The organism is Mycobacterium sp. IS-1556, from assembly GCF_001499985.1.
In the GTDB taxonomy this organism is placed as follows: Bacteria; Actinomycetota; Actinomycetes; order Mycobacteriales; family Mycobacteriaceae; genus Mycobacterium.
The window spans coordinates 172,586-284,566 of the sequence record NZ_LQIM01000012.1; the positions used below are offsets into that span (position 1 = coordinate 172,586).

The window sequence follows — 111,981 nt, forward strand, 5'->3', positions numbered from 1 at the left end:
GGTGCCGTCGCACAGCGCGTCGACGTCGATCTCGATGGCGTCCTCGAGGAAGCGGTCGACCAGTACCGGGTGCTCGGGCGACAGCTCGGTCGCGCGGGTGATGTAGCCGTCCAGCGTCTCGTCGTCGTAGACGATCTCCATGCCGCGCCCCCCCAACACGTACGACGGCCGCACCAGTACGGGATAGCCGATGTCGGCGGCGATGCGCCGCGCCTGGTCGATGCTGGTGGCCATGCCGAACTTCGGCGCGGGGAGTCCCGCGTTGGTCAGCACCTCGCCGAATGCGCCGCGGTCCTCCGCCAGGTCGATCGCCTTGGGACTGGTGCCGACGATCGGCACTCCGGCCTTCTCCAGCCGTTCGGCCAGCCCGAGCGGCGTCTGGCCGCCGAGTTGGACGATCACCCCGACGACGCCGGGTCCGCCTGCGCCAGAGGCTTGTTCGGCGTAGTACACCTCGAGTACGTCCTCGAAGGTGAGCGGCTCGAAGTACAGTCGGTCGGCGGTGTCGTAGTCGGTGGACACCGTCTCGGGGTTGCAGTTGACCATCACGGTCTCGAACCCCGCCTGGCTCAGCGTCGTCGCGGCGTGCACGCAGCTGTAGTCGAATTCGATGCCCTGCCCGATCCGGTTCGGGCCCGAGCCGAGGATGAGCACCTTGGGCTTCTCGGTCTGCGGCGCCACCTCGGTTTCGGCGGCCGGATCCAACTCGTAGCTGCTGTAGTGATACGGCGTCTTGGCCTCGAACTCGGCCGCGCAGGTGTCGACGGTCTTGTACACCGGATGGATGCCGAGGCGCTGGCGCAGCGCCCGCACGCCCACCTCGCCGGCGAGTTCGGGTCGCAGCGCGGCGATCTGGCGGTCCGACAGCCCGTGGTACTTGGCGCGACGCAGCAGACCGGCGTCCATCACCGGCGCGTCGACGATCTCGGCGCGCAGCGTGACCAGTCCGGCGATCTGCTCGACGAACCAGGGATCGACCCCGGAGGCCCGCGCCACTTCTTCGACCGTGGCGCCCTTGCGCAGCGCCAGTTCCAGGTCGTACAGACGGCCGTCGGACGGTGTTGCGAGCCTGGCCAACAACTCGTCGACCGTGATGGTGTCTTCATCGGGATCGGGTTTGGTCCAGAACCCGGCGCGGCCTGCCTCCAGCGAGCGCATCACCTTGCCCAGCGCTTCGATGAAGTTGCGGCCCAACGACATCGCCTCGCCGACCGACTTCATCGTGGTGGTCAGCGTGCCGTCGGCCCCGGGGAACTTCTCGAACGCGAAGCGGGGCGCCTTGACGACGACGTAGTCCAGCGTCGGCTCGAAACAGGCCGGCGTCTCCTTGGTGATGTCGTTGACGATCTCGTCGAGCGTGTAGCCGATGGCCAGCTTGGCCGCGATCTTGGCGATCGGGAACCCGGTTGCCTTGGACGCCAACGCGCTCGAGCGTGACACCCGCGGATTCATCTCGATCACGATCAGGCGCCCGTCGACCGGGTTGACGGCGAACTGGATGTTGCAGCCGCCGGTGTCGACGCCGACCTCGCGCAGGATCGCGATGCCCAGGTCGCGCATCGTCTGGTACTCGCGGTCGGTGAGCGTCATCGCCGGTGCGACGGTGACGGAGTCACCGGTGTGCACGCCCATCGGGTCGAAGTTCTCGATCGAGCACACCACGACCACGTTGTCGCGGCCGTCGCGCATCAACTCGAGTTCGTACTCCTTCCAGCCGAAGATCGACTCCTCGATGAGCACGTTCGCGCTCGGCGACGCCGCGAGCCCGTCGCCGGCCATCCGATCGACGTCCTCGGCGGAGTACGCCATGCCCGAACCCAGTCCGCCCATGGTGAAGGAGGGGCGCACTACCACCGGCAGGCCGAGGTCCTCGACGGTTTCGCGGACCTCGTCCATCGTGAAACAGACACGGGAGCGGGCTGATTCGCCACCGACCTTGGCGACGATGTCCTTGAACCGCTGCCGATCCTCACCGCGCTGGATGGCCTCGAAGTCCGCGCCGATCAACTCGACGTCATACTTCTCCAGCACACCGTTCTCCGACAGCGCGACCGCGGTGTTCAGTGCGGTCTGGCCGCCCAGCGTCGCCAGCACGCCGTCGATCTTGTTGCCGCGCTCGGCCTGTTGGGCGATGACCCGTTCGACGAACGCGGGTGTGATCGGCTCGACGTAGGTATGGTCGGCGTATTCCGGGTCGGTCATGATGGTCGCCGGGTTGGAGTTGATCAGGCTGACCTGAAGCCCCTCGGCGCGCAGCACACGGCACGCTTGAGTGCCGGAGTAGTCGAACTCGGCGGCCTGGCCGATCACGATGGGCCCCGAGCCGATCACCAGGACATGGTTGAGATCAGTGCGCCGCGGCATCAGCCCTCCCCTCTCCCGCGAGCGACCGTGTCTGCACACGACACGCCGCGACTTTGCGTACAAAAGTGGTCGCTCACCGAGGAGAACCTCACTTCTCCCCTGCCATCAGGTCGACGAACTGGTCGAAGAGATAGTTCGCGTCGTGGGGGCCGGCCGCGGCCTCGGGGTGGTACTGCACCGAAAATGCGCGCCCATTCACGAGTTTGATGCCTTCGACCACGCCGTCGTTGGCGCAGGTATGGCTGACGACGGCCTCACCGAACGGCGTGTCGAAACGCTCCCCCGCCTCGCCTTCCAACGCAAACCCGTGGTTCTGTGCGGTGATCGCGACGCTGCCGGTCTGGTGATCGATCACCGGCACGTTGATCCCCCGGTGGCCGAACACCATCTTGTACGTCGAGCGCCCGAGCGCGCGCCCGAGTATCTGGTTGCCGAAACAGATGCCGAACAGCGGTATTCCCGCGCCGAGCACTTCCTGGGTAACCGCCACGATGTGATCGGCGGTCGCGGGATCGCCGGGCCCGTTGGACAGGAACACCCCGTCGGGTTTCAGGTCGGCGATCTGCTCGTACGTCGCCGACGCAGGCAGCACGTGGCTGCGGATGCCGCGCAGCGCGAAATTGCGGGGCGTGTTCGTCTTGATCCCGAGGTCGATCGCGGCCACGGTGAGCCGTTGCGGCCCTTCGGGTTCCACCACATATGTGGCGTCGGTGCTGACCTCGCCGGCCAGGTTCGCGCCGAGCATCGCCGGCTGTTGGCGCACCCGCTCCAGCAGTTCGTCCGGGTCGGCCAGCGCCGGACCGGAGAACACGCCCGCCTTCATCGAGCCCCGGCTGCGCAGGTGGCGCACCACTGCCCGGGTGTCGATACCGGCGATCCCGACGATGCCCTGGCGTTCGAGTTCCTCCTCCAGCGTGCCGCTGGCGCGCCAGTTCGACGCGCGGGGCGACGGATCGCGCACCGCATAGCCGGCCACCCAGATCTTGTCGCCGCGACTCTCGGCATCCTCGTGATTCCAGCCGGTGTTGCCGATCTGCGGTGCGGTCGCGATCACGATCTGCCCGTGATAGCTCGGGTCGGTGAGCGTCTCCTGGTAACCGGACATTCCGGTGGAGAACACCGCCTCGCCGAGCGTCTGCCCGACCGCGCCGAACGTCGTGCCGGTGAACACCCGGCCGTCCTCCAGCACCAGCAGCGCCCTGTCGGTTCCGGTCACGCTGCCTCCTTCTCCACCCAGTTCGAGTACTCCCGACGGTCATTGGCGCGGAACCCGGTGTCGATCTCGGTGCCCGACGGCAATCGCCACCGGATCGCGAGGATGCCCTCGTGCGTCATCGCCTTCCCGGCGTGTCCTCGCTCGGTGCGGATCGCGGTGATCGACGCGTCGGGGATCCAGATCGGCACTGCGCCGCTGCGCTGCAACATGATTCCTTCGGGATAGCGGGTCAGCACGGCCTTGGCGCGGAAGCCCAGATCGCCGACCGCAATACGGTCGTTCCAGTGCGGAGCCAGCGTGCTGCCGACATACAAGCCCTTTGTCGGGGGCACGATCGCCGGCCCGACGGTGTCCGGCAGGGCGGGCAACGTGCCGACGAGCTCGGCCTGGCGTTCGGCGCGACGGCGCCATCCGCGCATCATCGCCTGAATCAGCACGGCGATGAGAACCACCAGAATCGCCGCCAGGATCAGCGACCCGACCAGGGTGCCCGTGTTCATGCCGGGCACTTCCCGTCGCGCGCAGTCACCTTGCCGCGCAGCATCGTCAAGGTCACCGCCGCGGGCAGCTCGAGCGCCTCGAACGGCGTGTTGTCCGACCTACTGGCCAGCGCGGAACCCTCGACCGTCCAGGTCGCATCCGGATCGACGACGGTCAGGTTGGCCGGCTCGCCGATCTCCAGCGGCCTGCCCTGATCGGGTAGCCCGACGATCTCGGCGGGCTTCTCGCTCATCACCCGCGCGACGTCCCGCCAGCTCAGCAGCCCCGGCCGCACCATCGTCTCGACCACCACCGACAGGGCGGTCTGCAGTCCGAGCATGCCGGGGCGGGCGACGGAGAACTCGCAGCACTTCTCGTGTTCGGCGTGCGGGGCGTGATCGGTGGCCACACAGTCGATGATCCCCTCGGCCAACGCTTGTCGCAGCGCCTCGGCGTCGGATGCCTCGCGCAGCGGCGGGTTCACCCGGTAGCGCCCGTCGTAGGTGGCCAGGCGTTCGTCATCGAGCAGCAGGTGGTGCGGGGTCACCTCCGCGGAGATCGAGATGCCCTGCGCCTTGGCCCATCGCACGATCTCGACGGTGCCCGCGGTGGAGGCGTGGCAGATGTGCACCCGCGCGCCGGCGTCGCGTGCCAGCAGCGCGTCGCGCGCGACGATCGACTCCTCGGCGGCGCGCGGCCATCCGGCCAGGCCGAGCCGGGCCGCGTTGGGGCCTTCGTGGGCGACCGCGCCGACCGTGAGCCGCGGCTCCTCGGCATGCTGGGCGATCAGCACCCCGAGCCCGGTCGCGTATTCGAGCGCCCGGCGCATGATCAACGGGTCATGCACGCAGATGCCGTCGTCGGAGAACATCCGCACCTGTGCGGCTCCGGCGGACATCAGGCCCATCTCGGTGAGTTGGGTGCCTGCCAACCCGACGGTGACGGCGCCGACGGGGTGCACGTCGACCAGGCCGACCTGCTGTCCGCGCTGCCAGACGTGGTCGGTGACGACCGGGCTGTCGGCGACCGGGTTGGTGTTGGCCATCGCGAACACCGCCGTGTACCCGCCCAAAGCCGCTGCGGCCGAGCCTGTTTCGATGTCCTCGGCGTACTCCCTGCCGGGCTCGCGCAGGTGGGTGTGCAGGTCGACGAAGCCCGGGAGCATGATCTGACCGGTCGCGTCGACGACATCGGCATCGTCGGGGATCGGAAGCTCAGCGCCGACATCGGCGATCTGTCCGTCGGACACCAGCACGTCGACGCGGTCACCGTCGCCGTAGAGCCGCACTCCCCTTATCAGCACGCTGCTCATGCGCTGATCGCCTCCTCCTCGGCGCCGACGAGCAAGTGGAACAGCACCGCCATCCGGATGTGCACGCCGTTGGAAACCTGTTGCAGCACCGCTGATTGCGACGAGTCGGCGACGGAGAACGCGATCTCCATACCGCGGACCATCGGGCCCGGGTGCAGCACCACCGCAGTGGCGGGGAGCAACGCCTGCCGCTTTTCGGACAGCCCGTAGAGCACCGAGTACTCCCTGGCCGACGGGAAGAAGCCGCCGTTCATCCGCTCGGCCTGCACCCGCAGCATCAGTACCGCATCGGCGATCGGCAGTTCGGCGTCGAGGTTGTGCGACACCGTGACCGGCCAGCCGTCCACCCCGATCGGCAGCAGCGTCGGCGGCGCGACCAGGACCACTTCGGCGCCGAGGGTGTGCAGCAGCAGCACGTTGGAGCGTGCCACCCGGCTGTGCAGGACGTCGCCGACGATCACCACCCGCTTGCCGTCGATGTCGCCGAGCCGCTGGCGGATGGTGAGCGCGTCGAGCAGCGCCTGGGTGGGGTGCTCGTGCGTGCCGTCACCGGCGTTGATGACCGCCGGGCCGTGCCCGTCCTCAGTGGCCGTCCACTCGGCGAGTTGCTGCGGCGCTCCCGAGGCGGGGTGCCGCAGGATCAGTGCGTCGGCGCCGGCGGCGCGCAGGGTCAGCGCGGTGTCGCGCAACGACTCCCCTTTGGACACCGACGATCCCGACGCGCTGACGTTGATCACGTCCGCGCTCATCCACTTGCCCGCGACCTCGAACGAGACCCGGGTGCGGGTGGAGTTCTCGTAGAACATCGTGATGATGGTGCGCCCGCGAAGGGTCGGCAGTTTCTTGACTTCGCGGCCGAGCAGCGCCTGGCTGAAGCGGTCGGCGTTGTCGAGGATCGCCAACGCGTCGTCGCGCGACAGATCAGCGGCCGAGAGCAGATGTTTCACCGGATCGGACCTCCGTGAGGCGCGATGGACACGCCGTCATGGCCGTCATCTTCGGCCAGCCGGACCTTGACGTTCTCAGTGCGGGACGTGGGCACGTTCTTGCCCACGTAGTCGGCGCGCAGCGGCAGCTCCCGGTGGCCGCGGTCGACCAGCACGGCCAGCTGCACGGCCTTCGGCCTGCCGATGTCGCGCAGCGCATCCAGCGCCGAACGAACCGAGCGGCCGGTGTAGAGCACGTCGTCGACGAGGATTACCAGGGCCTGGTCGATGCCGCCTTCGGGAATCGAGGTCTCCTCCAGCGCGCGGGGTGGCTTGAAGTCGAGATCGTCGCGGTAGAGCGTGTTGTCCAGGGCGCCGTGCGGCACCGCCACCCCGGAGAACTCCTTGATCTTCTCGGCCAGCCGAGTGGCCAGGGTGACGCCCCGGGTGGGGATGCCGAGCAGGATCACATTCGGAGGACCGGCAGGGTCATCCAATGCGGTCTTCTCGATGATTTGATGGGCGATGCGGGAGATGGTCCGACCGACGTCCGCTGCGGACATCAACTCCCGGTCGGTGCCTGAGGACTCGGAATGCGCGCCCAAGCGACTCTGACCTCCTTCTCCGCCTCTCTGGACGGCTCCTTAAAGGACGTCGAAACTGCGGCGAGCTTAGCACCCGGTGCGCGGGAGTCTGAACGGCGCCACGACCGCGCTGAATCCGCCCGCCACGTCAGTAGGCTTGGCCGCGATGAAACTCGACGGCAACCAAGCGTCCATCCGCGAGGCGATCGACGCCGGACTCCTCGCCGGCGCCGTGACCCTGGTGTGGCACGCAGGTGAGATACGTCAGGTCAACGAGTTGGGCCATCGCGACGTCGACGCCCGGCTGCTGATGCAGCGCGACACCATCTTCCGCATCGCCTCGATGACCAAACCGGTCACCGTTGCGGCGGCGATGAGCCTCGTCGACGAGGGCAGGCTCGCCCTCACCGATCCCGTCGACCGGTGGCTGCCCGAACTCGGCGACATGCGGGTGCTGCTCGATCCGCGGGGTGAGCTCGACAAGACGACCCCGGCCCGCCGGCCCATCACGGTCGACGATCTCATGACCCACCGCAGCGGCCTGGCGTATCCGTTCTCGGTACTCGGCCCGTTGAGCCGGGCCTACGGCAGGATGTCGTTCCGCCAGGACCAGGACCGCTGGCTGGCCGAACTGGCACAGCTTCCGCTGGTGCATCAGCCCGGCGAGCGGCTCACCTACAGCCACGCCACCGACGTGTTGGGTATCGCGTTGTCGCGGATCGAGGGCAAACCGCTGGCAGACGTACTGCGCGAGCGGATCTTCGAGCCGCTGCGGATGACGGACACCGGATTCTCGGTGGGCACGGAGGGACGGCGCCGCGCCGCGACGATGTACAAGCTCGACCACAACAACGCGCTGCAGCATGACGTGATGGGCCCTGCGCCGATCACCGATCCGCCGTTCTGTACCGGCGGCGCGGGTCTGTGGTCGACGGTCGACGACTACTTGCGCTTCGCGCGCATGCTGTTGGCCGGCGGCGCGCTGGACGGCGTTCGCGTGCTCTCGGAGGAGTCGGTGCGGGTGATGCGCACCGACCGGCTCACCGACGAGCAGAAGCACCAGAACTTTCTCGGGGCGCCGTTCTGGGTGGGTCGCGGCTTCGGGCTGAACCTGTCGGTGGTCACCGATCCCGCGAAGTCACGTCAGCTGTTCGGGCCGGGCGGGCTGGGCACGTTCAGCTGGCCGGGCGCCTACGGCACGTGGTGGCAGGCCGATCCGTCGGCGGACCTGATCCTGATCTATCTGGTCCAGAACCTTCCCGAGGTCAGCGTCGACGCGGCCGCGATCGCCGGCAACACGTCGCTGGCCAAACTTCAGAGCGCTCAGCCGAAGTTCGTCCGCCGGACCTACCAGGCGCTCGACATCTAAAGCGTGCCCCCGTCGCCGGCCCCGCGCACCGCCTGCGCGGCGGCCCGGATCTGCGGCGTCACGAGCATCACCTGGCCCAGTACGCCGTTGACGAAACCCGGTGAGTCATCGGTCGACAACTGTTTGGCCAGTTCGACCGCTTCGTCGACGGCGACCGGCTCGGGCACATCGTCGGCGTGCAGCAGTTCCCACACCGCCACCCGCAGAATCGCGCGATCGACGGCAGGCAACCGCTCCAGAGTCCAGCCTTGAAGGTGCGCGGCGATCAGATCGTCGATGTGCGCGGAATGCTCGGTGACCCCCCGAGCCACCGTCACGGTGTACGGGTTCAGTGGCGCCACGTCGGACTCGTTCTCCGCCAAGGCATTGCGTGCCTCTGCCACCTCCGCCGAGGTGAGCCCGCGGGCCTCGGCCTCGAAGAGCAGGTCGACGGCGCGCTTGCGGGCCTGATGGCGGCCCCGGTCGGCGGGCCGACCAGTCCGGCCGGAGTCTCCTCGACGGTCAGGCATTCACCCGACCCAGATAGCTGCCGTCACGCGAGTCGACCTTGAGCCGGTCGCCGGTGTTGATGAACAGCGGTACCTGGATCTCGGCGCCGGTCTCCACCGTGGCGGGCTTGGTGCCGGCACTGGAACGATCGCCTTGCAGCCCCGGCTCGGTGTGCGTGACCTCGAGTTCGACGGTGACGGGCAACTCGAGGTACAGCGGCGAACCGTCGTGAAAGGCGATCTGCACCGGCATGCTCTCGAGGAGGAAATCGGCGGCGCGGCCGACCAGCGACTCGGGCAGCGGATGCTGCTCGTAGTCCTGGGAGTCCATGAACACGAAGTCGGAGCCGTCGCGGTAGAGATAGGTCGCGTCGCGCCGGTCGACCGTCGCGGTTTCGACCTTCACCCCCGCGTTGTAGGTCTTGTCGACGGTCTTACCGGAGACCACGTTCTTGAGCTTGGTGCGCACGAAGGCCGGCCCCTTGCCGGGTTTGACGTGCTGGAATTCGATGATCTGCCAGAGTTGCCCGTCGATCACCAGGACGAGGCCATTCTTGAAGTCGGCGGTCGTTGCCACGGTCGGTTGTTCTCCTGTTCAGAGGATGGCCAGTTCCTTCGGGAACCGGGTAAGCAAGTCGGAGGTGTCGTCTTGGGAGCCCGCCACGACGAGCGTGTCCTCGATGCGGACGCCGCCACGGTCGGGCAGATAGACACCGGGTTCCACGGTCACCGCAGAGCCAGCAAGCAGTGTACCGGCGGCCGCCGCGTTGATCCCCGGCGCTTCGTGGATCTGCAGACCCACCCCATGCCCGAGCCCATGTCCGAAGTTGTCGGCATAGCCGGCCTCGGCGATGACGCGACGCGACGCTGCGTCGACCTCCTTGAGCGACACCCCGGGCGCCAGCGCCTCCCGACCGGCGCGTTGCGCGGTGGCGACCAGTTCGTAGAGGTCGTGCTGCCACTGCGCGGCCGGTGCGAGCACAAAGGTCCGGGTCATATCCGAGTGGTAGCCGCTGACCAGCGCGCCGAAATCGATCTTGACGAAGTCGCCTGCGCCCAGCACCGCGTCGGTGGGCCGGTGATGCGGGATCGCCGAGTTGGGCCCGGCCGCCACGATCGTCTCGAACGACGCCCCGTCGGCGCCGTGCTCGAGCATCAGCGACTCGAGCTCGCGGCCGACCTCCTTCTCCGTGCGGCCCGCCCGCAGTCCGCCGCCGTCGACGAGGTCCCGCAACGCCGCGTCGGCGGCCTCGCAAGCCAGCCGCAGCAGCGCAACCTCGCCCGCGTCCTTGACTTCGCGAAGCGCCTCGACCGTTCCAGCCGCGCGCACCAGCTCGGTCTGCTCTCCGGCGGCAGCGGTCAACGCGGCGAACGCGTCGACGGTCACCACGTGACTCTCGAAGCCGAGCCGACGCACCCCATCCGCGGCGGCCCGGCGCGCCAGGTGCGGTCCGCAGGCCCGCTCGATGACGATCTCGGCGTCGGGCGCCTGCTGGGCCGCCTGCGTGCGGTAGCGGCCGTCGGTGGCCAGCACCGGCGTTTCCGTGTCTTTCCCGTCCACCCGGATGAGCAGGGCGGCGTTGGAGCCGGTGAACCCGCACAGATATCGCACGTTGACCAGGTCCGAAACCAGCATCGCGTCGAGCCCGGCGTTGGCGAGGCGCTCGCGCAACCGGTCCCGGCGCTGTGAAATAGTCACGGTCGATGACGCTACTCGCTAAGGTGAGGCCCCATGAGTAAGTGGTTGCTGCGCGGACTGGTGTTCGCGACCCTGATGGTGATCGTGCGATTGCTGCAGGGAACGCTGATCAACGCGTGGGAAACCAGGGCAGGGCTGATCAGCGTCGTGCTGGTGGCGCTGTTCGCGATCGCCGCGTTCGTTTGGGGTGTGATCGACGGCCGGGCCGACGCCCGCGCCAACCCGGACCCGGACCGCCGCGGCGACCTGGCGATGGTCTGGCTGCTGTCGGGCCTGTTCGCCGGGATCGTCAGCGGCGCGGTGGCGTGGTTCATCGGGATCTTCTACAAGAGCCTCTATGTCGAGGCGCTCCTCAACGAGGTCACCACGTTCGCGGCGTTCACCGCGCTGGTGGTGTTCTTGATGGCGATCGCAGGTGTGGCGCTCGGCCGCTACCTCGTCGACCGCAAGGCCGACCAGACACCGCATCTGCACCACGCCCACGATGACGACCGCGCCGATACCGACGTGTTCGCGGCCGTCGGCCGTCAGGACGCGGGCGGGTCCTCCGAGACAACACCACGCGACGACCGGGTGTAGCCGCCGAGGCTGGCCAAGTACCGCAGGGCGAGTACGTAGCCCTGCACGCCGAGGCCGACGATCACGCCGGTGGCCACCGCACTCAGGTACGAGTGGTGCCGGAATTCCTCGCGGGCGTGCACATTCGAGATGTGCACCTCGATCAGCGGCGCGCGCAGTTCGGTGCACGCGTCGCGCAGCGCCACCGACGTGTGCGTCAGTGCGCCGGCATTGAGGATCACCGGATCGCCCGCATCGGCGGCGGCGTGGATCCAGCCGAGCAGGTCGGCCTCGCTGTCGCTCTGCCGCACAACGGCTTTCAGTCCCATCTCCTCGGCCTCACGCTCGATGAGCGCGACCAGTTCATCGTGCGTGGCGCTGCCGTACACGTCGGGTTCGCGGCGGCCCAGCCGACCGAGGTTGGGGCCGTTGAGGATCAGCACCGTTCCGGTCATGACGCCACCGCTCCTATTTCTGCGTATGCCGCCGCAAGAAGTGACGGATCTGGGCCCTCCAGACGTCCCGGCTTGCCGAGGCCGTCGAGTACGACGAACCGCAGCACGCCCGCGCGGGTCTTCTTGTCCCCCGCCATGGTCTCCAGCAACTCGGGGAACGCGTCGGCGTCGTAACTGACCGGCAGGCCCAGCGAGGTGAGCACCGCCCGGTGCCGGTCGGCGGTTTCGTCGTCGAGGCGGCCCGCGAGCCGGCCGAGTTCGGCGGCGAACACCAGCCCCACCGACACGGCGGCGCCGTGGCGCCACTGGTAGCGCTCGCGGCGTTCGATCGCATGCGCCAGGGTGTGGCCGTAGTTGAGGATCTCGCGCAGTTGCGATTCCTTCTCGTCGGCGGCGACCACCTCGGCCTTGACCGCGATCGCGCGCCGGATCAGCTCGGGCAGCACGGTTCCGGTGGGATCCAGCGCGGCTTCGGGATCGGTTTCGATCAGGTCCAGGATGGCCGGGTCGGCGATGAAACCGGCCTTGACGATCTCGGCCATGCCCGCGACGAGTTCGTTGCGGGGCAGCGTCTCCAACGTGGCGAGGTCGACGAGCACGGCGGCGGGTTGGTGGAAAGCGCCGACCAGGTTCTTGCCCGCGTCGGTGTTGATGCCGGTCTTGCCACCGACGGCGGCGTCCACCATTGCGAGCAGCGTGGTCGGCACGTGGACGATGTCGATCCCGCGCAGCCAGGTGGCGGCCGCGAAACCTGCGACGTCGGTGGCCGCTCCGCCGCCGAGGCTGACGATCGCATCCCTGCGGCCGATCCCGATGCGGCCCAGCACTTCCCAGATGAATCCGACGACCGGCAGGTCCTTGCCTTTCTCGGCGTCCGGAATCTCGATGCGGTGTGCGTCGATGCCGGTGTCGGCCAACGTCTTGCGGATGAGCTCGGCCGTCTGCGCGAGCACGGGCTGGTGCAGGATCGCGACCTTGTGCCTGCCCTCGAGGGCACGTTGCAATTCGCCGAGCAGCCCGGCGCCGATGATGACGGGGTACGGCGGGTCGACGAGTACGTCTACGGTGACCGGGTCGGTGTGTTCAGTCACGGTTCGCCTTCATGTTTCGGGCGGCGACCGCCGCCGGTGACGGCGGCGCCTCGGTGCTGGGCTCGGCGGTGAGCGCCGACGGTCCGCGGCGCCAGGGTGGGCGACGCTTGCGCCGCTGCGGGTTGGGTGCGCCGGGGTTCTCCAGCCGGGTGACGATGTAGCGCACCACCGCACCGGGGTTGCGCCGGTTGGTGTTGACCCGGATCGTCGCCACCTTCCGGTATAGCGGAACCCGTTGCGACATCAGCGCTTTGAACTTCTCGTCGCGGTCGGCGCCCGCTAGCAGCGGACGCACCGTGCTGCCTCCGGTCCGGCGCACGCCCTCCGCGGCGCTGATCTCCAGGTAGATCACGGTATGACCGGCCAGCGCCTCGCGCACACCCGCCGTGGTGACCGCTCCCCCGCCCAACGACAGCACGCCGTCATGGGTCTGCAGCGCCGATCGGACGACCTCTTCCTCGATCCGGCGGAACTCCTGCTCGCCGTCGGTGGCGAAGATGTCGGCGATCGTGCGGCCCGTGGTCTCCTCGATCGCGGCATCGGTGTCGAGCAGCGAGAGTCCGAGCGCCTTGGCCAACCGCCGCCCGATCGTCGACTTGCCCGACCCGGGCAAGCCGACCAGTACCGCGCGCGGCGCCATCAGCCCGAGGCCTGCACCGGTCGCGTCGCCGGCTCACGGTCGCGCACCGCTCGCAAGTAGTTGTCGATGTTGGCCCGCGTCTCGGTCAGCGAATCGCCGCCGAACTTCTGCAGCGCCGCCCGTGCGAGCACCAGCGCCACCATGGTCTCGACGACCACGCCGGCGGCGGGCACCGCACAGACGTCGGAGCGCTGATGGATCGCGACGGCCTCGTCGCCGGTGTCCATGTCCACCGTCGCCAGGGCCCGCGGCACGGTGGAGATCGGCTTCATCGCCGCGCGCACCCGCAGCGGCTGGCCGTTGGTCATCCCGCCTTCCAGACCGCCCGCCCGGTTCGTCGAGCGCATCACCCCGTCGGGGCCCGGATACATCTCGTCGTGGGCGACGCTGCCGCGTCGGCGCGCGGTCTGGAACCCGTCGCCGATCTCGACACCCTTGATCGCCTGGATGCCCATCACCGCGGCGGCGAGTTGGCTGTCGAGCCGGTTGTCGCCGCTGGTGAACGACCCCAGCCCCACCGGAAGGCCGTTGGCGACGACCTCGACGACGCCGCCGAGCGTGTCGCCGTCCTTCTTGGCGGCCTCGATCTCGTCGATCATGGACTTTTCCGCGTCCTTGTCGTAGGCGCGGACGGGGCTCGCGTCGATCGCGGCCAGGTCGGCGGCCTGTGGCGGCGGGCCGTCGTACGGGTCTGACGCCCCGATCGAGATGACGTGGGACAGCACCTCGACGCCGAGCGCCTCTTTGAGGAACGCGCGGGCGATCGTGCCGGCGGCCACGCGGGCCGCGGTCTCGCGAGCGCTGGCGCGCTCGAGCACCGGACGGGCGTCGTCGAAGCCGTACTTGAGCATGCCCGCGTAGTCGGCGTGCCCGGGCCGCGGCCGGGTCAGGGGCGCATTGCGCGCGACGTCGAGCTCGGCGGGGTCCACGGGGTCCGGTGCCATCACGGTTTCCCACTTCGGCCACTCGGTGTTGCCGATCTCGATCGCGATCGGGCCACCGAGCGTGACGCCGTGCCGGACCCCGGCCAGCATCGTAACCAGGTCCTGCTCGAACTTCATCCGGGCGCCGCGGCCGTACCCGAGGCGACGGCGGGCCAGCTGCCCGGCGATGTCGTCCGAGGTGACGTGCACGCCCGCGACCATGCCTTCGACGACGGCCACCAGGGCGCGGCCGTGGGATTCACCAGCAGTGGTCCATCGCAACACGCGTCCCATCTTCCCACGTCGGCCGCCCGGCCCCGAATCAGCCGATCACCAGGCCATCGAGGATGCGGCCGAGTTCGGCTGCGGTGTGCCGATGCGCGGCCTTCTGGTCCTGCGCGCGGGCGACGATCATCGCCATCTCGCAGAGCGCGCCGAACAAGAAATGTGCCAGCGGTCCTGGTGGCCGCCTGGCGATCCGACCGGCTTCGACAGCGCGCACGATGGCCACTTCCATCATCTCGAGCAGCGGCGCCTCGAGGCGACGCACCTCCTCCCAGCCCAGCGCGGTGAACGCGTCGAGCAGCACGATCCGCTGCAGCCCCGGTTCGAGGCATTCGTCGAGGAATGCCCGGCACGCGGACCCGAACGCGTCCCACGGGTCCTTCCTGCGCCGATATGCGTCGACCAGCGGCCCCGCCATCCGCTCGATTTCGCCGGTGAACACCGCCTCGAACAGTCGGCGCTTGCCCTCGAAGTGGTGGTAGACGGCGCCCTTGGTCACATTCGCCCGTGCAGCGACCACATCCAGCGAGGTGGCCTCGTAACCGCGCTCGGCGAACAGCTGACGCGCCGCGACCACCAGCGCCGAGGTGGTCGCCTCGGTGCGCTCGGCCTGTGTCCGCCTTGCGCCCTTCGTCGCCACCGCCGAACGATATCCGGTCACAGGTCCGCGGGCTGCGTGCGTGGCCAGCGGTCGACAACCCGATTCGACTGCTGGGCAAGCCTTTCGTCGTTCACAACACTCCGTAGACGCGATAGTCGACGTGGTTCGGCGAAAGAACGTTGTAGCCCAGCGCGACGACCTCGCTGAGCCATGCATAGCGCTCGTCGGCGGTGGCGAACCTGGGCGTCGTTCGCACGTAGGTCTCGTCGAAAGGAAGGACCTCACCGCGTGCCAACCGCTCGAGTCCGTCCGCGGGGACCTTGATGATCCCTGCGCTCTCGAAGTGGATGAGCACACCGTCGTGCGTGCGCAGTGTGACGCGGACATCGACCCGACCGGACCCGTCGTCACCGACGAGAAGCCAGTCCCCGCCGCCGGGCAGCACTTCACCCCGCAGCCGTGGCCCATCGATGGTTCCACCGTCCGCGATGAACGTCATCCGGGCACCGGTAGGTGTCGAGATGGGTTGCGCCGGCTGGAGATCGACGTGCATGTCGAACAGGTGCTCGACGGGCAAGGCGTCGACGAGCGGTAGCTGGTCGACCGCGGCCGCCGTCACGCGCCGGCCCCTTTCATCGAGGCCATCATCTGCGCCGAGTCGATGAACGAGTCCTTGCGTGCGACGAGCCCCTCGCGCGAGACAACCACCACATCGAGGCAGTCGAAGCGCACACCGCCGGAGATCAACGCCCAATCGAGTATCCAGTGGGCATCGCCGTAGAGCACCCGATAGGTCTCGAAGGTGAAGTCCGGGAACTGCTCGAAGAACCCGGCGAACGCCTCGCGCGCATTGTCACGCCCGACGACCGGCTCCGCGCCCACATGTGTCCAGAACCGGGTGTCCTCGGTATGCAACCCAGCGATCGCGTCCGGGTCGCGTTTCGCCCACGCGGCGAAATACCGCTCCGAAAGGGCCTTCAAATCAGTTTGCATACTCGCAGTATGCAATAACCTACTCTGAGTATGCAAGAGTAGAGCTGCTCGCCTCGCCTGGCATTAGAGCGTCACCAACGCCGTCGCCGTTGCCGCCGCGAGGCACATCGAAACGCCGTGCGGGACAGTCGCTTCCCGATGCCGAGCCACGACGAGGGCCCACGCGGCCGTGATCAGTGGAGCTCCCATCGCGGCCAGCGTCCACACGTCGATGCCGAACGCACCCGTCAGCGCGCCGACACCGATCGCGAGTTTGACGTCGCCGGCGCCCATCGCCGCCGGTGCGAGCAGATGCGTCGTCACGTAGACGGCGAACAGCGCGACGGCCCCGGCCACCGCCGGAAGCCCGCGATCTGCCATCGCCGCAGCGCTCAGAATGACGAGCGCGCCCGGCAAGGTGAGCCAGTTCGGTAGTCGCCGCTCTCGGATGTCGCAGACGCTCAACGCCACGAACCACCACAGCACCGCAGCGCAAGCCACTCCCCCCATTCACGAAGGCTAACGGGCGCGCAGTACTCCCGGAGTCACCGAATCGGCCCACCGACTTGCACCGCGGTAAGCCGAACGCTCAGCTCGCGTCGAGCGCCGCTGCCATCGCTTCACGCGGTGCCGGGCGACCGGTGAACTGCTCGACCTGAGCGAACGCCTGGTGAAGCAGCATCTGCAGACCACTGATGACCCGCCCGCCGGCGTCCAGTACCGCCGCGGCCAACGGCGTCGGCCACGGGTCGTAGATCGCATCGAGCACAAGCGGGACGTCTGCGAACGCGGACGCGTAGCGCGCGGCCGCATCGGCGGGAATGGTGTTGACCATCAGATCCGCGTCGATGACCGTGCTGCGCAGTTCGGGGCCGTCGACGTCACACCACCGGGCGTCGGCACCCAACCGCGTCGCCAGATCCACCAGCGGCGCGGCCTTCTCGGGGTTCCTCGCCGCCACAGTCACCCGCTGGACTCCGAGCTCTGCCAGCCCGACGACCGCCGCCGGTGCCGTGCCTCCGGAACCCACCACGATCCCGTGCCCGGCCGTCACGTCGCCCAATGCTCCTGTCACACCGTCGATGTCGGTGTTGTCAGCTCGCCAGCCCGCCGGTGACCGGACCAACGTATTCGCCGAGCCGACGAGTTCGGCGCGGGTGGTGCGCTCGTCGGCGACCTCCAGCGCCGCGAACTTGCCGGGCTTGGTCACCGATACGCCGACCCAGTCGGGGCCGAAACCGGTGACGAGGCCGGGCAATTGCTCGGCTGTGCACTCGATTCGCTCGTAGGTCCAGTCGTGCAGGCCCAGCGCACGGTAAGCCGCGAGGTGCAGCTGCGGCGAGCGGGAGTGCGCGATCGGCGAACCGAGCACCGCCGCCCTACGGCGTGCGCTCATCGCGCGGAATCGAGCACACCGTTGCGCTGAGCCAGTTCGATGTTCGCGAGGTGCTCCTGGTAGTCCCTGGTGAACAACGTCGTGCCCTGCATGTCGATGGTGACGAAATACAGCCAGTCCCCGGGCGCAGGTTGCTCGGCGGCGGCCAGCGCCGCTTGGCTCGGCGAGCAGATCGGGGTCGCCGGAAGCCCGGGCCGGACATAGGTGTTCCACTGGTTGTGTTGCGCGCGATCGACGTCGGTGGTGGCCACCTCGATGCGGTCCAGCGGGTAGTTGACCGTGGAGTCGAACTCGAGCGTGCGGTTCTCGGCCAGCCGGTTGTAGATGACGCGCGCCACCTTGGCGAAGTCCTCGGGTGTCGACTCCCGCTGCACCAGCGAGCCCACGGTCAAGATCTGATACGGCGACATCTTCATGGCCGCGGCCGTCTCGAGTAGCCCCCCGTTCGCGTATTGCGTTGCGCTGGCGGAGATCAGGTTCGACAGGATCTCCTGCGGCTGCGCCGACGGGTCGATGTTCCACGTGCCCGCGGCGATCAACCCCTCGAGGCGCCGATGATCGTCTCCCATCGCGGTGACGGGCTCGATGGCCCAGTCCGGCACCGCCAGCGCCGCCGGCGCAACCGTCCCGGCCACCCGCTTCAGCGCGTCCGCCGACACACAGTGGCGCTCGCCGTCGAGGTCGACACACGTCGCGCGGGAGATCAGGCTGAGGATGCCGTCGGTGACCGCGTCGGTCTTCACGTCACGGACATCGTCGAGCTGACGTCCCTCGGGGATGGTGAGCTTACCGACCCGGTTCTGCGGATCTGCCAGCCGCTCAACGGCGTTGGCCGCCGGAATCTCGGTGCGCAGCTTGTAGAAGCCGGGCTGGATCGCCGAGATCGCGTCGTTGCCCTCGGCGGCGTCGACGAACGCGCTGGCCGTCGCGACGATGTTGTGCTCCTGCAGCGTCTTGCCGATCGCGGTGGTGGAGTCGCCGTCGTGTACCTGGATCACCACATCGGCGACGCCCTCGCCGGTGAAGTCGTTGCCGCCGAACAACGAGTGCCACAATTTCGAGCCGAGGAACACCGCGCCGACGACGACCACGATCAGCAGGCCGACCGCCAAGCTGCCCGCCAGGCGACGCCTGCGCCGGTTCCGCGCCTGCCGGATCCGGTCCGCGCGGGTCGTCCGGCGCCGCGGTGGGCCGACCGCAACCGGTTCGGCCCGTTCGCGGCCCCAATGGTCAGTCATCCACGACCTCTCCGTGCGCGGCACGGTGCTCTTGTGCCCCTTGTGTCCCCGGCGCCGCGCGCCGCTGGTCCAGCCAGTTCTGCAGAATGCCTACCGCTGCCGCTTGGTCGATGACCGAACGCTGGCCCCTGGCCCGAACGCCGGCCTCTCGCAACGAGCGTTGAGCCACCACGGTAGTGAGTCGTTCGTCCGCGAGTCGCACGGGTGTCGGCGCGATCCGCGCAGCGAGCGCATCGGCAACCGCGACGGCGTCCTGAGCGGAGGACCCGGAGCGGTCGGCGAGCGTGCGGGGCAATCCCACGACGACCTCCACGGCGCCCAAGTCTTGAACCAGGCCGGCGAGCCGTCGGATGTGCCGGTCCGAGTCCTTGCGCCGGTCCCGCGCCACGGTCTCGACCGGCGTGGCGAGGATGGCGTCCGGGTCACTGGCGGCCACCCCGATGCGCACGCTGCCGACATCGATGCCGATCCGTCGACCGCGTCCCGGGTCCGGAGGGTTCAGGGCACCCCCGGGCCGATCCGGCCGACGATCGTCCGATGCTCGTCGCGCAAGCGGCTCATCGCCGGCAGGTGTGGACTTCACGCGGCTAGCTCCGGTGAATCTCTGCGCGCAGCGCGGCCAATGCCGCGTCGATTCCTGCCGCCCCTTTACCGGAACCCTGTGCGAGATCGGCCTTGCCGCCACCCCGGCCGTTGACCGGCGCGCCCAAGTGCTTGACCAGGTCGTCGGCCCGCAGACCGAGGTCTTGTGCCGCCGGGTTGACCGCCACCACGAACGGGACGGTGTCGTTCTCGCCCTCGGCGATCAGCGCGACGACGGTGGGGTCGGCGCCGAGCTTGCCGCGGACGTCGCCGACCAGCGTGCGCAGATCACCGGCCGACATCCCACCGGCCATCCGCTGCGCCACGAGACGGACCTTACCGACAAGTTCCGCGCCCGCGGCGGCATTTGCTGCGGCGGCGCGCGCGTTCGCCAGGCGCAGCCGGTCCAACTCCTTCTCGGCCGCTCGCAGCCGCTCGACCAGATTCGCCACTCGGTCAGGCACCTCGTCGGACGGCACCTTCAGCGACGAGGCGAGGCCGGCCATCAAGGCTCGCTCCTTGGCCAGGTGGCGGAACGAGTCCAGACCGACGTAGGCCTCGACGCGGCGCACCCCGGAGCCGACCGACGACTCGCCGAGGATCGTCACCGGACCGATCTGCGCGGAGTTGTGCACGTGAGTGCCGCCGCACAACTCCAGCGAGAACGGGCCGCCGATCTCGACCACGCGAACCTGATCGGGGTACTGCTCGCCGAACAGCGCCATCGCGCCCATCGACTTGGCCTTCTCCAACTCCGTGGTGAACGAGTGCACCTCGTAGTCGGCTTCGACGGCTTCGTTGGTGACTTCCTCGATCTGGCCGCGCTGCTCCTCGGTGAGCGGACCCTGCCAGTTGAAGTCGAACCGCAGGTACCCGGGCCGGTTCAGTGAGCCGGCCTGAACCGCGTTCGGCCCCAACACCTGTCGCAGCGCGGCGTGCACCATATGAGTTCCGGAATGGCCCTGGGTCGCGCCGTGCCGCCACCGCGGATCCACGGCAGCGATCACCGTGTCACCCTCGACGAACTCACCGGACTCGACGTTGACCCGATGTGCCCACAGGGTTTTCGCGATCTTCTGCACATCGGTGACGGCGGCCTTCGCCGCGGTGGAGGCCCCCGAGCCGCTGATCGTGCCCTCGTCGGCGATCTGACCGCCGGACTCGGCATAGAAGGGGGTGCGGTCCAGGATCAGCTCGACCCGGTCCGGCTGCGGGCCACCGCCGGCGGCCGCGCCGCCGATACCGGCACCGTCGTGGGATACGACGGGCACCCGCTTGCCGTCGACGAAGATCCCGAGAATCCTTGCTTCCGAGGACAATTCGTCGAAACCGGTGAACTCGGTCGGTCCCGCGTCGACGAGCTCGCGGTACGCCGACAGATCGGAGTGCGCCTGCTTGCGGGCGGCCGCGTCGGCCTTGGCGCGCTGGCGCTGTTCGGCCATCAGGCCGCGGAAGCCCTGTTCGTCGACGGAGAGCCCCTGTTCGGCGGCCATCTCCAGCGTGAGCTCGATCGGGAACCCGTAGGTGTCGTGCAGGGTGAACGCGTCGGAGCCGGACAACACGGTGGCGCCCTTGGCTTTCGTCGCACCCGCGGCCTCGTCGAACAACCGCGAACCCGCGGCGAGCGTGCGGTTGAACGCGGTCTCCTCGGCCACGGCGATCCGCTCGATGCGGTCGAAGTCGGCCACCAGTTCCGGGTACGACGGGCCCATCTCGTCACGCACGGTGGCCATCAGATCGGCCATGATCGGCTGCTCGACCCCGAGAAGTTTGGCCGCGCGGATGATCCTGCGCAACAGGCGGCGCAACACATAGCCGCGACCCTCGTTGCCGGGGCTCACACCGTCGCCGATGACGATCGCCGCGGTCCGGCTGTGGTCGGCGATGATTCGGTAGCGCACGTCGTCGGAGTGGCTGCCCTGCCCGTATCCGCGGGGCGCACGCTCCGCCATGAGGTCGATGACCGGTCGCACCAGGTCCGTCTCGTAGACGTTGTCCACGCCCTGCAGCAGGCAGGCCACCCGCTCGATGCCCATGCCCGTGTCGATGTTCTTGCGCGGTAACGGGCCGAGGATCTCGAAGTCCTCCTTCGAGGTGCCCTCGCCGCGCTCGTTCTGCATGAAGACGAGGTTCCAGATCTCGATGTAGCGGTCCTCGTTGACGACCGGCCCGCCCTCGGCGCCGTAGTCGGGGCCACGGTCGTAATAGATCTCCGACGACGGCCCGCACGGCCCGGGGATGCCCATCGACCAGTAGTTGTCCGCCATCCCGCGGCGTTGGATGCGCTCCGGTGGCAGCCCGGCGACCTCCTGCCAGAGCGCTGCCGCTTCGTCGTCGTCCAGATAGACCGTCGCCCATAGGCGCTCCGGTTCGAGCCCGTAACCCCCTTGATCGACCGGGTTGGTCAACAGCGTCCAGGCGAATTCGATGGCGCCCTTCTTGAAGTAGTCGCCGAACGAGAAGTTGCCCGCCATCTGGAAGAAGGTGTTGTGCCGGGTGGTGATGCCCACCTCATCGATATCGGGGGTGCGGATGCACTTTTGAACGCTGGTGGCCCGACTCCACGGCGGCGCCTGCTGGCCGAGGAAGTAGGGCACGAACTGCACCATGCCGGCGTTGACGAACAGCAGATTGGGGTCGTCGAGGATCACCGAAGCGCTCGGCACCTCGGTGTGGCCCGCTTTCACGAAGTGATCGAGGAAACGCTTCCTGATCTCGTGTGTCTGCACGTCTGATACATCCTTGTAGTTTCGCTGGTACCTGCGACTATTCGACCGCACTACAGTACCGGTCGCCGTTGCCGCGCCGAAAAGTCAACGAACGGGCGTCGCTTCCGGTGCCCGTGCCGCCTTCAGGCTGCGGCGATGAAGCTCAGGCGCACGTTACGGCGCGGGTTGTCGCGGTTGAGGTCGACGAGCACGATGCTCTGCCAGGTGCCGAGCAGCGGTTGGCCGTCCTGCACGGGCAGAGTGACCGACGGCGACACCAGCGCCGGCAGGACGTGGTCGGCGCCGTGGCCCGGTGAGCCGTGCGAATGGCGGTAGCGGTCGTCCCGCGGAAGTAGGCGGTCGAGCGTGTCGACGAGATCGTCATCGGATCCGGCGCCCGTCTCGATGATCGCCACACCCGCGGTCGCGTGCGGTACGAAAACGCTGCACAACCCGTCGCGGTGGCGGCCGCAGAAGGAGCGCACCGCATCGGTCAGGTCGACGATGCGGCGCTGGCCGGTCTCGATGTCGAGCACGTCGGAGTCCACGCCTTCAAGGGTACGAGGCGCGTCCCCGATCGACCCGGGCCGTTTATTGACGTCTGTGTCGGGGTATCTCACTGGCACCCCGAGACCCTGGAGGAACAATGACCATCACCGGCGTAATCACCGCCATCTTGATCGGCGCAGTCGTCGGCGTGCTCGCCCGCCTGCTCCTGCCCGGCAGGCAGCCCATCGGCATGCTGGTGACCGTTCTCGTCGGCATCGTGTCGGCGTTGATCGGCACGGCGATCGCCCGTGCGCTCGGCCTGCCCACCGCCACCAGCGGAGTCGACTGGGTCGAACTTCTCGTCCAGCTTGTCGTCGCCGTGATCGGTGTGGCCCTGGTGTCCGCGCTCATGGGCCGTAGGCGCACCGGCGTGATGGGCACGCGTCGTCGCGGCGGCGTCATCCGGTAGCCGATCTGCCCCCGCGATCCCGGCTGCTTCCCCCGGCAGCCGGGATCGCTTCTGTCACAATGTCTTCAGCAGCGCGTCGAGCTTCTCGTAGCCTTCTTGCATGCCGCCCTCCATGCCGGAGGACAGCAGCGCGTCGCGGGCCTCGACGTTCGGGCAGATGGACCGGCCACGCAGCCTGCTGCGGCCACCGCCGAGGTCCTCGAACCACATGTACTCGATGTTGACCTGATCGGGCGCGCCGTCGAATTCGAAGGTCTGCAGGACGAACTCGTTCTCGCGCACGGTGTGGAAGGTGCCGTTGAAGCGGTACTCCCCACCCTCGTCCTTGTGCGAATAGCGGTAGCCGCCGTGGCTCTTGAAATCCCACTCCTCGATCGTCATCTCCAGCCCGTGCGGGCCCAGCCATTTCTTCATCAGGTCGGCCTCGGCGTGCGCGCGGAACAGCGCTTCGACGGGGGCGTCGAAATCCCGGGTGAACTCCATCGCGAGCGTGTCGACGGGCGCGGTCAGGTTCAGGGCATTGGTCATTTCTCGGTTCCTTTCTCTTCGGTCATGTCCGCCAGCAGGACATCCAGCCGGCGGTAGTTGCGTTCGGCGTCAAGCCGATACCGGTCGATCCATGCAGTCAGCCGCTCCAACGCAGCCGCGTCCAGGTGGACCGGCCGTCGCTGCGCGTCGCGGGTTCTGGTGACCAGGCCCGCCTGCTCGAGCACCTGAATGTGCTTGGACACCGCCTGTTTCGTGATGTCGAACGGCGCCGCCAGGTCGTTGACCGTGGCCGGCCCCCGCGACAGCTTCGCCACGATGGCGCGCCGAACGGGGTCGGCCAGTGCCAGGAAGGCACGGTCCAGCCGGGCGTCTGCATTCCCATCACCTCTCAATTGTCAACCTTTTGTTTGATCAACTGTTTTATTGATTACCAAGGTAGAGGCCCCTGCGGTACGTGTCAAGAGGTTCTCTTTCTCACGGTGAAGCCAGGGTTGTGACATGCGGGCGGATCGCAGCACGGGCACCCGTTGAATTGTTTGCGCTCCGGGAGGAAGCTAGGTAGATCCGGTGGCGCCACCGGGGCGCCGCCCCGACGCAGAGGGGTTGGATCCGTGTACGCACGCTCTACGACTATCGAGGCGCAACCGGGGTTCATCGATGCCGGAACCGCCTATGTCCGTGATGAAGTCATGCCGGCTCTAGAAGAAATGGATGGTTACGTCGGCCTGTCGATGTTGGTCGACCGGGAGTCCGGCCGCTGCATCGTCACCAGCGCCTGGGAAACCGAGGAGGCGATGCGCTCCAGCACGGAGAAAGCGGCTTCGCTTCGGGAACGGGCCGCGGAGATCTTCGGCGGCAGCGCCACGGTCGATCCATGGGAACTCGCGGTGCTGCATCGTGACCACCGCTCGACTGAGGGCGCCTGTGTGCGGGCGACGTGGCTGAAGTTGCCGCCAGATCACGCCGACCGGGCCGTTGAGTTCTATCGGACGTCGGTGTTGTCGGCACTGGAGAACCTCGAAGGTTTCTGCAGCGCCAGCTTGATGATCAACCGCTCGTCGGGGCGCGGGGTGTCATCGGCGACGTTCGACAGCCGCGACGCCATGGAGCGTAACCGCGAGCAAGCGAGCGAACTGAGGAACGCGCGGACCCGAGAATTGGGTGCCGACGTGATCGACGTCGGTGAATTCGAGCTCGCGATCGCACACCTGCGGGTGCCTGAGCTGGTCTGACGGCATCAGCGCTTGCGGCGGATGATCGCGCGCAACTTGTCCAGGCGACCGGCGATGTCGCGTTCGTTGCCGTGGGTGGTCGGCTGGTAGTAGTCGACGCCGACGAGCTCATCGGGCGGATACTGTTGCGGCACAACGCCATCCGGGTCGTCGTGGGCGTACTTGTAGCCGATCGCGTTGCCCAGTTTGGCTGCGCCCGAGTAGTGGCCGTCGCGCAGATGTGGCGGCACCAGGCCCGCCTTGCCCGCTTTGATGTCGCTCATGGCCGCGCCCAGTGCCGTCGTCACGGCATTCGACTTCGGGGCCGTCGCCAGGTGGACGGTGGCGTGCGCCAACGTCAGTTGCGCCTCGGGCATGCCGATGAGTTGGACGGTCTGCGCGGCGGCGACCGCGGTCTGCAGCGCGGCCGGGTCGGCCATCCCGATGTCCTCGCTGGCCAGGATCATCAGCCGCCGGGCCACGAAGCGCGGGTCCTCCCCCGCCACCAGCATCCGGGCCAGGTAGTGCAGGGCGGCGTCGACGTCGGAGCCGCGGACCGACTTGATGAACGCACTGATCACGTCGTAGTGCTGATCGCCGTCGCGGTCGTAACGGACCGCGGCCTTGTCCAGTGACTGCTCGATGGTTTCGACGGTCACCTCGTCCCCAGCTTCAGCGGCCACCTCGAGCGCGGTCAGCGCACGGCGGGCGTCACCGGCCGACAGTTGTACGAGGAGTTCGACGGCCTCGTCGGTGACCGTGACTGTGCCGCCGAGGCCGCGCGGGTCCTCGATGGCGCGACGGACCAGCGTGCGTACGGCGTCGGCGCCCAAGGGCTGCAACTGCAGGATCAGCGACCGGGAGAGCAGCGGTGCGACGACCGAGAACGACGGGTTTTCGGTCGTCGCGGCGACCAGTGCCACGACGCGGTTCTCGACGGCCGACAGCAGCGCGTCCTGCTGCGTCTTGGAGAACCGGTGCACCTCGTCGATGAACAGAACGGTCTGCTCGCCGTAGGCCGCCGCGCGCCGGGCCACATCGATGACCGCGCGGACCTCCTTCACCCCCGCAGACAGCGCCGACAGCGCTTCGAACCGGCGGCCGGTGGCCTGCGAGATCAGCGCCGCGAGCGTCGTCTTACCGGTGCCGGGCGGTCCGTAGAGGATGACCGACGCCGCGCCGGAACCCTCGACCATCCGGCGCAGCGGTGAGCCCGGTTGCAGCAGGTGATCCTGCCCGACGACCTCGTCGAGCGTCGCCGGACGCATCCGCACCGCCAGCGGTGCTGACGCCCCGACGGGGCCGACCGCGCTGGGGCCGGTATCGCCGGGCACATCGAACAGACCGTCGGACACGCTTTCTGCTTACCACCGTTTGCGCCGAACGGGGGTTACCCGCACGCGACGTGCGCTCCGGACGTGTATCGACCACACACTCGAACGCCTATGGGGTCGCGGTCACGAAGTCGATCAACTCCTCGACCCGGCCGATCAGTGCTGGCTCGAGGTCGGTCCAGTCGCGGACGCGGCCGCGGATGCGCTGCCAGGCCCTGGCGGTGTCGGCCTGCTGGGCGGCGGGCCAGCCCAGCGCACCGCACACGCCCTTCTTCCAGTCGACCCCCTTCGGCACGACGGGCCACGCCTCGATGCCCAGCCGTTCGGGCTTGACCGCCTGCCAGATGTCGATGAACGGGTGGCCGACGACGAGCGTGTGCTCACCGCCGGGTCCTTGTCGGACGGCTTGCGCGATGCGGGCCTCCTTCGAGCCCGCCACCAGATGGTCGACGAGCACCCCGAGCCGGCGGCCCGGCCCTGGTCGGAAATCTTCGACGACGGCCACGAGATCGTCGACGCCGCCGAGGTGCTCGACGACAACTCCCTCGATTCGCAGATCGTCGCCCCACACCTGCTCGACGAGTTCGGCATCGTGTCGGCCCTCGACGTAGATGCGGCTCGCCAGCGCGACCTTCGCCCGCGCGCCGGCCACGGCGACCGACCCCGACGCGGTGCGCGTCTGCTTCGGCGCCGTGCGTTTGGGCGCGGTGAGGATCACCGGCTTGCCGTCGATCAGGTAGCCCGGCCCGATGGGAAAGGGCTTGCGACGTCCGCGCCGGTCCTCCAACTCCATCCGGCCGTACTCGATGCGCACGACCGCGCCGACGTACCCGGTCTCGGCGTCTTCGACGACGAGACCCATCTCCACCGGCTGCTCGGTGGAGCGGATCTTGCGATGGGGGTTGTGGGACAGGACATCGGAGCCATAGCGATCAGCCACCGGGTGATCGTAGGGTCACCTCCCCACGCGAGCAGACGCAAAATGCACTCGACACGCCGTAATCCCGGACACTTCGCGACTGCTCACCCCGGGAAAACGGCATCGGAGAGGATGTTGTGGTGATCGACATCGCGCGGTACGGCCCGGCTGTCCATGCGGGGGATGCCGATACGGCGCATCGGGTGGCCGGCCGTTTCGTCACATCGTGACCGTGCACTTGGCCTTGACCCCTGATGCGCGGTGGAGCTGCGCGCTACCCGACCTGCTGGCGGCCGCGCGCACAACGGGTTTCGCGTCAGTCGGGATCAACGCCGACCAATCAGGTTCGGCCGCCTCCGCGTTCACCGCGGCCGGCGTGCCATGCCATGAGGTGCTGGCGCTGGTCATCGGGGACGAGGAAGCAGCGGCGCTCTCGGCGGCCGAACGCCTCGCCGAATGTGCCGCGCTCGTCGGTGCGCCGTGGGTGCTCACCGTGTTCGCCGCGCCGCCGCGCATGTCGCTGATCCGGCAGTGCGCGCGCATCATTGGCGCAGCCGGTGCCGCGATGGCGGTCGAGTTCAGCCCGCTCGGACCCGTATCGGTGATCTCGGACGGGATGGCCGTCGTCCGAGCGGCGCAACGGGATGCGCCGGCCGGCCTGCTGATCGACTCCTGGCACTTCTGCATGGGCCGCAGCACGTGGGCGGACCTGGCGACCGTGCCATTGGACGACATCGCCTACCTGCAATTCACCGATGCACTGGCGCCGGAGTCCGCCGACCGCCTCGTGCGCGAGACATTGCACCGGCGAACACTTCCCGGTGAAGGCGTGCTCGAGTTGGACCGCTTCGCAGGCATCCTGCTCGACCGCGGCTGGGGCGGCGTCGTCAGCATGGAGATCCTCAGCGCTGCGCTGCGGGCGCTCCCGCTCGAGTCCATGCTGCGCCGCGTGTACGACGCGGGCGCATCGTTTTGGCGGTGAGTGGACGCTCAAACCGCGCGACCGACCGCAGAATTTCCGCATTGCGCGGCGTGTCGTGTGCAGACGCGGTCGCGCGCGGGGTGGGGTTATGCCCGCGCGCCGCTACATCAGACGGTCGGCCAGTCGGCGCGTCCACAACACCAGGATGCCGGCCAGCACTATCGCGACGAGGTTCAACGCCAGTTGCGCAGTGGACTTGGCCGCGATGTCCCAATCGCCGACCGTCGCGGCGACGACGGCGAAACCGGCGGCGGGAACCGTCATCACCGAGATGAAAACACCAACGAGCGCGGCGGATTTCGACGAGATCAGCGACAGCATGCCCGCAGTGCCCGCGAGGAAGGCCACGACGAATGACAGCGGACCGACCTGAAAGATGAAGTCGACCTGGTCCAGTTCGCTGATGCTGCGTACCGTGATCCAGCCGATCGCCTCGCCCGCAAGCACCACGAGCGCGGTGACGAGCATCGCCGCGGGAAACCCGACCAGCAGTGCGACCGCCGCTCGTCGCGCGAGATACCCCCGACGGCGCACCAGTGAGACCGCAAGCGCGGCCAGCGGGCCGAACTCAGGGCCCAGCACCGTCGCACCCACGACAGTCACCGGCGAGTCGGTCACCACGCCGATCGATGCGATCAGACACGCCACGCACAAGAAGGCCAGGAATGTGACGTTCAGCGTCGACTCCTCGCGGGTGCGGACCGCCAGCTCGTCCCACACCACGGCGTCGGCGGGGTCGCCCTCGGCCTCGTCCTCGGCGCGGTAGGCGCGAGCGGAGAGGACGGTGTCGACGAAGTCGAGCGTGATGGCCCCACGGTCCTTGACCCGTAACGCCTTCAACGCGCCGACGACGTCGTTGGCCGACTCTCTGGCGATGTCGGCGGTGATCTCGTCACCGCGTGGTTCGACCGCGGCATCGCGGTGGATCACGATGTGGGTGACGCCCGGGTTGTCTCGGAGAACCGCCATGACCGCGTCGCGCTGATCGGTCGGCGAGATCACGCGCAGATGCAGCACACCGGCACACTAGCGACTGGAACAATGCCCTCGTGGCGACATGGACGGACGTGGGCCGCATCGTCGCGGGCCTCCCCGAGACGAGCGAGACCTCGCCGCGCACATGGCGGGTCCGCAAGAAGTTGATCGTGTGGGAACGCCCGCTGCGCAAAGCCGACTACGACGCGCTCAGGGCGGATGCACCCGAAGGCGACATTCTGGGCGCCCGCGTCGCCGACGAGGGCGTGAAATACGCGTTGATCGCCGACGACCCTGCCGTCTACTTCACCACGCCGCACTTCGACGGGTATCCGGCCGTGCTGGTCCGCCTGGCGGCGATCGCGGTCGAGGAACTGACCGAACTCGTCACCGAGGCGTGGTTGGCCCAGGCTCCCAAGACATTGGTGAAGGCGTTCCTGGCCGATTAGTCCGTGCGCGAGGATGACCGCATGGCAACGAAGATTCCACCGGCGGGGGTCGTCAAGGCGGTGGATCGCATACGCCACCACCTGGCGCAGCTGCATCGCAAGCTGACGCCCGCGCCGATCGCACTCATGGAAATGATCTTGGCGACCTGGTTCTCGCAGGCCATCACCGCGGCCGCGCAACTCGGTATCGCCGACGCGCTGGCTGAGCGCCCGCTGACCCGCGACGAGCTGGCGCGCGAAATCGGCGCGGACCCCGACGCCGTCGGCCGCCTGATGCGGGCGCTGATCAGCCGTGGCGTGTTCAAGCAGAACCGCGACGGGCGATTCGCGCTCAACCCTCTCGGCGAGGCACTACGCGCCGACGCGGAGGTGTCGATGAAAGGTGCGGCGCTGTTCTTCGGCTCACGTCAGCACCGTGAGCATTGGACGTATCTGTCCGAATCGGTCCGCAGCGGCAAGCCGTGGGCGCCCGTACTGCGCGGCAAGGAGTTCTTCCAATACCTCGAGGACGAACCTGAGTTCGCGGCGTTGTTCAACGGCGCCATGACCAGTACGTCGGACATGACCGAGGCGGCGCTGTCCGCCGCATACGACTTCAGCCGGTTCGGCGTCATCGCCGATGTCGGCGGCGGACAGGGCGGGCTACTCGCCGGCGTTCTCGCCAAGGCACCGCAGGCGCGGGGCGTGCTCTTCGACTTGCCGAAGGTGGTCGAGGGGGCACCCGCGCTGCTCACCCAACGTGGCGTCGCCGACCGGGTGGTGGTCGAACCCGGCTCGTTCTTCGAGAGTGCGCCCGCCGGGGTCGACGCGTATCTGATGAAAAACGTCATCCACGACTGGGCCGACGAGGACGCCGTCAAGATCCTGCGCAACATTCACGCCGCCGCCACCCCGAACGCCAAGCTCCTGCTGTTCGAACTGGTGATCCCCAACCACAATCGCGAATTCATCGGCAAGCTCATCGACATGGAGATGCTGTTGTTGGCCGGCGCCAAGGAACGTACCGCGGACCAATGGCGAGACCTGTTGTTGCAAGCGGGATTTCGGCTGACCCGCATCGTCCCCAGCGCGTCGCCGCTGAGCATCATCGAGGCCGAGATCGCGCCAGCCTGACGCCCAGTTCCTCGGCGGGTACGTCGTGTCCGTCGGCGCAGCGGATCGCCACCGTCGCCGGTGCGCCGCAGTTCTTGTGCGTCAGTTGCAGCGGCGTCGGCTTGCCGAGATGGCGCTGACCCCACTCGAACATCGCCCAGACAACGGGCATGAAGTCACGGCCGGCGTCGGTCAGCACGTATTCGTCGCGGCTGCGCTGACCGGGTTCGCGGTACGGCCGACGGCTCAACAGTCCGGCGTCCACCAGGTCGGACAGCCGGGCTGACGCCGCGGCCTTCGTGATGCCGACGCGGCGACAGAACTCCTCGAAACGAGTTGTGCCGTAATACGCCTCACGCATGATGAGGATCGCCGATTTGGTGCCGACCAACTCCATAGTCTTCTCGATCTTGCACACGCCGACGGCCGACCAGGCGTCGCGGTCGGCGAGTGTGCCCTGCAACACATTCACGGAATTCCCCCATTCCTGAGTTGTCACCACTATACCCAGGTGGTATAGCTGGGTATAGAAGGCTTTACTCAGAGTTGAGTCATAGGAGGCAGCAATGTCGGCATTCGGCGGTCGCGACGCGGTCATCGTGGGAGCGGTTCGCACCCCCATCGGAAAGGGCAAGCCCAGCGGCGCGCTGCACGACGTGCTGCCCGTCGATCTGCTCGCACACAGCCTCACAGAACTGATGGCCAGGACCGGTGTCGAACCAGCGCAGATCGACGACGTCATCGCCGGCGCGGTCACCCAGGTCGGCGACCAGGCGGTCAACATCGCGCGCAACGCGGTGCTCGCCGCGAACTTTCCCGAAACGGTGCCCGGCACCACGATCGACCGTCAGTGCGGCAGCAGCCAGCAGGCCATCCACTTCGCCGCCCAGGGCGTAATCTCCGGCGCCTACGACATTGTGGTCGCCGCCGGCGTCGAGTCGATGTCGCGGGCACCCATGGGTTCCAGCGTGCTTCCCGGCAGTGACCCGTTCGGGGCGATGGCGCAGCGTTATCCCGAAGGCCTTGTGCCGCAGGGCATCAGCGCCGAGCTCATCGCCGCCAGGTGGGGATTCTCTCGTCGGCAGCTCGACGAGTTCTCCGCCGGCAGCCATGAGAAGGCCGCGGCCGCGACCAAGGAGGGCCGGCTCGACAACGAGCTGAGCCCGATCGCCGGACTCACCACCGACGAGATCATCCGTCCCGGCACCACCGTTGACACGCTGGCCGCGCTGAAGCCGGCGTTCTACAACCCCGCCTACGAGCAGCGCTTCCCGCAGATCGGCTGGGAGATCACCCCGGGCAACTCGTCGCCGCTGTCGGACGGCAGCGCCGCGGTGCTGATCACCACCAGCGAGGTGGCCGGGCGTCTCGGCTTGCGTCCACTTGCCCGCATCCACTCGATGACCGTCGTCGGCTCCGATCCGCTCTACATGCTGACCGGTGTCATTCCCGCGACGGAGAAGGTGCTGCAGCGCGCCGGGCTGACACTCGCCGACATCGACCTGTTCGAGGTCAACGAGGCGTTCGCGCCCGTCGTCCTTGCCTGGGCCCAGGACACCGGCGCCGATCTGGCCAAGACCAACGTCAACGGCGGTGCCATCGCGATCGGCCATCCGCTGGGTGCCAGCGGTGCGCGCATCATGACGACGATGGTCAACGCACTCGAGCAGCGCGGCGGCCGCTACGCCCTGCAGACGATGTGCGAGGGCGGCGGTATGGCCAACGCCACCATCATCGAACGTCTTTGATCATGCGGTCTGGGCCTGCCTGAATAATCGAGAGCCATGCGGGCCATCGTCACCGGCGGTAACAGCGGCGTCGGCAAGGCCACCGCGGCGGCGTTGGCGGCCTCGGGCCACGATGTCCTGATCGCCTGCCGCGATGTCGACAAGGCGGTCCGGGCAGCCGACGCAATGACCGGTCATGTCGAGGTGGCCGCCCTCGATCTCGGCGACCTCGCCAGTGTTCGGACGTTCGCCGAATCGGTGGAAACCGTCGACGTGCTGGTGAACAACGCCGGCGTGATGGGCATGCCGCTGACGCGCACCACCGACGGTTTCGAGTCGCACATCGGCATCAACCACCTCGGCCACTTCGCGTTGACCTGTCTGCTTGCCGATCGCATCACCGACCGGGTGATCTCGGTGGCCAGCGCGACGTATCTGTTCAGCAGGCTGCACCTCGAGGACCTCAACTGGCAGCGTCGCAAGTACTCGAAGTGGAGCGCCTATGGCGAGTCCAAGCTCGCCAACCTTCTGTTCGTCGCGGAGTTGGCGCGGCGCGGCGTGCGCGCCTACGCGACGGATCCCGGCGCCACCGACACCGACATCACCCGTTCCCTCGGGATGGGCGAGCACCGGCGGATCCGGCGCCTGATGCACACCCCCGCCCAGGGTGCTCGCGCCATTCTGCAGGCGGTCACGGCCGACCTGCCCAGCGGCACCTATCTGGCGCCGCGCTTCAACCAGTTCGGACCACCGAGGGTGACGCGGTTGCGCCCGAAGGCGGTCGATCCGGTGACGGCCCGCCGGCTGTGGGAGCTGTCGGCCGAGCTCACGGGGTGCGACCGGGCTTAGCCGTTCTTGTCGTCGGCCTTCGGTTTGGCGTCGATGCCGGATTCCTTGCGCTGCTGCGCGGTGATCGGCGCGGGTGCACCGGTCAGCGGGTCGACACCACCGCCGGACTTCGGGAACGCGATCACTTCGCGGATCGAATCCGCCCCCGCCAGCAACGCCGTGGTGCGGTCCCATCCGAATGCCAGCCCGCCGTGCGGCGGCGCGCCAAAGCTGAACGCCTCCAACAGGAATCCGAACTTCTCTTCGGCCTCGGCCTTGTCCAATCCCATCACCGCGAACACTCGCTCCTGAATGTCGCGGCGGTGGATACGGATTGAGCCTCCGCCGATCTCGTTGCCGTTGCACACCACGTCGTAGGCGTCGGCCAGCACACTGCCCGGGTCGCTCTCGATGCGGTCCTCGAACTCCGGCTTGGGCGCGGTGAACGCGTGGTGCACCGCGGTCCACGCACCGGATCCGACCGCGACGTCGCCGTGCGCCGTCGCGTCATCGGCGGGCTCGAACAGCGGCGGGTCCACGATCCAGGTGAACGCCCACACGTTCGGGTCGATCATGTCCAACCGCTTGGCGATCTCGATGCGCACAGCGCCCAGCAGCGCCCGCGAACTCTTCGCCGGGCCGGCCGAGAAGAACACACAGTCGCCCGGCGATGCGCCGACATGGGCGGCCAGGCCGTCGCGTTCGGCGTCGGACAGGTTCTTGGCGACCGGGCCGCCGAGCGTGCCGTCCTCACCGATGAGCACGTAGGCCAGCCCCCGGTGACCGCGCTGCTTGGCGAAGTCCTGCCAGGCGTCCAGCGTGCGTCGGGGTTGAGTTGCGCCGCCGGGCATGACGACGGCCCCGACGTACGGCGCCTGAAACACCCGGAACGGAGTGTCCCTGAAGTACTCGGTGCACTCGACGAGTTCGAGTCCGAAGCGCAAATCGGGTTTGTCCGAACCGAATCGGCTCATCGCATCGGCGTACGTCATCCTCGGCAACGGCAGGGGCACGTCGTAGCCGATCAACCGCCACAGCGCGGCGACGATCTCCTCGGATACCGCGATCACGTCCTCGGCGTCGACGAAGCTCATCTCCAGATCCAGCTGGGTGAACTCCGGCTGACGGTCGGCGCGGAAGTCCTCGTCGCGGTAGCAGCGCGCAATCTGGTAGTAGCGCTCCATGCCCGCCACCATCAGCAGCTGCTTGAACAGCTGCGGGCTCTGCGGCAGGGCGTAGAACGACCCCGGCTGCAGCCGGGCTGGCACCAGGAAGTCGCGGGCGCCCTCCGGCGTCGAACGCGTCATCGTCGGCGTCTCGATCTCGACGAAGTCGTGACGCGCAAGCACTTCACGGGCGGCGGCATTCACCTTGGAGCGCAACCGAATCGCGTGGCCCGGACCGTCGCGGCGCAGGTCGAGATAGCGGTACTTGAGCCGCGCCTCCTCGCCGGCCTGTTCGTCGAGCTGGAACGGCAGTGGTGCGCTCTCCCCCAGCACGGTCAACGACGTCGCGTTGACCTCGATCTCCCCGGTGGGGATCTCCGGGTTGGCGTTGCCTTCGGGGCGGACCTCCACGACGCCGTCGACCGCGATGCAGAACTCGGCGCGCAACCGGTGCGCCGCCTCGAGCACCTGACCCTTTTCGAGGCCTTCGCGGAACACGACCTGCGAGACCCCCGACGCGTCGCGCAGGTCGATGAAGATGACGCCACCGTGGTCGCGGCGGCGCGCCACCCAGCCGGCCAGCGTCACCTTCTGACCGGCGTCGGTGGGCCGCAACGATCCGGCGGCATGACTGCGCAACACTGAAAACTCCTGAGGAAATCGCCTGACGAGACAACTGCCCAAGTGTAGAGGGGGCAATTCCGCCGGTACCTTGGCGCTGTGGATGAGCGCTCGCGCGGAGACCGTGTATCAGCCACCCGCATCGCGCTCGTCGGACCCGGTGCGATCGGGTCGACGGTCGCCGCCCTGCTGTACGCGGCCGGCCATCCGGTGACGCTGTGCGGTCGCACTCCGCGCGATTCGATCGAGGTCAGACCCGACGACCGGGAGCCGATCGTGGTGCCCGGCCCGGTGTTGACCGATCCCGCCGTCATCGACGAAGCGGTCGACGTGGTGTTGCTGGCGGTGAAGGACACGCAGAACGAGCAGGCCGCCGGGTGGCTGGCGAAGCTGTGCGACGAGCGCACGGTGGTGGCGGCGCTGCAGAACGGCGTCGAACAGGTCGAACGCGTCGGCCGGTACTGTCCCGGGTCGACCGTGGTGCCTACGGCCGTGTGGGTCTCGGCGGAGCCGACGCCGGACGGTCACATCCGGTTGCGGACCCAGGCGCGCCTCGTGCTTCCCGATACCGCCGCCGCCCGCGATCTGGCGGATCTATTCGCGGGTAGTGCCGTCACGATCGACACCGATCCGAACTTCGTCACCGCGGCCTGGCACAAGCTTCTGGTCAACGCGGTCGTCGGGTTCATGGTGCTCAGCGGTCGGCGCGCGGGCATGTTCCGCCGCGACGACGTGGCCGTGCTGGCGCGACGCTATCTCGGCGAGTGCCTGGCCGTCGCGCGCGCCGAGGGAGCCAAGCTGGGCGACGAGGTGATCGACGAGATCGTCGACCTGCTAGCGAGGTCCCCGGAGGACATCACCACGTCGATCCTCACCGACCGCGAGGCGAACCAGCGGTTGGAGTGGGACATCCGCAACGGCGTGATCGCCCGCAAGGCCGCTGAGCACGGGCTGCCCACCCCGATCAGCGACGTGCTGGTGCCGCTGCTGGCGGCGGCGAGCGACGGCCCCGGCTAGCCGGGCGACGAACAAGCGGCGAGGCACGAGCCGGGTTATGGGGGCACCTCCCACGCGAAGCGTAGGGGGAAAGGCCGGCCATCAGACTAGACGCCGTCCTCTACTGTGTATGGCCATGCAGTCATGTGAACGCGTCGACCTGGACTTCATCGAGAGCGCGCCGTTCCGATTCGTCAGCAGGGTCGACCTCACGATCACGCCCGAGCAGCTGTTCGAGGTGCTCGCCGATGCCGAGTCGTGGCCACACTGGGCGACGGTGATCACCAATGTCGAGTGGACCAGTCCCGAACCGCGTGGCATCGGCACGACGCGCACCGTGACGATGCGCGGGGGCATCGTCGGCGACGAGGAATTCCTGGCCTGGAACCCGTACAGCCACATGGCGTTTCGGTTCAACGAGGCGTCCACCGGAAGTATCGCTGCGTTTGCGGAGGACTACCGGGTGGTGAAGACGCCGGGCGGCTGCCACCTGACGTGGGTGATGGCGATGAAGCCGAAGGGCGTCGCCGCAAAGTTCGGGATGACGTTCGGGCGGCCCGTCATGGCCTGGATGTTCCAGAAGTTCCTCTACAACCTGCGCGACTACTGCGCGAAACGGTTCGCCACGGTCTGATCCGCGCCGGCGCGTGTTGCTGATCCGCGTCGTTGCGGCACACGAAGTCGCGCTGTGGACACCGAGCTGTCGCACCGGACCTCAGTAGTCACAGCTTTCGACGTTTGGAGACCCGCCCCTCGCACTCTTCCTGCGAGACGTCGATCGGTGTGACGTCTGAGTTGGAAGCGACGCAAAGCGGCGGGGCTCAATACAGCCCGGCCCACGCCCGGCGACGCTCGGCGTCGGGGTCTTCGACGATGTCGTCGCGGGCCGACATGATGATGCGGGTGTAGCGGCGCTCGGTGTCGTACACCGGCCAGTCGTGCCCGCTGGACCACCGGATCTCGCCGGTGTCCCACCCCTTGGCGGCGAAGTCCAGCCAGGTCCGCTGCATGCGCCGACCGACTGACGGCTGCAACCGCCGGCCGAGCGGGTGCATCTTGCGGCCGAGATACGACGCGTAGCTGTGTTGGATGTGCACGATCTCGCTGCCGTGCGTCGCACCGAGGCCGAGCATCCGCAGGCTGAAGCCGACGTGGTCGAAGCGGTACATGTGCGTCGGGGCGTGGCCACAGTAGGCGTCGGCGAACGCCCACGCCGGTCCGCCGAACATCACATCAGAGCCGAACGCGATCAACGCCCTTCGGCGCGGATAGTCGGGATATGCGGCCAGCACCCGGTCCTTGGCGTCCGGGGCGACGCGCTCGAAGTAGGCGTCTATCGAGGCGCGGGTGGTGGGCAGCATCGGCGGTTTGGTCCATGCGAACATCGACGCTTCGTGGCTATTGGTGCCGATGATCAGCGGCACCCTCCGCAGCCTGCCGTCGCGGGCGGCGTCGACCGGGTGGCTCGGCAGCAGGTCGACGCCGTAGGTCAGCCCGTAGGCCAACGTCGGCGTGGTGGCGGCGCTTTCGAGTTGCAGCCCGCCCGCGACGCGACGCAACTGGCGCTGCGGTAGCCGCTTGACCTCAGCGACGGGCACCCCCAGGCGGCGCAGGAACTCGTGGGCCTGCTCGGCCCGCACCTGCCGGTCGGCGATCAGCGGCAGTGCCGGGCTCTGCGCGATCGCCCGGGTGAACAACCCCTCGGCGGCCGGGCTGGCGAGCAGCGCGAGCACCGACGTGCCGCCGGCGGACTCACCGAACACCGTCACGCGGGCCGGGTCACCGCCGAACGCCGCGATGTGGTCACGGATCCACCCGAGCGCGGCGATCTGGTCCCGCAACGCGAGGTTGTCGTCAAACCCTTCGCCGAGGTCACCGAGCTCGAAACCACCGAAGACGCCGATGCGGTAGGTGATGTTGACGACGACCACGTTGCCGTTGGCGGCCAGCCGCGAGCCGTTGTAGAGCTGAAACTGCCCGGCGCCGTAGACGAAGGCACCGCCGGGGATCCACACCATCACCGGCAGCGACGCCTTGGTGTCCGGAGACCACACCGTCAACGTCAGGCAGGCTTCGTCGCGGACCTTGGGGTCGTCGCGGCCACCGCCGACAAACGATTTGCCCTGCGGCGGCAGCGGTCCGTGTTCGATCGCGTCCCGAAGACCCGGCCACGGCCGCTTCGGCTCGGGACCGAGGAATCGGCGATCGCCCACCGGTTGCTCGGCGTAAGGAATCCCGCGCCAGACCCCGACGCCGCCCTCGGTGGTGCCGCGGAGATCGCCGAGGTCGGTGTGCACGACGCTCGAATGTCTGACAACGAGTGCCACGAGCGAATCGTAGTGTGCAAAGCTGAACGTCATGACCTTCAACGAAGGTATGCAGATCGACACGAGCACCACCTCGTCGAGCGGCGGCGGGGGCGGCCCGGGCCGGGGCATCGCGGTCGGTGGTGGAGTCGGCGGCCTCGTGATTCTCGTCGTGGCGTTGTTTCTCGGCGTCGACCCGAGCTCGGTGATGCCATCGCAGGGCCAGTACGACAGCCAGGGCGTGGAGACACCGGGCTTCGATCTGAGCCAGTGCAAGACCGGCGAGGATGCGAACGAGATCGTGCAGTGCCGGGTGGTGGCGACCGGCAACTCGGTCGACGCGGTGTGGGAGCAGTTGCTGCCGGGTGAGTATGTGCGCCCGCGCATGGAGTTGTTCGACGGATCGGTACAGACGGGCTGCGGTCCCGCCGACACCAGCGTCGGGCCGTTCTACTGTCCGCCCGACCAGACCGCGTACTTCGACGTCGAGTTCTTCGACGTGCTCAAGAACCAATTCGGTTCCAGCGGTGGCCCGTTGGCGCAGGAGTATGTCGTCGCTCACGAGTACGGGCATCACGTGCAGAACCTGTTGGGTGTACTGGGCCGGTCACAAGGTCCGGGCGCCGCAGGCGCGACTGGCGCGGGGGTGCGCACCGAGTTGCAGGCCGACTGCTATGCCGGTGTCTGGGCACACTTCGCGTCGATCACCAAGCAGGAGGGCACCGACGTGACGTTCCTGGAGCCGTTGACCGACAAGGACATCGCCGACGCGCTGTCGGCAGCTGCGTCGGTGGGCGACGACCGCATTCAGCAGCAGGCGACCGGCCGGGTCAACCCCGAGGCGTGGACGCACGGTTCCGCAGCGCAGCGGCAGAAGTGGTTCACCGAGGGCTACCGCACCGGCGACCCGAAGGCGTGCGACACGTTCGCGACCAACGACCTTGGGTAGGGCACCCACGGCCGTCGACGCGGTCGCCGAACGCTACCTCGCGACGTTGGCCGAGCTCGACCCCTGTGCGGCAACGGAAATGGGCATCGCAGGCTACGACGACGAGATCACCGACTACTCCCCCGACGGCGTCGCCGCGCGTGCCGACGCAGCACGCAACACGCTGCGTGAACTCGATACCGTCGCCGGAGTCGACGCGGTCGACGAGGTGACGGTGGCCGCGATGCGCGAACGCCTCGGCATCCTCGTCGAAATCAACGACGCCGGCCTCGATGTCGGCGAAATCAACGTGATCGCCTCACCGCTGCAGTCGATGCGCGACGTGTTCGACCTGATGCCGACGGAAACCGACGACGACTGGGCGGTGGTCGCCCGCCGGCTGGCACGGGTTCCCGAGCGCGCGGCCGGCTACGCCGACGCGCTGCGTGCCGCGATCGCGAGCGATCATCCGCCGGCGGTGCGTCAGGTGGTGCGGGGCATCGATCAGGCCGCGAGCATCCAGCACCTGCTGGTGGTGATGGTGGCCGACGCCGCGCCGGATAATTCCGCGCTGCACGACGAACTTCAGCACAACGCCGCCGTCGCCGCGAACGCCTACCGCGAACTCGGCAGGATCCTCGGGGACGAGATCGCCCCGCACGCGCGCGCGGAGGACGCGGTCGGCCGCGACCTCTACCGGTTGTGGTCGCGGTCCTTCCTCGGTGCCGAGGTGGATCTCGACGAGACGTACGAGTGGGGTCGGGCTCAGCTGGAAAGCATTGTCGCAGAACAGGAAAGCCTCGCGCAGCAGCTCTATCCGGGCGCGTCGATCGCCGACGCACTGCGCCGCCTGGACGGTGAAGAGCGCTACCTCGTGCACGGCGTGGACGCGCTGCAGGCCTGGATGCAGGACCTGTCCGACCGTGCGGTGGAGTCGCTCGCCGACACGCACTTCGAGATCGCGGAACCGTTGCGGCGTCTGGAATGTCGCATCGCGCCGACGCACACCGGCGGCATCTACTACACCGGCCCGTCGGAAGACCTCAGCAGACCGGGTCGGATGTGGTGGTCGGTTCCGCATGGAGTGGAGACGTTCCACACCTGGCAGGAGACGACGACCGTGTTCCACGAGGGGGTGCCCGGCCACCACCTGCAGATCGGCCGCGCCGTCGTGCTGGCCGACCAACTCAACCGCTGGCGCAGGCTGGGCTGCTGGGTGTCGGGACACGGCGAGGGCTGGGCGCTGTACGCCGAACGGCTGATGGCCGAACTCGGCTGGCTCGACGATCCGGGGAATCGAATCGGAATGCTCGACGCACAACGGTTTCGCGCCGCCCGAGTGGTGATCGACATCGGCGTGCACTGCGGGCTGACGGCGCCCGACGGCGGCGTCTGGGACGCCGAGCGGGCGTGGGAGTTCCTGGTGTCGCACAGCGCGATGAACGAGGAGCACCTGCAGTTCGAACTCGACCGCTACCTCGGGTGGCCGGGCCAGGCACCGTCGTATGCGATCGGGCAGCGAATCTGGCAGCAGCTGCGCGACGACATACTGGGTCGAGGCGTGTCGCTCAAGGAATTCCACAGCCGCGCACTGGATCTCGGTGGTCTGCCGCTCGACGTGCTGCGGTCCGCGCTGTCGGGCGGTTTCGCCGCCAGCTGAGTCCCTTCTTTCGCTGGCCGAGAGTCTCTACCGTTAGCGCATGGAATCCGTGACCGTCACACCGAAGCTCACCATGCTCGTCGTCGACGGCTGGCAGGTCTACGTGTGGCGGGACGGTGATTCGGTCACGCTGATCGACACCGGCGCGCCCGGGTCGGGTCCGGCCATCAGCGACGCAGTACCGGGTATCGACCGAATCGTGTTGACGCACGGGCACGTCGACCACACCGGCTCGGCGGCGCAGCTACGGGAGTCGACCGGGGCCACGGTGATGGCCGGTGCCGGCGACGCCGCCGCGATCCGCGCCGGCGCCGCCCTTCCCCCACCGGTGTTCGAAGAGTGGGAGCTGCCGATCCATGAGCGGGTCGCCGCCGGACTGCCCGCTGCGGCGGATCCCGTACCGGTGGACCGGGAGCTGCACGACGGTGATGTCCTCGACTTCGGTGGCGGCGCCGAGATCCTGTCCGTGCCGGGGCACACCGAGGGCAGCGTCGCGATCCACCTGCCGCGCCACGGCGTACTGCTCACCGGCGACACCATCGCCAATGTGGGAACCGTCATGCTGGGCACCTTCAACCAAGACCGCGCACGTACGGTGGCATCGTTCGGACGGCTCGCCGCGCTCGACGTCGACACCGCCTGTTTCGGGCACGGCGAGCCGATCGTCTCGGGTGCCGGCGCCCGCCTCCGCGAAGTGGCTGCCACACTGAGCGGGTGACCGGTCCGTCACCGAAAGGGGTCCAGCCATGCGCATCGCTGTCGCGGGAGCGACGGGAAACATCGGCGCCCGCACCGCCGCGTTACTCGAACGCGACGGCCATGAGGTTGTGAGGATCAGCCGCTCACTCGGCGTCGATCTGATGACCGGTGCGGGTCTCGACGAGGCGCTCACCGGCGTGGACGCGGTCATCGACGCGATCAGCGCACCTCCCACCGACCGTGAGAAGACGACCGAATACTTCGGGGCCACCACGCGCAACCTGCTTGCCGCCGAGCATCGGGCAGGAGTGCGCCACCACGTCCTGCTGTCGATCGTGGGGATCCACGGCATCGAGGGCAACGCCCACTACGCGGGTAAACGCGAACAGGAGCGCCTCGTCGCCGAGGGACCGGTGCCCTGGACAGTGGTGCCGGCCACCCAATTTCACGATTTCGCGGCCATGGTCGCCGGTTGGACCGAGCATGACGGAGTGGCCACCATCGCGCCGCTGCTCGTGCAGCCGATCGCGCCCGACGACATCGCCGAGGTCCTCGCCGAGGTCGCCACCGGCCAACCCCAGGGCCGGTATGTCGACGTCGCCGGACCCGAGCCGCAAGACCTCGTCGACATGGCCCGCCGCACCCTCGAAGCTCGCGGCCGCCGGGTCAAGCTCATCCCGACCTGGGATGGCGTTTTCGGCCTGTCGATGGCCGGGAACGTGTTGCTACCGAGCGAGAATGCCCGCATCGCTGCGACGACATTCGACGACTGGCTCGCCGCGGGCGCCGAGTAGACAGGAGCATCCAGCGTGACGGAACTTCCCTTGGCGGGCAAGGTGGCCTACGTGACGGGCGCCGCCCGCGGCCAAGGCCGTTCGCACTGCGTCCGGTTGGCCCGCGCAGGCGCCGACATCGTCGCGATCGACGCGTGCGGACCGGTCGCCGAGCACAACGGCTATCCGCCCACGGCACCCGAGGACCTCGCCGAGACGGTGAGCCTCGTCGAGGGCGAAGGGCGCAAGATCGTCGCCGACCGCGTCGACGTTCGCGATGCGGCCGGACAGCAACGCGTGGTGTCCGACGCGCTCGAGCAGTTCGGCCGCCTCGACATCGTGGTCGCCAACGCCGGCGTGATGAATTGGGGCCGGCTGTGGGAGATCTCGGCACAGCAGTGGCAGGACGTCCTCGACATCAACTTGACCGGCGTCTGGAACACCATCAAGGCGGTGGTGCCACCGATGATCGAGGCGGGCAACGGTGGATCGATCATCAACATCAGCTCGGCGGCGGGCATCAAGGCAGTCCCGGGCGCGGGCCACTACTGCGCCAGCAAGTTCGGCGTTGTCGCACTGACCAATTCGCTCGCGGTCGAACTGGGAGAGTTCGGCATCCGGGTGAACTCCGTTCATCCGTACGGCACCGACACCCCCATGGGCAACGACACCTCGATGTGGCAGACCTTCGCCGACCATCCGACCTATATCCACAGCTTCTCGCCCGGCGCGCTGCCGACCGAGTCGCTGGCCGACCCCGACCTGATCTCCGACATCGTGGTCTGGTTGGCCAGCGACGCGTCGTCACTCGTGACCGCCGCCCAGATCCCCGCGGACAAGGGCTATCTCAAGATTTGATTCCTGCGCGTGGGCCCACGGGTAAGCAGGGGACAGACGCAAATTGACCCATTTTCGCCGCAGTTCGGGACAATTTCCGTCTGCTCGCGGATAGAGGTGACGCCCCGCCTAGAGCCGGGACTGCTCCTTGATCGCCGTGTCGGTCTTGCGCAGCGGCCGGATCAGCGCGTCCTGCGCGAACGACGCGATCAGCTCACCGGATTCGGTGTGCACCGTGCCGCGCACGTACGACATGCCCGCCCCGACCTGAGTGCTCTCGTGGCCGTACAGCAACCAACCGTTCCACCGGAACGGCTCGTGGAAGCTGACCGACACCGTCATCGGCGCGGTCGACACGGTCAGATGCGACTGCGCCGTGCCGATCCCCTCGTGTGCCCGCATTGTCGTCGAAATACCAAGGTGCCCAGTGAGATAGGCAACGAGCGCCTTCGCGAGCTCGTCGCGGGTCGGGATCGGCTCGTAGTGCACCCAGGCGTACAGCTCCGGCGGCCCCACCTCGTCGGGACTGTTCACGTCGACCACGTCGATGAGCCGGATCTCCCTGCCGGTCATGGGCATCCGGGCGTCGTTCGCCTCGGCGGGCGGCTTGACGTCGGGGCGCGGCAACGCGTGGCGGATGACGTCGGGCGTTGGCACGTCGGTCAACACCGTCACCGTCACGCACCGTTTACCGTTCTGCTTGGCCGACACGATCGCCGTTGCGGTCGACCGGCCTTCGTTGACGACGTCGATCTCCAGCTCCAGCGGACCGGCCCCGACCATGACCGCACGCGAGAAGACCGCGTACACCGAGCGCACCGATTTGCCCCCGAAGCGTTTCGCCACCGCCACGATGACCTGGGCGAGCACCTGCGTGCCCTCCACCACCTGCCGGTCCTGCTCGCCGACGGGACCGGTTTCGGCGATGAACCGGTTCTCCCCATCGGGCCGCACGTCGAACAGGTCGAGCAGCTCCTCGACCGTCCACAGCTCCTTGGCTGGCTCCTGCGCTGAGTCTGTCGTCATGACAGGGAACAGTAACCGAGCTTCCGCAAAAGCGGTAACGTCATTACCAGCGAACCACCGATGAGCGGGAAGGTGCCGACGATGGCCAAGCCGAGCGGACGTACGGCGGCCGGAACCGCCCGGGTCGCGTCACCGGACGACCCCGCCGAGTCCGAGTCCCGGCCCAAGCGCTTCATGAAGTCGGCGCTGGCGATCCTCGGTGAAACCGGCCGCACGGATTTCACGGTGCTCGAAGTCGTCGAGCGCTCCAAGACGTCGCTGCGGTCGTTCTATCAGCACTTCTCCACCAAGGACGAGTTGCTGCTCGCACTCGTCGACAAGATCATGTCCGAGTCGACGCGCCGGTGGCGCGAGGACACCGCCGGGCTGCCGGCCACCACCGCACTTCGGGTCCTCGTCGACCGCATCTGCACACCGCCGGAGACGACGACCCAGGACAAGGTCAACCGCGGCCTGACCAACTACAACGACCGGCTCGCCGAGACGTTGCCCCGCGAGTACGCCCGGGTGCTCTCGCCGGTGCACGAGCTGATCAAGGACATCATCAACCGCGGGATCGCCGAGGGCGTCTTCCGCGCCGACGTGAACGTCGAGGCCCGAGCGGCGCTGATCATGCAATCCGCGCTGGGTGCGATCCGGCTGCAGGTGCTCGGCGCCGAGCTCAACGGCGTTCCGATCGGCGCCGACGACATCTACGACTACTGCCTGAGCGGGCTCACTGGCCCGGCCGACCCGGCCTGACCTGCGTCGCGCCGGCAGAAAAACCACCTTCTCGACGCCGCTGTTTTCGCTGGTCCGAAAGTGGTAATGTCATTACCACAATCAGCCAAGCAGACTTCCAGGAGGCGCAAATGGCCCGCCAGCTTCCCTACCCGGTGTTCGACGCCGACAACCACTTCTACGAGCCGAAAGAGGCGCTGACCAAGTTCCTTCCGGACCATCGCAAGCACGTCATCGACTACATCGAGGTCCGCGGCCGCACCAAGATCATGGTGCGCAACCAGGTCAGCGACTACATCCCGAACCCGACCTTCGAGGTCGTCGCCCGACCCGGCGCGCAGGAGGAGTACTTCAAGCACGGCAGCGGCGGCAAGAGCTTCCGCGAGGTCATGGGCAAGCCGATGAAAGCCATTCCCGCCTTCCGCGAGCCCGCCGCGCGACTCGAGGTGATGGACGGGCTGGGGCTCGACTATTCCCTGATGTTCCCGACGCTGGCGAGCCTCGTCGAGGAACGGATGAAGGACGATCCGGAACTGATCCTCGACGTGATCCATGCGCTCAACGAATGGATGTACGAGACCTGGCAGTTCAACTACGAGGACCGCATCTTCTCCACGCCGGTCATCAACCTCGGCATCGTCGACCGCGCCCTCTCCGAACTCGAGTGGTGTTTGGAGCGCGGCGCCAAGACCGTCCTCGTCCGTCCCGCGCCGGTGCCCGGTTTGAAGGGCACCCGGTCGTTCGGCCTGCCGGAGTTCGACCCGTTCTGGCAGGCGTGCGTGAAGGCCGGTATCCCGGTGTCGATGCACGCCTCGGACTCCGGATACGCCGAGTACCTCAACGACTGGGAACCCGCCGACGAGTACTTGCCGTTCAAACCGACGGCGTTCCGCATGGTCTCGATGGGCAAGCGCCCGATCGAGGATTCGATGGCCGCGTTGGTGTGCCACGGTGCGTTGACGCGCAATCCCGAACTGCGCGTCCTGTCGATCGAGAACGGCGCGGACTGGGTGCCCTACCTGTTCAAGCAGTTCGAGGGCGTGTACAAGAAGATGCCCCAGGAGTTCCCGGAGAATCCGATCGAGGCCTTCAAGCGCGGGGTGTACGTCGCGCCCTTCTGGGAGGACGACTTCAAGCAGATGGCCGATCTCCTCGGCGTCGACCGGGTGATCTTCGGTTCGGACTGGCCGCATCCGGAGGGGTTGGCCGAGCCGACGCACCTGATCGACGACCTGCAGGCCCTCGACGCGGAGGGACAGCAGAAGGTCATGGGCGGCAACATGATCGACTTGTTCAAGGTTCCGAACGAGATCGTCCACAACCCCGACGTGCCTGCGCTCGTCATTCCCGCCTGACCTAGAGGCACACGTCGCGAACGTGCGTGTCGACCCGTCGGCACGCACGTTCGCACCACCACGAAAGCGAGCCAGTGACCGACAGCGCGAACAATCCCGAGGTGCTGCTCTTCGCCTCGACGACACAGTCATTCCTCGAAAAAGAGGTGCCGCTGAGTCGAATACGCGAACTGCACGACGCGGGAACCGCGTTCGATCCCGGCTGGTGGCGCCGGGCCGCCGAACTCGGCTGGACGAGCCTGCTCGTCCCCGAGGACCTCGGCGGTGGCAGCGTGTCCGGCGGCGTCTCCGGGGGCGTCAGAGACCTGGCGCTGGTGGCCGAGATCGCCGGAAAGACCGTCGCACCCGGCCCGCTGCATCCGGTCAGCACCGTACTGGCCGGGCTGGCCGAGGCGCCCGACAACCATCAAGACACCATCGAAGCGCTGATCGCCGGTGAGATGGTGGCCACCTGGGCGGTCTACGAACCCGGTCGGCCGTGGTCGCCGCTGACGCCGTCGGTCACCGCGACACCCACCGGCGCCGGCTTCCGCATCGACGGTGTCAAGGACCGGGTCGAGGCCGGCGCTGACAGCGAAACTTTCCTCGTCACAGCGCAATCCGACGGAGCCGTGCGCCAGTTCCTGGTACCCGCGGACGCTCCCGGCGTGCGGGTCGAACCGCAACGCTCGATCGACATGGTGAAGAGCTACGCGCGGGTGCAGTTCGACGGTGTCGAGGTCGGCGAGTCCGCAGCCGTCGGGTCGGCCGAACACACGCCCGCGCTGGTCGAGCGGCAGAGCCAGCTCGCCGTGCTCCTGCAATGCGCCGAGATCGTCGGCATCCTGGAGACGGTGCTGGCCTTCACGATCCAGTGGGGCTTCGACCGGCATTCGTTCGGCCGCCCACTGGGCTCGTATCAGGCGCTCAAGCACAAATTCGCCGACCTGAAGATCTGGTTCGAAGGCTGTCGTGCGACGACGAACGCCGCCGTTGCCGAGGTGGCATCGCGCTCCCCCAGCGCCGAGATGGCGGTCAGCGTCGCGAAATCCTACGTGGGCGAACACGCACCAGGAATGCTTCAGCTGTGCGTGCAGCTGCATGGCGGCATCGGGGTGACCTGGGAGCACGACCTGCACTTGTTCCTGCGACGGGCCACGCTGTACCGCTCGCTGTTCGGCACACCCGAGGACCACAACCTGCGCGTCTACGCGCTCACCAAGGCGGAGCAAGCGTCATGACCGACACGACATCCGCGCGCGCCACCACCCAGGAGTCGGTCGAGGAGTTCGCCGCCCGCGCCGAGCGGTGGCTGGCCGAGAACATGCCGCCGATCGATCCGAACGACCCACCCGAACACGACCGCGGCGAGGAAGAACCCTGGCAGCGGGCTCGGGAACTTCAAAAGAAGCTGTGGGACGGCGGATTTGCCGGAATCTGTTTCCCGAAGGAGTACGGCGGTCTCGGCCTGCCGATCGCATATCAGAAAGCGTTCGACAACGTATCCCGCTGTTACGAGCTGCCGGTCATTCTCAACACCCCGACGTTCACGATCTGCGCGGCCACCATTCTCGACACCGGCAGCGAGGAGCAGAAACGCCAGCACATCTCCGCCGCCCTGCGCGGCGAGGAGGTGCTCGTGCAGCTGCTGTCCGAACCCAGCGGCGGCTCCGACCTCGCCGGCGTGATCACCCGCGCCGACCGCAAGGGTGACAAATGGGTCATCAACGGCGCAAAGACCTGGAGCACAAGCGCCTTCGCGGCCGACTACGGGTTGATGCTGGCCCGCACCAACTGGGATGTGCCCAAGCACGAGGGCCTGACCATGTTCCTGGTGCCGATCAACAGCCCCGGCATCACCTTGCGCCGCATCAAGCAGGTCAACGGTTCGGTCGAGTTCTGCGAGGAGTTCTTCGACAACCTCGAACTCGGCGACGACGCCGTCGTCGGCGAGGTCGACGCAGGCTGGCATGTGGCGTCGCGTCAGCTGTACCACGAGCGGCGCGCGGTCGGCGGCGGCTCGGAGTTCGCCAGCGGCGTTGGCGCCGAGGGCAAGTCCGATGTGCCGATCGACTATGTCGCACTGCTGGAGAAGACCGGACAGCCCGACAACGAGCGCCTTCGCGAGATGGCGGGACGAGCACTGGTGCATCGCGCGGTCCGGGAGCAGTTGATCGACCACGTGTACCACGGCGTGCTCGACGGCTCGCTCCCTCCGGCGGCGGGTTCGATCATCCGCATCGCGCACGCCGACATCCACCATCTGGAGTTCGACACGGCGTTGGCCATCACCGGCAGCGCCGGCGTGGTCGACGTCGATGGTGACCTGATCCGCTACGGCGAGCGGTATCTGTCCCGGCAGGCCGCGGCGCTCGGCGGCGGGACCACGGAGATCGCGCGCAACATCATCGGTGAGCGAGTTCTGGGCTTCCCCCGCGAACCGGCCGCCGACCGCGGTGTGCCGTTCAAAGAGGTCCGGCGCAACAGGGGCTAGAACAGCGTGGGCTGCAGCACCTCGGCCGGCGCTGCGGGCGGCGTGTCCGCGACCCGGAACGAGCGGCGCTCCGGCGCCAGCCCGTGCTTGGTGATAAGCGGTGCGGCCCTGTCGCGCAACGTCTTTCGGTAGTCCGGCGGAAGGTACGCCCCGCGGCGGTAGAGCTCGCGATACCTCGGCACCAGTTCGGCGTGATCGCGGGTCAGCCAGTTCATGAACCAGCCGCGCGTGGAGCCGCGCAGATGAAGTCCGAACACCGTGACGCCGGTGGCCCCGGCCGCCGCGATCTGGGCGAGCAACGCATCGAGGTGCTCGACCGAGTCCGTCAGATAGGGCAACACCGGCGCCACCATCACATGGCAGTCCAGCCCGGCGTCACGGATCGCGGCGATCAAGCCGAGCCGAGCCTGCGGTCCCGGCGTCCCCGGCTCGACCTGCTTGTGCAGATCGTGGTCGCCTACCGCGAGCGAGACCGCGACGCTGACCTCCACCCGTCGCGCGGCCTCGCTGATCAGCGGCAGATCGCGTCGCAGCAGGGTGCCCTTGGTGAGGATGGAGAACGGCGTGCCGGAATCGGTCAGCGCCGAGATGATGCCCGGCATCAGCGCGTAACGGCCTTCGGCCCGCTGGTACGGATCGGTGTTGGTGCCGAGCGCCACGGTCTCGCGCCGCCATGACTTGCGCGACAGTTCGCGGCGCAGCACGTCGGCGACGTTGGTCTTGACCACGACCTGAGTGTCGAAGTCGCGGCCGCAGTCGAGGTCGAGGTACTCGTGGGTGGGGCGCGCGAAGCAGTAGCGGCAGGCGTGCGAGCACCCGCGATAGCCGTTGACGGTGTACTTGAAGGGCAGCGCCGACATGTCGGGCACCTTGTTCAGCGCTGACTTGCACAGCACTTCGTGGAAGGTGATGCCGTCGAACTGCGGCGTCCGCACGCTGCGCACGAAACCGATACGCTGCAGGCCGGGCAGCGCGCCATCGTCGACCCCGACGCCCTGACCATCCCACCGCATGTATTCGATTCGAACCCATGTTCGATACAGTGTCAAGGACCGCTTCCCTCTTTCAAGCTATAAACGCACCGGGGGGCTTGCGGCAAGGCCGGGGTGATGGCTCAAAATCGCTGGCCTGACCCGAAACTCGGTGGTGAGCTGAAAGAAAGTGGGGCGGCGTGCCGATCGATGGCTACGACGACGAATTGCGGTCGGAACAGCGATATATAACCGGTTTGTATGCGCGCCTCGACGCCGAGCGCGCCCGAGTGAAGGAGCGCTATAGCGCGGCGCTGCGTGGCGACGGCGGGTCGCTCGTCGACCGCGATGCGGAGGTGCGCGCGGTCGCCAAGCGGATGAACCGCCTCGACGTGGCCGATCACGGACTGTGCTTCGGCCGGTTGGACAGCGTCGCAGGCGAACGCCTCTACATCGGTCGCATCGGATTGTTCGACGAGGCCGACGAGTACGAACCGCTGCTGCTCGACTGGCGGGCGCCGGCGGCGCGCGCGTTTTACGTCGCGACCGGCGCCCGCCCCGAGGGCATGCGTCGGCGCCGCCAGTTTCACTCCCTCGGGCGTCGCGTCACCGACTTCACCGACGAAGTCCTCGGCAGACCCGCCGGCGGCGAGCGCGGCGACGCGGCGCTGCTGGCGGCGGTCAACGCGCCGCGCGGCGACGGGATGCGCGACATCGTCGCGACGATCCAAGCCGAACAGGACGAGATCATCCGACTCGACCACCCGGGCGTCCTGGTGATCGAAGGTGGACCCGGCACGGGTAAGACCGTCGTCGCCCTGCACCGCGTCGCGTACCTGCTCTACACCCAGCGGGAGCGGATGGAACGCCACGGGGTGCTGGTGATCGGCCCGAACCCGGCGTTCCTGCGCCACATCGGCCGGGTGCTGCCGTCGTTGGGCGAGACCAACGTCGTCTTCATGACGACCGGCGACCTCGTTCCCGGTGTGCGGGCCACCGCCGAGGACGAGCCGGACGCGGTGCGGGCGAAGGGCTCATTGAAGATGCTCGACGTGCTGGCGGCGGCGATCGCCGACCGGCAACGCGTCCCCGAGCAGCCGCTGCCCGTCAAGCTGGCCGACGTCACCGTGCAGATCGATGCCGAAACCGCCGAGTGGGCCATTCAGGAAGCACGGGAAAGCGGTCTGCCGCACAACGACGCCCGGGCGGTGTTCATCGACGTCATAACGTGGGTGCTGACCGAGCGCGCGATCGCCCGGATCGGCAGGGGCTGGCTGACTCGCGACGACAAGCAGGCATGGGAGCACCTGCGGGCCGAACTGCTCGACGAGCTCGGTGATCACGATGAGTTCGCTGCGGCGCTCGACCGGCTCTGGCCCGAGTTGACGCCGCACACACTGTTGGCGGAGCTTTACGAATCCCGCCAACGACTCACGGCCGCAGGCGCGGACGACTCGCTGTGGCGCGCGCAGGGCGACGCCTGGACGGTGTCGGATGTGCCGCTGCTCGACGAACTGGTCGACATGCTCGGCGGCATCAAGCCCGATGCCGCCGCGGAGAAGGAACGGCAGGAGGAGGCCGCGTACGCCGCCGGGGTGCTGGACCTGATGGTCGCCCGCGAGGATCTGATGGACGACGAGGACCATCTGATCGCCACCGACCTGCTCGAGGCCGAGGAGCTCGCCGACCGCTTCGTCGAACGCGATACCCGCGACCTCGCCGACCGCGCTGCCGCGGACCGCGATTGGACGTACCGGCACGTCGTCGTCGACGAAGCACAGGAATTGTCCGAAATGGAGTGGCGGGTGTTGATGCGTCGCTGCCCGAGCAAGTCGTTCACCGTGGTCGGCGATCTCGCCCAGCGCGGATCGGCGGCGGGCGCGGCGTCATGGGCCGCGATGCTCGATCCGTGTGTGGCTGGACGTTGGGTCTACCGGCCGCTGACGGTGAACTACCGCACGCCGGCGGAGATCATGGCCGTCGCCGCCGGCCTTCTCGGCGAGTTCGCCCCCGGGGTGCAGCCTCCCGAATCGGTTCGCGCCAGCGGTGTCCGGCCGTGGTCACGACACGTCAGCGAAGACGAATTGCCGCGCGCCATCGAGGATTTCGTCCGCGACGAGGCCGGCCGCGAGGGCACCTGCGTCGTGATCGGACCACCTGGGGCGCAGGGAACGGTGTCACCGGCCGAGACGAAAGGCCTGGAGTTCGACGCGGTTCTGGTCGTGGAGCCGGACCGGATCCTGGCCGACGGCACTCGCGGCGCCGCCGACCTCTACGTCGCTCTGACTCGCGCCACCCAACGACTCGGCGTGCTGCACTGCGAACCGTTGCCGCCGGCTCTGAGTGGACTGAGCCAGGTGGAAGCCGTGGCCGACTGACCGAACGTCAGACGGTCAGCGACGCGTTCACCACTGGCTCAGCTGGCACTGCACGGTGTAGGGACCGTCCTGCTGCACGGCGATCTGACCGTCGATCGTGATCTCGCAGTGCGGGTTCGGCGGGGCCGTCATCGCGTGCACGCCGGTGCTCGCGGTCAGGATCGCCCACTGCGGGTCCTCGAGCGTGGTCTCGAACACCCACGGCACGCCCGGCGCCAAATTCACCGTCTCCTTTTTCAGGTAGGCGTACGCGTCGGCGTTGTAGGCCTCCTTGCTCGGAGGTTGCGCTATCAGATAGTTGAGCTGGAAGTCGGCGGCGCCTGTCGACGTCAACGTGTACCGGACCTGATGACCGGCCGACTGAGCGTCCGCCGTCGCATGGCTGACCGCGACCGACGCCGCTGCCACCATGAAGGCCGCCCCGACCTTGGCTGTAGCTGTTCGCATGACCGTCACATCGCCGGACGGTACCAAATCGTTACGGCCATCTTTGGACGAGCGTGCGCGTCTGCGCGCGACACGCCGCCATCATTCGGCGGTTTGCGCACGTTCGCGACGGGCGAATGGCACAGTTCACCCGTGGACAGCCCAACCGAGAGCCGCGTGCTCGCCGACACCGGCGGGCTCGTCGTCACCGACGACGGCCGGCGGGTACTCCTCGTCGACCGAGGCACCGGATTCCTGACAGTGCTGGCATTCGTGCTCGGCATTGTGACGCTCGTGGTGGCAGGTTTCGGTGTCGTCGCCGTGCTGTCAGGCGTTCCATCCCGCACGTTGGGAGCGGCGTTCGTGGCGGTCGGTGTGGCGCTTGCGGCGGTGACGTTCGTCATCGTGCGCAAGTTCCGTCGCATGCGGAGCCGACCGCTGCACGAGTGCCGGCCGGCAGCGGTACTCGACCGCAAGCTCGGACTGTTCAGCTACCGCGGCGGCGCGCTGGTGCAGCTCGACCAGGTGCGGTTCGCCCGGAAATTCCAGATCGGTTCCAGCTCACCGAAACTCGTAGCGCTGACTCCGGGTGGGACGAAGCTGCTCAAGCGCGGCAATCCGTTCGACGGCGGGGTCGGCCACGTGGATGAGCTGCTCAACTCAGTCGCCCGCGGCGCCGGCTGAATCACCAGGAGAGCACCATGCCACGACTCGATCCGGTTCCGCGCGCGAAGGTCAGCGACGAATTCACGCTGAACATGTACGACTTCATGTTCGGCGACCGCGATCCGATCGCCGAACCCGGCACCATCGGCGGGACGACCGGGGACTGGTGGACGGTGTTCGCCCAATCCCCTGCGGCGTTGCGACACGCGGTCCGCGGCTTTCGGCTCTACCGCGAGGAGGTCACCATCCGGCCCGACCACCGGGAGCTGGGCCAGATTCGGGCCGGCTGGGTGGTGGGTAGCCAGTTCGTTTTCTCCCAGCACTGCAAGGCATGTCGGTCGGCGGGGCTGTCGGAGGAGAAGATCGCCGCGATCCCGTCCTGGCAGACCGCCGACTGCTTCGACCACACCGAACGCCTACTACTCGCCTACACCGACTGCCTGGCGGGTCAGCAGGGCCGAGTGCCCGAGCGGCTGTTCGAACAGTTGCGCGAGGTCTTCGGCGATCGCGAGATCCTCGAATTCACCTACACCACAACGATGTATGTGATGCATGCGATCATGTCGCGGGCCCTGCGGCTGGAGTTCGACGACCGCGACGACCCGGTTGTCGAAGTGAAGGCCGCCGACGGCAGCGACACACTCGACATCGGCGCCGCCACCTCGGGCGACGAGAATTAGGCGCGGTTGAGGCGTGAAAGCACCTCGGCCAACACGCCCTCGACCGCGACGTCCTTCTGCTCCCCCGTCGCCAGGCTCTTCACACCGATGGTGCCCGCCTCGATATCGCGGTCACCCGCCACCAGCGCAAGCAACGCACCCGAGCGGTCCGCGGCGCGCATCGCACCCTTGATGCCCCGGTCGCCGTAGGCCAGGTCGATCCGCACGCCCGCCGCACGCAAACGCGCAGCCAACACCGCCAGCCGCACCTTTGCCTGCTCCCCCAGCGGAACACCGAATACGTCGACCCGCGCCGTCCCGCCGACGCTCTTGCCCTCCTTCTTCAGCGCCAACACCGTGCGATCGACACCCAGACCAAATCCGATGCCGGACAGGTCTTTTCCGCCGAGCTGGGCCATCAGCCCGTCGTAGCGACCACCGCCGCCGATACCCGACTGGGCACCCAAGCCGTCATGCACGAACTCGAACGTCGTCTTGGTGTAGTAGTCCAGCCCGCGCACCATCCGCGGATTGATGACGTACGGCACCTCCAGCGCGTCGAGATGCGCCAGCACACTGTCGAAGTGCTGCTTGGCGACATCGGACAGGTGATCCAACATCACCGGCGCGTCGGCGGTCATCGCGCGCACCGCAGGGCGCTTGTCGTCGAGCACCCGCAGCGGGTTGATCTCCGCGCGCCGGCGTGTCTCCTCGTCGAGGTCGAGCTTGAACAGGAACTCCTGTAACAACTCTCGGTACTGCGGACGGCAGGTGTCGTCGCCCAGCGAGGTGATCTCGAGACGGAAGCCGTCGAGCCCCAGCGAGCGGAAACCGGCATCGGCGATCGCGATCACCTCGGCGTCGAGGGCCGGGTCGTCAACACCGATGGCCTCCACGCCCACCTGCTGCAGCTGGCGGTAACGGCCGGCCTGCGGGCGTTCGTACCGGAAGAACGGTCCGGCGTAGCACAGCTTGACCGGCAGCGGGCCACGGTCGAGCCCATGCTCGATGACGGCGCGAATCACGCCCGCGGTGCCTTCGGGTCGCAGGGTCACCGACCGGCCACCGCGATCGGCGAAGGTGTACATCTCCTTCGACACCACATCGGTGGACTCGCCCACCCCCCGGGCGAACAGCGCGGTGTCCTCGAAGATCGGCAGTTCGATGTCGCCGTAACCGGCACGCCGGGCCGTGTCGAGCAGACCGTCGCGCACGCCGACGAACTGTGCTGAATCGGGCGGCAGGTAGTCCGGGACGCCCTTGGGCGCCTGAAAATCACTCACTGGAGCTCACTAGGTCAAGCCTTCGAGGAACGGGTTGGTGCGGCGTTCGACGCCGATCGTGGTCTTCGGGCCGTGTCCCGGTAGTACCACGGTGTCGTCGTCGAGCACCAACAGTTTGTTGACGATCGAGCCGAGCAGGTCCCGGCCGCTGCCGCCCGGCAGGTCCGTGCGGCCCACCGACTGCCGGAACAGGGTATCGCCCGTGAACACCACCGAGCCGGGGCCCGACCCGATGGCCGAGTCGACGCTGAACACCACCGACCCGCGGGTGTGGCCCGGCGTGTGGTCGATGGTGACCGTGACGCCACCCAACTCGACCTTGTCGCCGTCCCTGTCGAGTTCGACGACCTGCTTCGGCTCCCGGAACAGCGCCCCGAAAGCATTGCGGGCAAGCCCGCCGAGGAAACCGGCCCCGAAGTCCTTGATCGGGTCGGTCAGCATGAAGCGGTCCTCGGGATGGATATATGCCGGGCAGCCGTAGGTGTCCGCCACCTTCTGTGCCGACCAGATGTGGTCGATGTGCCCGTGGGTCAGCAGCACCGCCGCGGGTGTCAGGTGGTTGTCGTCCAGGATCCGGCGCAGCGGCCCCATCGCCCGCTGACCGGGGTCGACGACGATGGCGTCGGCCCCGGTCCGTGGGGCCAGCACGTAGCAGTTACACGCCAGCATGCCGGCCGCAAACCCGGTGATGAACACGGCCTCCAGTTTCCCACCCCGCGATGACGTGGGGCGCAGCGCCACACTCAGCAACGCCTGGCACACTCGTTTCCGACCGATCGACACGAGGAGGACACCGGCGGTGCCGACCAACGAACAGCGGCGGGCGACAGCGAAGCGCAAACTCGAGCGGCAGATGGAACGCCGCGAGGAAAAAGCACGCAAGCGGCGTCTGTACACCATCGTCGCCTCGGTCGCGGGCGCGATCGTCGTGATCGCCGCGGTGGTCGCCACGGTCGTCATCACCAGGGATTCGGGCAGTCAGACGGCGGCCGCCACCGAAAGCTCCCCCGCCTCCGCCGCGCCGTCGGCGCCGGGCGGGCTGCCCGCGTTCGTCGCACCCGCCGGACTTGGCGAGAACTGCCAGTATCCGGCGTCGGCGGAAAAGGCCAGCAAGGACGTCAAGCCGCCGCGCTCCGGCAAGGTGCCCACCGACCCCGCCGAGGTCAGCGTCAGCATATCGACCGACCAGGGCAACATCGGCCTGATACTCGACAACGCCAAGGCACCGTGCACGGTCAACAACTTCGCCAGCCTCGCCCAGCAGGGCTACTTCGACGGCACCACCTGCCACCGGCTGACCACGGCCGAACAGCTCAAGGTGCTGCAGTGCGGTGACCCGGTCGGCGACGGCACCGGCGGCCCGGGTTACTCGTTCGCCAACGAGTATCCGACCAACCAGTACCAACCCGGCGACCCGAAGCTTCAAGAGCCGGTCACCTATCCGCGCGGCACCGTCGCCATGGCCAACGCCGGCGCGAACACCAACGGCAGCCAGTTCTTCCTCGTCTACCAGGACTCGAAGCTGCCACCGAACTACACGGTGTTCGGCAGGATCGACGAAACCGGCCTGGCCACGCTGGACAAGATCGCCAAGGCCGGCGTCGCCGGCGGCGGTCAGGACGGTGCACCGGCCACTCCGGTCAAGGTGAAGTCGATCCTGCTGGACTGATGACGACACCGCCGAGCGGCGGATTCCAGCCGCAGCCACCGCCGCACGCCTATCCGCCGCATTACTACGGTTATCCGCCGCCCAAGCAGACGAACACGCTGGCCGTCGTGGCGCTGGTGTGCGCGTTCGTCTTTGCGCCGCTGGGCATCCTGTTCGGCCACATTTCGCTGTCGCAGATCAAGAGAACCGGTGAGGAGGGCCGTGGCCTGGCGATCGCCGGCCTGGTCATCGGATACCTGGTGACCGTGGCGACGGTGCTGATCATCGTCGTCAGCGTCATCTTCGTCGCGACGGTGGCGCGCGAACTCGAGTCGCTCGACGGCACGGACCCGAGCTACCCGGACGTCACGGCGACGCCGGGCCTGCAGACCAACGAGCTTCCGGAATTCAAGCCGCCCGCCACGCTCGGCGCGAACTGCCAGTACCCGCCGGCCTCCGAACCGGCCAGCAAGCCGGCCAAGCCGCCGCGAACCGGCCGGGTGCCGACCGACCCCGAGCTCGTCAGCGCCAGCATGACCACCAACAGGGGCAACATCGGCCTTCAGCTCGACAACGCCAAGGCCCCGTGCACGGTCAACAACTTCGCCAGCCTGGCCCAGCAGGGCTTCTTCGACGACACGCCGTGTCACCGCCTGACCACGAGCGACACCCTCGGGGTGCTGCAGTGCGGCGACCCGAGCGGCACCGGCATCGGTGGGCCGGGCTACCAGTTTCCGAACGAATATCCGACCAACCAGTTCCGGTTGAGCGATCCGGCGATCGAGACGCCGATCCGCTATCCGCGCGGAACGCTGGCGATGGCCAACGCGGGCGTCGGAACCAACGGCAGCCAGTTCTTTCTCGTCTACGAGGATTCGCAGCTACCGCCGACGTACACGGTGTTCGGCACGATCGACGAGACCGGCCTGGCCACGCTGGACAAGATCGCGGCCACGGGCGTCGCCGACGGCAGCGAGGACGGCGAGCCCGCCGCCGAGGTCTTGATCGAATCGATCCGACTCGACTGACCCGCCGACTCGCGACTATTCGCTGGGTGCGGTCTCGATGTAGAACTCGACGTCGTCACCTTCGACTTTGGTCACCCGCAAGTTCGCGGTGTACTCCTTGCCCTCCGGCCCGGTGAACGTGCACTCGAACTTCGTGCCCTCTTCGGCCTCGACGCCCTCGGGGCACTTCACGTCTGTGGGCTTGAACCCGGTCTGCTCCGAGACGAGGTCGACGACCGATTGCGCGGCCCCTTCCGGCTTGATCGTGGAACTGCAGCCGGCGAGCACGACGCCGAGCGAAACGAGAACAACGAGCAAGGCGGGACGCATCGTCGCAGTATCGCAGACCCGGCAAAAATTGACGGGTGTCATCTCAATTTGCCGGCGGAGCACCGAACGCGGCTCACGCCGCTTCTGCCCCATTGCGGCTCACGCCGCTTCCGCCCCATTGCGGCTCACGCCGCGGAAGTGACCCGGTAGACGTCGTACACGCCTTCCACATTCCGCACCACGTTGAGCACATGGCCGAGATGTTTGGGGTCGCCCATCTCGAAGGTGAACCTGCTGATCGCCACCCGATCGTTGGATGTCGTCACCGACGCGCTCAGAATGTTGACCTTCTCGTCGGCCAGCACCCGCGTGACGTCGGACAGCAACCGGTGCCGGTCCAGCGCCTCGACCTGGATCGCGACCAGGAACACCGACGACGGCGACGGCGCCCACTTCACCTCGATGATGCGCTCCGATTGTTGCTGCAGCGACGAGGCATTCGTGCAGTCGGTGCGGTGCACGCTCACGCCGCCGCCGCGCGTCACGAAGCCCATGATGTTGTCGCCGGGTACCGGCGTACAGCACTTGGCCAGTTTGGTCAACACACCCGGGGCGCCTGGAACGGCCACCCCGACATCGTCGCTGGTGCGGTGGCGCACCGGCATCGTCGCAGGGGTGGAGCGCTCGGCCAGTTCGTCGGAGGCTTCCTCGTCACCGCCGACCTGGGCGACCAACCGCTGCACCACATGCCGCGCCGAGACGTGACCCTCGCCCACCGCGGTGTAGAGCGCGGAGACGTCCACATACCGCAGTTCGCGGGCCAGTGCGCCCATCGATTCGGCATTCATCAACCGCTGCAACGGAAGCCCGCCACGGCGAACCTCGCGGGCGATCGCGTCCTTACCCGCCTCGAGCGCTTCCTCGCGGCGCTCCTTGGCGAACCACTGCCGGATCTTGGCCTTCGCGCGTGGCGACACCACGAAGGTCTGCCAGTCGCGCGACGGGCCGGCATTGAGCGCCTTGGAGGTGAAAACCTCGACCACTTCCCCGTTTTCGAGCTTTCGCTCGAGCGCGACGAGGCGGCCGTTGACCCGTGCGCCGATACAGCGGTGACCGACTTCGGTGTGCACCGCGTAAGCGAAGTCGACGGGTGTCGACCCGGTCGGCAGCGTGATCACGTCGCCCTTCGGGGTGAACACGAAAATCTCCTGCACCGCAAGGTCGTAACGCAGCGACTCCAGGAACTCGCCGGGGTCGGCGGCCTCACGCTGCCAGTCGAGAAGCTGTCGCATCCAGGCCATGTCGTCGATCTCGGCCGACGAGTGCTGGCTCGGAACGCCGTTGCGCCCCTTGGTTTCCTTGTAGCGCCAGTGCGCGGCGATGCCCAGTTCGGCGGTCTTGTGCATATCGTGCGTGCGGATCTGCACTTCCAGCGGTTTGCCCTCGGGCCCGACGACGGTGGTGTGCAACGACTGATAGACGCCGTACCGCGGCTGCGCGATGTAGTCCTTGAACCGCCCGGCCATCGGCTGCCACAGCGAGTGCACGACGCCGAGAGCCGCGTAACAATCCCGGATCTCGTCGCAGAGGATGCGCACGCCGACGAGATCGTGGATGTCGTCGAAGTCTCGGCCCTTGACGATCATCTTCTGGTAGATCGACCAGTAGTGCTTGGGCCTTCCTTCCACGACCGCATCGATCTTCGACGCGCTCAGCGTCGCGTTGATCTCCGCGCGCACCTTGGCGAGGTAGGTGTCGCGCGACGGCGCCCGGTCGGCGACCAGCCGCACGATCTCCTCGTACTTCTTCGGGTGCAGGATCGCGAACGCCAGGTCTTCGAGCTCCCACTTGACCGTTGCCATCCCCAGCCGGTGCGCAAGCGGAGCAATCACTTCCAGGGTTTCGCGCGCCTTGCGCGCCTGCTTCTCGGGCGGCAGGAACCGCATGGTGCGCATGTTGTGCAGCCGGTCGGCGACCTTGATCACCAGCACGCGGGCGTCGCGCGCCATCGCGATGATCATCTTGCGGATGGTCTCGCCCTCGGCGGCGGTGCCCAGCGCAACCTTGTCCAGCTTGGTGACGCCGTCGACCAGATGACCGACCTCGGTGCCGAACTCCTCGGTCAGCGCTTCCAGCGTGTACCCGGTGTCCTCGACCGTGTCATGCAGCAGCGCTGCGATCAGCGTGGTGGTGTCCATGCCGAGCTCGGCCAGGATGTTCGCCACCGCCAACGGGTGGGTGATGTACGGATCGCCCGAGCGGCGCAACTGATCGGCGTGGCGCTGTTCGGCGACCTCGTAGGCGCGCTGCAACAACTGCAGATTCGCCTTGGGGTAGATCTCTTTGTGGACCGCGACCAGCGGCTCGAGGACCGGGTTGATAGCGCTGCGCTGCGACGTCATCCGCCGCGCCAGCCGGGCGCGCACGCGGCGCGACGCGCTGGCTGAGGCTTTCGGTGTCTCCGGCGTCGGCGACTCGGGCTGCGTTTGCGGCGGCGACTGCACGGCCTGGCCCGTGCCGGGTTCCTCAGCCATGGTCACCTCCTCCAGCGATGTGTGGCCCGCCTCCGAGGATATCCCTCAGACCCGGTGCAACGATGTGACCGGCAGCGGCTCGAGCACTGCGCGACCGTTGAGCGCGGTCAGTTCGAGCAGCACCGCGGCACCGGTCACCGACGCGCCGGCGTGCTGCAGCAACCTGGCCGCCGCGGCCGCTGTTCCGCCGGTGGCGAGCACATCGTCGATGATCACCACCTTGCGGCCGCCGATGTCGATGCCGTCGGCCGGAATCTCCAGGGTCGCGGTGCCGTATTCGAGCGAATAGGTCTCGCTATGCACCGGCGGCGGCAGCTTGCCGCCCTTGCGGATCGCCAACACGCCCGTCCCCAGTCGCAGTGCGACCGCCGCACCGAGCAGAAATCCGCGCGCGTCGATGCCCGCCACCAGATCCGCGTCGGCGGCAGCTTCGGCGAGCGCATCGGTGACCGCGGCCAACCCGTGGCCGTCGGCCAACAGCGGGGTGAGGTCCTTGAACGCGATGCCCGGTTCGGGGAAGTCGGGCACCTCCCGCATCCTCTTCGCGATCAGCGTCGAGATGTCTCCCGCCGTCGGCCGGCCGGGTCCGTCGCTCACTGCTCGAGCACCCAACGGTCCATGTTCCATCCCGCGCCCCACCGGGTCGGGTTGCTGCTGACCGCGAACATCTTCTTGGACTTCAGAACGGTCCGCTGCTGTCGGTACAGCGGCAGCGTCGGCATATCGGCCCACAGCACCGGACCGCCCTCGCCGAGCAGTCGGGCCAGCTCCTTGGGGTCGTTGGTGATGGCCATCGTCGCGATGATGCGGTCGATCTGCGGGTTGGAGTACCGCGGCAGGTTGTTGCCGTTGCCGGTGTGGAACTGGTACGCGTCCATCGCCGAGGAACCGGACGACCCGCTGCCCGCCGCCCCGCCGGTGCTGGCGATGAGCACGTCGATCTCGTTGTTGCGCAACGACAGTGGGCCGACGGTGTTGCTCGCGACATCCTGAACGGTGATGCCCGCCGGCGCGCACGCCTTGGCAATCGCCCCGACGGTGGCGGCCAGCCGCGCGTTGGGGCTGTGGTAGCCGATCCTGACCGTCAACGGCCGCGCGTTGAGCGCAGCCCGCGCCGCCTCGGGGTTGGCGGCGACGAACTGCCCCGGTGCGGGGCCGCCCTCAGCCGCGCTGTACGCGTCCTCGGCGGAGGGGTTGAGCCGCGAGTTGGCGATGGGCACTTCGGCGTTGCGGGCGATCTCGTCGCGCGGTGTGCACAGGGCCAGCGCACGGCGCGCGGGCGGCGCGGCCATCACGCCCCGCGGGGCGAAGATGAGCTGTTCGATGCCGGCCGAGGGGGCGTCGGTGCGCACGTAGTCGTCGGGCATGTTCAGCGTGCCCGACGAACCGGCTGCGATGTCGACGACGTCGTAGGCGCCCTGGTTGACCTTTTCCTGGATGTCGGCGCCGCGCGGCCACACCGTCACCGTTTCGGTCACCGGTTCGGCGCCCCACCACTTGTCGTTGGCGACCAGCACGACCGCGCCGTCCTCGGTCACCTCGTCCAGCTTGTAGGGCCCCGAGGAGGGGAACTTCTTCAGGTCGATGCCCGGTTTGAGGTTCCACCCGGTGTTCCAGACCTGGGCGATGCGCTCCACCGCCGCACCGTCGTTCTGCAGGATGGCCTTCGTGACGCCGCCGTCGCCGAGCCCGAGCTGGTCGGCGATGACGTGCGACGGCATCATCGACGTCGCGGAGAACAGCTGGCCGAAGTCGACGAACCCGCGATCCGGCGCGAACGACACCCGCGCCTTCTTCTGCCCCGGCGTGCAGTCCACTGATGCGATGTCGCTGTAACCGGCGCGGCTGGCGGCGTCGAAGGTTGCGAACCTACCGGACTGCGATGCCCACGCCAGCACCAGATCGTCGCAGGTGATCGGCTTGCCGTCGGAGTAGACCGCGTTGGCGTTGATCTCGTAGTCGAGCACCAAGGGTTGCCTGCCGACCACGGAAATCGTTCCGAAGTCGTGATCTCCGACGATCTGCCCGTCCGGTCCGTGGTAGTTGAATCCGGTCAGGACCCGCGCGAACGCCTGCGGGCCGCCCGAGGCGGCGCCGGCGACGGTGTTGGTGTTGTAGGTGATCAGCGAGCCGTCGACGGCATAGTCCACGCTGTCGGCGGGGCTGGACGTACACGCCGACGCCAGCGCCGCGGCCAGCACCATGACCAGCGCCAGCACGCCGCAACGTCGCACCGGCCCAGGCCTTTTGCCGACGATCATCTCCCCTACCGCCGCCGGGCGTCGCGCTTGCCCGACGGTCGCCCGGTCCGGCTGCCGGTCGGCCGCACCGGACGGGCACCCGGGGCCGGCTTGTCCGGCGGCGGCGTCGTGTCGGCGCGCGCGCCTGCGGTGGCGCCGACGGTCTCCGGTTCTTCGGCGGTGCCCGTTTCGGCGGCTCGCGCCGTCGCGCCCTTGCGGCGGTTCATCACCCGGCGGGTGTGGTTGCGCACCAGTTCAGTTCGCTCCCGCAACGACACCAGTAGCGGCGTGGCGAAGTAGATCGACGAGTACGTCCCGACGATCACGCCGACCAGCTGCACCAGCGCCAGGTCCATCAGTGTGCCCACGCCCAGCAACCACACCGCGACGACCATCAGCGCCAGAATCGGCAACACCGAGATGAGGCTGGTGTTGATCGATCGCATGAAGGTCTGGTTGACGGCGAGGTTGGCGTGCTCGGCGAACGTGCGCCGCGTCGTGTGTTCGAAGCCCTGGGTGTTCTCCTCGACCTTGTCGAACACGATGACGGTGTCATACAGCGAGAAGCCGAGGATGGTGAGCAGGCCGATCACGGTCGCGGGCGTCACCTCGAAGCCGACGAGTGAGTACACCCCTGCCGTCACCACGAGGTCGAACACCAGGGTGGCCAACGCCGCGATCGCCATGTAGCGCTCATAGCGCACGGTGATGTAGATGGCCGCCAGGACCAGGAACACCACCAAGGCGATCAACGCCTTCTGGGTGATCTGGCCGCCCCAGGTTTCCGACACCGCCGAATCACTGATCGCCTGCTTGCTCGGCTGGCCGTCGGCGCCTCTGGGCTTGAAGGCGTCGAAGAGCGCGGTGCGCAGCTCCTCGGTCTCGGCATTGGTCAGGTGCTCGGACCGGATCTGCACGGTGGCCGATCCGCCGCTGCCGACGACCACCACCGACTCCGGGCTCTGGCCCAGCGTCTTGCTGAACACGTCTTCGACCTGTTGGGTCGTCACGGTGCCCGACTCCGTCGCGGTCGGCATCGACACCTTGGTGCCGCCTTCGAAGTCGATACCGAAGGTGAAGCCGCGCAGCAGCATGCTGGCCAGGCAGACCGCGACGATCAGGCCGCTGACCGTGTACCACAGCTTGCGTTTGCCGATGACCTCGAACGCACCGGTGCCGGTGTAGAGCCGGACGAAGAACCCGTGCCGCGGCGTTGCGGCCGCAAGGTCGGGCGCCTCCACCGCGCTGGTCTGTTGTTCGTCCGATGACTGCTTGGCCGCCATGTGTTAATCCCGTCCCGTCGCGTGCGCGGCTGCCCGTCGCTCCCTGGCGATCTGTTGCACCGCACCGAGGCCGTTGAGCGAAGGCTTGGCCATGGTCGGCGACTTCGACGCCATGTACACCAGCGGCCACGTCACGAGGAAGACCACCACCACGTCGAGAACCGTTGTCAGGCCGAGGGTGAACGCGAAGCCCTTGACCTGACCCACGGCCAGGATGTACAGCACCACCGCGGCAAGCAGTGTCACCGCGTTGCCGGAGACGATGGTCTTGCGCGCGCGTGCCCAGCCGCGCGGTACCGCCGACCGGAACGAACGCCCTTCGCGGATCTCGTCTTTGATGCGTTCGAAGAACACCACGAAGGAGTCCGCTGTCATGCCGATACCGATGATCAGACCGGCGATGCCGGCCAGGTCGAGCGTGTACCCGATCCATCTGCCGAGCAGCACCAGTATCGCGTAAACCATTGCGCCGGAAGCGACGAGCGACAGCGCGGTCAGTACGCCCAGCATCCGGTAGTAGAGCAGAGAGTAGAGCAGAACCAACGCCAATCCGACCGCGCCGGCAATGAGACCGGCCCGCAGTGACGACAGACCCAATGTGGCGGAGACGGTTTCGGCCTCCGACGACTCGAACGACAACGGTAGCGAGCCATACTTCAGCACGTTGGCCAATTCACGCGCGGTCTGCTGGTTGAACTGACCCGTGATCTGGGTACGTCCGCCCGGGATCGCCTCCCGGATCTCGGGTGCACTCATCACTTTGGTGTCGAGCACGAACGCGGTCTGGGTGCCGACGTTGGCGGCGGTGAAGTCCGCCCAGGTCTTCGCGCCCTCACCCTTGAACTGGAGGTCGACGACGTACTCGCCGCGCTGCTGGTCCAGCCCGGAGGTGGCGTCCTCGATCTGCTCGCCGTTGATGATCGCCTTGTCCAGCAGGTACACCTGGCTGCCGTCGTCCGAGCAGGTGACGAGCGGAAGGTTCGGATCGTCATTGCCTGCGAGGACGTCTTCCTCGTCGCAGCGGGTGGCCTGGAACTGCAGGGCCAGAATCTGGATCTGCTGGTCGGTGCTCTGCCGCAACTGCTTCTCGTCGGCGATGCGCTGCTGTAGCGGAACGTCCTCCGGTGACTGCGGCTCAGCCTGCGGCGGCGCGGGCGGTGCCGGCGAGGGCGCCGGGGTGGGAGGCGGCTCGGGTGCCGGTTGCGTCGGCGGTTGCTGCGGGTAGGGCCGCGGCTGCGGGGCCGGCGGCACCGCGGGGGCGGCGGGTGGCTCGCCCGGTTGCGTCGGAACCCCGGGCTCCGCGGGTGCGCCCGGCGGCTGGCCGGGCAGCATCGGGGCACCCGGTGGTGCGCCCGGCGGGGCCTCCGCCGGCGGCTGCTGGCCGGGGCTTTCGGCGGGGATGACATGGATGACCGGCCGGATGTACAGCCGCGCGGTCTGGCCCAGGTTGCGGGCGTCGCTGCTCTCGCTGCCAGGCACCGTGATGACGAGGTTGTTGCCGTCGATGATCACTTCGGAACCGGACACGCCGAGCCCGTTGACTCGGTCGTTGATGATCTGCTGCGCCTGGTTCAGCGCATCACGGGTGGGCGGCGACCCGTCGGGCGTGCGTGCAGTCAGGGTGACGCGGGTGCCGCCCTGCAGGTCGATGCCCAGTTTCGGCTCGGGCTTCTTGTCCCCGGTCAGAAAGACCAGGCAGAAGGCGCCGACGAGCAACACCAGAAACAGCGACAGGTAGCGGGCAGGGTGCACCGGCGTCGAAGACGATGCCACGTTTCCTCAGGTCTCCTCGAGATCGGTTCGTCAGCACCGCAAGGGTACGGGCTCCAGCTGTGTCCTCGGGCCTCGGACTCAGCCGTCGGTCTTGGTGTTCGGGCTTTCGGTGAGCTCGGTGGCCGTCGCCTCGGGCTCGACGTCGTCGAACTCGTCGTCTTCGGTGATGCGGTCGCGCACGGCGAGCTTCATCCAGGTGGTGACGACGCCGGACGCGATCTCCAGCTCGACTTCGTCGTCGGTGATGCCGGTGATGGTTCCGACAAGACCCGACGTGGTGTGCACGCGGTCCCCGATTTGCAGCGAATTGTGCAGGTCGATGGTGGCCTGCATCGCCTTTTTCTGGCGGCGCGACGCGAAGAACATGAACGCGCCCAGCACGATGAGCAGGGGCAGGAAGACGACCAGATCCATGGCAACAAAGTCTTTCGTTAGGTCTTGTGGTCACGGCGCAGCGACAGTGGGGCCGCGCGCCCATAACTGACCAGTGTGCCATTGCGCGTGTCCGCGCCGATGGGCCCGCCCTCCCGAGCCATCGCGATTTGCGGAGTCCTAACGGCGCTGACCGCCGGTGCGACTCCACAAATCACTCAGTAACTGGACGATTCGGTCGCGGTCGACCAGCAACGGAGACACATGTCCGGTGCCTGCGACCTCCTCGACGCGGCAGTCCGGGATGGCGGTGCACGTTCGGCGGGCCTCCTCGGGGCGCCAACCCATCACGTCCTCGCGCACCGACATCACCAGCGTGGGGACCTTGACGTCGGCCAGTAGGCCTTCCACGCCGGCGCGCTTGAGCATCATCGACCGCATCGCGTGATACATACCGCTGCGGTCGGCATCTCGGAATGCCGCCATCGTCACCCGTGCGTGTTCCGGATGACCTGCCACGGATTCGGCGCCGAGCAGCGAGTCCGACAGCTGCTTCATGATGAAGCCGTTGGGTCCGGCAAACCGGTAGATCTCGACGAGCGGCCAACCCTTCGTGAGCTTCTCCGCCATGGTGAACCCCCGTACCGGCGTCCCGATCGTCGTGAGCGTGCGCAACCGCGGCTTGTCCGCGGCGGCGAGCCAGATACCGATGTGCCCACCCCACGCGTTGCCCACCCAGTCCACGGGCTCCGTGATGCCGAGACGATCCAATGCCTGCTCTGCTGCGGCGACGACTTCTTCAAAGGCGAAGTCGCGCCGGACGGCCTCACTCTTGCCGTGGGACGGACCGTCGATCGTGTAGACGGTTCGGTCGCGGGCGAGTGTGTCCACCAGGGCACCCCAAGACCGCGAGTCGACGAAGAGGCTGTGCCACAACACAACCGGCGGCCCCGCTCCCGTGCGACGAACGTGTAGCCGGCAGAGGTCGGTGCTGACGAAATTCGGGCTGGAGGCGGTCATTGGGCCCTCGATTACTTCGGAAACCGAAACTTCGGTTACCGTAGTATCCTCGGTGGCCATGGCTTCGTCAAGGCATCAGACGCCAGGCCGTCAAGCGGTCGGACAACTACTCCTCCGTCTGCTGCGGGAGTTTCGCGACGATCTGGCGGCCCCCCGCGCCGAGGCCGGCTACGGCGATGTACGCGAGCCACACTTGGCGATCTTCGGCAATATCCGGACGGGCGGCATCCGGCTCACCGAACTCGCCGATCGCGCCCAGCTGAGCCTTGCTGCGACCTCGGAGCTCGTCAACGACCTCGAGTCGCTGGGCTACCTCACCCGAGCGCCGGATCCCGCGGACGGCCGGGCCAAGCTGATCGATCTGACCAAACGCGGACAAGCTCTCATGGCCGACGCCGGCGCCCGCGTCGCCGACATCGAAGCGCGCTGGGCGGACGTCGTCGGTGAACGGAATTTCGCTCAGATGTGCCAGACGATGCAACGCCTGTTGGACGGACTCAACCCCGAAGATGCCCGGCGCTAGAAGGTGGCGGCGCCCACCAGCGTGGCGACGAAGCGGTGGATGTCGTCGGCGGTGAGTTCGACGCCGTCTACCTCGAGGTCGATCAGGTGCGAAAGGAGATCGTCGGTCGGCTTCCAGCAGCGGTCGGCGATCATCACATCGACGTACTGGTACAGCGCTTCTTCGTCGTGCGGCGTCATCGGACCCGCGGCCCACCGCGCGAACATCGGCCAGTCCTCTTCAGGGAAGCCGAGTGCCTCACACACCGCAGTTGCCGAATGTTGGCGTGCAGCAATGGAATCAGTGATGCCACGCCTCTCGGCCATCCGGGTCTCCTAAGCAATAAGTGAAAAGTCGGTTTATCGGCGCCACCGATACGGGTGCGGTTACATAGCCAGGCTAGCTTCTGTGCAGGACTCGTTCAGTCATGCAGATCACAGCGACCCGGTGAGACTCGTCGCACGGGCGACGACTTGGGACCTACGTCACCCGAACCCGGACACGACGAGACGCACAGTGCCCCGAACACGGCGCGCGTCGGGGCACTGTGCGTCTGATACAGGCAGTTACCGGTGTGCGAAGCGGCCGCGGCTCCCACCACCGCTGCGGAACCTGTCCAGCAGGCTGCGGCGGCGCGGCGGCGTGGTGTCAGCCGTGGGGCCGACGACCTCGGTCCGCTGCTCGGCCATCGCAGGCTGTGCAGCCGCCACGGGTTGGTCCGTAGACGTCGTGCGTTGCTCTGCCATCGCGGGCTCACCGACAACGGGAGCAGGTTCGGCGCCGGTGTGAGCCGGCTGCTCGGCGACCGCGCCCGCAGTCACCGGACGGTCCGCCCACTCGACGTCACGAACGCTGCGCACCGAGATCCGCCCCAGCGCGGCCGCGCCGAGGAAGACGATCAGCGCGCCGAGCCCGTAGAAGTACGTCAGCTCGAGCGCGACCTCTTTACCTTCGGTCGCGGCGACAGGCACACCCGCATCGCCGATCCCCAGCGGTCCGGCCAGGGCACGGCCGATGATGAACCACGCGCCGCCCGCGACGGCCAGCCAGCCGCCCAGCATCGCCGTCGCGCGGTTACGCGACATGAGCAGCAGCAATCCGCCCAGCACGGTCACCACGCCCGGCAGCACCTCCAGCCAGCCACGCCCGGTCGTCCACGTCCACGCCTGATCCGGGCTGAACGCGAAATTGAACAGCGGGCCGACGAATGGAGCCAGCGCACCCCACGCGCCCAACAGAATCAACAGGAAACCGCTCATGGCCCCGCGGCTGCGCGGCATCCGCATCCGCCCACCCCGCGGCCGTACACGCGTATCGGTCATCATGCCTCCTAGGTCGCTGGCTGATTACCCACGTTGACGGCCCCGTAACCGGTGTTTGGCTACGTTTGGCCCTATGCGACTCGACGGTGACACAGCCCGCTGCGTTTTGGCCGACGCGTGGGACCGCTGGGCACGCCGGTGCGCGCAACTGACGGCGCAGGAGTGGGCGACACCGACCCGCTGCGACGGCTGGGACGTTGCGGCGCTGCTCGCCCACGTCACTCCCGAGCCGGCCATGTTCGACCGGTTCGCCGACGCGGTCATCGGAGGGCCCGCCGCGGTCACCGATGCGGCAGTCCTGTTGCGCCGCTTCAACGAGCCCGGCGGGGTGGCCAACACGAACGCCGAGAGCCTCGCCGAGTCGGCCGTGTCGCGAGCCGCAGCCCTGACCCCGCAGGCCGCCGCCGACCGGTTCACCGAATGCGCGCGGCTCCTGCGCGCCACCCCGATGCCGGCCGACATCGCGATCGCGTATCCGTTCGTCGGCAGCACCACGTTGGCGGTCGTCGCCGAGACCGCCTTGATGGAGGCGACGGTGCACCTGCTCGACCTTGCCGACGCGGTCGGCGGGGTCGAACCGTCCACCGAAGCGGTGACGGCGACGCGGGACTTGCTGATCGCCGTGCCGGATCCCACGGCCGCTGTCGACGTGCTCGCTGGTCGCTCAGCCCCGGAGGCGGCCGTCCCGGCGATCCGCTGACCAGGCGCTACGCCGCACCCCAAGGCCGGTCGCATGGCGGACGGGCACCAGGAATACAATTAGTTTTACTAACGATGTAATTGGTGGACGCAACGGCGCGCCCCTCATATCCGTGCTCTTCGAAAGATTTCCGTGATGACTTCTGATATTCGTGAAACCAGGTTGGCCCGCCGCATCTCCCACCTGTTCGCCAGCGATCCCCAGTTCGCCGCCGCCCAACCGAACGAACACATCGCCCACGCGATCGAAGCGTCAGACCTGACCCTCCCCCGTGTTCTCCACACGATCTTCGACGCCTACGCCGACCGGCCCGCGCTCGGACAACGCGCGCTCGAGTTCGTCACCGACGCCGATACCGGTAGGACATCTGCGCAACTGCTTTCGCGGTTCGACACCATCACCTATCGCGAACTGTCCGACCGCGTCGACGCCGTCGCCGCCGCGCTGACGCACAACGGCGTCCAGCCTGGTGATCGGGTCGCCATCCTCGGCTTCACCAGCATCGACTACACCACCATCGACATGGCGCTGCTGCGTGTCGGCGCGGTTTCGGTGCCCCTGCAGACCAGTGCGCCGGTCGGACAACTCCGGCCCGTCGCCGCCGAAACCGAGCCCGTCGTGATCGCCTCGAGCGTCGACCTCCTCGACGACGCCGTCGAGGTGATGCTCACCGGCCACCTCCCGCAGCGACTGATGGTGTTCGACTATCACGCAGAGCTCGATGACCACCGCGACGCACTTGCGGCCGCGCGATCGCGGTTGGCCGAAACCGACGTCGTGGTCGAGACGTTGGTCGACACGCTCGCTCGCGGCCGGGCACTGCCGACTCCGACTCCGTTCGACTTCGGCGACGACGACCTCGCGCTGCTGATCTACACCTCGGGCAGCACAGGAACGCCGAAGGGCGCGATGTACCCGGCCAAGATGGTGGCGGACTCCTGGCGTCGGTCGAGCATGGCCACGTGGGGGGCCGGAGAAGCGCTTCCGTCGATCACGTTGAACTTCATGCCGATGAGTCACATGATGGGCCGCGGCATCCTGTACGCGACGTTGGGCGCCGGCGGCATCGGTTATTTCGTTGCCAGGAGCGATCTTTCGACGTTGTTGGATGACCTCGCGTTGGTGCGGCCCACCCAATTGAACTTCGTTCCGCGGGTCTGGGACATGATCTTTCAACAGTTTCAAAGCGAGGTCGACCGCCGAACCGCCGCCGGCGTCGACCGCGGCGCCGCCGAGACCGAAGTCCTGGCCGATCTACGCCAGAACCTGCTCGGCGGTCGGTTCGTTTCCGCGATGACGGGCTCCGCGCCGATCTCGGCGGAGATGACGGCGTTCGTCGAATCGCTGCTCGACTTGCACCTGACCGACGGCTACGGATCGACCGAAGCCGGCGCGGTTTTCGTCGACGGGCAGGTGGCCCGGCCGCCGGTCATCGACTACAAGCTCGCCGATGTCCCGGACCTCGGTTACTTCCGCACCGATCGGCCTTATCCGCGAGGCGAATTGCTGATCAAGTCCGAGACGATGTTCCCGGGCTACTACAAGCGCCCGGAGACCACTGCGGAGGTGTTCGACGCCGACGGGTACTACCGGACCGGTGATGTCGTCGCGGAATTGGGCCCGGACCGCCTGACCTACCTCGACCGGCGCAACAACGTGCTCAAACTGTCGCAGGGCGAGTTCGTCACGGTGTCCAAACTCGAAGCGGCGTTCGGCACCAGCCCGCTTGTTCGCCAGATCTTCGTCTACGGCAACAGCGCTCGCTCGTACCTGCTCGCGGTGATCGTGCCGACCGAGGATGCTCTCGCCCGCCATGGCGACGACTCGCTGAAGAGCGCGATCACCGAATCCCTGCAGGACGTGGCCCGGACCGCGGGACTGCAGTCCTATGAGATCCCGCGCGACTTCATCGTGGAGACAACGCCGTTCACGCTCGAGAACGGTCTGCTGACCGGTATTCGCAAGCTCGCGCGCCCGAAGCTGAAGGAGCGCTACGGCGAGCGGCTCGAACAGCTCTACAGCCAGCTGGCCGACACCCAGGCCAGCGAATTGCGCGACCTGCGCCTTCACGGCGCCGACCGACCCGTCATCGAGACGGTCAGCCGCGCCGCAGGTGCGCTCCTCGGCGCCGCGGCAGCCGACGTGCAACCCGATGCGCATTTCACCGACCTGGGCGGTGATTCGCTGTCGGCGTTGACCTTCGGCAATCTGCTGACCGAGATCTACGACATCGACGTGCCGGTCGGCGTCATCGTCAGCCCTGCGAACGACCTGACGGCGCTGGCGAACTACGTCGAGGCGGCCCGGCGCGGCTCCGTGCGCCCGACGTTCGCATCGGTGCACGGGCGCGACACCGTCGAAGCGCGCGCCGGCGACCTCACGCTGGACAAGTTCGTCGACGCGGAGACGCTCGCGGCGGCACCGTCGTTGCCGGGTCCGGCCTCCGAGGTGCGCACGGTGCTGCTGACCGGCGCGACGGGTTTCCTCGGCCGGTATCTGGCCCTCGAATGGCTCGAGCGGATGGAGCTGGTCGACGGCAAGGTCATCTGCCTGGTTCGGGCTAAGGACGACGCGTCGGCACGCGCACGGTTGGACGACACGTTCGACTCGGGTGATCCCGAATTACTCCGTCACTACCGTGAATTGGCCGTCGAGCACCTCGAGGTCGTCGCCGGCGACAAGGGCGAGGCCGACCTCGGCCTGGATCGGCACACCTGGCAACGGCTGGCCGACACCGTCGACCTGATCGTCGACCCGGCCGCGTTGGTCAACCACGTGCTGCCCTACAGCCAACTGTTCGGCCCCAACGTCGTCGGCACCGCCGAGCTCATCCGGCTGGCGCTCACCACGAAGATCAAGCCGTTCGTCTACGTCTCGACGATTGGAGTGGGCGCGGGCATCCCGCCCGGCCAGTTCACCGAGGACGGCGACATCCGGGTGATCAGCGCGACGCGCAAGGTCGACGACAACCCCACCACCGGATACGCCAACGGCTACTCCAACAGCAAGTGGGCAGGCGAGGTACTGCTGCGCGAGGCACACGATCTCAGCGGGCTGCCGGTGTCGGTGTTCCGCTGCGACATGATCCTCGCCGACACCACCTACGCGGGCCAGCTCAACCTGCCCGACATGTTCACCCGGTTGGTTCTCAGCCTGGTTGCGACCGGCATCGCGCCGTTCTCGTTCTACGAGGTCGACGGCGATGGGAACCGGCAGCAGGCGCACTACGACGGGCTGCCGGTCGAGTTCATCGCCGAGGCCATCTCGACGCTGGGCGAGCAGGTGGGCCATGCACCCGGTGCGGCGTTCGAGACCTATCACGTGATGAACCCCTACGACGACGGTCTCGGGCTCGACGAGTTCGTCGACTGGCTCATCGACGCGGGATATCGGATCGAACGCGTCGGTGATTACGCCACCTGGCTGCACCGGTTCGACACCGCGATTCGCGCGTTGCCGGAACGGCAACGTCAGGCGTCGCTGCTTCCGCTGCTGCACAACTATCAGCGGCCGGAAACGCCGATTCGCGGATCGATCGCGCCGACCGAGCGCTTCCGGACGGCGGTACAGGACGCGAAGATCGGCCCCGACAAGGACATTCCGCACGTGACCCGCGACGTCATCGTCAAGTACGTCACCGATCTGCAGTTGCTGGGCCTGGTGTAGACCGCTCGCCGAGCGTGCGGCGCCTTACGCGCCGACACTTTCCACGTGCACGACCGGCGGTATCGCCAGCATCAACAGCCCGGTCAACGCAATCCACGCGATCACGCTGTACGCGGCCGGCAGGCCGATCCAGGTGTGCAGCAACGCCGGCACGCCCAGCACCGCCAGCGCCGCCGACCACTTCGGCAGCACGCCAGTGCGCCAGACGATGTATGCGGTGGCGAATATCAGTGCCGCAGAACCGATATGGCTGTAGTGGTACAGCCACACCGCCAGGTCGAGGAACGGTTGGGAGTAGGCCGTCACGGTCATGTCGTCGAACCGCACGATGGCGGCTGGCACGGCGACCTCGGCGGCCAGTCCGGCAGCGGTCACGGACAGGAATACCGCCCCGCCGAGCGCGGCGGTGTACACCGCGCCCGTTGGCCCGGCGGCCGACCGCAGCATCGCCACGAGCACGCCGAGGAACAGCAGACCGAACAGGAGATGCAGCAACGGCAGTGTGCCGTTGACGGTGAGAAACGTTGGGGCGCCGTCGAAATAGGCCTGGACACCGTTGGCGTCTTTCGGCGTCTCCGGAGACCCCGCCACATACGCCGGTACCACGACGCCTGCGGAGGCAACGCCGAGTATTCCGCCGAGCCTGATCGTGCCGCTTCCCATCGCCGTCCTCCTCAGTCGAACAGGCCGACCTGCCCGAGACCACCGACACCGCTCGGCGGCGTCATGCCGAGATGCGTCCACGCCTGCGCGGTGGCGACCCGACCGCGGGGGGTGCGTGCGAGCATCCCGGCCCGCACCAGGAAGGGCTCGCACACCTCCTCGACGGTGGTCGCCTCTTCGCCGACCGCGACCGCCAGCGTCGAGACGCCGACGGGCCCGCCGCCGAAACTGCGTATCAGCGCGGACAATACGGCTCGGTCGAGGCGGTCCAGCCCGAGTTCGTCGACGTCGTAGACCTCCAGCGCCGCCTTGGCGATATCGCGGGTGATCACCCCGTCCGCGCGCACCTCTGCGTAGTCGCGGACCCGGCGCAGCAGTCGGTTGGCGATGCGCGGTGTGCCGCGCGAACGACGTGCGATCTCGGCCCCCGCATCAGCACCCAACTCGATGCCGAGGATCCCCGCCGAGCGCGCCAGCACCCGCTCGAGTTCGGCGGGTTCGTAGAAGTCCATATGAGCGGTGAAACCGAAACGGTCCCGCAGCGGACCTGTCAGCGCACCGGACCGGGTGGTCGCCCCGACGAGGGTGAACGGCGCGACCTCGAGCGGAATCGACGTGGCCCCGGGGCCTTTCCCGACGACGACGTCGACACGGAAGTCCTCCATCGCGAGGTAGAGCATCTCCTCGGCAGGCCGGGCGATGCGGTGGATCTCGTCGATGAACAGCACATCGTGCTCGACGAGGTTCGACAGCATCGCCGCCAGGTCGCCGGCGCGCTCCAACGCCGGACCGGAGGTGACCCGCAGCGACGACCCGAGTTCGGCGGCGATGATCATCGCCAGCGAGGTCTTCCCGAGGCCCGGCGGGCCCGACAACAGGATGTGATCCGGTGTGCCACCGCGGTTCTTGGCGCCCTCGATGACCAACTGCAGCTGCTCCCGGACCCGCGGCTGGCCGATGAACTCCCCCAGCGACCGCGGCCGCAGGCTGGCGTCGATGTCGCCCTCACCGACGGTCAGCGCCGGGGAAACCTCACGGTCCTCGGACTCGGCGTCGTCGTCGGTGAACCGGCTCATTTGTTCCCCAGCATGGACAACGCCGCCCGCAACGCAGTCGACTGAGAGGCTTCGGGCTCGTTGGCCAACACCTTGTCGGTGGCCTCCTCGGCCTGCTTGGCCGCAAATCCAAGTCCGACAAGCGCTTCGACCACCGGACCGCGCACCGAATGCCCGTTCACCGTCGTGGCGCCCGACGGTGTACTCATGCCGACTTTGTCACGCAGGCTCAGCGCCATGAATTCGGCGGTCTTCTTGCCCACCTTGGGGATCCGGGTCAGCGCAGTGATGTCGCCGTCACCGATGGCCTGGCGAAGGGTGGGGCCGTCGTACATCGCCAGCGCCCCCAGTGCGATGCTCGGCCCGATGCCGGAAACCCCGAGCAGCGTGAGGAACAGGTCGCGCGCGTCGGCATCGGCGAAGCCGTACAGCGTCTGGGAGTCTTCGCGCACGATCATCGCGGTGATCAGGCGGGCCTCGGTGCCGCGCCTCAGCGTGGCCAGTGTCGACGGGGTCGCCATCACCTTGTAGCCCACCCCGGCCGCTTCGATCACGACGTGGTCGAGTGCGATGTCGAGAACCTCACCGCGGATGGATGCGATCATCGTGCCGCCTTCGTTTTCGCCTTGAGCGTCGCCTTGTACTTGCGTTGTTGTTCGGCGGCGAGCGCCTCTGCCGCCGCCATCCGGGCGATCATCGGTGCCCGCCAGCAATGACAGATCGCCAGCGCCAACGCATCGGCGGCGTCTGCCGGTGTCGGTTTGGTCTGTAGCGCAAGGATTCTGGTCACCATAGCGGTGACCTGGGCCTTGTCGGCGTTGCCGTTGCCGGTGACCGCCGCCTTGACCTCGCTCGGTGTGTGGAAATGCACGTCGATGTCGCGCCTGGCTGCGGCGAGTGCGATGACGCCGCCGGCTTGCGCGGTGCCCATCACGGTCGAGACGTTCTGCTGGGAGAACACTCGCTCGATCGCGATCACGTCGGGTTTGTGCGTGTCCATCCAGTACTCGACGGTGTCGCTGATCACCAAAAGCCGCCGATGCAGCGGATCGCCCGACGGGGTCCGTACCACGTCGACGTCCAACGCGATGACCTGCCGGCCCTTGCCGCCCTCGATGACGGACAGCCCGCAGCGCGTCAACCCGGGGTCGACTCCCATCACCCGCACGCCATGCCCTTCTGTGAACACTTGTTCGAGAGCTTAGCCGCCCGGGAGGACGACGCCCGGTAGGGACACGCCCTCGCCGATCGTGATGTGACGGCGGGCGGTCCCGCCGCTACCGTCGCGGAGAGACCGTGTCCCCGATTCGTGGAGTTGACCGCATCCCCATGCCGGACGAGACCGAACTGCAGACCGCAAGCAACATCGCCGTCACCTTGGCCTGGGCGGCCGGAGCAATTGCCGCCGTATACGTCTTCGGGGTGGTGTTGACCTGGCTGATGGCGCGGATCAGTCGCCGCAGCGGTCTGATCAAGGACATCGAGGTGCTCACCCGCAAGCCCGTGCGCCTGCTGCTGATGGTGCTCGCGGCGACGATCGCGGTCCGACGGACCTCCGACACCGCCGACTCGTGGCGCGGATGGGTGGATCACTGGTTGCTGATCCTGCTGATCGCCTCCATCACTTGGCTGCTCACAGGTCTGGTCCGCGTCGCCGAGCAGCGCATGATCGCCCGCTACGGCGGCGGCGGTGAGGAGATCTCAGACGCCGACCGGCTCTGGCGTCGAGTCCGGACACAGGTCACGGTGCTGCGCAGGCTCGCGATCGCCATCGTCGTCATCCTCGGCGGCGCCGCGATCCTGATGACGTTCCCGTCGTTCTCCGACATCGGCACCACGGTGTTCGCCTCCGCGGGGGTGTTGTCGGTGGTCGCCGGCCTGGCTGCGCAGACGTCGCTGGGCGCGGTGTTCGCCGGTATGCAGATCGCGTTCTCCGGCGCAATCCGCGTCGGCGACATCGTGCAGCTCGAGAACGGCCAGTGGTGGGGCCGCATCGAGGAGATCACGCTGACCTACGTCGTCGTACGAATCTGGGACGAACGCCGGCTGGTCCTGCCGTCCACCTACTTCACCACCGAGCCGTTCGAGAACTGGACCCGCAGCGCGACCGAGATCATGGGCGCCGTGGAGTTCGACGTGGATTTCAACGTCCCGTTCAACGACATGCGCGCCGAGTTGGACCGCCTACTCGCCGAGAGTGACCTCTGGGACGGCCGGCGCGGCGTGTTGCAGGTGACCGACGCGGTCGGCGGTGTGGTGCGAGTGCGGATCGTCGTCAGCGCGCACAACGCGGGCGCGCTGTTCGACCTTCAGTGCGCGGTGCGCGAAGGGCTGGTCGACTGGGTGCAGCGCACCGGCGGCGTGGTGCCCATCCAGCGCATCGAACCCGCGGCGCCCGCCCCGGAAGCGCAGACCGACCGCGAAGTCGCCGGCGAGACCAAGCGCGTCGCGGCGGGGATGTTCTCGGGCAGTCCCGAAGCCGAGGAACGCGCCAAGGCGTTCGATCACACCATCGAGTGCGAGGACGACGAGCTCGTGCGGTCCAACGGCAGCCGCTGAGCCTGGACTGTCCGACCTCTAGTCGTCGTTGTCGAGTTCGGCCGCGACCTCGTCGGGGATGTCGATGTTGGTGTAGACGTCCTGGACGTCGTCGAGATCCTCGAGCGCGTCGACCAGCTTCATGATCTTGCGCGCGCCGTCGGCGTCCAGCGGCACGCTGACCGACGGCTCGAAACCGGCCTCGGCCGACTCGTAGTCGATGCCGGCGTCCTGCAGAGCGGTGCGCACCGCGACGAGATCACTTGGCTCGCAGAGGATCTCGAAAGAGTCGCCGAGATCGTTGACGTCTTCGGCCCCGGCTTCGAGCACTGCCATCAGCACATCGTCCTCGGTGAGGCCGTTCTTCTCCAGCGTGATGACGCCCTTGCGGGAGAACAGGTAGGACACCGATCCGGGGTCGGCCATGTTGCCGCCGTTGCGGGTCATCGCGACGCGGACCTCTCCGGCCGCTCGATTGCGGTTGTCGGTGAGGCATTCGATCAGCACCGCGACGCCGTTGGGGCCGTAGCCCTCATAGGTGATGTTCTGGTATTCGGCGCCGCCGGCTTCCTCGCCGCTGCCGCGCTTGCGGGCCCTTTCGATGTTGTCGTTGGGCACCGACGACTTCTTGGCCTTCTGGATCGCGTCGTACAGCGTGGGGTTGCCCGCCGGGTCGCCGCCGCCCACGCGGGCCGCGACCTCGACGTTTTTGATCAATTTGGCGAACATCTTGCCGCGGCGGGCATCGATGACGGCTTTCTTGTGCTTGGTGGTGGCCCACTTGGAATGGCCGCTCATGCAGGTAGTACCTCTCCGTGCGCTGTTGGTGCGCCAAGTTCGTGTGCAGAGTCCGCCCGACGAGTCTACGTGGACGTTTGCGCCCTACCGAACAGCGTCGGGCGACGTCAGCGCGACGACGCGGTAGTCCACCGCGGCCGGCCAACCCAGGTGACCCTGAACGTGCAATTGGAGCCACGTCGGGGCGCCCGACGGGTCGTCGGTGAACGTCGCCGCGGCGTCGACGATCGCCCCCGTCTCCCCCGCGGCCCGCAGGACAACCGAGATGGACAGGGTCGGACTGCCCAGCGTGGCCCGGTCGTACGCGAGGCTGTCCGGAATGAAGAACGACACCGAGAAGTTCGGCGTGCGGATGCCCTTCGGTGTGTTCGCCGGTCGGCGCAGCACGAGGCCCGACACGATGGGCTTGCCGTCGAACCAGGCGGTTCCGACGTATTCGGTGCGCCGCACGTCGCCGCCGCTCGCGAGCCGCACGATCGTGTCGATGCGCGGCTGCGGCTCCACTTCGACCATCGTCATGTGAGTTCCCGGGACTCAGCAGTGCTGTTACCTCGGACACAGTACTTCGCAGCTATCTTACTCCGGAGTAAGATATTGCTTCATGTCCTTCTCGCTGGAGCTCTCGCCCGATCTCGTTCACATCCGTGACTGGGTGCACGATTTCGCCGCCGACGTCATCAGGCCCGCCGCCGCCGAGTGGGACGAACGCGAAGAGACGCCGTGGCCGATCATTCAGGAGGCCGCGAAGGTCGGGTTGTACTCGATGGAGATGTTCGCCGAGCAGGCCGCAGAACCGTCCGGCCTCGGCATGCTGGTGGTGTTCGAGGAAATGTTCTGGGGCGACGCGGGCATCGCATTGTCCATCCTGGGCACCGGCCTCGCGGCGGCGTCGCTGGCCGCCAACGGAACTCCCGAGCAGATGGCCGAATGGCTGCCGCAGATGTTCGGCAGCGTCAACGAGCCGAAAGTGGCGTCGTTCTGTTCGTCTGAACCGGGCGCCGGTTCCGACGTCGGCGCCATCCTCACCCGCGCCCGCTACGACGAGGCCAAGGACGAGTGGGTGCTCAACGGTGTGAAGACCTGGGCCACCAACGGCGGAATCGCCGAGGTGCACATCGTGGTCGCCTCGGTGTATCCCGAACTCGGCACGCGCGGGCAGGCGACGTTCATCATCCCGCCGAACACGCCCGGTTTCCGGCAGGGGCAGAAGTTCCTCAAGCACGGCATCCGCGCTTCGCACACCGCCGAGGTGGTACTCGAGGATGTGCGCATCCCCGGCGGGTTGATCGTCGGCGGCAGAGACAAGTTCGAGGAACGCATTGCGCGGGTGCGCGACGGCAAGAAGGCCAAGGGGCAGGCGGCGCTGGCGACGTTCGAGCGCACGCGCCCCAGCGTCGGCGCGATGGCGGTCGGCGTGGCCCGCGCGGCCTACGAGTACGCCCTCGACTACGCCCGCCAACGTGAGCAGTTCGGCCGCAAGATCGGCGAATTCCAGGCGATCGCATTCAAGTTGGCCGATATGAAGGCCCGCGTCGACGCCGCCCGGATGTTGGTGTGGCGTGCCGGCTGGATGGCGCGCAACGGCAAGCCGTTCGACAACGCCGAGGGCTCGATGGCCAAGCTGGTCGCGAGCGAGACCGCGGTGTACGTCACCGACGAGGCGATCCAGATCCTCGGGGGCAACGGTTACACCCGCGAGTATCCGGTCGAACGGATGCACCGCGACGCCAAGATCTTCACGATCTTCGAGGGCACCAGCGAGATTCAGCGCCTGGTGATCGGTCGCGCGGTCACCGGCCTCGAGATCCGCTAGCCCTCCGGCGATTTGTGGAGTGTTAGCAGCGCTCACCGCCGGTGCGGCTCCACAAATCGCGTCTTAGAGCATGTCGACGAATAGCTTGTGGATGCGGCGGTCGCCGGTCATCTCCGGATGAAAGGCCGTCGCCAGCCGCTTGCCCTGGCGCACCGCGACGATGTGCCCCGCCGCCTCGCCGAGCACCTCGACCCCGGGACCGACACGTTCCACCCACGGCGCCCGAATGAACACCGCGTGCACTCGGCCGTCGACGCCGCCGAGCTCGATGTCGTCCTCGAACGAATCCACTTGACGGCCAAACGCGTTGCGCCGCACCGTCATATCGATGCCCTTCAACGGGATGGCTTCCCGGCCGGGCGCCCCGGCGTCCAGGATCTCCGATGCGAGCAGGATCATGCCCGCGCACGATCCGTAGGCCGGCATCCCGTCAGCCAATCGCGACCGCAGCGGCTCCAGCAGGTCGAGTTCGCGCAGCAGGTGGCTCATCGCGGTGGACTCCCCGCCGGGGATCACCAACGCGTCGACGGCCTCCAGTTCCCGCACCCGCCGCACGGTCGACGCCTCCGCGCCTGCTTCGCGCAGCGCGGCCACATGCTCGCGAGTGTCCCCCTGCAGCGCCAGCACGCCGACGTGTCGACCGCTCACGGCAGGTAGTCGCGCTTGTAGCGGGTGAGCCCCTCCTGCATGACCGCCGCCACCATCTCGCCGTACTGGTTGAAGATCTTGCCCTGGCACAGCGAGCGGCCGCCCGACGCCGACGGCGACGACTGGTCGTAGAGCAGCCATTCGTCCGCGCGGAACTGGCGCATGAACCACATCGCGTGATCCAGCGAGGCCACCTGCAGATGCCGGCGTTTGTCGGCGTGATGCACCTGCGCCGAACCCAGCAGGGTGAGGTCGCTCATGTAGGCCAACGCGCAGATGTGCAGCACGTAATCGTCGGGCAGCGGGTCCCGGTGCCTGAACCACACCTGCTGCTGAGAAGCCTTGCCGGGCAGCAGCGTCATCTTCTCCTGCGGAACAATGCGGACGTCCCACTCGGCGAACTGGTTGAAGCCCGCGTCGTCGAACGCCTTGATCTCGGTCAGCCCCGGGCAGTCGTCGGGCGGCGGCGCCACGGGCATCGCGTCCTGGTGCTCGATTCCGCTCTGGTCGGTCTGGAAGGACGCCGACATCGAGAAGATCGTCTCGCCGTGCTGAATGGCGTTGACGCGGCGCGTGATGAAGGAGCCGCCGTCGCGCAGCCGCTCGACGATGTACACCGTGGTCGCCTTGGCATCGCCCGGCCGAAGGAAGTATCCGTGCAACGAATGCACCTGGAACTTCGGATCGACCGTGCGGACCGCCGAAACCAGTGACTGACCGGCGACGTGTCCGCCGAAAGTCCGTTGCAGGAAACCGGATTCGGGGCTGAAGACGCTGCCGCGGTAGATGTTGACCTCGAGCTGCTCGAGGTCGAGGATCTGTTCGATCGCCATCTAGGAAGTCTTACCAGCCTCGCTCCGCGAGCCGGTGTGGGGCTGCGACGTCCTCGACGTTGATGCCCACCATGGGTTCGCCCAGGCCGCGCGACACCTTGGCCAGCACGTCGGGGTCGTCGTAGAACGTGGTCGCCTTGACGATTGCGGCGGCGCGCGCGGCGGGGTCACCGGATTTGAAGATGCCCGAGCCGACGAACACGCCTTCGGCGCCCAGTTGCATCATCATCGCCGCGTCGGCCGGAGTCGCGATGCCGCCCGCGGTGAACAGCGTCACCGGCAGCTTGCCGGCCCGCGCCACCTCGACGACGAGGTCGTACGGCGCCTGCAGTTCCTTTGCCGCGACGTACAACTCGTCTTCGGACAACGACGTCAGCCGACGGATCTCGCCGCCGATCTGACGCGTGTGCGTGGTCGCGTTCGACACGTCGCCGGTGCCGGCCTCGCCCTTGGAGCGGATCATCGCCGCGCCCTCGGTGATGCGCCGTAGCGCTTCGCCCAGGTTGGTCGCACCGCACACGAACGGCACGGTGAACTTCCACTTGTCGATGTGATGGGTGTAGTCGGCGGGGGTGAGCACCTCGGACTCGTCGATGTAGTCGACGCCGAGGCTCTGCAGGATCTGGGCTTCCACGAAGTGGCCGATACGAACCTTGGCCATCACCGGGATGGTGACCGCGGAGATGATGCCCTCGATGAGATCGGGATCGCTCATCCGCGCGACGCCGCCCTGGGCGCGAATGTCGGCGGGCACCCGTTCCAGTGCCATGACCGCCACCGCACCGGCGCCCTCGGCGATGCGCGCCTGCTCCGGGGTGACGACGTCCATGATGACGCCGCCCTTGAGCATCTCCGCCATGCCGCGCTTCACCCGGGCGGTTCCGGTCTGGGTCACCGGCCCATTGTTAGGTGCGGTATCCACTGCTATCTCCTCCGAATCGCTACTGATCCAGTCTAAACGCGGTCGCAAATGTATTGATTCCGCAAGTCAGCGGATCGATTGCAACTGCTGGCGCGGACCGCCCCCGCGCGCGTCGGCGAACGCATTGGCGTCTTTCAGCAGTTCGCCGAGTTGCAGCGGGTAGACGGTTTCGCCATTGGCGACCAGCTCTTGGATCATTGTCTCATCACACCAACGGTGGCCGTGAATCGTGCGCCGTTCCAGGGCGGTGTGGCCTCCCGTCGTCGGCTCGAACCGGATGGTGCGGTGCACGAAGAACAACTCTTCGCTGCGGATCACGGCGCCGTCGAACTCGAACACCGCCTGACGCCGCCACAGCGGCCCGACGAGGTCGGCGGCGGCCACCTGTAAGCCGGTCTCCTCCCCGATCTCTCGCGCCGCGGCATCGGCCAGGCTCTCCCCCGGCTCCACCGCGCCACCGACGGTGAACCACCAGCGCGGGGCGTCGACCATCGAGGGATCCGAGCCACTGAGCAGCAGCACCGCGCCGGCCTCATCGAGCAGCACCACCCGCGCCGACGTGCGCCAGCTCACCGGCGGCCGACCTCCGGTGCCGTTTCGGGCCGCTCGACGATCTCGAAATACGTTGGCAGCGCCGCGGTTCCGCCGAGCCGCAAGATCCGCACCGCACGTCGCTCGCGCAGCGCAAGGGTGTCGCGCACCGCATCGTTGTGAAAGCGGCGGGCCAGCACCACCCGCGCTTCCGCGTCGGCCAGTTCGGTGATCAGCGGCTGCGGCAGCGACGCCGGGTCCACGATCGCCAGGGCAGCCGACAGTTCGTTCTCGGCGGCCTCCCGCGCAGCCCGCGGGGCCCGCTCGGCCGCGTCGGCCAGTACCGCCAGCCGCTTCCCTTCCGAACCGTCCCCGTAGGCGTCGACGGCGACCGCCCGGGCGACGACGGCACGGCGGGCCAATGCGCCGTCGAGCGCCTGCCAGGACAGGTCGTAACGGACATGCAGCCGGTCCAGCCGGTTAGCGGTCTGCAACGCCCACCCGCCGATCGCCAGGATGACGACGAGCAGCACCGCAAGCGTGATCACCACGATCCAGGTGATCACCGGACGCCTCCGGTCGCCTTCCCTGTCCTCGCCGTCCGCGCTGCCCTCGCGGCCTTGGCGCTGCTGCCACTGTCACCGCCGGCCACCCTCACCTTGGCCCCGGATCCGGAGACGGTCTCGTACACCCGCATGATCTGCCGGGCCACCACCGACCAGTCGTAGCGTCGGACCGCTTTCGTCGCGGCCTCGATGTAGCGCTCGCGCAGCCCGTCGTCGGCCAGCATCTCGATCAGCCCGTCGGCCAATGCCGACGCATCGTCGACCGGGACCAGGCGCCCGGCCACCCCGTCGGCGAGTACCCGCCGAAACGCGTCAAGGTCGCTGGCCACCACCGCGGTGCCCGCAGCCATCGCCTCGACGAGGACGATGCCGAAACTCTCACCGCCGGTGTGCGGCGCGCAGTACACATCGGCGCTGCGCATCGCCGAGGCCTTGGCCGCATCATCGACCTGACCGAGAAAGCGTAGATGGGTGGCCAGGTCACCGGCATCGTCGCGCAGCTCGTCCTCGTCACCGCGGCCGACGACCAGGACCTCGACGTCGGGGAACCGCTTCACCAGCTTCGGCAGCGCGCGAAGCAGCACGGCCATGCCCTTGCGGGGTTCGTCGAAGCGGCCCAGAAACAGCACCGATTTGCCCGCACGCGGGTAGCCGTCGAGCAGCGGCGCGGACGCGAACGACGCCACGTCGACGCCGTTGGGGATCTCGACCGCGTCACTGCCCAACGCCTCCATCTGCCAGCGCCGAGCGAGGTCCGACACCGCGATGCGGCCGACGATCTTCTCGTGCATGGGCCGCAGGATCGGCTCGAACACGGTGAGCGTCAACGATTTCGTCGTCGAGGTGTGGAACGTCGCGACGATCGGGCCCTCGGCGATGTTGAGCGCAAGCATCGACAGGCTCGGCGCGTTGGGCTCGTGCAGATGCAGCACATCGAAGTCGCCGTCGGCTAACCACCGCTTGACCATGCGATGCGTGGCGGGCCCGAACCGCAGCCGCGCGACCGATCCGTTGTACGGGATCGGCACGGCCTTGCCGCCCGAAACCACATAGTCGGGCAACGCCATTCCCGGCGAGGAGGGCGCGAGCACGCTGACGTCGTGGCCGCGGTCGTGCATCACCGCGGCGAGCTGAAGCACATGCGACTGCACGCCGCCGGGCACGTCGAACGAATAGGGGCAGACCATGCCGATGCGCACTAGCCGGCCTCCAGTTTCGCGCGCCGGGCCGCGGGCAGGTCGGCCAGCCACTGCGGTTGCATCATGTGCCAGTCGGCCGGGTGCGTGGCGATGTTGCGGGCGAACCGGTCCGCCAGCGCCTGGGTGATGACGGTGACGTCGCCGGAGGACGTGTCGACTTCGGGATACACCCGCATGCCCCAGCCGTCGCGCTCGTACCAGCAGTGCACCGGAAACAGCGCCGCGCCGGTGGCGATCGCGAGCTTGGCCGGGCCCGCCGGCATACGGGTGGGCTCGCCGAAGAAGTTCACCTGCACCCCGCTGCGGCTCAGGTCGCGGTCGGCCATCAAGCAGACGGGCCGGTTGTCGCGCAGGCGGTCGGCGAGCACCTCGAACGGCGGCCGGTCGCCACCGGTCAGCGGAACGACCTCGAAGCCGAGGCCTTCCCGGTACGCGACGAACCGGTTGTACAACGACTCCGGCTTGAGCCGTTCGGCGACAGTGGTGAAGGTGCCGTAGTTCTGCGCCAGCCACACCCCGGCCATGTCCCAGTTACCGCTGTGCGGCAATGCCAGGACCGCACCGCGGCCTGCGTCCAGGGCGGCCCACAGGCGCTCGATATCGTCCACGACGAGTTCGCGGCCGAGCGCCTCATGGTCCATCGTCGGCAACCGAAACGCCTCCCGCCAGTATCGGGCGTACGAGGCCAGCGAATCACGAATCAGCGCGTCAGGCACCTGTTCGGGTGGTACGCCGATGACACGGGCCAGGTTCTTGCGCAATTGAGCCGGCCCGCCTCCGCGCGCCGCGTAGAGCGCCCCGGCGTCGAAAGCGTTGCGCGCCACGAATTCCGGCATCGCCCGGACCAGCCGCCAGCCCGCGGCGTACCCCCAGTCGGTGATCCAGCCACCCAACGGGTTAGCGAATACCGCCGTCGGCCCGGAGGGTGTGCTGGTCACGGTTCGTTCGCCTCGGTCTCGTCCTCGGTGCCCGACCCGCCGGGCTTGGTGATCTTGTCCATCGCGCCCGGCGACGTACGCACGCTGTGCACCCGCTGGCCCAGCGTGACCAGGCTGGTCACCGCGAGCGTCCACATCGCGACGTGCAGCAGCCACACCACGCCGAACAACCCGGACAGCCCGGCCCCGACCAGCACGATGATCAGCCGCTCCGGTCGCTCGATCAAACCGCCCTCCGCGGACAGTCCGCTGGCTTCGGCGCGCGCCTTGATGTAGGAGATGACTTGCGACGTCACCAGGCAGATCGCCGTCGCGACCACCAGCGACGTGCTCCGCAGTCCGAAGGCGGCCCACCACAGCAGTCCGCAGAAGATGGCGCCGTCGCTGATCCGGTCGCAGGTGGCGTCCAATACGGCGCCGAAACGGGTGCCACCACCACGCTGACGGGCCATCGCGCCGTCGAGCATGTCGGCGAGTACGAAGAACCACACGGCGACCGAGCCCCACCACAGCTGGCCGATCGGGTACAGCGTCAGCGCGCCCAGCACCGAACCCGCGGTGCCCAGGATCGTGATGCTGTCGGGTGTGAATCCGGCCCGTAGTGCGCCTTTGGCGATGGGCGTGCTGAGCTTCTCGTACGCCGCGCGCGTCATCAGGTAGAAGTTGCTCACCGCTGTTTCGCCCACTCCGTCGCCAGCAGTTCACGGGTCTCGCGCAGCAACTGCGGCACCGCTTTCGAGCCGCCGATGATCGTGATGAAGTTCGCGTCCCCGCTCCAGCGCGGGACCACGTGCATGTGTAGATGGTCGGCGAGCGAGCCGCCCGCCGACTGACCCAGGTTGAGCCCGACGTTGAAGCCGTGCGGCCGGGAAACCGACTTGATCACCCGAATCAGTTTCTGCGTGAACGAGATCAGCTCAAAACTCTCATCGGGGTTGAGGTCCTCCAGCTCGGAGACCCGCCGGTAGGGCACCACCATCGAGTGCCCCGGGTTGTAGGGGTACAGGTTGAGCACGATGTAGACAGACTCACCGCGCGCGACGACCAGGCCTTCCTCGTCGGGCATCGTGGGGATGTCGGTGAACGGCTGGGTGGATTTCCCTGATCCCGCCGATCCGGCCTTCATCGGCGACTCGGCGATGTAGCTCATCCGGTGTGGTGTCCACAGCCGTTGCAGGTGGTCGGGTTCACCGACGCCGCGGTCGATTATGGTCCGCTCTTCGCGTTCTTCGCGGCTCACTTCGACGCGCCCACCTCGAGCAGTTCTGCGGTGGGAGCGGCGTTCTGCCGGCTCGCGATCCAGTCGGCGATCGCGGCGACGGCCTCCTCTCGCGGCACGCCGTTGAGCTGGCTGCGGTCACCGAAGCGGAAGCTGACGGCGTCGGCCTCGACGTCGCGGTCCCCCGCCACCAACATGAACGGCACCTTCTGGTTGGTGTGGTTGACGATCTTCTTGGCCATCCGGTCGTCGCTGGCGTCCACCTCGGCCCGGATACCTTTCATCTTCAGTTGTGTCGCAAGGCCGTTCAGATACGGGACGTGGTCGTCGGCGACCGGGATGCCGACCACCTGCACGGGCGCCAACCAGGCGGGGAACGCACCGGCGTAGTGCTCGGTGAGGATTCCGAAGAAGCGCTCGATCGACCCGAACAACGCGCGGTGGATCATCACCGGCCGCTGCCGCGACCCGTCGGCCGCGGTGTACTCCAGCTCGAAGCGCTCCGGGAAATTGAAGTCCAGCTGGATCGTCGACATCTGCCAGCTGCGGCCGAGCGCGTCTTTGACCTGTACGGAGATCTTGGGGCCGTAGAAGGCCGCGCCGCCGGGGTCGGGCACGAGCTCCAGTCCCGACGCGGCACCCACCTCGGCCAGCACGTTGGTGGCCTCCTCCCACAGCTCGTCGGAGCCGACGAACTTCTTGGGGTCTTTGGTCGAGAGCTCCAGGTGGAAGTCGGTCAGGCCGTAGTCGCCGAGCAGGTCGAGCACGAAGCGCAGCAGGGAGGCCAACTCGCCACGCATCTGGTCACGCGTGCAGTAGATGTGCGCATCGTCCATCGTCAGCCCGCGCACCCGGGTCAACCCGTGCACGACGCCCGACAGCTCGTAGCGGTAGACGGTGCCGAACTCGAAGAGCCGCAATGGAAGTTCGCGATACGACCGCCCGCGCGATCGGAAGATCAGGCAGTGCATCGGGCAGTTCATCGGCTTGAGGTAGTAATCCTGGCCAGGCTTGCGCACGGTGCCGTCGGGATTGAGCTCGGCGTCGAGGTGCATCGGCGGGAACATGCCGTCGGCGTACCAGTCGAGGTGCCCGGAGATCTTGAACAGCTCCGCCTTGGTGATGTGCGGGGTGTTGACGAACTGGTAGCCGGCCTCGGTGTGCTTGCGTCGCGAATAATCCTCGAGCTCGCGGCGGATGATCCCGCCCTTGGGATGGAAAACCGCCAGCCCCGAACCGATCTCGTCTGGGAAGCTGAACAGGTCGAGTTCGGCGCCGAGCTTGCGGTGGTCGCGCCGCTGCGCCTCTTCGATGAACTCGAGGTGCTTGTCGAGGGCTTCCTGCGACTCCCACGCCGTGCCGTAGATGCGCTGCAGGCTCGCGTTGTCCTGATTGCCGCGCCAGTACGCCGCCGAACTACGGGTGAGTTTGAACGCCGGGATGTATTTCGTCGTCGGGATGTGCGGCCCGCGGCACAAATCGCCCCACTCCCGTTCGCGCGTGCGGGGATTGAGGTTGTCGTATGCGGTCAGCTCGTCGCCCCCGACCTCCATGACGTCGGGGTCGCCGGACTTGTCGTCGACCAGCTCGAGCTTGTAGGGCTCGTCGGCGAGTTCTTGGCGCGCTTGGTCTTTGGACTCGTAGACGCGCCGGGAGAACAGCTGGCCTTCCTTGACGATCTGGCGCATTCGCTTCTCCAGCGCGGCCAGGTCCTCGGGCGTGAACGCGCGTTCCACGTCGAAGTCGTAGTAGAACCCGTCGGTGATCGGCGGTCCGATGCCGAGCTTCGCCTCGGGAAACAGGTCCTGCACGGCTTGGGCCAGCACGTGGGCGGTCGAGTGCCGGATGACGCTGCGACCGTCGTCGGTGTCGGCGGCCACCGGAGTCACCTCGACGTCGGCGTCGGGTGCCCACGACAGGTCGTGTAACCGCCCCTCGGCGTCGCGGACCACCACGATCGCGTCGGGCGCCCCCCTACTCGGCAGCCCCGCCTCGCGGACCGCCTCGCCCGCGGTGGTCCCTGCAGCGACCCGGATCGGGGCTGCGGGGGCGGGGCGGGCGGCGGCGCTCATCGGGGGCTCTCCAGTTTCGTTGTCAACAGAGTCGAGGACGCGACCATGCTATCGGGGTGAGTCGTCAGTCTCCGATGCCGATCGGACTGTTCAGCCACTCGTGTTCGAACCCGACGAATTCGGCGGACCAGTCGAGTGCGCCCAGCAACCACAGTGTCAGCGCAACGACGAGCGCGGTGAACACGCCGCCGAGAATCTGCACGACGGCGTGCTGGCGGTGAAACCAGTCCATCACTTTGTCGTAACGCTCCTTGGCGTAGGCCAGCAGTCGTCGGGCCCAGTCGAACTCGGTGGCCAGGATGCCCAGCCCGATGAACACGATCGCCCACCCCGGCCCCGGATACGGGATGGCGAGGATGCCCGCGCCCAGCACGATCAGGCCCACGACCCCGACGACGATGCGGTAGACGAACTCCGCTCGGCGACGTTCGCGCAGCCGATCGCGCCAGCGTGCCCAGCGTCGTTTGACCTCGGGGCCGTTCACGGCTGCCCCGGCTTGAGCTTGACGAACAGCGCATGCGCTTCGGCGAGAACCGTGTCGGCGTCCAGCAGCCGCCCGGAGACGAAGATCTTGCGGCCCTCGATCCTGTCGATGCCGGCGACGACCTGGAACTGCTTTTCGACGTGTGCGATCTTGCGGTAGTCGACGTGCAGGAACGCGGTCCGCTGTGCCCTGCTGCCGCTCAGTTTGAACGCGGTGAAGCCGAGCAGCGAGTCGAACAGCATCGCGACCGCACCGCCGTGCGCGGCGCCGTTGCGGCCGAGGTGGAAGCGGCGGAACTCCGCGGTGCCGACGATGCGCCGGTCATCGGTGACGTGCACGTCCAGCGGCACCGCCAGGACGTTGCCGCGGTTCGGCAGGTCCATCCGCCGGCCGGAGGGCGAGGCCCACTCGTCGGCGTAATAGGGCGCAAGCAGCTGCGACACCTTCTCGATCTGGTCCGCGGCTTCGGTGATCACCTCGTCGGGAGCGTCGGCCGCGCGCGCATGGTCCTGCAGCGTGCGGACGGCTTCGATGAAGCGTCCGTAGTCGGGTCCTCCGCGCTCGGTGGGGACGGGCGGATTGAAGCCCCCACCGGGCTCCGCCGCGACAGGCTGCTCAAAGGTCACCGGACCACCGTATTGCCTCGCTCGGTCGCCGGCCGCTCCGGCGTTGCTCATGGTCACCGCACGACGGTACGGCGACGATGACAAGGTAGCCGGATGAAGCTGAGCGATCTCGCCACGCTGCCGCTCACCTATCTTGAGGTGGGCGCCACCGCGCACGTGCTGCCGTCCGGGTATCACCACGTGCACAAGACCGCCGTCATCGGCCGCGGCCGAAGCCGCTTCGAGGAGGCCGCCGCGGCGGGCATGCGATGGGGCATGCTGCGCGGTGCCGGAGTACGCGTGGAAGCGACGACGGAAGTCGCGGAGGTCGGATCCGAAGTGATCGTGCACCTCGGTCCGATCGGGGCGCCGTGCCGCGTGGTGTACGTCGTCGACGAACCCGACCGTCGGGGGTTCGCTTACGGCACCCTGCCCGGCCACGCAGAGTCGGGCGAGGAGCTGTTCCTGGTGCGCTACGACCCGGCATCGGAGCAGGTGTCGGCCGTGGTGACGGCCTTTTCCCGGCACGCGACCTGGTGGAGTCGCCTGGGGTCGCCGGTGACGTCGCTGGTGCAGCGGGTCGTCACCGAGCGGTACCTGCGGGCGCTGTAACGGATGTAGATCTGCGGTGTAGGCCTTACTCTGCACTGACGGTTTCTTGCGTCGCCGATAATTCCCGCCCGAACGCAGGATCAACCGCGGGCTCGTGCGCGTAGCCTTGAACGACTGGAAGAAGGACCTCAGATGGTGATGGCGAACGAACCCGACGAGCGCGAGGGCACGCACTTGCGCATCGCCGAACTTGTGCGCGGCCTCTACAACCGGCCCGACGCCGACACGGTGATCGCCGAGCTGGCCGAACATGCGGCCGTCGAGATCCCCGGCGCCCAGTACGCCGGCATCACCATCACCCGCAAGTCCAAGAGCGTCGAGACCCCCGCGGCGACCCACCTGTACCCGATGCTGTTGGACAAGATCCAGCAGCGCCATCAGGAGGGCCCGTGCCTGACCGCGGCGTGGGAGAAGAAGATCGTCTACGTCGCCGACCTCGAAACTGACGACCGGTTTCCGAACTATCGCCGAGATGCCCTCGCGGAGACGCCGATTCGGTCGATCATGGCGTTTCAGCTTTTCATCGAGGGTGAGACGATGGGTGCGCTCAACGTCTACTCGGAGGAGCACGACTCTTTCGGCGACGAATCCAGAAGCATCGGAATGGTTTTCGCGGCGCATTCTTCGGTGGCGTGGAACGCGGCACGTCGCGACGAACAGTTCAGACAGGCCTTGGCCAGCCGCGACACCATCGGCCAGGCGAAGGGCATGATCATGGAGCGCTACGGCGTCGACGCCGTTCAGGCGTTCGACCTGCTGCGCAAGCTGTCTCAGGACTCCAACGTGCCGCTGATCAAGATTGCGACGGAGTTCGTGGAGAACGCCAAGGCCTGAGAGCCTGGTTAGCCCACGAGGTCGAGCTGTTTGTTCAACCAGTCCAGGACCGGCGGCGCGACGTCATCGACCGCGGACTGCGCGATGATCCAGTGCGGCAAGCCGGGATGGACCTGATGCTCCGCGTTGTAGCGTGCCGCGATCCGTCGTGAGATCCATTGTGCGACATTTCGATCAGCACCCGCGCTGACACACAGCACGGGGCACGTGACGTCTCGGGCGCTCACCTTGGTGGACGACGCTCCCATCGACATCTCGCGGAAGACCCTGCCCGAGTCACGAACGAGTCGGGGCAGCAGATCGTCCTGTTCGGCCCGGTCGAGCGTGCTGAGCGGAACCTCCCGCATGGTGCGCTCGGACGGCAGGAACGGCTTGCCCGCGAGGATGCGCGGAAGCAGCGGGAACAGGTGTGGCAGGACGCGAAGTTGCGGCCAGAGCACGCCGGGCGGGATGGACGCCAGCAGCACCGCAGCACGAGGATCACGCGCTGCGGCGATCTTCTGAGCCAGCAGGCCGCCCATGCTGTGGCCGATGACGATCGGCGCGGCGTCCAGTTGGTCGTATGCCGCCAGCGCCACCCGGAAGCAGTCCTGGATGCCGGTGCGCGCCAGCACCTCGCCATTGGTCGGGTCACGCCCCGGCAGCACCGGCGCGTGGCATTCGAAGCCGGCGTTCTCGAGGAATCGGGTCCACGGCTGCACCAGTGACGGTCGACCGAACACGCCGTGCAGAAACAGAACGGGGGGCTTGGCCTTGTCCACTCGGGTCGGGGTCCTTCCGGTCGCGGTCGGCACGAAGCCTTGTCAACGGGCGATTACTCGAGGAACTTCCGGGTTTTCCGGTTCGACCCTCGGCCGTGGCACCTCGACGCTGTTCTGTTGCACGATAACCGGATCACCGACCTTCACGGTGTTGAAATACCACTCGGCGTCCTCGGGGCTGAGACTGATGCACCCGTGGCTGACGTTCTCGTAGCCGAGCGAATTGACCGCCCACGGTGCCGAATGCACGAAGATGCCGCGTCTGGTGATCCGGACGGCCCATTCGACGTCGAGCAGGTAACCGTCCTCCGAGTTGACCGGGATGCCGACGCTGCTCGAATCCATCATGACGTTGCGTTCCTTGGCCAATACGGTGAACGTGCCGACGGGCGTCGGATATTCGGGTCTTCCCATTGACGCCGGAAAAACGCCGGGCTTGCCGAAGTGTGGCCGGTGGTGTGGAGCAGGCAGGATCGAGGGCGGTCCCGCGTCGACGCCGTCAATCGTCACGGTGAACGTGTGTTCCGAGGTATTGGCAACACCGACGACCGCCGGACCCGTCGCGACGTTCGTCTTCAGGTTGCCTACGGAAAGCGCAATGGTGCTGTGCGCCGGCCAGAATCGGTCCGGCACCCATTGCACGGTCTCGTTGTCGAGCCATTCGAACTTGCCCGTCATGGCGGGCGTCGATGTGATGTCGAGAAACCGCTCGGCGGCGCGCTTGTCGACGACGGGCGTCTCGAAGGTCACCACGACGGGGTGCGCCACCCCGACGATCTGGCCTTCCGCGGGCAGGATGGAGGCGATGGCGATTCGCACCGACTGGCTGGCAGCTGCCGCGCCTTCGTCGGCCGGCCCGGCCACCACACAGGTAGCGACGACGACCGCGGCAAGAACACACCTGATGACCGCACGCAATCTTGGTGCCTCCCTTGAAATTACAACGATGTCAATAATGCTAAGGGAGCCGCGGCGGATTAAGTCCAAGTGTACGTAGGCAATTCGATTAAGTCTGCGTCACGTTTGGGCCACGGCCGACTGGACGAGCATTCTTCGGAGAGGTGAAGCTCGTTGTCCAGAAACGGATTTGGCCCGGCGGCTGGTCGTACTCGCCGCCGGGCCGAACCCGGGTGATTTGTCCTCAGCGCACCGTTAGCCCGCAGGACCGGGCGGTGTGGGCTGACCCGGCGCGGGCGCGCCCGGCCGCGGTGAGCCGACAGAGTCGCCCTTGCCGCCCTTACCGGCGGCGCCACCCATCGTGGTGAGTGGGGCGCCGGCTGCCACCGGAGCACCGGCCGCAATCGGCGGCACGACGGGCGGCGGCACCAGGGGCGGAGGCACGGCCGGTGGCACGAGCGGCGGGGGCACGATCGGCGGCACCAGCGGCGGCGGCACGACCGGTGGCGGCGCGACGGGCGGCGGACCGGGGAACGCCATCGGCACGCCGGCCATGTCGGTGAGCGGAGCGCACACCGCTCCGGGCGGTGCACCTGCAGGGGCTTCCCCAGTCGACGTCTGGACACATTCGTAGCCCCCGGCCAGCGCCGCCGGGCTCAACGCCATCGCCAACCCACACAATCCAGCCCCGATGGCTGCCGCGATGTTGACTCGTTCAAAGGTCGTCATCGACGTTGATCCCTTCATTCACGCTCGTACTTTCGTTCAACTGAGGCAGCAGAGGTGCATGCCGCATTGAAGTCGCGCCTCTGCGACCGCGTTAATATCAGCAGCGAACGGCCGGCGACGCACCACGCCGCACCGCACCGTTTCCAATTGGTGACCGGTTCGGAATGGTTGGACGACCGGGTGTCCCGCCGCCGGTGCCGCCGGCGCCCTGCCAATCGGTCTCACCTGCGGTTCTGTGTCGGGTCGACCGCTTCGTGCGCCCCGTCGCAGGTCTCGATGCATTCAAAGTCGACACGGGGTTTCGGGGCCGTTGACCACGGGCATCACTGTCGCGACAGGTCAGGACAAGTCAGAGGTTGGTATGTGATGACGGTGGAATCGAGGTCTACCGCAGACCCGTCGATCGGCGAACTGATGAGTCAGTTGTCGACGCAGACGTCGCGGCTGATTCGCGACGAGATGCGGTTGGCGCAAAAGGAATTTCAGGAATCAGCAAAGCACGCCGGAATCGGCGCGGGTTTGTTCAGCGTCGCGGGCTTGTTGGCCTTCTTCGGCGCGGCGACGTTGATCGCCGCGGCGGTGGCGGCGCTGTCCCTGGTGCTGGAGGTGTGGGCTGCGGCGCTGATCGTGGCGGCAGCGCTGTTCGTCGTCGCGGGTATCGCCGCGCTGATCGGACGCAAACAAGCTCGGGAGGTCACTCCCGCGGCTCCGAAGACCGTCGAGACGGTGAAAGCCGACATCCAGGAATTGAAGGACGCCCGTTCATGACCGCACCGGATTCACGTCCCGAACCAGGCCCGGAAGCGGGCGTTGACGATATTCAGGCCGACATCGAGCAGACCCGCAACGAACTCGGCGAGACGGTCGAGGCGCTGCAGGCCAAGTTGGATGTGAAAGGGCGCGCCAAGGACAAGGTCGACGAAACCAAGGAACGCGCCAAGGACAAGGCGACAGAGACGAAGGAGCGCGTCGTCGAGAAGGCGGACACGCTGCGGCATACGGCCACCGACAACCCGAAGCGGACGGTGCCCGTGGCGGCGGTCATCGCCATCCTTGCGGTGCTCGGGATCGTCGTCTGGCGTCGCCGCCGCTAGCCTTCCGACGGTCCGAACCGGAAGCGGCGGCCCGTGACCCTTGTCGGAAGTATGCGGACGTAGTGCTGTTTGACGTGCGAAGTCCACGACAGCAGTTGCGCCCGTTCGGCCTCCGCGAGGTCGTCGTCATCGCGCACCGGGCGGGCCACGCCCCGAACGACCACACTCCAGCCTTCGGCGACGTTGTGGTCGTCGGCTTCGAACACCACGTCGCGGTTGATCGCGGTGCTGACCAACTTGGTGCCATCGGCGGTGCGGAACAACAGCGTCCGACGCTGAACGACGAAGTTGACGGGGAAGATCTCCGGCTGGCCGTCGGCGCTGGTGACGAGTCGCCCCAACGACGCGCTGCCCAGCAGCTTCCAGCATTCGCTTTCCGGAAGTATCTCCCCGGGCTGGTTCACTTCAGACATGGTCACCCGCCGTCACCAGACCGATCACGTAAGGCATGGTCCCGAGTCTAGGGAGGCGCGCGGTGAGTGCCGAAGGCTGTGGCGGAGTGGTCCCGGCTGGGTTCGAACCAGCGACCTTCCGCGTGTGAGGCGGACGCTCTCCCACTGAGCTACGAGACCGGAGAGTCGACCGAATGGCCGAACGACGTCGAAGACTAGCACGGTAAGGCGTCACGACCCGAATCCGCCCGAGGTTTCAGCAGCGTCCACGGCTGCGGATTCCGACACGTGCCGCGCGGCCGGCTCGGCCCGCGGTTTCTGCGTCTCCTGCGAGTGCTACCAGCTGGTTTGAAATGCAAACGGGCGGAGACGCACCGGCAAACGCGGAGATTTGTGCAGCTACACTTTGGTGGACTATCGTCGTGCTTCGCGACGGGCGACGATGTCGTTCGTGGCGCGCGGATGTAGCGCAGTTGGTAGCGCATCACCTTGCCAAGGTGAGGGTCGCGGGTTCGAATCCCGTCATCCGCTCGAAGGTGCAGTGGCATCAACCCCAGCGGTGGAGTGGCCGAGTGGTGAGGCAACGGCCTGCAAAGCCGTGCACACGGGTTCGATTCCCGTCTCCACCTCAACGATGATCTGGCGCGATTAGCTCAGCGGGAGAGCGCTTCCCTGACACGGAAGAGGTCACTGGTTCAATCCCAGTATCGCGCACCAGTACCGCCGCACTTCAACGACTGGTTCTGAGGCCCCAACCTGCCGGCGTACGATTCCCAGGCCTGGGACTTGTGTCCCAGATAACATGTTAGCTAGAGTGCCTTTCAGGCCGGGGGGCTAATTTCACCAAGATCGTTATTCATGTGGGGGAACACATGCTTCGAGTCGTGGTTTGTGCTGTCGCCTTGGCCGTAGCTGGCTCAGGGTTCGCGCCAGCGATAGGCTCCGCTCCCTACGATTCCGGCCTGGACCGCGACCGCGACGGAATCGCGACCGAACCGAACACGTGAGGTTCGCAGCTTCTGCAGCGTGGCGCGTCTGCGCTGCAACCTCCGGCCTGATGGCAGCCGTTCCCCTGGCACCGTCGGCGGCCGCTGAACCGGTCGCCGCCACGGCGACGGTCCTCGAGGTGGTCGATGGCGACACCATCGACATTCGCGATGACAACCGCGGTCACTTGCGCGTGCGGGTCCTCGGCATCGACACCCCCGAGACAAAGAAGCCTGGCTCTCCCGTCGAGTGTTGGGGACCCGAGGCGACTGAGTTCGCCACGTCGAACCTCCTCGGGAGCAGAGTTGCGGTCGTCATCGACCCGACACAAGATCGAACCGACCGCTACGGCCGCACCCTCGCGTACCTTGTGCGAGCCGACGGCTGGAACTACTCGGTCGAAACAGCCCGCGCGGGTGCGGCCCGGTCGTACATCTACGGCGGTAACCCGGTCAGCCTCTACGACGAAATAGAAGCCGCTGAGCAAGAAGCCAGAAACGCTCCGCGTGGACTGTGGGGCCCGCCATGCAACGGTGACACGGCATCGACCGCCGCAGATACAGGAGCTCCGCCTCCACCGCAGGCTCTGCCAGCCGCTGACATCCCGCCGCCGTCCTCGAGCGTCTACTACGACGACTGCGACGCAGCGCGCGCAGCCGGCGCCGCACCTCTGCGAGCCGGCGAGCCCGGGTATCGCGCCGGCCTCGACGGCGATCGGGACGGGTCCGCATGCGAAACGTGATGCTGCGGCGAACTTTTCAGATCATTGGAGCCACTACGGTGGCAATGCCCCTTATGTTCAGCCCTACGGCCGTGGCGTTGCCCTTCAGCAACTGCGATCAAGCTGAGGCGGCAGGCGCGGCGCCCGTCTTCGCCGGCCAACCCGGTTACAGTGCGGAACTTGATCGCGACGGAGACGGCGTGGCATGCGAACAAGGCAACGGCTCTGCTAGCCCACTTAGACCGTCCGCCAACACATATACGACTCTCATCGCCTGGGACGGAGCGCCATGCATCGATGTGATCTGGCCGAACAACAACCAGATGATTCGGCAAAATATTTGCCACGAACCCGGAGAAGTGAAGCTGATTTTCCACACAGCTGCCCCAGGTCAGTTGATCGGCGCCGATCCGATCATCGGCGCGGCGAATGGCGTCGCCTGCTCGGTCATGCGCGACTCCGACAAGGCGATCCTGATCCGAAGCGACGCTGATGCGGGTGACGGCAGAGACGTTAACTGCACCATCGCCGCTTCCTGAGGGGGCGGGCGCGGTCGACACGTCGGATGATCAACAACGCCCGCGACTGGTAATGCTGCGCACCGCGGTCCCGTTGCAGTCCGCATTTTGAAGCGACATTGCCGTCCATGCCATTGCTGAATTGCAGACGCTGACTGTTTGCCCGGTGGATACTGCAACCTATGGTCAATGACGCTCAAGACGATTCCGTTCAGTACCCGAACGATCCCGAGAACTGCACCCACTCGCGCGTCAGCGTCAAGGGGTCGGGCGCAATGCAGGACGCCCAAATCGACGCTGGCACATCGAATTGGGGGACGTGCCAGGACTGCGGAAAGCGGGTCCCCAATCCGGCGCCAGGAGTAGGCGGGTCGACCGGCGCCGCGGACGATAAACCCTGAGCGGGTGACCGCAGCCGGCTATCTATAGGCGTCACCCCTGCCAAACAAATCAGTTGCGGAAGTCTGGCGTCAGTCAGGCCTCTACGCCGTAGCCACCGCGAAGATCCTTGTGCGCGGCTTTGAGAATGGTCTTGCACAGCTCCACCAGCGCCTCGACGTCGATATCCGCCTCATCGCCCAGTCGCTTGAGCCACTCTCCTTCTTCATCTTTCAGCTCGGTCCACTTGCGCTCCGCGAAGATCGCCTGTTCATCGGTTGGTGGGACGTCGCCCGCCGTCTGGACCAGTCGTCTCTTGCACGCATCCAGCTGCGCCAGCGAGTAGCCGTGCTCACGGAACTGGCGGTCCCATTCGTCAAGCACCACTTCGGTGAGGTCGCGAACCGGTTCGGCGGCATACATCATCAACTCGGCGATTCCGTCGTCGAGACCCAGCCGAACACGGAATTCATAGAGCTGCCTGATGGCTTCCGCCCGCCTCTGGCTGAGGCTTTGTTCGGTCGCTTCGGATCCGGCGAGTTGTTCTGCCCCGCGCTTGAGGTGGAGGGTCGCTGAAATGAGGCGCTTCAATGCGGCCTTCTTGTCTTCCCCCGCCCGCTTCTCGTAGTCCAAGACCAGTGCGTGGTCTCGTTCTTCTTTCTTGGTCTTCGCGTCGATGCGTTTCGTCCAAATCGCTACGGCCGCAGTGGATACGACGGATGCGAAAGGCACCAAGGTGGTCGAGACCATAGTTGCCAAACTCATCGGGTCGCAACTCCTCGCTAGGCAGACACGACTCCCCCGTATTCGCACGCTGTCGTCATTTGCCCGTGATTCAGTCTGCATGACTGCGCCCAAGCGCATGCAGTTTTGACGCTTCCGCCAATAGCTACTTCACACCGGAACTTTCCGAATGCAAGAGTCCTAGGAGCTGTCTGTCGTCACACCATGGCAGCGATGATCGCCAGCAGCGCGAGCACGACGACGATGAGCCCGACCATGACGAAAAACGCGCCCGTGGCCGTCAACTGCTGCACGCGGCTTGCCTCGTCGTTGAGCATGTCTTTGATCGACGTCTTCATCCGGGCAAAGAGGTCTTTCCACGAGATGCTCGTCAGGCCGCGCCCGGTGGCTGCCGGCTCGCGGCCGGGTTCATCGGGGACTTCGCCGACGCCGTTGCCGTAAAGCACCAGGCCGAACACGATCATGACAGCCGCCAGGACCAGCAGCACCACCGCGATTGCAATCAATTGCCGCTCTATCCGTCGAGTCGAAAGTCGTTACTGCGCTGATCGTCTCATTCGCATCGAGCAAGTTCAATGACATCCCTATCAGCCTCGCATAGAACTTCCGAAGCGACATTTCCCCCGATCGGTGGAGTCGATGTCCTCCGGAAGAACGGCCGATCAGACGACGCGTCCAAGCCCGAAACGTCAATACCTTCATGCCCGTATCCGCCATCCCCAAACACAGAAAAAGATTTCCGATGACCACCACCAATCTGATGGACGATCACTACACCGTCATCAGCCGCGCCGGCGGAGTCCGAACCTCCCGTGTCGTTATCGCGGGCAGCTGCGCCGACGCTGCAGAGACGCATCGTGAGCACTACCCGGGCGGCCACATCCTGCGCGTCTTTCACGATCGGCGTACATGACCTCAGTGCCTGGGACTACCGGCGGGCTCAGGTCCGTCGGTGCCCGCGTGTCGGGAAAACGCTCGGCGGTCGGCTCCCACCTACTACGCTTTGCTGCAGACCGACCGGTCATGACGACCCAAAGGGTGGGACATGATTCGCCAACTATTCGCCGCCGCTGCGATCGCCTGCGCCGCCGTCTGCGCGGCCCCGTTCGCCTCCGCTGACGACAGGGACTACCCCGACACGCCCGGTCGCTACGCCAGCGATGTACCGGGCATGAACTACGACGCGCACCTCACCGCCCCGTGCACCAACATGGAGCGCTTCACGTTCGGCCGCGGTCCCGGCGGCGAAGTCTTGCAGTGCCGCTGGATCGAAAACCAGTGGCCGCCGGTCTACACCGGCTTCTGGGTCACCGCCTACGAGCTGTACGGCGTGCAGGAAGTCGGATCGCCCTGCCCCAAGCCACAAGCCGCCGCCCAGGCGCCCGACGGGCGGCCGATGCTGTGCCTCGGAGCGCGAGGCTGGCAGCCCGGCTTCTTCACCCGCGAAGGCTTCTTCCCGAGATAAGCCCTTCAGGTGCGTAGCGTCTCGCTCGGCGCGGTCCCGAAGGTCCGCTTGTAGACGCTGCTGAATCGGCCGGCGTGACTGAATCCCCACCGGCCCGCGATCGCCATCACGGTGTCCCTGCGCGGGTCCGCAGTTTGCAGTTCACGGTGCGCGCGATCGAGGCGCACCCGCCGGAGATACTCCAACGGAGTCATGCCGAGGTGTCGCCGAAACGCGTACTGTACCGAACGCGGCGTCACGTTGACGGCGGCGGCAATATCGCTGAGTGTTATTTCCCTGTGCGCGTTCTCGTTGATGAACGTGATCGCGCGACGCAAGACGGCAGACTGTACGCGGGCCGGGTCAATGTGGTTGCGCATAGCAACTTCCGGATACCCCGGCCGCATCGGCCAAAACGACTCCCCCTAAGTTCTGCCACCTTGGCATGATTTGCCAATGGCCGACCGAATCGAAGTACAACGCACCATCGACGCACCCGCGTCCGACATATTCGCCGTGCTGACCGACCCTCAGGGGCACGTCGCAATCGATGCGACCGGAATGCTGCAGGACGCCGAGGGCGATCGGGTCCGCGCAGCCGGCGACACCTTCGTCGTACACATGGACCGCGAAGCGCTCAACGACTTTCCGATGAGCAAATACGACGTCACCGTGTCGATCCGCGACTTCGAGCAGGACGCCCTGATCTCGTGGACCATTCTCGGCCGAATCCGCCCGCAGATCGGTCACGTCTACGGCTATCGCCTGCAACCCGCCGCCGACGGCACGCTGGTGACGTCGTTCTACGACTGGTCCGACATCGACCAGCACTGGCGGGACGCGGGCATCTTCCCCGTCGTCTCCGAAAGTGCGTTGCGGGCGACGCTGGGCATCCTCGACCGCACCGTCAAGCGCGGGTATCCGCGATCGTCAACCAGCGGTTGACGCAGGCACTGTCGTCAACTTAAGGTTGACGCATGACGGAGAACGCGAAGATCACCAACCCGGTACGGCTCGACGACCTCATCGTCGTCATCAAAAATGTGCACTCCGAGCCGCTCGACCAGCTCACCGACGCGGTGTTGGCCGCCGAAGCCCTCGGCGAGATCGCCGATCACCTAATCGGCCACTTCGTCGACCAGGCCCGCCGGTCCGGGGCGTCGTGGACGGAGATCGGCAAATGCATGGGCGTCACCAAGCAGGCCGCCCAGAAGCGCTTCGTTCCCAAGACGCCGACCGATGCCGACGTGCTCGACCCGAACGCCGGGTTCAGCCGGTTCACGCCCCGCGCTCGCAACGTCGTCGTGGAGGCGCAGAACCTGGCCCATGCTGCCGGCAACCCAGAGATCGGCTCCGATCACCTGCTCTTGGCGTTGTTCAAGGACCCCAACGGCCTGGCCGCCAAGTTGCTGGCCGCACAGGGCGTCGACGTCGATGCGGTGACGAAGGTGGTGTCGCTGCCGGAGCGGACCGCAGATGAGCTTCCCACGCTCATCCCGTTCAACGCCGCCGCGAAGAAGGCGCTCGAGCTGACGTTCCGTCAGGCACTTCGGTTGGGGCACAACTACATCGGGACCGAGCACATCCTGCTCGCGCTGTGGGAAGCCGAGGACGACGACGGTCCCCTGCACCGCGTCGGCGTCGACAAGGACCGCTTCGAAAGCGAACTCGTCGCCGCGCTGGAAGCCTTCACCAAGGACTGATCTCACACCTGGCGACGCCGCGACGTCTTCATGATGTGAGAGTGCGACCGTTCGAAGAGGTGGTGGCCCAGCACGGACCGACCGTGCTGCGGGTCTGCCGCGCGGTCGTCGGCCCCGTCGACGCCGAGGACGCCTGGTCCGAGACGTTCCTGTCCGCATTGCGCGCCTACCCTCAGTTGCCCGCGGACGCGAACGTCGAGGCTTGGCTCGTCACCATCGCCCACCGCCGCGCCCTCGACGTCGGCCGTGCCCGCACGCGCCGGCCGACGCCCACCGACCCGATGCCGGATCTGGCGTCACCGCGCGCGGATCCAGCGGCCCGCGACCACGACCTCTGGGATGCCCTGGCACGCCTGCCCGCCAAGCAGCGACAGGCCGTCGCCTACCACCACATCGCCGGCCTGCCGTTCGCCGAGATCGCCGACCTGCTCGGCAACACCCCCGACGCCGCACGCCGCGCTTCCGCCGACGGCATCAAGACCCTGCGCAAAATCTACCGTGAGGACCAAATATCATGACTGCCAACGTGTTTGACGCTCTACACCCCGATCAGGAGACGCTCGACCGGCTGCACCGACGACTGGAACGCGCCGCCGATGACGACGGCATGCTCGACATCGCCTACCGCACGATCGAAAGTCCCGTCGGTCCTCTGCTACTGGCCGCCACCACCGCCGGGTTGGTACGCGTCGCCTTCGACATCGAGGGCCACGACAGCGCACTTAACCGGCTGGCGGAGGTCGTCAGCCCCCGCATCCTGCACGCGCCGGCCCGACTGGACCTCGTCGCACGCCAACTCGACGAGTACTTCGCCAAACGCCGCACGGTGTTCGAGGTGCCGGTCGACCTGCGACTCACCGGGGGCTTCCGGCGCAGCGTGATCGAGCACCTGCGCGACATCGGCTACGGCCGGCGCGAAAGCTACGCGACCGTTGCCGCCGCCGTCGGGAATCCGCGCGCCGTGCGCGCCGTCGGGACCGCATGCGCGCACAACCCGCTGCCGGTGGTGATCCCGTGCCACCGCGTCGTGCGGTCGGACGGATCGACCGGGCAGTACGTCGGTGGTCCGGCGGCCAAGTCGGCACTGCTGGATCTCGAAGCCGCCTGAGCGTGCCTGACGCGGAAGCAGCTGTAACACGTTTCAGTGTGTGCGATCATGCGGGGATGCGTCGCTGGTTCGTGCTCCTCGTCGCCGTCATGGCGACTGTCGCCGGGATAGTCGCTGCGCCTGCGTCGGCGGTCACCGCTCCGATCGGCAGGCTCGGCGACACGTTGCAGGTCAAGTTCAAGGGCCTGGTCGCCGACATCACCGTGCACAGCGTGGACCCGTCCCCTGTCCCGCCCGGCTTCGGCTATCCCCCGCGGCCGCCGCGCCACCAGGTGTGGCGCGCCTGGGTATCCGTGCATTCGATCCAGGTGCCGACGCCGTATGCGCAGTCGATCACCTACAGCTTCCGCGGCGTCACGGCGACCGGCGACAGCTACGAGCCGCGCAACACCGACGCTCCCGACGCCCTGCAGCCCGCGCTCAGCAATGCGCCCGCGGGGTCGACGGTCAGCGGTGCGGTGTTCTGGGACTGCTACCGCGACCTGGTGTCCAACGTGGTGCTGCTCGACCGGGTCACCGGCGAGCACCTGGCTCAATGGAACGTGTAGTCGCCGTTGGACATTGACGTCGCGACGGCCGTCGATTCCGACTTGGCCGAAGTCGCCGACGTCGCGGCCCGCACCTTCCCGCTCGCCTGTCCGGCGGGGGCGACACCGGACAACATCGCGGCGTTCATCGACGAAAACCTGTCCGAGGCGCGCTTCCGCGACTACCTCGCCGACCCCGACCGGGCGGTGCTCGTCGCTCGTGCTTCCGATGGGGCAATCACCGGTTACGCGCTGCTGATTCGCGGCGTGCCCGACGACCCCGATGTGCAGCGCGCCGTCGAACTGCGACCGGCCGTCGAGGTGTCGAAGGTCTATGTGCTGCCCGAACGCCACGGCGCCGGCGTGGCGGCTGCGCTGATGTCCGCGGCGCTGTGGGAGGCGGAGGGTCTCGGCGCCAAGGTGGTCTGGCTCGGCGTCAACCAGGAGAACCACCGTGCGCAGCGGTTCTACGCCAAGCACGGGTTCGCGGTCGCCGGCACGAAGACCTTTCGGTTGGGCGGCGGCATCGAGAACGACTACGTGATGGTGCGGGCCATCTGAGCGCGAGCAGACGCTAAGCGCCCGAAAAACTGGCGTTTTCCGGGCATTTCACGTCTGCTCGCCGAGGGAAGTGCCCTCCCTCGACAGCGCGAGCAAGCGCGAGATCGCGCGCAGGTACTTCTTGCGGAAACCGCCCGCCAGCATGTCCTCGCTGAAGAGGGTGTCGAGCTTGGCGCCCGACGCCACCACCGGTATCCCGGCGTCGTACAGCCGGTCGGTCAGCGACACCAGACGCAGCGCGACATTCTGGTCGTCGACCGTGTGCACGCCGGTGATGAAGACCGCGCTGACACCCTCGATCAGCGTCAGATAGCGCGACGGGTGCATGGTGGCCAGATGCGCGCACAGCGCATCGAAGTCGTCGAGCGTCGCGCCGGTTGACTGCGCCGCAAGCTCGCTGACCTCGGCGTCGCTCAGCGGCTCCGGCGCGGGCGGTAGATCGCGGTGCCGGTAGTCCGGCCCGTCGATGCGCACCGTCTCGAAAATCGCTGCCAGAGTGTTGATCTCGCGCAGGAAGTCCTGTGCGGCGAAGCGGCCCTCGCCCAGCTGCTCGGGCAGGGTGTTCGACGTCGCGGCCACCGACACCCCGCGTTCGACGAGTTGTGAGAGCAGCCGCGAGATCAGCGTCGTGTTGCCCGGATCGTCGAGTTCGAACTCGTCGATGCACACCACGACGTAGTCGGCCAGCAGGTCGATGCACTCGACGAACCCGAAAACGCTTGCCAGCTGTGTCAACTCGCCGAAGGTGGCGAACGCCTTCGGCCCCGGCAGCCGGTAATACGACGACGCCAGCAGGTGCGTCTTTCCGACGCCGAAGCCGCCGTCGAGATACAGCCCGACACCGGGCAGCACCTGACGCCGGCCGAACAACTTCTTCTTGCCCGCCCGTCGCTGCGCCGCCTGATTGCAGAACCGCACGCATGACTGCACCGCCGCGGCCTGCGACGGCTCGGCGGGGTCTGGGAGGTAGGTGTCGAAGCTGACGTCGGAGAACGTGGGCGGCGGGACCAGTTGAGCGATCAACCGGTCCGGTGTGACGTCCGGGTGGCGGTCGACCAGATGTTGCACCGCACCGGACCCGTCCATGCAGGCACCCTATCGACGTGCTGCAATCGTGTTCATGCCCGATACCGCCGCTGCGGCGCAGTTCACCGTGCTGGGGACCGATGGCGCCCCGATCGACAGCGCCGACCGGCGGCTCGCCGACTTCTACGCCTATCCCGCCGACCTGCAGACCTGCTGGGTGCGCGGCAACATGATCGCCAGCATCGACGGCGGCGCGACCGCCGGCGGCAAGACCGCTGGGCTCGGCGGGCCGGGCGACCGCAGCGTCTTCGAGCTGATGCGCTATGCCGCCGACGTGATCCTCGTCGGCGCCTCCACCGTGCGCACGGAGAACTACTCCGGCACCCAGGTGCCCCTCGCGCAGCGCCGCAACCGGCAGGCCCGCGGCCAGGCCGAGGTGCCGCCGATCGCCGTCGTCACCCGATCCGGGAACCTCGACCCCGGCGCCCGGTTTTTCACCCGCACCGAGGTGCCGCCGCTGATCCTGACGTGCACCACCTCCTATGCCGAAACCCACAGCCGCCTCGGCGCGGTCGCCGAGGTGATCAACGCCTCCGGTTCGCGCCCTGACGCAGTCGACGGTTTCACCGCGCTGCGGGCACTGGCCGAGCGCAATTTGTTCCGGGTGCTCACCGAGGGTGGGCCGCTGTTCCTGAGCGAGCTGATCGAGGACGATCTGCTCGACGAGCTGTGCCTGACCGTGGCGCCGTTGCTGGTAGGCGGCAGGGCGCCGCGGATCGCGACGGGATCCGGCGAGGTGCTGACGCGCATGCGGCCGGCGCATGTGCTGACCGACGACGACGGCTACCTGTACACCCGCTACGTCCGGCTCGGGTGAGCCGCGGCTGAACCGCGCATCAGTACTGTGGTCGGCATGAATCGGCGTGGTCAGCTGGTCCGGCTCCTGAGCCTGGCATCCGTCGCGGCGGTCGTCGCGGCGTGCTCGCCGGGCCTTGCCGCCAATCCCCGCTTCGCCACCGACTCCGGCGCGGGCCCGCAAGGCGAGCCGACGTCGACCCAGCAGGAGCAGGGCCCACCGGCCGTCGAGGCGCCGAAGAACGAGCTGGCGTGGCGGGACTGCACGGCTCGAGTGTTCAGCGACGCGGCGGTGCCTGCCGTTCCTGGGGTGACCCTGGACTGCGCGACGTACGACGCCGACCTCGACCCGATCAACGGCGTGTCGGGCTCGGTCAGCATAGGTGTGGTCCGCGCCCGCAGTCCGCAAACCCCAGCCGACGCCGGCCCGCTGGTCATGACGACCGGGTCGGACCTGCCGTCGTCGACGCAGCTGCCGGTGTGGTTGTCGCGCGCCGGCGCCGACATGCTCAAGACCCGCCCGATCGTGGCCGTCGACCGGCGTGGCATGGGCATGTCCAGCGCACTGGACTGCCGCGACCTGTTCGACCGCCAGGAGATGCTCGACCAGGCGCAGTTCCAGGCCGGCGACGACCCGGTCGAGAACCTGGGCGCGATCGTGCAGACCGCGACGACAAGCTGCACCGACACCATCGCCCCGGGTGACTCGGCCTACGACAACTCGCACGCCGCGGAGGACATCGAGCGCCTGCGCAGCACCTGGGACGTGCCCGCGCTCGCGTTGCTGGGTATCGGGAACGGAGCGCAGGTGGCGTTGGCGTACGCCGGATCGCACCCCAACAAGGTCGCGCGCCTGGTGCTCGACTCACCGTTGCCGCTCGGGATCGCCGCCGAAGCCGCGATGGAGCAGCGCGTCAAAGGCGAACAGGCCGCGCTGGACGCGTGGGCCGCGCAGTGCGCAGCGACGAACTGCCCGCTGGCGCCCAACCCGAAGGCCGCGGTCGATGAACTGCTCTCGGCGGCGCGTCAAGGTCGTGGGCCCAACGGCGCCGCGGTCGCGACCGTCGCGAACGCGATCTCGACAGCCCTGGGCTACCCGCGTGGAGACCGGATCGCGGCGGGCAACGCCTTGGCCGCGGCGGTGGCCGCCGCACGGTCTGGGGACACGAACCCGTTCACCAACCTGATCGCCCAGGCCGAAACCCTGCGCAACAGCGACGGTCAGTTCGTCAACGGCTGCAGCGACTCGCTGAACCGGCCGACCCCGAACCGGGTGCGGGAACTGGTCGTGGCGTGGGACAAGCTGTACCCGCAGTTCGGCGCCGTCGGTGCGCTGAACCTGGTCGACTGCCTGCACTGGCCCAGCGGGACCACGCCGCAGGAACCGAAGAACCTCGACATCCCCGTCCTGCTGCTCGGCACCCAGAACGACCCGATCGTCGGCAACGAGGGGGTCGCCGCGGTGGCGGCCACCGTGATCAACGCCGGGTCGGCCAACAAGCGGGTGATGTGGCAGGGCATCGGGCACGGCGCCTCGATCTACTCGCCGTGTGCGCTGCCACCGGTGATCGGCTACCTGGACAGCGGCAAGCTGCCCGAGACCGACACGTTCTGCCCTGCCTGACGCCTGATGTCGACGGCGGTCGGGTACCGTGCGGTCGTGCGCGATCTTGTGGCCAGTTCACTAGCGACGGCCTTCCGGCCCCGCACCTCCCCGCCGAGCGTGGCAGATGTGCTGAAGCTGATCCTGTGGCCGCTGGCGATCCTGTTCATCATTCACCGCAGCTACGTGCTGGCGACCAACGGCTACATCACCGACGACTACGGGCCCGTCTACCGGGCCGTCGTCAATTTCAAGATGGGCTGGGACATCTACAACGAGCACTTCGACCACGTCGACCCGCACTACCTGTACCCGCCGGGCGGCACGCTGCTGATGGCGCCGTTCGGCTATCTGCCCATCGACGCGTCGCGGTACTGGTTCATCTTCTTCAACACGGTGGCGATCGTGCTCGCCGCGTACTTCCTGATCCGGCTGTTCGGCTACACCTACCGCTCGGTGGCGCTGCCCGCGCTGCTGGTGGCGATGTTCAGCACCGAAAGTGTCATCAACACACTGGTTTTCGGCAACATCAACGGCTGCATCCTGCTGTTGGAGGTGCTGTTCTTCCGCTGGCTGCTCGACGGAAACAAGAAACACGAATGGTGGGCCGGTGTCGCCATCGGCCTGACCGTGGTGGTCAAACCCATTCTGCTGCCGCTGATGTTGCTACCGCTGCTGAACCGCCAGTGGCGACCGTTCGTGGGCGCCGTCGCGGTACCGTTGGTGTTCAACGCCGCCGCCTGGCCGTTGATCAGCGATCCGATGAACTGGGTCACCCGCACGCTGCCCTACATCCTGACCACCCGCGACTACTTCAACAGTTCCATCGCGGGCAACGGCATCTACTACGGCCTGCCGATGTGGCTGATCCTGTTGCTGCGCATCGGATTTGCGCTCCTGGCGGCCTATACGCTGTGGTTGCTCTACAAGTACTACCGCACCCGCGATCCGCTGTTCTGGATGCTGACGTCCTCGGGCGTGCTGCTGATCGCGTCGTTCCTGGTGCTGTCGCTCGGCCAGGGTTACTACTCCATGATGTTGTTCCCGTTCCTGATGACGGTCGTGCTGCCGAACTCGGTGCTGCGCAACTGGCCGGCGTGGCTGGCGATCTACGGGTTCATGAGCGCGGACCGCTGGCTGCTCGGGCATTGGCCCACGACGGGCCGGTTCCTCGAGTACATGAAGTTCACCTACGGCTGGGGGCTGATGCTCGTGGTCGTGTTCTCGGTGCTGTACTTCCGCTATCTGGACGCCAAGGCCGAGGGCCGACTCGACGGCGGGATCGATCCGGTGTGGTTGAAGAAGCGTTCGGCGCCTGAACCTTCTGCACCCGCGGAGCCTGTCGCATCGACGGCGCCGGCGAAGCCCACAGCACCACCGATCAGCTGACGCCAGCCCCGAGATTGCACTGAGGGTCGTGATCCGTCGCGTGGCTACAACCCTGGCTGCAATTTCGGGAATGGCGACTAGCGTGGAGGCATGACCACACCGGCTCCCAAACTGCAGCTGACCGATGACGAGTGGCGCCAGAAGCTCAGCCCGGAAGAGTTCCACGTGCTGCGCGAGGCCGGCACCGAGCGCCCCTTCACCGGCGAGTACACCGACACCAAGACCGAGGGTATCTACGAGTGCCGCGCCTGCGGTGCCGAGCTGTTCCGCAGCACCGAGAAGTTCGAATCGCACTGCGGCTGGCCGTCGTTCTTCGATCCCGCCGACTCCGACGCCGTCATCCTGCGGTCCGACGACTCGCTGGGTATGCGCCGCGTCGAGGTGCTCTGCGCGAACTGCCACAGCCACCTCGGCCACGTCTTCGAAGGAGAGGGCTATCCGACGCCGACCGACCAGCGCTACTGCATCAACACGATCTCGCTGCGGCTGGTGCCGAACAGCTGACCGCCGAGCGACGACCTACCCCGGGTAGACGGCGAACTCGGCGCGGTCCTCGGTGTCGGCGACACACTGGAACAGCAGCGGCGCGGTCATCGCGTTACCGGAGTAACAGGTGAAGGGGCCGATCACCTGGTACTTGTCGCCGTTGAGGTCGTACTGGACGGCGTAATCCGATGCGGTGATGCAGTCGATGTCACCGGCGGTGATGTCGATGACCTGACCGAACCGCGGAGCGCACCGCTCGCTGTCCGGTGGCTGCGCGAAGCTGCTGGGCGCTGTCACCAGCGCAGCAATTGACATCGTGGCGGCAACCAGTGCCTTCGTCCTCATCGACCAATGATGAACGAGCGCAACCGCCGGTGTGGCCTTTTACGGCAGGCGTTCGATCAACTGCTCGGCGCTGATCCGCGGGCCGGTGAAGAACGGCGTCTCCTCGCGGGTATGCCGGCGCGCGTCAGTGGCGCGCAGGTCACGCATCAGGTCGACAATCCGATGCAGTTCCGGCGCCTCGAACGCCAGGATCCACTCGTAGTCGCCGAGCGCGAACGCCGGCACCGTGTTCGCCCGGACCTCCTTGTAGCCGCGCGCAGCCATCCCGTGTTCCGACAGCATCCGCCGCCGCTCCTCGTCGGGTAGCAGGTACCACTCGTAGGACCGGACGAACGGGTAGACGCAGATGTAGTTGCCGGGCTCCTCGCCGGCCAGGAACGCCGGGATGTGGCTCTTGTTGAACTCCGCCGGGCGGTGCAGCGCGACGCTGCTCCACACCGGTTGGCTCGCGCGCCCCAATGCCGTGGTGCGACGGAAGTCGGCGTAGGTGGCCTGAAGCGCCTCGACGTTGTCCGCGTGCGTCCACATCATGAAATCCGCGTCGGCGCGCATGCCCGCGATGTCATACAGGCCGCGCACCACCACGCCGCGTTCCTCCTGCTGCTTGAGGAACGTCGCGGTCTCGTCGACGACCGCTGCGCGCTCCTCTCCCAGCTCGCCCGGCCGCACCGAGAACACCGAAAACATCAGGTAGCGGATGGTGGAGTTGAGCGTGTCGTAGTCGAGTTTGGCCATGGCCCTATCGTGCCACGCGCGGAGTGACCAGCGACGCCGCCGCCCTGGTCGCCGCCGTCACACACGCGGGCACGCCGATGCCGTCCAGGAACCCGCCCGCCACCGCGATCGTCGGCGGCAGCCCTGCCCGCAGCTCCGCTACCAGCTGACCGTGGCCGGGCCCGTACTGCGGCATCGCGTCGATCCACCGCTGCACGTGACAGTCGACCGGCTCCGTCCTCACCCCGAACAACGTCGCCAGATCTTGCGCAGACCAGGTAAGCAGCTCCTCGTCGCCGGCGCTGCGGGCCAGGTCATCGCCGAATCGGCCGAAAGACAACCGCACCAACTCGACGTTGCCGCGCGGACCCCACTTGCGCGAGGACAAGGTCACCGCTTTGGACCGCAGGCGTTCACCGCTGGCCACCAGCACCCCGGATTGCCGTGGCAGCGGCGTCCCGCCCGGCAACGCCAAGGCCACCAGCGCCGTGGAGGCCACCGGGATGCGTCGCGCTGCGGCGGCGGCACGCGGGGCCACGTCGGCGATGAGCCGCGCCAGCCGCGGTGCCGGCACGGCCAGCACCAGCGCGCCTGCGTGATGGCGGGCGCCCTCGTCGTCGACCACTTCCCAACCGTGCGGGGCTGGGTGCACGCTCTCGGCGGTGACCTGCCGCCAGCGCACCCCAGCGCGGCGGACGAGCTCCTCGACCAGCACCGCGTAGCCGCCGTCGACCGCGCCGAAGACCGATCCGGACACCGCAGGAGGCAGCGCTTCCCGCACGGCGTCGGTCAAGCTGGGCGCGCCGCGGTCCAGTACGGCGGTCAGTGCCGGAACCGCCGCCCGCACCCCGATCGTCGCCGCGGAACCGGCATAGACCCCGGCCAGCAGCGGCTCCACCGACCGGGTCACCACCTGCTCACCGAACCGGTCGCCGATCAGTTCGGCGACGGACGGATCGGCGCCGGGGCGCCACGACAACGGCCGCTGGCGTTCGGCGTGTATGCGCGCGAGCGTCGCGTCGTCGACCAACCCGGCCAGCGCCGACGCCTGCGCCGGTATCCCCTGCAGCGTGCCTACCGGCAATGGATGCAGGCGGGCCTGGCTGTAGATCAGCGGGCGCGCACCCGTCGTACCGATCTGCCTGTCGGCCAACCCGAGCTCGGCCAGCAACGCGGGGACTTCCGGCCGCCGCGCGACGAACGCCTCGGCGCCCACATCCATCGGCTGGCCGCCGACCCGTTCCGTGCGCAGCACGCCGCCCAACCGGTCCGCGGGATCCAACAGCGTGATCGATGCGTCAGGTCCCGCCGCAACGCGCAGTCGATAGGCGGCGACGAGACCCGAAATGCCGCCGCCGACAACGCAATACGACGGAACCCGGTGGTGCTCCTCGCGTGCGCGGGTCACAACGAATGCACCAGCGCCACCACATCGGTGATCATCCCCGGATCGGTGGCGGGCAGCACGCCGTGGCCCAGGTTGAACACATGGCCGGCCGCTCCGGCGTCGACAGCGCGCCTGCCGTCGTCGACAACGG

General features: G+C 67.5%; 119 protein-coding genes, 4 tRNA genes and 3 pseudogenes (2 of these 126 only partly in view). 51 read left to right on the forward strand and 75 right to left on the reverse strand.

Annotated features, from left to right (window positions below):
- The 6 genes from carB to pyrR all read right to left on the reverse strand — a co-directional run.
- Positions 1-2,364, reverse strand: the 5' portion of a protein-coding gene (gene carB, locus AU187_RS10105) for a carbamoyl-phosphate synthase large subunit (RefSeq protein WP_059099954.1). The gene continues 984 nt to the left of window position 1, outside the view; 2,364 of the gene's 3,348 nt are visible here — the first part of the coding sequence; it begins with the start codon at positions 2,362-2,364; its stop codon lies off the left edge, out of view.
- A gap of 88 nt (positions 2,365-2,452) precedes the next feature.
- Complete coding sequence (gene carA, locus AU187_RS10110; RefSeq protein ID WP_059099953.1) at positions 2,453-3,580, reverse strand: glutamine-hydrolyzing carbamoyl-phosphate synthase small subunit; 1,128 nt, start codon at positions 3,578-3,580, stop codon at positions 2,453-2,455.
- Positions 3,577-4,080 carry a PH-like domain-containing protein gene (locus AU187_RS10115; protein ID WP_059100164.1) on the reverse strand — a complete coding sequence of 168 codons (504 nt, stop codon included), beginning with the start codon at positions 4,078-4,080 and terminating at the stop codon, positions 3,577-3,579. The genes carA and AU187_RS10115 overlap by 4 nt, the downstream gene beginning before the upstream one ends.
- Entirely contained in the window at positions 4,077-5,372 is a 1,296-nt protein-coding gene (locus AU187_RS10120) for a dihydroorotase (protein WP_059099952.1), read from the reverse strand. Before AU187_RS10120 ends, AU187_RS10115 begins: the two co-directional genes overlap by 4 nt.
- Complete coding sequence (locus AU187_RS10125; RefSeq protein WP_059099951.1) at positions 5,369-6,319, reverse strand: aspartate carbamoyltransferase catalytic subunit; 951 nt, start codon at positions 6,317-6,319, stop codon at positions 5,369-5,371. The genes AU187_RS10120 and AU187_RS10125 overlap by 4 nt, the downstream gene beginning before the upstream one ends.
- Complete coding sequence (gene pyrR, locus AU187_RS10130; protein ID WP_059099950.1) at positions 6,316-6,903, reverse strand: bifunctional pyr operon transcriptional regulator/uracil phosphoribosyltransferase PyrR; 588 nt, start codon at positions 6,901-6,903, stop codon at positions 6,316-6,318. The genes AU187_RS10125 and pyrR overlap by 4 nt, the downstream gene beginning before the upstream one ends.
- A 145-nt stretch (positions 6,904-7,048) precedes the next feature.
- On the opposite strand from pyrR, the gene AU187_RS10135 reads away from it, so the two are divergent.
- A complete protein-coding gene (locus AU187_RS10135) occupies positions 7,049-8,251 on the forward strand; it encodes a serine hydrolase domain-containing protein (protein ID WP_059100163.1) in 1,203 nt (400 codons plus the stop codon).
- Here the strand turns inward: AU187_RS10135 and nusB are convergent.
- The 3 genes from nusB to AU187_RS10150 are packed head-to-tail and all read right to left on the reverse strand — an operon-like array spanning position 8,248 to position 10,438.
- Entirely contained in the window at positions 8,248-8,760 is a 513-nt protein-coding gene (gene nusB / locus AU187_RS10140) for a transcription antitermination factor NusB (RefSeq protein WP_059099949.1), read from the reverse strand. The two genes, AU187_RS10135 and nusB, sit on opposite strands and share 4 nt — an antisense overlap.
- The gene (gene efp / locus AU187_RS10145; RefSeq protein WP_059099948.1) at positions 8,753-9,316 is read right to left on the reverse strand and encodes an elongation factor P; all 564 of its coding nucleotides are present in this window, start codon (positions 9,314-9,316) and stop codon (positions 8,753-8,755) included. The genes nusB and efp overlap by 8 nt, the downstream gene beginning before the upstream one ends.
- 18 nt (positions 9,317-9,334) lie before the next feature.
- Complete coding sequence (locus AU187_RS10150) at positions 9,335-10,438, reverse strand: M24 family metallopeptidase (protein ID WP_059099947.1); 1,104 nt, start codon at positions 10,436-10,438, stop codon at positions 9,335-9,337.
- A 33-nt stretch (positions 10,439-10,471) separates the two neighbouring features.
- Here AU187_RS10150 and AU187_RS10155 point away from each other — a divergent pair, with 33 nt between their 5' ends.
- Positions 10,472-11,017, forward strand: a complete 546-nt coding sequence (locus tag AU187_RS10155; RefSeq protein WP_059099946.1) for a B-4DMT family transporter — start codon at positions 10,472-10,474, stop codon at positions 11,015-11,017.
- Here AU187_RS10155 and aroQ read toward each other — a convergent pair.
- The 13 genes and pseudogenes from aroQ to AU187_RS10220 form a co-directional block, all read right to left on the reverse strand.
- Positions 10,966-11,451: a type II 3-dehydroquinate dehydratase gene (gene aroQ / locus AU187_RS10160; RefSeq protein WP_059099945.1), complete on the reverse strand. Its 486-nt coding sequence runs from the start codon at positions 11,449-11,451 to the stop codon at positions 10,966-10,968. The genes AU187_RS10155 and aroQ overlap by 52 nt on opposite strands.
- Positions 11,448-12,542, reverse strand: coding sequence for a 3-dehydroquinate synthase (aroB, locus tag AU187_RS10165; RefSeq protein WP_059099944.1), 1,095 nt, complete (start codon positions 12,540-12,542; stop codon positions 11,448-11,450). The genes aroQ and aroB overlap by 4 nt, the downstream gene beginning before the upstream one ends.
- 133 nt (positions 12,543-12,675) lie before the next feature.
- Positions 12,676-13,182: pseudogene (locus tag AU187_RS10170) on the reverse strand (shikimate kinase); the annotation flags it as partial.
- Complete coding sequence (gene aroC / locus AU187_RS10175) at positions 13,182-14,390, reverse strand: chorismate synthase (RefSeq protein WP_059100162.1); 1,209 nt, start codon at positions 14,388-14,390, stop codon at positions 13,182-13,184. The pseudogene AU187_RS10170 and the gene aroC, both read right to left, overlap by 1 nt.
- Positions 14,391-14,427: 37 nt before the next feature.
- A complete protein-coding gene (locus AU187_RS10180; RefSeq protein WP_059100161.1) occupies positions 14,428-15,030 on the reverse strand; it encodes a TetR/AcrR family transcriptional regulator in 603 nt (200 codons plus the stop codon).
- Between the two features lie 91 nt (positions 15,031-15,121).
- On the reverse strand, positions 15,122-15,610 hold the full coding sequence (locus tag AU187_RS10185) for a DUF3237 domain-containing protein (protein ID WP_059099942.1): 489 nt from the start codon (positions 15,608-15,610) through the stop codon (positions 15,122-15,124).
- A complete protein-coding gene (locus tag AU187_RS10190; RefSeq protein WP_059099941.1) occupies positions 15,607-15,984 on the reverse strand; it encodes a nuclear transport factor 2 family protein in 378 nt (125 codons plus the stop codon). Before AU187_RS10190 ends, AU187_RS10185 begins: the two co-directional genes overlap by 4 nt.
- Before the next feature lie 63 nt (positions 15,985-16,047).
- Positions 16,048-16,464: a prepilin peptidase gene (locus AU187_RS10195; protein ID WP_231740338.1), complete on the reverse strand. Its 417-nt coding sequence runs from the start codon at positions 16,462-16,464 to the stop codon at positions 16,048-16,050.
- A gap of 88 nt (positions 16,465-16,552) precedes the next feature.
- The gene (locus AU187_RS10200; protein WP_059099939.1) at positions 16,553-17,359 is read right to left on the reverse strand and encodes a shikimate dehydrogenase; all 807 of its coding nucleotides are present in this window, start codon (positions 17,357-17,359) and stop codon (positions 16,553-16,555) included.
- Entirely contained in the window at positions 17,356-18,597 is a 1,242-nt protein-coding gene (locus AU187_RS10205) for an endolytic transglycosylase MltG (protein ID WP_059099938.1), read from the reverse strand. Before AU187_RS10205 ends, AU187_RS10200 begins: the two co-directional genes overlap by 4 nt.
- Entirely contained in the window at positions 18,590-19,180 is a 591-nt protein-coding gene (gene ruvX, locus AU187_RS10210) for a Holliday junction resolvase RuvX (RefSeq protein WP_059099937.1), read from the reverse strand. The genes AU187_RS10205 and ruvX overlap by 8 nt, the downstream gene beginning before the upstream one ends.
- Positions 19,181-19,184: 4 nt before the next feature.
- Positions 19,185-21,908, reverse strand: coding sequence for an alanine--tRNA ligase (gene alaS, locus AU187_RS10215; RefSeq protein WP_059099936.1), 2,724 nt, complete (start codon positions 21,906-21,908; stop codon positions 19,185-19,187).
- 122 nt (positions 21,909-22,030) lie between these two features.
- Positions 22,031-22,423 carry a secondary thiamine-phosphate synthase enzyme YjbQ gene (locus tag AU187_RS10220; RefSeq protein WP_156425539.1) on the reverse strand — a complete coding sequence of 131 codons (393 nt, stop codon included), beginning with the start codon at positions 22,421-22,423 and terminating at the stop codon, positions 22,031-22,033.
- 110 nt (positions 22,424-22,533) lie between these two features.
- Between AU187_RS10220 and AU187_RS10225 the strand changes: the two genes are divergently transcribed.
- Positions 22,534-22,845 carry a GlsB/YeaQ/YmgE family stress response membrane protein gene (locus AU187_RS10225; protein WP_059099934.1) on the forward strand — a complete coding sequence of 104 codons (312 nt, stop codon included), beginning with the start codon at positions 22,534-22,536 and terminating at the stop codon, positions 22,843-22,845.
- A 54-nt stretch (positions 22,846-22,899) separates the two neighbouring features.
- Here the strand turns inward: AU187_RS10225 and AU187_RS10230 are convergent, their stop codons facing one another.
- Both AU187_RS10230 and AU187_RS10235 read right to left on the reverse strand, forming a co-directional pair.
- Positions 22,900-23,373, reverse strand: coding sequence for an SRPBCC family protein (locus tag AU187_RS10230; RefSeq protein WP_059099933.1), 474 nt, complete (start codon positions 23,371-23,373; stop codon positions 22,900-22,902).
- Complete coding sequence (locus AU187_RS10235; protein ID WP_059099932.1) at positions 23,370-23,726, reverse strand: ArsR/SmtB family transcription factor; 357 nt, start codon at positions 23,724-23,726, stop codon at positions 23,370-23,372. Before AU187_RS10235 ends, AU187_RS10230 begins: the two co-directional genes overlap by 4 nt.
- 219 nt (positions 23,727-23,945) lie before the next feature.
- On the opposite strand from AU187_RS10235, the gene AU187_RS10240 reads away from it, so the two are divergent.
- Positions 23,946-24,566: an antibiotic biosynthesis monooxygenase gene (locus tag AU187_RS10240; protein WP_059156982.1), complete on the forward strand. Its 621-nt coding sequence runs from the start codon at positions 23,946-23,948 to the stop codon at positions 24,564-24,566.
- Positions 24,567-24,571: 5 nt separating this feature from the next.
- On the opposite strand, the gene AU187_RS10245 is transcribed toward AU187_RS10240, so the two are convergent.
- Positions 24,572-25,900 carry a replication-associated recombination protein A gene (locus AU187_RS10245; RefSeq protein WP_059099930.1) on the reverse strand — a complete coding sequence of 443 codons (1,329 nt, stop codon included), beginning with the start codon at positions 25,898-25,900 and terminating at the stop codon, positions 24,572-24,574.
- Positions 25,901-25,988: 88 nt separating this feature from the next.
- Positions 25,989-26,819, reverse strand: coding sequence for a DUF3097 domain-containing protein (locus AU187_RS10250; RefSeq protein WP_059099929.1), 831 nt, complete (start codon positions 26,817-26,819; stop codon positions 25,989-25,991).
- A gap of 205 nt (positions 26,820-27,024) precedes the next feature.
- Between AU187_RS10250 and AU187_RS10255 the strand changes: the two genes are divergently transcribed.
- Positions 27,025-27,780: a TIM barrel protein gene (locus AU187_RS10255; RefSeq protein ID WP_059099928.1), complete on the forward strand. Its 756-nt coding sequence runs from the start codon at positions 27,025-27,027 to the stop codon at positions 27,778-27,780.
- A 102-nt stretch (positions 27,781-27,882) separates the two neighbouring features.
- Here the strand turns inward: AU187_RS10255 and AU187_RS10260 are convergent, their stop codons facing one another.
- The gene (locus AU187_RS10260) at positions 27,883-28,797 is read right to left on the reverse strand and encodes a DUF389 domain-containing protein (RefSeq protein WP_059099927.1); all 915 of its coding nucleotides are present in this window, start codon (positions 28,795-28,797) and stop codon (positions 27,883-27,885) included.
- A 32-nt stretch (positions 28,798-28,829) separates the two neighbouring features.
- Here AU187_RS10260 and AU187_RS10265 point away from each other — a divergent pair, with 32 nt between their 5' ends.
- On the forward strand, positions 28,830-29,204 hold the full coding sequence (locus tag AU187_RS10265; RefSeq protein ID WP_059099926.1) for an MmcQ/YjbR family DNA-binding protein: 375 nt from the start codon (positions 28,830-28,832) through the stop codon (positions 29,202-29,204).
- 21 nt (positions 29,205-29,225) lie between these two features.
- On the forward strand, positions 29,226-30,317 hold the full coding sequence (locus tag AU187_RS10270) for a methyltransferase (protein WP_156442343.1): 1,092 nt from the start codon (positions 29,226-29,228) through the stop codon (positions 30,315-30,317).
- On the opposite strand, the gene AU187_RS10275 is transcribed toward AU187_RS10270, so the two are convergent.
- A complete protein-coding gene (locus AU187_RS10275; RefSeq protein WP_059099925.1) occupies positions 30,289-30,768 on the reverse strand; it encodes a winged helix-turn-helix transcriptional regulator in 480 nt (159 codons plus the stop codon). The two genes, AU187_RS10270 and AU187_RS10275, sit on opposite strands and share 29 nt — an antisense overlap.
- Before the next feature lie 94 nt (positions 30,769-30,862).
- On the opposite strand from AU187_RS10275, the gene AU187_RS10280 reads away from it, so the two are divergent.
- Both AU187_RS10280 and AU187_RS10285 read left to right on the forward strand, forming a co-directional pair.
- Positions 30,863-32,044 carry a thiolase family protein gene (locus AU187_RS10280; protein ID WP_059166664.1) on the forward strand — a complete coding sequence of 394 codons (1,182 nt, stop codon included), beginning with the start codon at positions 30,863-30,865 and terminating at the stop codon, positions 32,042-32,044.
- A 36-nt stretch (positions 32,045-32,080) separates the two neighbouring features.
- Positions 32,081-32,872 carry an SDR family NAD(P)-dependent oxidoreductase gene (locus tag AU187_RS10285; RefSeq protein WP_059099924.1) on the forward strand — a complete coding sequence of 264 codons (792 nt, stop codon included), beginning with the start codon at positions 32,081-32,083 and terminating at the stop codon, positions 32,870-32,872.
- On the opposite strand, the gene aspS is transcribed toward AU187_RS10285, so the two are convergent.
- Complete coding sequence (gene aspS, locus AU187_RS10290; RefSeq protein ID WP_059099923.1) at positions 32,869-34,659, reverse strand: aspartate--tRNA ligase; 1,791 nt, start codon at positions 34,657-34,659, stop codon at positions 32,869-32,871. The two genes, AU187_RS10285 and aspS, sit on opposite strands and share 4 nt — an antisense overlap.
- A gap of 78 nt (positions 34,660-34,737) precedes the next feature.
- Between aspS and AU187_RS10295 the strand changes: the two genes are divergently transcribed.
- Together AU187_RS10295 and AU187_RS10300 are read left to right on the forward strand one after the other, a co-directional pair.
- A complete protein-coding gene (locus AU187_RS10295) occupies positions 34,738-35,655 on the forward strand; it encodes an oxidoreductase (protein ID WP_059099922.1) in 918 nt (305 codons plus the stop codon).
- A gap of 109 nt (positions 35,656-35,764) precedes the next feature.
- Complete coding sequence (locus AU187_RS10300) at positions 35,765-36,268, forward strand: SRPBCC family protein (RefSeq protein ID WP_059099921.1); 504 nt, start codon at positions 35,765-35,767, stop codon at positions 36,266-36,268.
- A gap of 187 nt (positions 36,269-36,455) precedes the next feature.
- Here the strand turns inward: AU187_RS10300 and AU187_RS10305 are convergent, their stop codons facing one another.
- Positions 36,456-37,961 (reverse strand): carboxylesterase/lipase family protein, encoded by a 1,506-nt coding sequence (locus AU187_RS10305; RefSeq protein ID WP_059100160.1) that lies wholly within the window; start codon positions 37,959-37,961, stop codon positions 36,456-36,458.
- Positions 37,962-37,992: 31 nt separating this feature from the next.
- On the opposite strand from AU187_RS10305, the gene ypfJ reads away from it, so the two are divergent.
- The 5 genes from ypfJ to AU187_RS10330 are packed head-to-tail and all read left to right on the forward strand — an operon-like array spanning position 37,993 to position 42,858.
- The gene (ypfJ, locus tag AU187_RS10310; protein WP_059099920.1) at positions 37,993-38,889 is read left to right on the forward strand and encodes a KPN_02809 family neutral zinc metallopeptidase; all 897 of its coding nucleotides are present in this window, start codon (positions 37,993-37,995) and stop codon (positions 38,887-38,889) included.
- Positions 38,882-40,528 (forward strand): DUF885 domain-containing protein, encoded by a 1,647-nt coding sequence (locus AU187_RS10315; RefSeq protein WP_059099919.1) that lies wholly within the window; start codon positions 38,882-38,884, stop codon positions 40,526-40,528. Before ypfJ ends, AU187_RS10315 begins: the two co-directional genes overlap by 8 nt.
- A 40-nt stretch (positions 40,529-40,568) precedes the next feature.
- A complete protein-coding gene (locus AU187_RS10320) occupies positions 40,569-41,246 on the forward strand; it encodes an MBL fold metallo-hydrolase (RefSeq protein ID WP_059099918.1) in 678 nt (225 codons plus the stop codon).
- Positions 41,247-41,274: 28 nt separating this feature from the next.
- Positions 41,275-42,021 carry an SDR family oxidoreductase gene (locus tag AU187_RS10325; protein WP_059099917.1) on the forward strand — a complete coding sequence of 249 codons (747 nt, stop codon included), beginning with the start codon at positions 41,275-41,277 and terminating at the stop codon, positions 42,019-42,021.
- A gap of 15 nt (positions 42,022-42,036) precedes the next feature.
- A complete protein-coding gene (locus AU187_RS10330; RefSeq protein ID WP_059099916.1) occupies positions 42,037-42,858 on the forward strand; it encodes a mycofactocin-coupled SDR family oxidoreductase in 822 nt (273 codons plus the stop codon).
- A gap of 108 nt (positions 42,859-42,966) precedes the next feature.
- Here AU187_RS10330 and AU187_RS10335 read toward each other — a convergent pair whose 3' ends face one another.
- Positions 42,967-43,863: an acyl-CoA thioesterase gene (locus tag AU187_RS10335; protein ID WP_059099915.1), complete on the reverse strand. Its 897-nt coding sequence runs from the start codon at positions 43,861-43,863 to the stop codon at positions 42,967-42,969.
- Between the two features lie 81 nt (positions 43,864-43,944).
- On the opposite strand from AU187_RS10335, the gene AU187_RS10340 reads away from it, so the two are divergent.
- The 4 genes from AU187_RS10340 (at position 43,945) to AU187_RS10355 (ending at position 48,411) form a co-directional block, all read left to right on the forward strand.
- Positions 43,945-44,604, forward strand: a complete 660-nt coding sequence (locus AU187_RS10340) for a TetR/AcrR family transcriptional regulator (protein ID WP_059100159.1) — start codon at positions 43,945-43,947, stop codon at positions 44,602-44,604.
- A gap of 110 nt (positions 44,605-44,714) precedes the next feature.
- Positions 44,715-45,938 (forward strand): amidohydrolase family protein, encoded by a 1,224-nt coding sequence (locus AU187_RS10345; protein ID WP_059099914.1) that lies wholly within the window; start codon positions 44,715-44,717, stop codon positions 45,936-45,938.
- A 74-nt stretch (positions 45,939-46,012) separates the two neighbouring features.
- Positions 46,013-47,158, forward strand: coding sequence for an acyl-CoA dehydrogenase family protein (locus tag AU187_RS10350; RefSeq protein ID WP_059099913.1), 1,146 nt, complete (start codon positions 46,013-46,015; stop codon positions 47,156-47,158).
- Positions 47,155-48,411: an acyl-CoA dehydrogenase family protein gene (locus AU187_RS10355; protein ID WP_059099912.1), complete on the forward strand. Its 1,257-nt coding sequence runs from the start codon at positions 47,155-47,157 to the stop codon at positions 48,409-48,411. The genes AU187_RS10350 and AU187_RS10355 overlap by 4 nt, the downstream gene beginning before the upstream one ends.
- On the opposite strand, the gene AU187_RS10360 is transcribed toward AU187_RS10355, so the two are convergent.
- Positions 48,408-49,424: an Rv2578c family radical SAM protein gene (locus AU187_RS10360; RefSeq protein ID WP_059099911.1), complete on the reverse strand. Its 1,017-nt coding sequence runs from the start codon at positions 49,422-49,424 to the stop codon at positions 48,408-48,410. The two genes, AU187_RS10355 and AU187_RS10360, sit on opposite strands and share 4 nt — an antisense overlap.
- Positions 49,425-49,582: 158 nt before the next feature.
- Here AU187_RS10360 and helR point away from each other — a divergent pair, with 158 nt between their 5' ends.
- Entirely contained in the window at positions 49,583-51,760 is a 2,178-nt protein-coding gene (helR, locus tag AU187_RS10365) for an RNA polymerase recycling motor ATPase HelR (RefSeq protein ID WP_502687747.1), read from the forward strand.
- 27 nt (positions 51,761-51,787) lie between these two features.
- Here the strand turns inward: helR and AU187_RS10370 are convergent, their stop codons facing one another.
- Positions 51,788-52,207: an Rv2576c family protein gene (locus AU187_RS10370; protein ID WP_156425520.1), complete on the reverse strand. Its 420-nt coding sequence runs from the start codon at positions 52,205-52,207 to the stop codon at positions 51,788-51,790.
- 132 nt (positions 52,208-52,339) lie between these two features.
- On the opposite strand from AU187_RS10370, the gene AU187_RS25645 reads away from it, so the two are divergent.
- Together AU187_RS25645 and AU187_RS10380 are read left to right on the forward strand one after the other, a co-directional pair.
- On the forward strand, positions 52,340-52,870 hold the full coding sequence (locus tag AU187_RS25645; protein ID WP_172800213.1) for a hypothetical protein: 531 nt from the start codon (positions 52,340-52,342) through the stop codon (positions 52,868-52,870).
- A gap of 17 nt (positions 52,871-52,887) precedes the next feature.
- Positions 52,888-53,532, forward strand: coding sequence for a carboxymuconolactone decarboxylase family protein (locus AU187_RS10380; protein WP_059099910.1), 645 nt, complete (start codon positions 52,888-52,890; stop codon positions 53,530-53,532).
- Here the strand turns inward: AU187_RS10380 and hisS are convergent.
- Both hisS and AU187_RS10390 read right to left on the reverse strand, forming a co-directional pair.
- Positions 53,529-54,794, reverse strand: a complete 1,266-nt coding sequence (gene hisS / locus AU187_RS10385; protein ID WP_059099909.1) for a histidine--tRNA ligase — start codon at positions 54,792-54,794, stop codon at positions 53,529-53,531. The two genes, AU187_RS10380 and hisS, sit on opposite strands and share 4 nt — an antisense overlap.
- 9 nt (positions 54,795-54,803) lie before the next feature.
- Positions 54,804-55,490 carry an MBL fold metallo-hydrolase gene (locus AU187_RS10390; RefSeq protein WP_059100155.1) on the reverse strand — a complete coding sequence of 229 codons (687 nt, stop codon included), beginning with the start codon at positions 55,488-55,490 and terminating at the stop codon, positions 54,804-54,806.
- A 103-nt stretch (positions 55,491-55,593) separates the two neighbouring features.
- Between AU187_RS10390 and AU187_RS10395 the strand changes: the two genes are divergently transcribed.
- Positions 55,594-56,463 carry a peptidylprolyl isomerase gene (locus AU187_RS10395; protein ID WP_059166665.1) on the forward strand — a complete coding sequence of 290 codons (870 nt, stop codon included), beginning with the start codon at positions 55,594-55,596 and terminating at the stop codon, positions 56,461-56,463.
- Positions 56,463-57,470 carry a peptidylprolyl isomerase gene (locus AU187_RS10400; protein ID WP_059099907.1) on the forward strand — a complete coding sequence of 336 codons (1,008 nt, stop codon included), beginning with the start codon at positions 56,463-56,465 and terminating at the stop codon, positions 57,468-57,470. The genes AU187_RS10395 and AU187_RS10400 overlap by 1 nt, the downstream gene beginning before the upstream one ends.
- A gap of 15 nt (positions 57,471-57,485) precedes the next feature.
- Here the strand turns inward: AU187_RS10400 and AU187_RS10405 are convergent, their stop codons facing one another.
- The 8 genes from AU187_RS10405 to AU187_RS10440 all read right to left on the reverse strand — a co-directional run bounded on the left by AU187_RS10405 (position 57,486) and on the right by AU187_RS10440 (position 66,941).
- Complete coding sequence (locus tag AU187_RS10405; RefSeq protein ID WP_059099906.1) at positions 57,486-57,779, reverse strand: DUF4333 domain-containing protein; 294 nt, start codon at positions 57,777-57,779, stop codon at positions 57,486-57,488.
- 125 nt (positions 57,780-57,904) lie between these two features.
- A complete protein-coding gene (locus AU187_RS10410) occupies positions 57,905-60,253 on the reverse strand; it encodes a RelA/SpoT family protein (RefSeq protein WP_059100154.1) in 2,349 nt (782 codons plus the stop codon).
- Between the two features lie 45 nt (positions 60,254-60,298).
- Entirely contained in the window at positions 60,299-60,880 is a 582-nt protein-coding gene (locus AU187_RS10415; RefSeq protein ID WP_082683885.1) for an adenine phosphoribosyltransferase, read from the reverse strand.
- Positions 60,847-62,457 (reverse strand): ABC transporter substrate-binding protein, encoded by a 1,611-nt coding sequence (locus AU187_RS10420; protein WP_059100152.1) that lies wholly within the window; start codon positions 62,455-62,457, stop codon positions 60,847-60,849. Before AU187_RS10420 ends, AU187_RS10415 begins: the two co-directional genes overlap by 34 nt.
- Positions 62,458-62,519: 62 nt before the next feature.
- Positions 62,520-63,776 (reverse strand): protein translocase subunit SecF, encoded by a 1,257-nt coding sequence (gene secF, locus AU187_RS10425; RefSeq protein ID WP_059166666.1) that lies wholly within the window; start codon positions 63,774-63,776, stop codon positions 62,520-62,522.
- A 3-nt stretch (positions 63,777-63,779) separates the two neighbouring features.
- Positions 63,780-65,549: a protein translocase subunit SecD gene (gene secD, locus AU187_RS10430; protein ID WP_059166667.1), complete on the reverse strand. Its 1,770-nt coding sequence runs from the start codon at positions 65,547-65,549 to the stop codon at positions 63,780-63,782.
- Between the two features lie 78 nt (positions 65,550-65,627).
- Complete coding sequence (gene yajC / locus AU187_RS10435; RefSeq protein WP_059166668.1) at positions 65,628-65,963, reverse strand: preprotein translocase subunit YajC; 336 nt, start codon at positions 65,961-65,963, stop codon at positions 65,628-65,630.
- Between the two features lie 138 nt (positions 65,964-66,101).
- Complete coding sequence (locus tag AU187_RS10440) at positions 66,102-66,941, reverse strand: alpha/beta fold hydrolase (protein WP_059166669.1); 840 nt, start codon at positions 66,939-66,941, stop codon at positions 66,102-66,104.
- Between the two features lie 58 nt (positions 66,942-66,999).
- On the opposite strand from AU187_RS10440, the gene AU187_RS10445 reads away from it, so the two are divergent.
- On the forward strand, positions 67,000-67,464 hold the full coding sequence (locus AU187_RS10445; RefSeq protein WP_059166670.1) for a MarR family winged helix-turn-helix transcriptional regulator: 465 nt from the start codon (positions 67,000-67,002) through the stop codon (positions 67,462-67,464).
- Here AU187_RS10445 and AU187_RS10450 read toward each other — a convergent pair.
- Both AU187_RS10450 and AU187_RS10455 read right to left on the reverse strand, forming a co-directional pair.
- Positions 67,461-67,769, reverse strand: coding sequence for a cytochrome P450 family protein (locus tag AU187_RS10450; protein ID WP_059166671.1), 309 nt, complete (start codon positions 67,767-67,769; stop codon positions 67,461-67,463). The two genes, AU187_RS10445 and AU187_RS10450, sit on opposite strands and share 4 nt — an antisense overlap.
- 240 nt (positions 67,770-68,009) lie before the next feature.
- Positions 68,010-68,765, reverse strand: coding sequence for a hypothetical protein (locus AU187_RS10455; protein WP_059166775.1), 756 nt, complete (start codon positions 68,763-68,765; stop codon positions 68,010-68,012).
- 73 nt (positions 68,766-68,838) lie between these two features.
- Between AU187_RS10455 and AU187_RS10460 the strand changes: the two genes are divergently transcribed.
- Both AU187_RS10460 and car read left to right on the forward strand, forming a co-directional pair.
- Entirely contained in the window at positions 68,839-69,465 is a 627-nt protein-coding gene (locus AU187_RS10460) for a maleylpyruvate isomerase N-terminal domain-containing protein (RefSeq protein WP_059166672.1), read from the forward strand.
- A 135-nt stretch (positions 69,466-69,600) separates the two neighbouring features.
- A complete protein-coding gene (car, locus tag AU187_RS10465) occupies positions 69,601-73,131 on the forward strand; it encodes a carboxylic acid reductase (protein WP_059166673.1) in 3,531 nt (1,176 codons plus the stop codon).
- Between the two features lie 24 nt (positions 73,132-73,155).
- Here car and AU187_RS10470 read toward each other — a convergent pair whose 3' ends face one another.
- From AU187_RS10470 to ruvC, 4 genes are read right to left on the reverse strand one after another with little or no spacing between them, the layout of a single operon-like run.
- A complete protein-coding gene (locus tag AU187_RS10470; RefSeq protein WP_059166674.1) occupies positions 73,156-73,794 on the reverse strand; it encodes a hypothetical protein in 639 nt (212 codons plus the stop codon).
- Between the two features lie 11 nt (positions 73,795-73,805).
- A complete protein-coding gene (ruvB, locus tag AU187_RS10475) occupies positions 73,806-74,870 on the reverse strand; it encodes a Holliday junction branch migration DNA helicase RuvB (RefSeq protein ID WP_059099897.1) in 1,065 nt (354 codons plus the stop codon).
- The gene (ruvA, locus tag AU187_RS10480) at positions 74,867-75,454 is read right to left on the reverse strand and encodes a Holliday junction branch migration protein RuvA (RefSeq protein WP_059099896.1); all 588 of its coding nucleotides are present in this window, start codon (positions 75,452-75,454) and stop codon (positions 74,867-74,869) included. The genes ruvB and ruvA overlap by 4 nt, the downstream gene beginning before the upstream one ends.
- Positions 75,451-76,017 (reverse strand): crossover junction endodeoxyribonuclease RuvC, encoded by a 567-nt coding sequence (ruvC, locus tag AU187_RS10485; protein WP_059166675.1) that lies wholly within the window; start codon positions 76,015-76,017, stop codon positions 75,451-75,453. The genes ruvA and ruvC overlap by 4 nt, the downstream gene beginning before the upstream one ends.
- A 161-nt stretch (positions 76,018-76,178) precedes the next feature.
- Between ruvC and AU187_RS10490 the strand changes: the two genes are divergently transcribed.
- On the forward strand, positions 76,179-77,408 hold the full coding sequence (locus tag AU187_RS10490; protein WP_059099894.1) for a mechanosensitive ion channel family protein: 1,230 nt from the start codon (positions 76,179-76,181) through the stop codon (positions 77,406-77,408).
- Positions 77,409-77,426: 18 nt separating this feature from the next.
- Here AU187_RS10490 and AU187_RS10495 read toward each other — a convergent pair whose 3' ends face one another.
- Together AU187_RS10495 and AU187_RS10500 are read right to left on the reverse strand one after the other, a co-directional pair.
- Positions 77,427-78,185: a YebC/PmpR family DNA-binding transcriptional regulator gene (locus AU187_RS10495; protein WP_059166676.1), complete on the reverse strand. Its 759-nt coding sequence runs from the start codon at positions 78,183-78,185 to the stop codon at positions 77,427-77,429.
- 84 nt (positions 78,186-78,269) lie between these two features.
- A complete protein-coding gene (locus AU187_RS10500; RefSeq protein ID WP_059166677.1) occupies positions 78,270-78,704 on the reverse strand; it encodes a hypothetical protein in 435 nt (144 codons plus the stop codon).
- An 82-nt stretch (positions 78,705-78,786) separates the two neighbouring features.
- Between AU187_RS10500 and AU187_RS10505 the strand changes: the two genes are divergently transcribed.
- Complete coding sequence (locus AU187_RS10505; RefSeq protein WP_059166678.1) at positions 78,787-79,998, forward strand: acyl-CoA dehydrogenase family protein; 1,212 nt, start codon at positions 78,787-78,789, stop codon at positions 79,996-79,998.
- Between the two features lie 63 nt (positions 79,999-80,061).
- Here AU187_RS10505 and pdxT read toward each other — a convergent pair whose 3' ends face one another.
- From pdxT to AU187_RS10560, 11 genes and pseudogenes are all read right to left on the reverse strand, one after another.
- Positions 80,062-80,646 (reverse strand): pyridoxal 5'-phosphate synthase glutaminase subunit PdxT, encoded by a 585-nt coding sequence (gene pdxT / locus AU187_RS10510; protein ID WP_059099890.1) that lies wholly within the window; start codon positions 80,644-80,646, stop codon positions 80,062-80,064.
- Entirely contained in the window at positions 80,643-81,479 is an 837-nt protein-coding gene (gene tesB / locus AU187_RS10515; RefSeq protein ID WP_059099889.1) for an acyl-CoA thioesterase II, read from the reverse strand. The genes pdxT and tesB overlap by 4 nt, the downstream gene beginning before the upstream one ends.
- 10 nt (positions 81,480-81,489) lie before the next feature.
- Positions 81,490-82,401, reverse strand: coding sequence for a pyridoxal 5'-phosphate synthase lyase subunit PdxS (pdxS, locus tag AU187_RS10520; protein WP_082691801.1), 912 nt, complete (start codon positions 82,399-82,401; stop codon positions 81,490-81,492).
- A 66-nt stretch (positions 82,402-82,467) separates the two neighbouring features.
- Positions 82,468-83,498: pseudogene (locus tag AU187_RS10525) on the reverse strand (NUDIX hydrolase).
- The gene (locus tag AU187_RS10530; protein ID WP_059166680.1) at positions 83,495-84,697 is read right to left on the reverse strand and encodes a glycosyltransferase family 4 protein; all 1,203 of its coding nucleotides are present in this window, start codon (positions 84,695-84,697) and stop codon (positions 83,495-83,497) included. The pseudogene AU187_RS10525 and the gene AU187_RS10530 overlap by 4 nt, the downstream one beginning before the upstream one ends.
- On the reverse strand, positions 84,697-85,635 hold the full coding sequence (locus AU187_RS10535; protein ID WP_059166681.1) for a phosphatidylinositol mannoside acyltransferase: 939 nt from the start codon (positions 85,633-85,635) through the stop codon (positions 84,697-84,699). Before AU187_RS10535 ends, AU187_RS10530 begins: the two co-directional genes overlap by 1 nt.
- The gene (gene pgsA / locus AU187_RS10540) at positions 85,632-86,306 is read right to left on the reverse strand and encodes a phosphatidylinositol phosphate synthase (protein WP_059100149.1); all 675 of its coding nucleotides are present in this window, start codon (positions 86,304-86,306) and stop codon (positions 85,632-85,634) included. Before pgsA ends, AU187_RS10535 begins: the two co-directional genes overlap by 4 nt.
- The gene (locus AU187_RS10545; RefSeq protein ID WP_059099885.1) at positions 86,303-86,875 is read right to left on the reverse strand and encodes an ATP adenylyltransferase; all 573 of its coding nucleotides are present in this window, start codon (positions 86,873-86,875) and stop codon (positions 86,303-86,305) included. The genes pgsA and AU187_RS10545 overlap by 4 nt, the downstream gene beginning before the upstream one ends.
- A complete protein-coding gene (thrS, locus tag AU187_RS10550; RefSeq protein WP_059099884.1) occupies positions 86,872-88,926 on the reverse strand; it encodes a threonine--tRNA ligase in 2,055 nt (684 codons plus the stop codon). Before thrS ends, AU187_RS10545 begins: the two co-directional genes overlap by 4 nt.
- A 64-nt stretch (positions 88,927-88,990) precedes the next feature.
- On the reverse strand, positions 88,991-89,410 hold the full coding sequence (locus AU187_RS10555; RefSeq protein WP_059099883.1) for a TIGR02611 family protein: 420 nt from the start codon (positions 89,408-89,410) through the stop codon (positions 88,991-88,993).
- Positions 89,407-90,036, reverse strand: coding sequence for a PaaI family thioesterase (locus AU187_RS10560; protein ID WP_059100148.1), 630 nt, complete (start codon positions 90,034-90,036; stop codon positions 89,407-89,409). The genes AU187_RS10555 and AU187_RS10560 overlap by 4 nt, the downstream gene beginning before the upstream one ends.
- A 93-nt stretch (positions 90,037-90,129) precedes the next feature.
- Here AU187_RS10560 and AU187_RS10565 point away from each other — a divergent pair, with 93 nt between their 5' ends.
- Both AU187_RS10565 and AU187_RS10570 read left to right on the forward strand, forming a co-directional pair.
- On the forward strand, positions 90,130-90,627 hold the full coding sequence (locus tag AU187_RS10565) for a DUF1990 domain-containing protein (protein ID WP_059099882.1): 498 nt from the start codon (positions 90,130-90,132) through the stop codon (positions 90,625-90,627).
- 132 nt (positions 90,628-90,759) lie between these two features.
- Positions 90,760-91,461, forward strand: a complete 702-nt coding sequence (locus AU187_RS10570) for a GAF and ANTAR domain-containing protein (RefSeq protein WP_059099881.1) — start codon at positions 90,760-90,762, stop codon at positions 91,459-91,461.
- A gap of 8 nt (positions 91,462-91,469) precedes the next feature.
- Here AU187_RS10570 and AU187_RS10575 read toward each other — a convergent pair whose 3' ends face one another.
- The 3 genes from AU187_RS10575 to AU187_RS25415 all read right to left on the reverse strand — a co-directional run bounded on the left by AU187_RS10575 (position 91,470) and on the right by AU187_RS25415 (position 93,848).
- Positions 91,470-92,222: an alpha/beta hydrolase gene (locus AU187_RS10575; RefSeq protein ID WP_059099880.1), complete on the reverse strand. Its 753-nt coding sequence runs from the start codon at positions 92,220-92,222 to the stop codon at positions 91,470-91,472.
- 42 nt (positions 92,223-92,264) lie between these two features.
- Positions 92,265-93,140, reverse strand: coding sequence for a L,D-transpeptidase (locus tag AU187_RS10580; RefSeq protein ID WP_059099879.1), 876 nt, complete (start codon positions 93,138-93,140; stop codon positions 92,265-92,267).
- 234 nt (positions 93,141-93,374) lie between these two features.
- Positions 93,375-93,848: a hypothetical protein gene (locus tag AU187_RS25415; RefSeq protein WP_059100147.1), complete on the reverse strand. Its 474-nt coding sequence runs from the start codon at positions 93,846-93,848 to the stop codon at positions 93,375-93,377.
- Between the two features lie 366 nt (positions 93,849-94,214).
- Between AU187_RS25415 and AU187_RS10590 the strand changes: the two genes are divergently transcribed.
- Together AU187_RS10590 and AU187_RS10595 are read left to right on the forward strand one after the other, a co-directional pair.
- Entirely contained in the window at positions 94,215-94,616 is a 402-nt protein-coding gene (locus AU187_RS10590; RefSeq protein WP_172800215.1) for a phage holin family protein, read from the forward strand.
- Positions 94,613-94,942 carry a DUF3618 domain-containing protein gene (locus AU187_RS10595; protein ID WP_059099877.1) on the forward strand — a complete coding sequence of 110 codons (330 nt, stop codon included), beginning with the start codon at positions 94,613-94,615 and terminating at the stop codon, positions 94,940-94,942. The genes AU187_RS10590 and AU187_RS10595 overlap by 4 nt, the downstream gene beginning before the upstream one ends.
- Here the strand turns inward: AU187_RS10595 and AU187_RS10600 are convergent.
- Complete coding sequence (locus tag AU187_RS10600; protein WP_059100146.1) at positions 94,939-95,355, reverse strand: pyridoxamine 5'-phosphate oxidase family protein; 417 nt, start codon at positions 95,353-95,355, stop codon at positions 94,939-94,941. The genes AU187_RS10595 and AU187_RS10600 overlap by 4 nt on opposite strands.
- Before the next feature lie 87 nt (positions 95,356-95,442).
- A tRNA-Val gene (locus tag AU187_RS10605) sits at positions 95,443-95,514 on the reverse strand.
- A 278-nt stretch (positions 95,515-95,792) separates the two neighbouring features.
- On the opposite strand from AU187_RS10605, the gene AU187_RS10610 reads away from it, so the two are divergent.
- From AU187_RS10610 to AU187_RS25930, 5 genes and pseudogenes are all read left to right on the forward strand, one after another.
- Positions 95,793-95,865, forward strand: a tRNA-Gly gene (locus tag AU187_RS10610).
- Between the two features lie 27 nt (positions 95,866-95,892).
- Positions 95,893-95,963, forward strand: a tRNA-Cys gene (locus AU187_RS10615).
- Between the two features lie 13 nt (positions 95,964-95,976).
- Positions 95,977-96,051 (forward strand) — tRNA-Val (locus AU187_RS10620).
- A 340-nt stretch (positions 96,052-96,391) separates the two neighbouring features.
- Positions 96,392-97,063 carry a thermonuclease family protein gene (locus tag AU187_RS26210; protein WP_156425521.1) on the forward strand — a complete coding sequence of 224 codons (672 nt, stop codon included), beginning with the start codon at positions 96,392-96,394 and terminating at the stop codon, positions 97,061-97,063.
- Positions 97,064-97,152: 89 nt separating this feature from the next.
- Positions 97,153-97,254: pseudogene (locus AU187_RS25930) on the forward strand (excalibur calcium-binding domain-containing protein); the annotation flags it as partial.
- 780 nt (positions 97,255-98,034) lie between these two features.
- On the opposite strand, the gene AU187_RS10635 reads toward AU187_RS25930, so the two are convergent.
- Both AU187_RS10635 and AU187_RS10640 read right to left on the reverse strand, forming a co-directional pair.
- Complete coding sequence (locus AU187_RS10635; protein WP_059099875.1) at positions 98,035-98,703, reverse strand: hypothetical protein; 669 nt, start codon at positions 98,701-98,703, stop codon at positions 98,035-98,037.
- Positions 98,704-98,879: 176 nt separating this feature from the next.
- Positions 98,880-99,170 carry a hypothetical protein gene (locus AU187_RS10640; RefSeq protein WP_231740328.1) on the reverse strand — a complete coding sequence of 97 codons (291 nt, stop codon included), beginning with the start codon at positions 99,168-99,170 and terminating at the stop codon, positions 98,880-98,882.
- A gap of 254 nt (positions 99,171-99,424) precedes the next feature.
- Here AU187_RS10640 and AU187_RS25420 point away from each other — a divergent pair, with 254 nt between their 5' ends.
- Together AU187_RS25420 and AU187_RS10645 are read left to right on the forward strand one after the other, a co-directional pair.
- The gene (locus tag AU187_RS25420; protein ID WP_156425522.1) at positions 99,425-99,595 is read left to right on the forward strand and encodes a hypothetical protein; all 171 of its coding nucleotides are present in this window, start codon (positions 99,425-99,427) and stop codon (positions 99,593-99,595) included.
- A gap of 132 nt (positions 99,596-99,727) precedes the next feature.
- A complete protein-coding gene (locus tag AU187_RS10645; RefSeq protein WP_059099873.1) occupies positions 99,728-100,147 on the forward strand; it encodes a hypothetical protein in 420 nt (139 codons plus the stop codon).
- 5 nt (positions 100,148-100,152) lie between these two features.
- Here the strand turns inward: AU187_RS10645 and AU187_RS10650 are convergent, their stop codons facing one another.
- A complete protein-coding gene (locus AU187_RS10650; RefSeq protein WP_059099872.1) occupies positions 100,153-100,506 on the reverse strand; it encodes a helix-turn-helix transcriptional regulator in 354 nt (117 codons plus the stop codon).
- A gap of 76 nt (positions 100,507-100,582) precedes the next feature.
- Here AU187_RS10650 and AU187_RS10655 point away from each other — a divergent pair, with 76 nt between their 5' ends.
- The 6 genes from AU187_RS10655 to AU187_RS10680 are packed head-to-tail and all read left to right on the forward strand — an operon-like array spanning position 100,583 to position 104,025.
- A complete protein-coding gene (locus AU187_RS10655; RefSeq protein WP_059099871.1) occupies positions 100,583-101,071 on the forward strand; it encodes an SRPBCC family protein in 489 nt (162 codons plus the stop codon).
- 32 nt (positions 101,072-101,103) lie between these two features.
- Positions 101,104-101,829 carry a Clp protease N-terminal domain-containing protein gene (locus tag AU187_RS10660; protein WP_059099870.1) on the forward strand — a complete coding sequence of 242 codons (726 nt, stop codon included), beginning with the start codon at positions 101,104-101,106 and terminating at the stop codon, positions 101,827-101,829.
- A gap of 35 nt (positions 101,830-101,864) precedes the next feature.
- A complete protein-coding gene (locus tag AU187_RS10665; RefSeq protein ID WP_231740327.1) occupies positions 101,865-102,347 on the forward strand; it encodes an RNA polymerase sigma factor in 483 nt (160 codons plus the stop codon).
- Positions 102,344-102,937 (forward strand): methylated-DNA--[protein]-cysteine S-methyltransferase, encoded by a 594-nt coding sequence (locus tag AU187_RS10670; RefSeq protein WP_059099868.1) that lies wholly within the window; start codon positions 102,344-102,346, stop codon positions 102,935-102,937. The genes AU187_RS10665 and AU187_RS10670 overlap by 4 nt, the downstream gene beginning before the upstream one ends.
- A 56-nt stretch (positions 102,938-102,993) precedes the next feature.
- Positions 102,994-103,485 (forward strand): hypothetical protein, encoded by a 492-nt coding sequence (locus AU187_RS10675; protein WP_059099867.1) that lies wholly within the window; start codon positions 102,994-102,996, stop codon positions 103,483-103,485.
- Between the two features lie 6 nt (positions 103,486-103,491).
- Positions 103,492-104,025, forward strand: a complete 534-nt coding sequence (locus AU187_RS10680; protein ID WP_059099866.1) for a GNAT family N-acetyltransferase — start codon at positions 103,492-103,494, stop codon at positions 104,023-104,025.
- Between the two features lie 48 nt (positions 104,026-104,073).
- On the opposite strand, the gene zapE is transcribed toward AU187_RS10680, so the two are convergent.
- On the reverse strand, positions 104,074-105,111 hold the full coding sequence (zapE, locus tag AU187_RS10685; protein ID WP_059099865.1) for a cell division protein ZapE: 1,038 nt from the start codon (positions 105,109-105,111) through the stop codon (positions 104,074-104,076).
- A gap of 34 nt (positions 105,112-105,145) precedes the next feature.
- Here zapE and AU187_RS10690 point away from each other — a divergent pair, with 34 nt between their 5' ends.
- The 4 genes from AU187_RS10690 (at position 105,146) to msrB (ending at position 109,402) form a co-directional block, all read left to right on the forward strand.
- Positions 105,146-105,928, forward strand: coding sequence for a pyrimidine reductase family protein (locus AU187_RS10690; protein ID WP_059100144.1), 783 nt, complete (start codon positions 105,146-105,148; stop codon positions 105,926-105,928).
- A gap of 36 nt (positions 105,929-105,964) precedes the next feature.
- On the forward strand, positions 105,965-107,530 hold the full coding sequence (locus tag AU187_RS10695) for an alpha/beta hydrolase (RefSeq protein ID WP_059166682.1): 1,566 nt from the start codon (positions 105,965-105,967) through the stop codon (positions 107,528-107,530).
- A 6-nt stretch (positions 107,531-107,536) separates the two neighbouring features.
- Complete coding sequence (gene aftC / locus AU187_RS10700; RefSeq protein ID WP_156425523.1) at positions 107,537-108,898, forward strand: arabinofuranan 3-O-arabinosyltransferase; 1,362 nt, start codon at positions 107,537-107,539, stop codon at positions 108,896-108,898.
- Positions 108,899-108,988: 90 nt separating this feature from the next.
- A complete protein-coding gene (gene msrB / locus AU187_RS10705) occupies positions 108,989-109,402 on the forward strand; it encodes a peptide-methionine (R)-S-oxide reductase MsrB (protein WP_059099863.1) in 414 nt (137 codons plus the stop codon).
- A gap of 15 nt (positions 109,403-109,417) precedes the next feature.
- On the opposite strand, the gene AU187_RS10710 is transcribed toward msrB, so the two are convergent.
- The 4 genes in view from AU187_RS10710 to hemE are tightly spaced (at most 39 nt apart) and all read right to left on the reverse strand, a layout consistent with a single transcriptional unit that may run on beyond the window.
- Entirely contained in the window at positions 109,418-109,729 is a 312-nt protein-coding gene (locus AU187_RS10710; protein ID WP_156425524.1) for a hypothetical protein, read from the reverse strand.
- Positions 109,730-109,768: 39 nt separating this feature from the next.
- The gene (hemQ, locus tag AU187_RS10715) at positions 109,769-110,464 is read right to left on the reverse strand and encodes a hydrogen peroxide-dependent heme synthase (protein WP_059099861.1); all 696 of its coding nucleotides are present in this window, start codon (positions 110,462-110,464) and stop codon (positions 109,769-109,771) included.
- A 4-nt stretch (positions 110,465-110,468) separates the two neighbouring features.
- Complete coding sequence (locus AU187_RS10720; RefSeq protein ID WP_059099860.1) at positions 110,469-111,851, reverse strand: protoporphyrinogen oxidase; 1,383 nt, start codon at positions 111,849-111,851, stop codon at positions 110,469-110,471.
- Positions 111,848-111,981, reverse strand: partial view of a uroporphyrinogen decarboxylase gene (gene hemE, locus AU187_RS10725; protein ID WP_059099859.1) — the end only. It continues 931 nt past the right edge of the window; the window shows 134 of its 1,065 coding nt (coding positions 932-1,065); its start codon lies off the right edge, out of view — the gene reads right to left on this strand; its stop codon occupies positions 111,848-111,850. The genes AU187_RS10720 and hemE overlap by 4 nt, the downstream gene beginning before the upstream one ends.

Excerpts from the sequence above, each read along its gene's own strand:
- AU187_RS10600 (WP_059100146.1), bottom strand. The coding sequence starts at position 95,355 with ATGTCTGAAGTGAACCAGCCCGGGGAGATACTTCCGGAAAGCGAATGC.
- AU187_RS10470 (WP_059166674.1), bottom strand. The coding sequence starts at position 73,794 with ATGGGAAGCGGCACGATCAGGCTCGGCGGAATACTCGGCGTTGCCTCC.
- AU187_RS10670 (WP_059099868.1), top strand. The coding sequence starts at position 102,344 with ATGACTGCCAACGTGTTTGACGCTCTACACCCCGATCAGGAGACGCTC.
- secF (WP_059166666.1), bottom strand. The coding sequence starts at position 63,776 with ATGGCGGCCAAGCAGTCATCGGACGAACAACAGACCAGCGCGGTGGAG.
- AU187_RS10675 (WP_059099867.1), top strand. The coding sequence starts at position 102,994 with ATGCGTCGCTGGTTCGTGCTCCTCGTCGCCGTCATGGCGACTGTCGCC.
- ruvA (WP_059099896.1), bottom strand. The coding sequence starts at position 75,454 with ATGATCGCATCCATCCGCGGTGAGGTTCTCGACATCGCACTCGACCAC.
- AU187_RS10490 (WP_059099894.1), top strand. The coding sequence starts at position 76,179 with ATGCCGGACGAGACCGAACTGCAGACCGCAAGCAACATCGCCGTCACC.
- AU187_RS10225 (WP_059099934.1), top strand. The coding sequence starts at position 22,534 with ATGACCATCACCGGCGTAATCACCGCCATCTTGATCGGCGCAGTCGTC.
- msrB (WP_059099863.1), top strand. The coding sequence starts at position 108,989 with ATGACCACACCGGCTCCCAAACTGCAGCTGACCGATGACGAGTGGCGC.
- hemQ (WP_059099861.1), bottom strand. The coding sequence starts at position 110,464 with ATGGCCAAACTCGACTACGACACGCTCAACTCCACCATCCGCTACCTG.
- AU187_RS26210 (WP_156425521.1), top strand. The coding sequence starts at position 96,392 with ATGGCAGCCGTTCCCCTGGCACCGTCGGCGGCCGCTGAACCGGTCGCC.
- thrS (WP_059099884.1), bottom strand. The coding sequence starts at position 88,926 with ATGAGCGCCGCCGCCCGCCCCGCCCCCGCAGCCCCGATCCGGGTCGCT.
- AU187_RS10695 (WP_059166682.1), top strand. The coding sequence starts at position 105,965 with ATGAATCGGCGTGGTCAGCTGGTCCGGCTCCTGAGCCTGGCATCCGTC.
- AU187_RS10650 (WP_059099872.1), bottom strand. The coding sequence starts at position 100,506 with ATGCGCAACCACATTGACCCGGCCCGCGTACAGTCTGCCGTCTTGCGT.
- AU187_RS10200 (WP_059099939.1), bottom strand. The coding sequence starts at position 17,359 with ATGAGCGCACGCCGTAGGGCGGCGGTGCTCGGTTCGCCGATCGCGCAC.
- AU187_RS10445 (WP_059166670.1), top strand. The coding sequence starts at position 67,000 with ATGGCTTCGTCAAGGCATCAGACGCCAGGCCGTCAAGCGGTCGGACAA.
- AU187_RS10340 (WP_059100159.1), top strand. The coding sequence starts at position 43,945 with ATGGCCAAGCCGAGCGGACGTACGGCGGCCGGAACCGCCCGGGTCGCG.
- AU187_RS10450 (WP_059166671.1), bottom strand. The coding sequence starts at position 67,769 with ATGGCCGAGAGGCGTGGCATCACTGATTCCATTGCTGCACGCCAACAT.
- AU187_RS10415 (WP_082683885.1), bottom strand. The coding sequence starts at position 60,880 with ATGGAACATGGACCGTTGGGTGCTCGAGCAGTGAGCGACGGACCCGGC.
- AU187_RS10135 (WP_059100163.1), top strand. The coding sequence starts at position 7,049 with ATGAAACTCGACGGCAACCAAGCGTCCATCCGCGAGGCGATCGACGCC.
- AU187_RS10440 (WP_059166669.1), bottom strand. The coding sequence starts at position 66,941 with ATGACCGCCTCCAGCCCGAATTTCGTCAGCACCGACCTCTGCCGGCTA.
- AU187_RS10460 (WP_059166672.1), top strand. The coding sequence starts at position 68,839 with ATGCGACTCGACGGTGACACAGCCCGCTGCGTTTTGGCCGACGCGTGG.
- AU187_RS10420 (WP_059100152.1), bottom strand. The coding sequence starts at position 62,457 with ATGGTGCTGGCCGCGGCGCTGGCGTCGGCGTGTACGTCCAGCCCCGCC.
- AU187_RS25415 (WP_059100147.1), bottom strand. The coding sequence starts at position 93,848 with ATGACGACCTTTGAACGAGTCAACATCGCGGCAGCCATCGGGGCTGGA.
- AU187_RS10280 (WP_059166664.1), top strand. The coding sequence starts at position 30,863 with ATGTCGGCATTCGGCGGTCGCGACGCGGTCATCGTGGGAGCGGTTCGC.
- nusB (WP_059099949.1), bottom strand. The coding sequence starts at position 8,760 with ATGCCTGACCGTCGAGGAGACTCCGGCCGGACTGGTCGGCCCGCCGAC.
- AU187_RS10205 (WP_059099938.1), bottom strand. The coding sequence starts at position 18,597 with ATGACTGACCATTGGGGCCGCGAACGGGCCGAACCGGTTGCGGTCGGC.
- AU187_RS10455 (WP_059166775.1), bottom strand. The coding sequence starts at position 68,765 with ATGACCGATACGCGTGTACGGCCGCGGGGTGGGCGGATGCGGATGCCG.
- AU187_RS10655 (WP_059099871.1), top strand. The coding sequence starts at position 100,583 with ATGGCCGACCGAATCGAAGTACAACGCACCATCGACGCACCCGCGTCC.
- AU187_RS10120 (WP_059099952.1), bottom strand. The coding sequence starts at position 5,372 with ATGAGCAGCGTGCTGATAAGGGGAGTGCGGCTCTACGGCGACGGTGAC.
- AU187_RS10335 (WP_059099915.1), bottom strand. The coding sequence starts at position 43,863 with ATGACGACAGACTCAGCGCAGGAGCCAGCCAAGGAGCTGTGGACGGTC.
- AU187_RS10570 (WP_059099881.1), top strand. The coding sequence starts at position 90,760 with ATGGTGATGGCGAACGAACCCGACGAGCGCGAGGGCACGCACTTGCGC.
- AU187_RS25420 (WP_156425522.1), top strand. The coding sequence starts at position 99,425 with ATGACCACCACCAATCTGATGGACGATCACTACACCGTCATCAGCCGC.
- AU187_RS10400 (WP_059099907.1), top strand. The coding sequence starts at position 56,463 with ATGACGACACCGCCGAGCGGCGGATTCCAGCCGCAGCCACCGCCGCAC.
- ruvB (WP_059099897.1), bottom strand. The coding sequence starts at position 74,870 with ATGAGCCGGTTCACCGACGACGACGCCGAGTCCGAGGACCGTGAGGTT.
- AU187_RS10690 (WP_059100144.1), top strand. The coding sequence starts at position 105,146 with ATGCCCGATACCGCCGCTGCGGCGCAGTTCACCGTGCTGGGGACCGAT.
- AU187_RS10380 (WP_059099910.1), top strand. The coding sequence starts at position 52,888 with ATGCCACGACTCGATCCGGTTCCGCGCGCGAAGGTCAGCGACGAATTC.
- AU187_RS10230 (WP_059099933.1), bottom strand. The coding sequence starts at position 23,373 with ATGACCAATGCCCTGAACCTGACCGCGCCCGTCGACACGCTCGCGATG.
- AU187_RS10645 (WP_059099873.1), top strand. The coding sequence starts at position 99,728 with ATGATTCGCCAACTATTCGCCGCCGCTGCGATCGCCTGCGCCGCCGTC.
- AU187_RS10710 (WP_156425524.1), bottom strand. The coding sequence starts at position 109,729 with ATGAGGACGAAGGCACTGGTTGCCGCCACGATGTCAATTGCTGCGCTG.
- AU187_RS10270 (WP_156442343.1), top strand. The coding sequence starts at position 29,226 with ATGGCAACGAAGATTCCACCGGCGGGGGTCGTCAAGGCGGTGGATCGC.
- AU187_RS10285 (WP_059099924.1), top strand. The coding sequence starts at position 32,081 with ATGCGGGCCATCGTCACCGGCGGTAACAGCGGCGTCGGCAAGGCCACC.
- AU187_RS10355 (WP_059099912.1), top strand. The coding sequence starts at position 47,155 with ATGACCGACACGACATCCGCGCGCGCCACCACCCAGGAGTCGGTCGAG.
- AU187_RS10565 (WP_059099882.1), top strand. The coding sequence starts at position 90,130 with ATGAAGCTGAGCGATCTCGCCACGCTGCCGCTCACCTATCTTGAGGTG.
- yajC (WP_059166668.1), bottom strand. The coding sequence starts at position 65,963 with ATGGATCTGGTCGTCTTCCTGCCCCTGCTCATCGTGCTGGGCGCGTTC.
- AU187_RS10590 (WP_172800215.1), top strand. The coding sequence starts at position 94,215 with ATGACGGTGGAATCGAGGTCTACCGCAGACCCGTCGATCGGCGAACTG.
- AU187_RS10300 (WP_059099921.1), top strand. The coding sequence starts at position 35,765 with ATGGCCATGCAGTCATGTGAACGCGTCGACCTGGACTTCATCGAGAGC.
- tesB (WP_059099889.1), bottom strand. The coding sequence starts at position 81,479 with ATGGCGATCGAACAGATCCTCGACCTCGAGCAGCTCGAGGTCAACATC.
- AU187_RS10115 (WP_059100164.1), bottom strand. The coding sequence starts at position 4,080 with ATGAACACGGGCACCCTGGTCGGGTCGCTGATCCTGGCGGCGATTCTG.
- AU187_RS10190 (WP_059099941.1), bottom strand. The coding sequence starts at position 15,984 with ATGCAAACTGATTTGAAGGCCCTTTCGGAGCGGTATTTCGCCGCGTGG.
- AU187_RS10360 (WP_059099911.1), bottom strand. The coding sequence starts at position 49,424 with ATGCGGTGGGATGGTCAGGGCGTCGGGGTCGACGATGGCGCGCTGCCC.
- AU187_RS10405 (WP_059099906.1), bottom strand. The coding sequence starts at position 57,779 with ATGCGTCCCGCCTTGCTCGTTGTTCTCGTTTCGCTCGGCGTCGTGCTC.
- AU187_RS10320 (WP_059099918.1), top strand. The coding sequence starts at position 40,569 with ATGGAATCCGTGACCGTCACACCGAAGCTCACCATGCTCGTCGTCGAC.
- zapE (WP_059099865.1), bottom strand. The coding sequence starts at position 105,111 with ATGGACGGGTCCGGTGCGGTGCAACATCTGGTCGACCGCCACCCGGAC.
- AU187_RS10635 (WP_059099875.1), bottom strand. The coding sequence starts at position 98,703 with ATGAGTTTGGCAACTATGGTCTCGACCACCTTGGTGCCTTTCGCATCC.
- AU187_RS10155 (WP_059099946.1), top strand. The coding sequence starts at position 10,472 with ATGAGTAAGTGGTTGCTGCGCGGACTGGTGTTCGCGACCCTGATGGTG.
- ypfJ (WP_059099920.1), top strand. The coding sequence starts at position 37,993 with ATGACCTTCAACGAAGGTATGCAGATCGACACGAGCACCACCTCGTCG.
- AU187_RS10660 (WP_059099870.1), top strand. The coding sequence starts at position 101,104 with ATGACGGAGAACGCGAAGATCACCAACCCGGTACGGCTCGACGACCTC.
- AU187_RS10500 (WP_059166677.1), bottom strand. The coding sequence starts at position 78,704 with ATGACGATGGTCGAAGTGGAGCCGCAGCCGCGCATCGACACGATCGTG.
- AU187_RS10370 (WP_156425520.1), bottom strand. The coding sequence starts at position 52,207 with ATGCGAACAGCTACAGCCAAGGTCGGGGCGGCCTTCATGGTGGCAGCG.
- AU187_RS10410 (WP_059100154.1), bottom strand. The coding sequence starts at position 60,253 with ATGGCTGAGGAACCCGGCACGGGCCAGGCCGTGCAGTCGCCGCCGCAA.
- AU187_RS10505 (WP_059166678.1), top strand. The coding sequence starts at position 78,787 with ATGTCCTTCTCGCTGGAGCTCTCGCCCGATCTCGTTCACATCCGTGAC.
- aftC (WP_156425523.1), top strand. The coding sequence starts at position 107,537 with ATGTCGACGGCGGTCGGGTACCGTGCGGTCGTGCGCGATCTTGTGGCC.
- AU187_RS10495 (WP_059166676.1), bottom strand. The coding sequence starts at position 78,185 with ATGAGCGGCCATTCCAAGTGGGCCACCACCAAGCACAAGAAAGCCGTC.
- car (WP_059166673.1), top strand. The coding sequence starts at position 69,601 with ATGACTTCTGATATTCGTGAAACCAGGTTGGCCCGCCGCATCTCCCAC.
- AU187_RS10325 (WP_059099917.1), top strand. The coding sequence starts at position 41,275 with ATGCGCATCGCTGTCGCGGGAGCGACGGGAAACATCGGCGCCCGCACC.
- AU187_RS10345 (WP_059099914.1), top strand. The coding sequence starts at position 44,715 with ATGGCCCGCCAGCTTCCCTACCCGGTGTTCGACGCCGACAACCACTTC.
- aroQ (WP_059099945.1), bottom strand. The coding sequence starts at position 11,451 with ATGACCGGAACGGTGCTGATCCTCAACGGCCCCAACCTCGGTCGGCTG.
- AU187_RS10595 (WP_059099877.1), top strand. The coding sequence starts at position 94,613 with ATGACCGCACCGGATTCACGTCCCGAACCAGGCCCGGAAGCGGGCGTT.